The 106,285-nt window shown below is 66.1% G+C and carries 127 protein-coding genes (1 of these 127 cut by a window edge); 27 read left to right on the top strand and 100 right to left on the bottom strand.

Translation table 11 applies throughout. The features are described 5' to 3' along the window. The 3 genes in view from ACIPPQ_RS14830 to ACIPPQ_RS14820 are tightly spaced (at most 47 nt apart) and all read left to right on the top strand, a layout consistent with a single transcriptional unit that may run on beyond the window. Window positions 1-799, top strand: partial view of an SMP-30/gluconolactonase/LRE family protein gene (locus tag ACIPPQ_RS14830; RefSeq protein WP_446544842.1) — the 3' portion only. Its footprint begins 116 nt before the window's first position; the window shows 799 of its 915 coding nt (coding positions 117-915); its start codon lies beyond the left edge, outside the window; the stop codon is at window positions 797-799. 47 nt (window positions 800-846) lie between these two features. Beyond that, complete coding sequence (locus tag ACIPPQ_RS14825) at window positions 847-1,464, top strand: glutathione S-transferase family protein (RefSeq protein WP_446544841.1); 618 nt, start codon at window positions 847-849, stop codon at window positions 1,462-1,464. 18 nt (window positions 1,465-1,482) lie between these two features. Then, a complete protein-coding gene (locus tag ACIPPQ_RS14820; protein WP_446544840.1) occupies window positions 1,483-2,076 on the top strand; it encodes a VOC family protein in 594 nt (197 codons plus the stop codon). 106 nt (window positions 2,077-2,182) lie between these two features. On the opposite strand, the gene ACIPPQ_RS14815 is transcribed toward ACIPPQ_RS14820, so the two are convergent. The 57 genes from ACIPPQ_RS14815 to ACIPPQ_RS14535 form a co-directional block, all read right to left on the bottom strand. Next, window positions 2,183-4,081, bottom strand: coding sequence for a cation:proton antiporter domain-containing protein (locus ACIPPQ_RS14815; protein WP_446544839.1), 1,899 nt, complete (start codon window positions 4,079-4,081; stop codon window positions 2,183-2,185). Further along, window positions 4,078-4,506 (bottom strand): iron-sulfur cluster assembly scaffold protein, encoded by a 429-nt coding sequence (locus ACIPPQ_RS14810; RefSeq protein WP_446544838.1) that lies wholly within the window; start codon window positions 4,504-4,506, stop codon window positions 4,078-4,080. Before ACIPPQ_RS14810 ends, ACIPPQ_RS14815 begins: the two co-directional genes overlap by 4 nt. Beyond that, a complete protein-coding gene (locus tag ACIPPQ_RS14805; RefSeq protein ID WP_446544837.1) occupies window positions 4,503-5,048 on the bottom strand; it encodes a CvpA family protein in 546 nt (181 codons plus the stop codon). The genes ACIPPQ_RS14810 and ACIPPQ_RS14805 overlap by 4 nt, the downstream gene beginning before the upstream one ends. A gap of 10 nt (window positions 5,049-5,058) precedes the next feature. After that, window positions 5,059-6,420, bottom strand: coding sequence for a DNA repair protein RadA (radA, locus tag ACIPPQ_RS14800; RefSeq protein WP_446544836.1), 1,362 nt, complete (start codon window positions 6,418-6,420; stop codon window positions 5,059-5,061). 239 nt (window positions 6,421-6,659) lie between these two features. After that, window positions 6,660-7,061, bottom strand: coding sequence for a hypothetical protein (locus ACIPPQ_RS14795; RefSeq protein WP_446544835.1), 402 nt, complete (start codon window positions 7,059-7,061; stop codon window positions 6,660-6,662). Between the two features lie 30 nt (window positions 7,062-7,091). Further along, on the bottom strand, window positions 7,092-7,289 hold the full coding sequence (locus ACIPPQ_RS14790) for a hypothetical protein (RefSeq protein ID WP_446544834.1): 198 nt from the start codon (window positions 7,287-7,289) through the stop codon (window positions 7,092-7,094). Then, the gene (locus ACIPPQ_RS14785) at window positions 7,286-8,500 is read right to left on the bottom strand and encodes a tail fiber domain-containing protein (RefSeq protein WP_446544833.1); all 1,215 of its coding nucleotides are present in this window, start codon (window positions 8,498-8,500) and stop codon (window positions 7,286-7,288) included. The genes ACIPPQ_RS14790 and ACIPPQ_RS14785 overlap by 4 nt, the downstream gene beginning before the upstream one ends. Then, a complete protein-coding gene (locus tag ACIPPQ_RS14780) occupies window positions 8,497-9,243 on the bottom strand; it encodes a hypothetical protein (protein ID WP_446544832.1) in 747 nt (248 codons plus the stop codon). The genes ACIPPQ_RS14785 and ACIPPQ_RS14780 overlap by 4 nt, the downstream gene beginning before the upstream one ends. Beyond that, window positions 9,240-12,857 (bottom strand): phage tail tip fiber protein, encoded by a 3,618-nt coding sequence (locus ACIPPQ_RS14775; protein ID WP_446544831.1) that lies wholly within the window; start codon window positions 12,855-12,857, stop codon window positions 9,240-9,242. Before ACIPPQ_RS14775 ends, ACIPPQ_RS14780 begins: the two co-directional genes overlap by 4 nt. Further along, the gene (locus tag ACIPPQ_RS14770) at window positions 12,854-13,273 is read right to left on the bottom strand and encodes a DUF6950 family protein (protein WP_446544830.1); all 420 of its coding nucleotides are present in this window, start codon (window positions 13,271-13,273) and stop codon (window positions 12,854-12,856) included. The genes ACIPPQ_RS14775 and ACIPPQ_RS14770 overlap by 4 nt, the downstream gene beginning before the upstream one ends. After that, entirely contained in the window at window positions 13,270-13,908 is a 639-nt protein-coding gene (locus ACIPPQ_RS14765; protein ID WP_446544829.1) for a hypothetical protein, read from the bottom strand. Before ACIPPQ_RS14765 ends, ACIPPQ_RS14770 begins: the two co-directional genes overlap by 4 nt. Further along, on the bottom strand, window positions 13,905-14,606 hold the full coding sequence (locus tag ACIPPQ_RS14760; RefSeq protein WP_446544828.1) for a hypothetical protein: 702 nt from the start codon (window positions 14,604-14,606) through the stop codon (window positions 13,905-13,907). Before ACIPPQ_RS14760 ends, ACIPPQ_RS14765 begins: the two co-directional genes overlap by 4 nt. Further along, window positions 14,603-16,915, bottom strand: coding sequence for a phage tail length tape measure family protein (locus tag ACIPPQ_RS14755; protein ID WP_446544827.1), 2,313 nt, complete (start codon window positions 16,913-16,915; stop codon window positions 14,603-14,605). The genes ACIPPQ_RS14760 and ACIPPQ_RS14755 overlap by 4 nt, the downstream gene beginning before the upstream one ends. Beyond that, window positions 16,908-17,135: a hypothetical protein gene (locus ACIPPQ_RS14750; protein ID WP_446544826.1), complete on the bottom strand. Its 228-nt coding sequence runs from the start codon at window positions 17,133-17,135 to the stop codon at window positions 16,908-16,910. Before ACIPPQ_RS14750 ends, ACIPPQ_RS14755 begins: the two co-directional genes overlap by 8 nt. Window positions 17,136-17,158: 23 nt before the next feature. Next, a complete protein-coding gene (locus tag ACIPPQ_RS14745) occupies window positions 17,159-17,590 on the bottom strand; it encodes a hypothetical protein (RefSeq protein WP_446544825.1) in 432 nt (143 codons plus the stop codon). A gap of 30 nt (window positions 17,591-17,620) precedes the next feature. Beyond that, window positions 17,621-17,833 carry a hypothetical protein gene (locus ACIPPQ_RS14740; RefSeq protein WP_446544824.1) on the bottom strand — a complete coding sequence of 71 codons (213 nt, stop codon included), beginning with the start codon at window positions 17,831-17,833 and terminating at the stop codon, window positions 17,621-17,623. Continuing rightward, window positions 17,833-18,435: a hypothetical protein gene (locus ACIPPQ_RS14735; protein WP_446544823.1), complete on the bottom strand. Its 603-nt coding sequence runs from the start codon at window positions 18,433-18,435 to the stop codon at window positions 17,833-17,835. The genes ACIPPQ_RS14740 and ACIPPQ_RS14735 overlap by 1 nt, the downstream gene beginning before the upstream one ends. Beyond that, complete coding sequence (locus ACIPPQ_RS14730; protein ID WP_446544822.1) at window positions 18,435-18,851, bottom strand: hypothetical protein; 417 nt, start codon at window positions 18,849-18,851, stop codon at window positions 18,435-18,437. Before ACIPPQ_RS14730 ends, ACIPPQ_RS14735 begins: the two co-directional genes overlap by 1 nt. Then, window positions 18,838-19,278, bottom strand: a complete 441-nt coding sequence (locus tag ACIPPQ_RS14725) for a hypothetical protein (RefSeq protein WP_446544821.1) — start codon at window positions 19,276-19,278, stop codon at window positions 18,838-18,840. Before ACIPPQ_RS14725 ends, ACIPPQ_RS14730 begins: the two co-directional genes overlap by 14 nt. Continuing rightward, window positions 19,278-19,625, bottom strand: coding sequence for a hypothetical protein (locus ACIPPQ_RS14720; protein ID WP_446544820.1), 348 nt, complete (start codon window positions 19,623-19,625; stop codon window positions 19,278-19,280). The genes ACIPPQ_RS14725 and ACIPPQ_RS14720 overlap by 1 nt, the downstream gene beginning before the upstream one ends. Next, window positions 19,622-20,293: a DUF2786 domain-containing protein gene (locus ACIPPQ_RS14715; protein WP_446545030.1), complete on the bottom strand. Its 672-nt coding sequence runs from the start codon at window positions 20,291-20,293 to the stop codon at window positions 19,622-19,624. The genes ACIPPQ_RS14720 and ACIPPQ_RS14715 overlap by 4 nt, the downstream gene beginning before the upstream one ends. Then, a complete protein-coding gene (locus ACIPPQ_RS14710; protein WP_446544819.1) occupies window positions 20,286-20,435 on the bottom strand; it encodes a hypothetical protein in 150 nt (49 codons plus the stop codon). Before ACIPPQ_RS14710 ends, ACIPPQ_RS14715 begins: the two co-directional genes overlap by 8 nt. Then, entirely contained in the window at window positions 20,432-20,713 is a 282-nt protein-coding gene (locus ACIPPQ_RS14705) for a hypothetical protein (RefSeq protein WP_446544818.1), read from the bottom strand. Before ACIPPQ_RS14705 ends, ACIPPQ_RS14710 begins: the two co-directional genes overlap by 4 nt. Continuing rightward, on the bottom strand, window positions 20,710-21,276 hold the full coding sequence (locus ACIPPQ_RS14700; protein ID WP_446544817.1) for a hypothetical protein: 567 nt from the start codon (window positions 21,274-21,276) through the stop codon (window positions 20,710-20,712). Before ACIPPQ_RS14700 ends, ACIPPQ_RS14705 begins: the two co-directional genes overlap by 4 nt. A gap of 3 nt (window positions 21,277-21,279) precedes the next feature. Then, the gene (locus ACIPPQ_RS14695; RefSeq protein ID WP_446544816.1) at window positions 21,280-21,810 is read right to left on the bottom strand and encodes a helix-hairpin-helix domain-containing protein; all 531 of its coding nucleotides are present in this window, start codon (window positions 21,808-21,810) and stop codon (window positions 21,280-21,282) included. Between the two features lie 5 nt (window positions 21,811-21,815). Beyond that, window positions 21,816-22,079: a hypothetical protein gene (locus tag ACIPPQ_RS14690; protein WP_446544815.1), complete on the bottom strand. Its 264-nt coding sequence runs from the start codon at window positions 22,077-22,079 to the stop codon at window positions 21,816-21,818. 77 nt (window positions 22,080-22,156) lie between these two features. Then, window positions 22,157-23,473 (bottom strand): phage major capsid protein, encoded by a 1,317-nt coding sequence (locus ACIPPQ_RS14685; protein ID WP_446544814.1) that lies wholly within the window; start codon window positions 23,471-23,473, stop codon window positions 22,157-22,159. A gap of 315 nt (window positions 23,474-23,788) precedes the next feature. Next, window positions 23,789-24,514, bottom strand: coding sequence for a hypothetical protein (locus tag ACIPPQ_RS14680; protein ID WP_446544813.1), 726 nt, complete (start codon window positions 24,512-24,514; stop codon window positions 23,789-23,791). Continuing rightward, window positions 24,511-26,586, bottom strand: coding sequence for a phage portal protein (locus tag ACIPPQ_RS14675; protein ID WP_446544812.1), 2,076 nt, complete (start codon window positions 26,584-26,586; stop codon window positions 24,511-24,513). Before ACIPPQ_RS14675 ends, ACIPPQ_RS14680 begins: the two co-directional genes overlap by 4 nt. Then, on the bottom strand, window positions 26,583-27,977 hold the full coding sequence (locus ACIPPQ_RS14670) for a phage terminase large subunit family protein (protein WP_446544811.1): 1,395 nt from the start codon (window positions 27,975-27,977) through the stop codon (window positions 26,583-26,585). The genes ACIPPQ_RS14675 and ACIPPQ_RS14670 overlap by 4 nt, the downstream gene beginning before the upstream one ends. Continuing rightward, window positions 27,977-28,564 (bottom strand): phage protein Gp27 family protein, encoded by a 588-nt coding sequence (locus ACIPPQ_RS14665; protein ID WP_446544810.1) that lies wholly within the window; start codon window positions 28,562-28,564, stop codon window positions 27,977-27,979. The genes ACIPPQ_RS14670 and ACIPPQ_RS14665 overlap by 1 nt, the downstream gene beginning before the upstream one ends. A gap of 1 nt (window position 28,565) precedes the next feature. After that, entirely contained in the window at window positions 28,566-28,859 is a 294-nt protein-coding gene (locus ACIPPQ_RS14660; protein WP_446544809.1) for a VpaChn25_0724 family phage protein, read from the bottom strand. Further along, window positions 28,856-29,182, bottom strand: coding sequence for a DUF2730 family protein (locus tag ACIPPQ_RS14655; protein WP_446544808.1), 327 nt, complete (start codon window positions 29,180-29,182; stop codon window positions 28,856-28,858). The genes ACIPPQ_RS14660 and ACIPPQ_RS14655 overlap by 4 nt, the downstream gene beginning before the upstream one ends. Continuing rightward, entirely contained in the window at window positions 29,182-29,409 is a 228-nt protein-coding gene (locus tag ACIPPQ_RS14650) for a TraR/DksA C4-type zinc finger protein (RefSeq protein WP_446544807.1), read from the bottom strand. The genes ACIPPQ_RS14655 and ACIPPQ_RS14650 overlap by 1 nt, the downstream gene beginning before the upstream one ends. After that, window positions 29,409-29,633 (bottom strand): hypothetical protein, encoded by a 225-nt coding sequence (locus ACIPPQ_RS14645; protein ID WP_446544806.1) that lies wholly within the window; start codon window positions 29,631-29,633, stop codon window positions 29,409-29,411. The genes ACIPPQ_RS14650 and ACIPPQ_RS14645 overlap by 1 nt, the downstream gene beginning before the upstream one ends. Next, on the bottom strand, window positions 29,626-30,177 hold the full coding sequence (locus ACIPPQ_RS14640; protein ID WP_446544805.1) for a hypothetical protein: 552 nt from the start codon (window positions 30,175-30,177) through the stop codon (window positions 29,626-29,628). Before ACIPPQ_RS14640 ends, ACIPPQ_RS14645 begins: the two co-directional genes overlap by 8 nt. Continuing rightward, window positions 30,174-30,725, bottom strand: coding sequence for a glycoside hydrolase family 108 protein (locus ACIPPQ_RS14635; RefSeq protein ID WP_446544804.1), 552 nt, complete (start codon window positions 30,723-30,725; stop codon window positions 30,174-30,176). Before ACIPPQ_RS14635 ends, ACIPPQ_RS14640 begins: the two co-directional genes overlap by 4 nt. 372 nt (window positions 30,726-31,097) lie before the next feature. Continuing rightward, window positions 31,098-31,487, bottom strand: coding sequence for a hypothetical protein (locus ACIPPQ_RS14630; protein WP_446544803.1), 390 nt, complete (start codon window positions 31,485-31,487; stop codon window positions 31,098-31,100). Between the two features lie 2 nt (window positions 31,488-31,489). Continuing rightward, complete coding sequence (locus ACIPPQ_RS14625) at window positions 31,490-31,750, bottom strand: hypothetical protein (RefSeq protein WP_446544802.1); 261 nt, start codon at window positions 31,748-31,750, stop codon at window positions 31,490-31,492. Then, on the bottom strand, window positions 31,747-31,968 hold the full coding sequence (locus ACIPPQ_RS14620; RefSeq protein WP_446544801.1) for a hypothetical protein: 222 nt from the start codon (window positions 31,966-31,968) through the stop codon (window positions 31,747-31,749). The genes ACIPPQ_RS14625 and ACIPPQ_RS14620 overlap by 4 nt, the downstream gene beginning before the upstream one ends. 2 nt (window positions 31,969-31,970) lie before the next feature. Then, a complete protein-coding gene (locus tag ACIPPQ_RS14615; RefSeq protein WP_446544800.1) occupies window positions 31,971-32,258 on the bottom strand; it encodes a hypothetical protein in 288 nt (95 codons plus the stop codon). A 3-nt stretch (window positions 32,259-32,261) separates the two neighbouring features. Next, window positions 32,262-32,708 carry a hypothetical protein gene (locus ACIPPQ_RS14610; protein WP_446544799.1) on the bottom strand — a complete coding sequence of 149 codons (447 nt, stop codon included), beginning with the start codon at window positions 32,706-32,708 and terminating at the stop codon, window positions 32,262-32,264. After that, entirely contained in the window at window positions 32,705-33,283 is a 579-nt protein-coding gene (locus ACIPPQ_RS14605) for a phage protein GemA/Gp16 family protein (protein WP_446544798.1), read from the bottom strand. The genes ACIPPQ_RS14610 and ACIPPQ_RS14605 overlap by 4 nt, the downstream gene beginning before the upstream one ends. Further along, window positions 33,280-33,489 (bottom strand): hypothetical protein, encoded by a 210-nt coding sequence (locus ACIPPQ_RS14600; RefSeq protein ID WP_446544797.1) that lies wholly within the window; start codon window positions 33,487-33,489, stop codon window positions 33,280-33,282. Before ACIPPQ_RS14600 ends, ACIPPQ_RS14605 begins: the two co-directional genes overlap by 4 nt. Next, window positions 33,486-33,767, bottom strand: a complete 282-nt coding sequence (locus ACIPPQ_RS14595) for a hypothetical protein (protein ID WP_446544796.1) — start codon at window positions 33,765-33,767, stop codon at window positions 33,486-33,488. The genes ACIPPQ_RS14600 and ACIPPQ_RS14595 overlap by 4 nt, the downstream gene beginning before the upstream one ends. Window positions 33,768-34,017: 250 nt before the next feature. After that, on the bottom strand, window positions 34,018-34,671 hold the full coding sequence (locus ACIPPQ_RS14590; protein WP_446544795.1) for a DUF3164 family protein: 654 nt from the start codon (window positions 34,669-34,671) through the stop codon (window positions 34,018-34,020). A 21-nt stretch (window positions 34,672-34,692) separates the two neighbouring features. Further along, window positions 34,693-35,688, bottom strand: a complete 996-nt coding sequence (locus ACIPPQ_RS14585) for an AAA family ATPase (protein WP_446544794.1) — start codon at window positions 35,686-35,688, stop codon at window positions 34,693-34,695. A gap of 13 nt (window positions 35,689-35,701) precedes the next feature. Then, complete coding sequence (locus ACIPPQ_RS14580) at window positions 35,702-37,675, bottom strand: transposase domain-containing protein (RefSeq protein ID WP_446544793.1); 1,974 nt, start codon at window positions 37,673-37,675, stop codon at window positions 35,702-35,704. Beyond that, window positions 37,669-38,133, bottom strand: a complete 465-nt coding sequence (locus ACIPPQ_RS14575) for a hypothetical protein (protein ID WP_446544792.1) — start codon at window positions 38,131-38,133, stop codon at window positions 37,669-37,671. Before ACIPPQ_RS14575 ends, ACIPPQ_RS14580 begins: the two co-directional genes overlap by 7 nt. Further along, window positions 38,133-38,369: a hypothetical protein gene (locus ACIPPQ_RS14570; RefSeq protein ID WP_446544791.1), complete on the bottom strand. Its 237-nt coding sequence runs from the start codon at window positions 38,367-38,369 to the stop codon at window positions 38,133-38,135. Before ACIPPQ_RS14570 ends, ACIPPQ_RS14575 begins: the two co-directional genes overlap by 1 nt. Then, window positions 38,369-38,590, bottom strand: a complete 222-nt coding sequence (locus ACIPPQ_RS14565) for a hypothetical protein (protein ID WP_446544790.1) — start codon at window positions 38,588-38,590, stop codon at window positions 38,369-38,371. The genes ACIPPQ_RS14570 and ACIPPQ_RS14565 overlap by 1 nt, the downstream gene beginning before the upstream one ends. 97 nt (window positions 38,591-38,687) lie before the next feature. Further along, window positions 38,688-39,029, bottom strand: coding sequence for a hypothetical protein (locus ACIPPQ_RS14560; RefSeq protein WP_446544789.1), 342 nt, complete (start codon window positions 39,027-39,029; stop codon window positions 38,688-38,690). Next, the gene (locus ACIPPQ_RS14555; protein ID WP_446544788.1) at window positions 39,022-39,546 is read right to left on the bottom strand and encodes a hypothetical protein; all 525 of its coding nucleotides are present in this window, start codon (window positions 39,544-39,546) and stop codon (window positions 39,022-39,024) included. The genes ACIPPQ_RS14560 and ACIPPQ_RS14555 overlap by 8 nt, the downstream gene beginning before the upstream one ends. Continuing rightward, window positions 39,543-39,851, bottom strand: coding sequence for a hypothetical protein (locus ACIPPQ_RS14550; RefSeq protein ID WP_446544787.1), 309 nt, complete (start codon window positions 39,849-39,851; stop codon window positions 39,543-39,545). Before ACIPPQ_RS14550 ends, ACIPPQ_RS14555 begins: the two co-directional genes overlap by 4 nt. Further along, complete coding sequence (locus ACIPPQ_RS14545; RefSeq protein ID WP_446544786.1) at window positions 39,848-40,147, bottom strand: hypothetical protein; 300 nt, start codon at window positions 40,145-40,147, stop codon at window positions 39,848-39,850. The genes ACIPPQ_RS14550 and ACIPPQ_RS14545 overlap by 4 nt, the downstream gene beginning before the upstream one ends. Beyond that, a complete protein-coding gene (locus ACIPPQ_RS14540; protein WP_446544785.1) occupies window positions 40,144-41,190 on the bottom strand; it encodes a ParB/RepB/Spo0J family partition protein in 1,047 nt (348 codons plus the stop codon). The genes ACIPPQ_RS14545 and ACIPPQ_RS14540 overlap by 4 nt, the downstream gene beginning before the upstream one ends. A 44-nt stretch (window positions 41,191-41,234) precedes the next feature. Continuing rightward, window positions 41,235-41,468, bottom strand: coding sequence for a helix-turn-helix domain-containing protein (locus ACIPPQ_RS14535; protein WP_446545029.1), 234 nt, complete (start codon window positions 41,466-41,468; stop codon window positions 41,235-41,237). Between the two features lie 109 nt (window positions 41,469-41,577). Here ACIPPQ_RS14535 and ACIPPQ_RS14530 point away from each other — a divergent pair, with 109 nt between their 5' ends. The 4 genes from ACIPPQ_RS14530 (at window position 41,578) to ACIPPQ_RS14515 (ending at window position 43,401) form a co-directional block, all read left to right on the top strand. Further along, complete coding sequence (locus ACIPPQ_RS14530) at window positions 41,578-42,180, top strand: hypothetical protein (protein ID WP_446544784.1); 603 nt, start codon at window positions 41,578-41,580, stop codon at window positions 42,178-42,180. A gap of 125 nt (window positions 42,181-42,305) precedes the next feature. After that, window positions 42,306-42,533, top strand: a complete 228-nt coding sequence (locus ACIPPQ_RS14525; RefSeq protein WP_446544783.1) for a hypothetical protein — start codon at window positions 42,306-42,308, stop codon at window positions 42,531-42,533. Continuing rightward, complete coding sequence (locus ACIPPQ_RS14520; RefSeq protein WP_446544782.1) at window positions 42,533-42,790, top strand: hypothetical protein; 258 nt, start codon at window positions 42,533-42,535, stop codon at window positions 42,788-42,790. Before ACIPPQ_RS14525 ends, ACIPPQ_RS14520 begins: the two co-directional genes overlap by 1 nt. A gap of 11 nt (window positions 42,791-42,801) precedes the next feature. After that, window positions 42,802-43,401 (top strand): hypothetical protein, encoded by a 600-nt coding sequence (locus ACIPPQ_RS14515; protein ID WP_446544781.1) that lies wholly within the window; start codon window positions 42,802-42,804, stop codon window positions 43,399-43,401. A gap of 17 nt (window positions 43,402-43,418) precedes the next feature. Here ACIPPQ_RS14515 and ACIPPQ_RS14510 read toward each other — a convergent pair whose 3' ends face one another. Further along, the gene (locus ACIPPQ_RS14510; protein WP_446544780.1) at window positions 43,419-43,685 is read right to left on the bottom strand and encodes a hypothetical protein; all 267 of its coding nucleotides are present in this window, start codon (window positions 43,683-43,685) and stop codon (window positions 43,419-43,421) included. Between the two features lie 523 nt (window positions 43,686-44,208). On the opposite strand from ACIPPQ_RS14510, the gene fsa reads away from it, so the two are divergent. From fsa to ACIPPQ_RS14495, 3 genes are all read left to right on the top strand, one after another. Continuing rightward, window positions 44,209-44,859: a fructose-6-phosphate aldolase gene (gene fsa, locus ACIPPQ_RS14505; protein WP_327453980.1), complete on the top strand. Its 651-nt coding sequence runs from the start codon at window positions 44,209-44,211 to the stop codon at window positions 44,857-44,859. A 108-nt stretch (window positions 44,860-44,967) separates the two neighbouring features. Then, on the top strand, window positions 44,968-45,771 hold the full coding sequence (locus ACIPPQ_RS14500) for an enoyl-CoA hydratase-related protein (RefSeq protein WP_446544779.1): 804 nt from the start codon (window positions 44,968-44,970) through the stop codon (window positions 45,769-45,771). Window position 45,772: 1 nt separating this feature from the next. Then, window positions 45,773-47,275, top strand: coding sequence for an acetyl-CoA acetyltransferase (locus ACIPPQ_RS14495; RefSeq protein ID WP_446544778.1), 1,503 nt, complete (start codon window positions 45,773-45,775; stop codon window positions 47,273-47,275). Window positions 47,276-47,303: 28 nt separating this feature from the next. On the opposite strand, the gene amaB is transcribed toward ACIPPQ_RS14495, so the two are convergent. After that, window positions 47,304-48,803 carry an L-piperidine-6-carboxylate dehydrogenase gene (gene amaB / locus ACIPPQ_RS14490; RefSeq protein WP_446544777.1) on the bottom strand — a complete coding sequence of 500 codons (1,500 nt, stop codon included), beginning with the start codon at window positions 48,801-48,803 and terminating at the stop codon, window positions 47,304-47,306. A gap of 97 nt (window positions 48,804-48,900) precedes the next feature. On the opposite strand from amaB, the gene acs reads away from it, so the two are divergent. After that, window positions 48,901-50,868 (top strand): acetate--CoA ligase, encoded by a 1,968-nt coding sequence (gene acs, locus ACIPPQ_RS14485; protein WP_446544776.1) that lies wholly within the window; start codon window positions 48,901-48,903, stop codon window positions 50,866-50,868. Between the two features lie 11 nt (window positions 50,869-50,879). Here acs and ACIPPQ_RS14480 read toward each other — a convergent pair whose 3' ends face one another. The 10 genes from ACIPPQ_RS14480 to ACIPPQ_RS14435 form a co-directional block, all read right to left on the bottom strand. Beyond that, window positions 50,880-51,977 (bottom strand): Kelch repeat-containing protein, encoded by a 1,098-nt coding sequence (locus tag ACIPPQ_RS14480; protein WP_446544775.1) that lies wholly within the window; start codon window positions 51,975-51,977, stop codon window positions 50,880-50,882. A 127-nt stretch (window positions 51,978-52,104) separates the two neighbouring features. Beyond that, window positions 52,105-53,295: a serine hydrolase domain-containing protein gene (locus ACIPPQ_RS14475; protein WP_446544774.1), complete on the bottom strand. Its 1,191-nt coding sequence runs from the start codon at window positions 53,293-53,295 to the stop codon at window positions 52,105-52,107. 46 nt (window positions 53,296-53,341) lie between these two features. Continuing rightward, window positions 53,342-54,073: a peptidase gene (locus tag ACIPPQ_RS14470; protein WP_446544773.1), complete on the bottom strand. Its 732-nt coding sequence runs from the start codon at window positions 54,071-54,073 to the stop codon at window positions 53,342-53,344. Window positions 54,074-54,118: 45 nt separating this feature from the next. Beyond that, window positions 54,119-54,922, bottom strand: a complete 804-nt coding sequence (locus ACIPPQ_RS14465) for a transglutaminase family protein (protein WP_446544772.1) — start codon at window positions 54,920-54,922, stop codon at window positions 54,119-54,121. Between the two features lie 2 nt (window positions 54,923-54,924). After that, window positions 54,925-55,866 (bottom strand): alpha-E domain-containing protein, encoded by a 942-nt coding sequence (locus ACIPPQ_RS14460; protein WP_446544771.1) that lies wholly within the window; start codon window positions 55,864-55,866, stop codon window positions 54,925-54,927. After that, window positions 55,866-57,305 carry a circularly permuted type 2 ATP-grasp protein gene (locus tag ACIPPQ_RS14455; RefSeq protein WP_446544770.1) on the bottom strand — a complete coding sequence of 480 codons (1,440 nt, stop codon included), beginning with the start codon at window positions 57,303-57,305 and terminating at the stop codon, window positions 55,866-55,868. The genes ACIPPQ_RS14460 and ACIPPQ_RS14455 overlap by 1 nt, the downstream gene beginning before the upstream one ends. A gap of 190 nt (window positions 57,306-57,495) precedes the next feature. Continuing rightward, on the bottom strand, window positions 57,496-60,231 hold the full coding sequence (gene secA, locus ACIPPQ_RS14450; RefSeq protein ID WP_446544769.1) for a preprotein translocase subunit SecA: 2,736 nt from the start codon (window positions 60,229-60,231) through the stop codon (window positions 57,496-57,498). Window positions 60,232-60,344: 113 nt separating this feature from the next. Further along, complete coding sequence (locus tag ACIPPQ_RS14445) at window positions 60,345-60,611, bottom strand: hypothetical protein (RefSeq protein ID WP_446544768.1); 267 nt, start codon at window positions 60,609-60,611, stop codon at window positions 60,345-60,347. Between the two features lie 90 nt (window positions 60,612-60,701). Continuing rightward, a complete protein-coding gene (locus ACIPPQ_RS14440) occupies window positions 60,702-61,709 on the bottom strand; it encodes a TonB family protein (RefSeq protein ID WP_446544767.1) in 1,008 nt (335 codons plus the stop codon). An 11-nt stretch (window positions 61,710-61,720) separates the two neighbouring features. Then, window positions 61,721-62,236 carry a hypothetical protein gene (locus ACIPPQ_RS14435; protein ID WP_446544766.1) on the bottom strand — a complete coding sequence of 172 codons (516 nt, stop codon included), beginning with the start codon at window positions 62,234-62,236 and terminating at the stop codon, window positions 61,721-61,723. A 111-nt stretch (window positions 62,237-62,347) separates the two neighbouring features. On the opposite strand from ACIPPQ_RS14435, the gene ACIPPQ_RS14430 reads away from it, so the two are divergent. Beyond that, a complete protein-coding gene (locus tag ACIPPQ_RS14430; protein ID WP_446544765.1) occupies window positions 62,348-63,154 on the top strand; it encodes an SDR family oxidoreductase in 807 nt (268 codons plus the stop codon). A gap of 2 nt (window positions 63,155-63,156) precedes the next feature. Here the strand turns inward: ACIPPQ_RS14430 and ACIPPQ_RS14425 are convergent, their stop codons facing one another. The 4 genes from ACIPPQ_RS14425 to ACIPPQ_RS14410 are packed head-to-tail and all read right to left on the bottom strand — an operon-like array spanning window position 63,157 to window position 65,895. Then, entirely contained in the window at window positions 63,157-63,867 is a 711-nt protein-coding gene (locus ACIPPQ_RS14425; RefSeq protein ID WP_446544764.1) for a head GIN domain-containing protein, read from the bottom strand. 43 nt (window positions 63,868-63,910) lie between these two features. Next, window positions 63,911-64,663, bottom strand: a complete 753-nt coding sequence (locus tag ACIPPQ_RS14420; protein WP_446544763.1) for a head GIN domain-containing protein — start codon at window positions 64,661-64,663, stop codon at window positions 63,911-63,913. A 58-nt stretch (window positions 64,664-64,721) separates the two neighbouring features. Then, window positions 64,722-65,372 (bottom strand): NrsF family protein, encoded by a 651-nt coding sequence (locus tag ACIPPQ_RS14415; protein WP_446544762.1) that lies wholly within the window; start codon window positions 65,370-65,372, stop codon window positions 64,722-64,724. Between the two features lies 1 nt (window position 65,373). After that, window positions 65,374-65,895 (bottom strand): sigma-70 family RNA polymerase sigma factor, encoded by a 522-nt coding sequence (locus ACIPPQ_RS14410; RefSeq protein WP_446544761.1) that lies wholly within the window; start codon window positions 65,893-65,895, stop codon window positions 65,374-65,376. Between the two features lie 244 nt (window positions 65,896-66,139). Between ACIPPQ_RS14410 and ACIPPQ_RS14405 the strand changes: the two genes are divergently transcribed. The 5 genes from ACIPPQ_RS14405 (at window position 66,140) to ACIPPQ_RS14385 (ending at window position 70,952) form a co-directional block, all read left to right on the top strand. Continuing rightward, window positions 66,140-66,616: a GreA/GreB family elongation factor gene (locus ACIPPQ_RS14405; RefSeq protein WP_446544760.1), complete on the top strand. Its 477-nt coding sequence runs from the start codon at window positions 66,140-66,142 to the stop codon at window positions 66,614-66,616. Then, the gene (locus ACIPPQ_RS14400) at window positions 66,613-66,792 is read left to right on the top strand and encodes a hypothetical protein (protein ID WP_054724496.1); all 180 of its coding nucleotides are present in this window, start codon (window positions 66,613-66,615) and stop codon (window positions 66,790-66,792) included. Before ACIPPQ_RS14405 ends, ACIPPQ_RS14400 begins: the two co-directional genes overlap by 4 nt. Window positions 66,793-66,799: 7 nt before the next feature. Beyond that, window positions 66,800-67,978 (top strand): NAD(P)/FAD-dependent oxidoreductase, encoded by a 1,179-nt coding sequence (locus ACIPPQ_RS14395; RefSeq protein ID WP_446544759.1) that lies wholly within the window; start codon window positions 66,800-66,802, stop codon window positions 67,976-67,978. Window positions 67,979-68,045: 67 nt separating this feature from the next. Next, on the top strand, window positions 68,046-69,869 hold the full coding sequence (locus ACIPPQ_RS14390; RefSeq protein WP_446544758.1) for a DEAD/DEAH box helicase: 1,824 nt from the start codon (window positions 68,046-68,048) through the stop codon (window positions 69,867-69,869). A 96-nt stretch (window positions 69,870-69,965) separates the two neighbouring features. Then, the gene (locus tag ACIPPQ_RS14385) at window positions 69,966-70,952 is read left to right on the top strand and encodes a quinone oxidoreductase family protein (RefSeq protein WP_446544757.1); all 987 of its coding nucleotides are present in this window, start codon (window positions 69,966-69,968) and stop codon (window positions 70,950-70,952) included. A gap of 28 nt (window positions 70,953-70,980) precedes the next feature. On the opposite strand, the gene fghA is transcribed toward ACIPPQ_RS14385, so the two are convergent. The 13 genes from fghA to ACIPPQ_RS14320 form a co-directional block, all read right to left on the bottom strand. After that, entirely contained in the window at window positions 70,981-71,829 is an 849-nt protein-coding gene (gene fghA, locus ACIPPQ_RS14380) for an S-formylglutathione hydrolase (RefSeq protein WP_446544756.1), read from the bottom strand. Beyond that, window positions 71,826-72,329: a prolyl-tRNA synthetase associated domain-containing protein gene (locus ACIPPQ_RS14375; RefSeq protein WP_446544755.1), complete on the bottom strand. Its 504-nt coding sequence runs from the start codon at window positions 72,327-72,329 to the stop codon at window positions 71,826-71,828. Before ACIPPQ_RS14375 ends, fghA begins: the two co-directional genes overlap by 4 nt. 10 nt (window positions 72,330-72,339) lie before the next feature. Beyond that, window positions 72,340-72,720 carry a VOC family protein gene (locus ACIPPQ_RS14370; protein WP_446544754.1) on the bottom strand — a complete coding sequence of 127 codons (381 nt, stop codon included), beginning with the start codon at window positions 72,718-72,720 and terminating at the stop codon, window positions 72,340-72,342. Between the two features lie 119 nt (window positions 72,721-72,839). Beyond that, window positions 72,840-73,712 (bottom strand): formyltetrahydrofolate deformylase, encoded by an 873-nt coding sequence (gene purU / locus ACIPPQ_RS14365; protein WP_446544753.1) that lies wholly within the window; start codon window positions 73,710-73,712, stop codon window positions 72,840-72,842. After that, the gene (locus ACIPPQ_RS14360; RefSeq protein WP_446544752.1) at window positions 73,709-74,092 is read right to left on the bottom strand and encodes a VOC family protein; all 384 of its coding nucleotides are present in this window, start codon (window positions 74,090-74,092) and stop codon (window positions 73,709-73,711) included. Before ACIPPQ_RS14360 ends, purU begins: the two co-directional genes overlap by 4 nt. A 7-nt stretch (window positions 74,093-74,099) precedes the next feature. Then, a complete protein-coding gene (locus ACIPPQ_RS14355) occupies window positions 74,100-75,212 on the bottom strand; it encodes an S-(hydroxymethyl)glutathione dehydrogenase/class III alcohol dehydrogenase (RefSeq protein WP_446544751.1) in 1,113 nt (370 codons plus the stop codon). A 30-nt stretch (window positions 75,213-75,242) separates the two neighbouring features. Then, window positions 75,243-76,622 carry an L-serine ammonia-lyase gene (locus ACIPPQ_RS14350; RefSeq protein WP_446544750.1) on the bottom strand — a complete coding sequence of 460 codons (1,380 nt, stop codon included), beginning with the start codon at window positions 76,620-76,622 and terminating at the stop codon, window positions 75,243-75,245. Between the two features lie 62 nt (window positions 76,623-76,684). Beyond that, on the bottom strand, window positions 76,685-77,299 hold the full coding sequence (locus ACIPPQ_RS14345) for a superoxide dismutase (protein ID WP_446544749.1): 615 nt from the start codon (window positions 77,297-77,299) through the stop codon (window positions 76,685-76,687). 89 nt (window positions 77,300-77,388) lie between these two features. Continuing rightward, window positions 77,389-78,957, bottom strand: coding sequence for a cisplatin damage response ATP-dependent DNA ligase (locus ACIPPQ_RS14340; RefSeq protein ID WP_446544748.1), 1,569 nt, complete (start codon window positions 78,955-78,957; stop codon window positions 77,389-77,391). Then, on the bottom strand, window positions 78,954-79,970 hold the full coding sequence (locus ACIPPQ_RS14335) for a ligase-associated DNA damage response exonuclease (RefSeq protein WP_446544747.1): 1,017 nt from the start codon (window positions 79,968-79,970) through the stop codon (window positions 78,954-78,956). Before ACIPPQ_RS14335 ends, ACIPPQ_RS14340 begins: the two co-directional genes overlap by 4 nt. After that, on the bottom strand, window positions 79,970-81,385 hold the full coding sequence (locus tag ACIPPQ_RS14330; protein ID WP_446544746.1) for a UdgX family uracil-DNA binding protein: 1,416 nt from the start codon (window positions 81,383-81,385) through the stop codon (window positions 79,970-79,972). The genes ACIPPQ_RS14335 and ACIPPQ_RS14330 overlap by 1 nt, the downstream gene beginning before the upstream one ends. A gap of 8 nt (window positions 81,386-81,393) precedes the next feature. Then, window positions 81,394-82,644 carry a putative DNA modification/repair radical SAM protein gene (locus ACIPPQ_RS14325; protein ID WP_446544745.1) on the bottom strand — a complete coding sequence of 417 codons (1,251 nt, stop codon included), beginning with the start codon at window positions 82,642-82,644 and terminating at the stop codon, window positions 81,394-81,396. 50 nt (window positions 82,645-82,694) lie between these two features. Beyond that, window positions 82,695-84,239: a sensor histidine kinase gene (locus tag ACIPPQ_RS14320; protein ID WP_446544744.1), complete on the bottom strand. Its 1,545-nt coding sequence runs from the start codon at window positions 84,237-84,239 to the stop codon at window positions 82,695-82,697. Between the two features lie 208 nt (window positions 84,240-84,447). Between ACIPPQ_RS14320 and ACIPPQ_RS14315 the strand changes: the two genes are divergently transcribed. Beyond that, window positions 84,448-85,242: a response regulator gene (locus tag ACIPPQ_RS14315; RefSeq protein WP_446544743.1), complete on the top strand. Its 795-nt coding sequence runs from the start codon at window positions 84,448-84,450 to the stop codon at window positions 85,240-85,242. Window positions 85,243-85,249: 7 nt separating this feature from the next. Here ACIPPQ_RS14315 and ACIPPQ_RS14310 read toward each other — a convergent pair whose 3' ends face one another. Continuing rightward, on the bottom strand, window positions 85,250-86,926 hold the full coding sequence (locus ACIPPQ_RS14310; RefSeq protein ID WP_446544742.1) for a hypothetical protein: 1,677 nt from the start codon (window positions 86,924-86,926) through the stop codon (window positions 85,250-85,252). 59 nt (window positions 86,927-86,985) lie between these two features. Next, on the bottom strand, window positions 86,986-87,603 hold the full coding sequence (locus ACIPPQ_RS14305) for a sigma-70 family RNA polymerase sigma factor (protein ID WP_446544741.1): 618 nt from the start codon (window positions 87,601-87,603) through the stop codon (window positions 86,986-86,988). 229 nt (window positions 87,604-87,832) lie between these two features. Between ACIPPQ_RS14305 and ACIPPQ_RS14300 the strand changes: the two genes are divergently transcribed. The 4 genes from ACIPPQ_RS14300 (at window position 87,833) to ACIPPQ_RS14285 (ending at window position 90,727) form a co-directional block, all read left to right on the top strand. After that, window positions 87,833-88,063 (top strand): NepR family anti-sigma factor, encoded by a 231-nt coding sequence (locus ACIPPQ_RS14300; RefSeq protein ID WP_446544740.1) that lies wholly within the window; start codon window positions 87,833-87,835, stop codon window positions 88,061-88,063. Further along, window positions 88,063-88,695 (top strand): sigma-70 family RNA polymerase sigma factor, encoded by a 633-nt coding sequence (locus ACIPPQ_RS14295; protein ID WP_327454083.1) that lies wholly within the window; start codon window positions 88,063-88,065, stop codon window positions 88,693-88,695. Before ACIPPQ_RS14300 ends, ACIPPQ_RS14295 begins: the two co-directional genes overlap by 1 nt. 69 nt (window positions 88,696-88,764) lie before the next feature. Continuing rightward, window positions 88,765-89,940 carry a PQQ-dependent sugar dehydrogenase gene (locus ACIPPQ_RS14290; protein WP_446544739.1) on the top strand — a complete coding sequence of 392 codons (1,176 nt, stop codon included), beginning with the start codon at window positions 88,765-88,767 and terminating at the stop codon, window positions 89,938-89,940. 10 nt (window positions 89,941-89,950) lie between these two features. Next, on the top strand, window positions 89,951-90,727 hold the full coding sequence (locus tag ACIPPQ_RS14285; RefSeq protein WP_446544738.1) for an esterase/lipase family protein: 777 nt from the start codon (window positions 89,951-89,953) through the stop codon (window positions 90,725-90,727). Here the strand turns inward: ACIPPQ_RS14285 and ACIPPQ_RS14280 are convergent. Beyond that, the gene (locus ACIPPQ_RS14280) at window positions 90,706-91,224 is read right to left on the bottom strand and encodes a GNAT family N-acetyltransferase (protein WP_446544737.1); all 519 of its coding nucleotides are present in this window, start codon (window positions 91,222-91,224) and stop codon (window positions 90,706-90,708) included. The two genes, ACIPPQ_RS14285 and ACIPPQ_RS14280, sit on opposite strands and share 22 nt — an antisense overlap. A 254-nt stretch (window positions 91,225-91,478) precedes the next feature. Here ACIPPQ_RS14280 and ACIPPQ_RS14275 point away from each other — a divergent pair, with 254 nt between their 5' ends. Together ACIPPQ_RS14275 and ACIPPQ_RS14270 are read left to right on the top strand one after the other, a co-directional pair. Next, window positions 91,479-91,943, top strand: coding sequence for an Rrf2 family transcriptional regulator (locus ACIPPQ_RS14275; protein ID WP_446544736.1), 465 nt, complete (start codon window positions 91,479-91,481; stop codon window positions 91,941-91,943). Further along, the gene (locus ACIPPQ_RS14270) at window positions 91,936-92,631 is read left to right on the top strand and encodes a class I SAM-dependent methyltransferase (protein WP_446544735.1); all 696 of its coding nucleotides are present in this window, start codon (window positions 91,936-91,938) and stop codon (window positions 92,629-92,631) included. Before ACIPPQ_RS14275 ends, ACIPPQ_RS14270 begins: the two co-directional genes overlap by 8 nt. 24 nt (window positions 92,632-92,655) lie before the next feature. On the opposite strand, the gene ACIPPQ_RS14265 is transcribed toward ACIPPQ_RS14270, so the two are convergent. Continuing rightward, window positions 92,656-94,221 (bottom strand): long-chain-fatty-acid--CoA ligase, encoded by a 1,566-nt coding sequence (locus tag ACIPPQ_RS14265; protein ID WP_446544734.1) that lies wholly within the window; start codon window positions 94,219-94,221, stop codon window positions 92,656-92,658. A 51-nt stretch (window positions 94,222-94,272) separates the two neighbouring features. Between ACIPPQ_RS14265 and ACIPPQ_RS14260 the strand changes: the two genes are divergently transcribed. Beyond that, the gene (locus ACIPPQ_RS14260; RefSeq protein WP_446544733.1) at window positions 94,273-95,361 is read left to right on the top strand and encodes a 5-methyltetrahydropteroyltriglutamate--homocysteine methyltransferase; all 1,089 of its coding nucleotides are present in this window, start codon (window positions 94,273-94,275) and stop codon (window positions 95,359-95,361) included. A gap of 43 nt (window positions 95,362-95,404) precedes the next feature. Here the strand turns inward: ACIPPQ_RS14260 and ACIPPQ_RS14255 are convergent, their stop codons facing one another. From ACIPPQ_RS14255 to ACIPPQ_RS14230, 6 genes are read right to left on the bottom strand one after another with little or no spacing between them, the layout of a single operon-like run. Next, on the bottom strand, window positions 95,405-96,097 hold the full coding sequence (locus ACIPPQ_RS14255) for an alpha/beta fold hydrolase (RefSeq protein ID WP_446544732.1): 693 nt from the start codon (window positions 96,095-96,097) through the stop codon (window positions 95,405-95,407). Beyond that, the gene (locus tag ACIPPQ_RS14250; RefSeq protein WP_446544731.1) at window positions 96,098-97,018 is read right to left on the bottom strand and encodes an NAD(P)-dependent oxidoreductase; all 921 of its coding nucleotides are present in this window, start codon (window positions 97,016-97,018) and stop codon (window positions 96,098-96,100) included. Beyond that, window positions 97,015-98,313: a phosphopyruvate hydratase gene (gene eno, locus ACIPPQ_RS14245; protein ID WP_446544730.1), complete on the bottom strand. Its 1,299-nt coding sequence runs from the start codon at window positions 98,311-98,313 to the stop codon at window positions 97,015-97,017. Before eno ends, ACIPPQ_RS14250 begins: the two co-directional genes overlap by 4 nt. Continuing rightward, on the bottom strand, window positions 98,310-99,287 hold the full coding sequence (locus tag ACIPPQ_RS14240; protein WP_446544729.1) for a phosphotransferase family protein: 978 nt from the start codon (window positions 99,285-99,287) through the stop codon (window positions 98,310-98,312). Before ACIPPQ_RS14240 ends, eno begins: the two co-directional genes overlap by 4 nt. A gap of 1 nt (window position 99,288) precedes the next feature. Then, window positions 99,289-100,419, bottom strand: a complete 1,131-nt coding sequence (locus ACIPPQ_RS14235) for an alpha/beta hydrolase (RefSeq protein ID WP_446544728.1) — start codon at window positions 100,417-100,419, stop codon at window positions 99,289-99,291. A 23-nt stretch (window positions 100,420-100,442) separates the two neighbouring features. After that, the gene (locus ACIPPQ_RS14230) at window positions 100,443-102,077 is read right to left on the bottom strand and encodes a long-chain-fatty-acid--CoA ligase (protein ID WP_446544727.1); all 1,635 of its coding nucleotides are present in this window, start codon (window positions 102,075-102,077) and stop codon (window positions 100,443-100,445) included. Between the two features lie 146 nt (window positions 102,078-102,223). Here ACIPPQ_RS14230 and ACIPPQ_RS14225 point away from each other — a divergent pair, with 146 nt between their 5' ends. Beyond that, a complete protein-coding gene (locus tag ACIPPQ_RS14225; protein WP_446544726.1) occupies window positions 102,224-102,676 on the top strand; it encodes a MarR family winged helix-turn-helix transcriptional regulator in 453 nt (150 codons plus the stop codon). A gap of 6 nt (window positions 102,677-102,682) precedes the next feature. On the opposite strand, the gene ACIPPQ_RS14220 is transcribed toward ACIPPQ_RS14225, so the two are convergent. Both ACIPPQ_RS14220 and ACIPPQ_RS14215 read right to left on the bottom strand, forming a co-directional pair. Then, window positions 102,683-103,258, bottom strand: coding sequence for an NADPH-dependent FMN reductase (locus tag ACIPPQ_RS14220; protein ID WP_446544725.1), 576 nt, complete (start codon window positions 103,256-103,258; stop codon window positions 102,683-102,685). Between the two features lie 67 nt (window positions 103,259-103,325). Next, window positions 103,326-103,832: a MarR family winged helix-turn-helix transcriptional regulator gene (locus ACIPPQ_RS14215; RefSeq protein ID WP_037515957.1), complete on the bottom strand. Its 507-nt coding sequence runs from the start codon at window positions 103,830-103,832 to the stop codon at window positions 103,326-103,328. 191 nt (window positions 103,833-104,023) lie between these two features. On the opposite strand from ACIPPQ_RS14215, the gene leuD reads away from it, so the two are divergent. Then, window positions 104,024-104,608, top strand: coding sequence for a 3-isopropylmalate dehydratase small subunit (leuD, locus tag ACIPPQ_RS14210; protein WP_446544724.1), 585 nt, complete (start codon window positions 104,024-104,026; stop codon window positions 104,606-104,608). Here the strand turns inward: leuD and leuC are convergent. Continuing rightward, on the bottom strand, window positions 104,605-106,017 hold the full coding sequence (leuC, locus tag ACIPPQ_RS14205) for a 3-isopropylmalate dehydratase large subunit (RefSeq protein ID WP_446544723.1): 1,413 nt from the start codon (window positions 106,015-106,017) through the stop codon (window positions 104,605-104,607). The genes leuD and leuC overlap by 4 nt on opposite strands. Before the next feature lie 8 nt (window positions 106,018-106,025). Then, window positions 106,026-106,285: acyl-CoA dehydrogenase family protein (locus ACIPPQ_RS14200; protein WP_446544722.1), on the bottom strand; the 260-nt coding region annotated here is incomplete at its 5' end.

Genomic DNA, 106,285 nt, shown 5'->3' with positions numbered 1-106,285 from the left:
GCGCGTCGCTCCCGATGGCGAACTTTTGGTCGTTGCCGAGCTCGGCGGCGGTCCGAACGGGCTTGCGATCGGCCCCGACGGCGCCGCCTATGTCTGCAACAATGGCGGGTTCGAGTGGGTCGAGGCGGGCAGCATGCTGTTCCCGGGTCACGCCGCGAACGCCGACGCGTGCGGGTCGATCCAGCGCGTCGACCTGACCAGCGGCGCGGTGACGACGCTCTACGACAGCTTCGAGGGCGAGCGGCTCAAGGGACCGAACGATATCGTGTTCGACGCCGCCGGCGGTTTCTGGTTCACCGACCATGGACAGGTGCGCGACAGCGGCCGCGACCATGGCGCGCTCTATCATGCCGCCGCCGACGGATCGCGCATCACGCGCCAGCGTGCCGACATGATGGGTCCGAATGGCGTGGGCCTCTCGCCCGATGGTCAGACGCTGTATGTCAGCGAGACGATGACCGCGCGCGTGTGGGCGATGGACGTGGTTGCGCCCGGCACCCTCGCGCCGCCCCCGCCGTGGGCTCCCGGCCGCTTTGTCGGCACCCCGCCCGCCTTCCGGCTGCTCGACAGCATGGCGATCGAGGAAAGCGGGCGCATCTGCGTCGGCACGATGGTCGAGGGCGGGATCACCATTTTCAATCCCGCCGGCGACGGTTCGGAGTTCCTGCCGCTCCCCGACGTCGGGATCACCAACATCGCCTTTGGCGGCGCCGACCGGCGCGACGCCTATATCACCGCATCGACAACGGGGACGCTCTATCGCGTCCGTTGGCCGCGCCCCGGCTTAACCGTCAACTAAGTTGACGATTAAGCCGCAAGATGGTAAAAGGACTGCGAGAGGATAAGATGAAATTCTATAACAGCGTCGGCCCAAACCCACGCGTCGTGAAACTTTTCATGGCGGAAAAGGGTATCGAGATCCCCGAGGTCAGCGTCGACCTGCGCGGCGGCGAGAACCGGCGCGCGCCGTATAATGTCGATGTGAACCCCGCCGGGCAGACCCCGGCGCTTGAACTCGACGACGGCAGTTTCGTCTGCGAAATCACCGCAATCTGCGAATATCTGGAAGAGCGCTTCCCCGAAACGCCGCTGATCGGCACCACGGCGGAGGAGCGCGCGAACACCCGCATGTGGACGCGCCGCGTCGACCTCAAGATTTGCGAACCGCTCACCAACGGCTTCCGCTTTGCCGAAGGCCTGCCGCTGTTCGAGGCGCGGCTGCGCTGCCTGCCCGAAGCCGCCGATGGGTTGAAAGCAACCGCGCAGGACGGGATCAGATGGCTCGACGCACAGATCGCGGGGCGCGAATTCATCGCGGGTGACGCGCTGAGCCTCGCCGACATCATGCTGTTCGCATTCCTCGATTTCGGCGCCTCGGTCGGCCAGCCGATGGACCCCGCCAACACGAATATTCAGCGCTGGTACGAGCGGATGAAAAGCCGCCCCAGCGCAACGGCAAACTGAACCACAAGGAGACGGATCATGGCTGCAGCAAATAGCGAATTCGAATTCTGCGGGGTCAATCACCTCGCGCTCGTGTGCAAGGATATGGCGCGAACGGTTGAGTTTTACCGTGACATTCTCGGCATGCCGCTGGTCAAGACGCTCGATCTGCCGGGCGGGCGCGGCCAGCATTTCTTCTTCGACGTCGGCAACGGCGACAGCATCGCCTTCTTCTGGTTTCCGAACGCCCCGGAAGCCGTCCCGGGCATTTCGGCGCCCGAAGCGCTGCCGACGCGCGGCAACTTCATGTCAGCGCACGGATCGATGAACCATATCGCGATCAACGTCCACGCCGACAAGTTCGAGGAATATTATCAGCGGCTGGTGAGCAAGGGCGTCGACGTCACCCCGATCCTCAATCACGACAATTCACCGACCCAGTCGTCGCCCGAGATGAACGACGACGTCTATGTCCGCTCGGTCTATTTCTTCGACCCCGACGGCGTCTGCCTCGAATTTGCGGCATGGACGAAAGTCTTCGACGAAAGCGACGTCGCGCACGATCCGGTGCAGGCCGACGGCACGAAGCGCGAAGGCTTCATCACCGGCCGCAGCCCGGTGCCCGCCGAATAGACATTCCCAAGGTACCACTGGGAACTCCTCCTGGACCCGGCCTCTGGCCGGGTTCTTTTTTGCCCGGCGGCCGATGGAGGGAGCAACCGGCGCGACAGCGCCGCGATTAGCGATCCGCGGCCAGCCCCGGCGCCTCATTATCGTCCTTGGCCAGCTTCGCCGCGAGCCGCCGCTGCCGCAGCTTCTCGAGCACGCTTTCGGCCTCGCGCCCGCCACCGGGTTTGAACCGGTGATCCATCCCCGCCGACAGGTCACCCTCGTCGAGCTGCGCCTGGAGCCGCGCATCGTCGAGATGGCGGAGCGTCGTTTCGACATCCTCCATCTCGCGCGGATCGACGTCGAGGTGCCGCAGCGCCATCAGTCCCAGCGCGATCGAGCTTTCGAACACTTCGCGCACCGCGCCATCGACCCCCGCGCCGTCGAGCGCGAGCAACTGGCGCCGATCGAACACGCGCATCAGCACCTTGGCGTCGGGAAAGGCGTCGACGACGGGTTTCAACGCAGCAGCGTCGACCGATGCGTCGTCGATGCAAAAAATGATCAGCCGCGCCTCTTCGGCGCCCGCACGGCGCAGCAAGTCGACGCGCAGCCCGTCGCCGAAATAGACCTTGGTATCGAAGCGGCTCGACAGCTCGATCTGGCTCGGCTTCTTGTCGATCAGCGTCACCGAACAGGCTACGCCGTGCAGCATCTGCGCCACCGTCTGCCCGAACCGTCCGTAGCCGACGACGATCGCCGACCCGCGCGGCGCATCCTCGGGGTCGTCAAGGTCGGCCGGCTCCGCAGCGGGCGAGAACTCCAAATTGCGCGCAAACAGCATCAGGAAGGGCGTCGTCACCATCGACAATGTCACCACCGCGCTGAACAGGCTCGCCGCTTCGGGCTCGATGAGGAGCGCGTCGGCCGCCTGCGCGAACAGCAGGAAGCCGAACTCGCCGCCCTGGCTGAGCAGCAGGCCAAGCCCGAGCGCCGCCGACCAGCTTTTCCCGAACGCCTTGACGATCAAGGTCAGGACCGCCGCCTTCACCGCAACAAGGCCCAGCGCCAGCCCGAGGACGAGCAACGGCCGCTCCATCACCGCGCCGACGTCGAGCACCATGCCGACGGCAAGGAAGAAGAGGCCGAGCAGGATCAGGCGGAAGGGTTCGACGTCCGATTCGATCTCGTGCCGATAAGGCGAGTCGGCGAGCATGACGCCCGCGATAAAGGCGCCGAGCGCAGTCGACAGGTGCAGGCTATGCATCAATGCGGCGCTCGCAAGGATTGTGAGCAGTCCGACCACGACGAACAATTCGCGTTCGCCGTAGCGGCCGATGATCCGCAGCAGCGGGTTGACGACGAAGCGCCCCGCGAGGACCAGCACGACGATGGCCCACAGGGTGAAGAAGGCCATCTGCCAGCCGGGCGGCGCCGAGGGATCGGCGGGTGCACGCGACAGGACGGCCACGATGGTAATCATCGGCACGATCGCGAGGTCCTGGAACAGCAGGATCGAGAAGGCCTTCTCGCCAAAGGGCGAATTGATCCGCCCCGAACTCTTGAGCCCCGGAAGCACCTGCGCGGTCGAGGACAGCGCGAGCGGCAGGCCGAGCGCAAGCGAGGCTGCCGGGCTGAACCCGAGGATCAGGTGGATCAGCGCGGTGAGAACGAGTCCGGTCACCACGACCTGCACCATGCCGAGCCCGAAGATCGCGCGGCGCATCTGCCACAAGCGGCCCGGCGACAGTTCGAGCCCGACGAGGAAGAGCAGGAAAGCGATGCCGAGTTCGGCAAAGGCGAGTTTCGATTCGCCCCCGCCGACAAGGCCAAGCCCGTGCGGGCCCACGACCGCGCCCGCGATCAGGTAGCCGAGCACCGCGCCGAGGCCGAGGCGGCGGAAGATGAGGACGAACAAGGTCGCGACGCCGAGCAGGATGGCGCCCTCAACCAACGCGGTGTCGGTTGCCGTTTCAGCCGCCTTCCCCGCCGCCTCCGACGCCGCCGCCGTCAGCGCCAGCAGCGTCACGCCGCCGCCGCCTGGTCCTCGAGCGCCGCAATCGCGGCATCGAACGGCAGCAGGATCGCGCCATGGCGCGCAGGATAGTCGCGCGCGGGCGCGAGCAGGTCGAACCCCGGCCAGTCGGGCCGGTCGCCCTCGCCCGCGAACCAGCCGGCGATAGCGTCACGCGCGGCACGGATGTCGGCGAGGCCAAGGCCCGGCGCGTGGCGCGCAAGCAGCGCCGCCGACGCCTGGCCGAGCGCACACGCCTCGACGTGCATGCCGACGCGCGTCACGCGCCCGGCGGCGTCGGTATCGAGATCGAGGATGATCGCGCTGCCGCACAGCGGCGCACGCTTGCTCACGCGGAGAGACGCATCGGCAAGCGGCAGATAGTCGGCGGTCGCGACCGCCAGCGCCAATATGTCGCGATTATAGAGCGGCGCGCTCATGACTTGTCGGCCTTCGCCGCTTCGGCCTCGGCTTCGCGGGCCTGCGCCCGGCGTTCGGCGATCACCTTGCTCATCGCGGCGCTCGTCGCGTTGAGCGCGGGATAGCTGCGGCTGTCGGTCATCCATGCCGGGCGCTGCGCATTGCCATAGCCGATGTCGTACAGCAAAGTGATCAGCATGAAGCCGATCGAGGCGATCAGCAGGCCCTTTACCGCGCCGAAACCAGCACCAAGCCCGCGGTCGAATCCGCCGACCAGCGAGGCGCGGCTGCGCTGCCCCATCGCGCGCGAACCCCATTTGGCCAGCGCGAACACGCCGCCGAAAAGCAGGACGAAGGCGAGCATCGCCGCGCCGCCCTCTCCGCCGACCCAGCCGGCGAGCAGATCGGTGACGAGCGGGTGAAAGAAGCGCACGGCCGCGATCGCGAGGACCCACGCGAGCAGCGTCGTCACCTCCTGCACGAGGCCGCGCGAAAAACCGAGCACCGCGCCGCCGCCGACGAGCGTCAGCACGATGATATCCAGAGCCGTCAGACTTCCCATTTCCCGGTCGCTAGTCGCGCCCGAGCATCAGGTCAACGAGTTCGCCGAGCCGGCCGAAACCGGTGACCGAAATTCCGCCGACCGCCTTCATCCCCGTCGGCCCCCAGCCGCGCGAAAAACCGAGCTTCGCCGCCTCGCGGAGGCGCAGGCCATCGTGCGAAACCTGCCGCACCTCGCCCGACAGCGACAGTTCGCCGAACACGATGGCATCGGCAGGCACCGGCCGCTCGCTGAACGCCGAGATCAGCGCCGCGGCGACGGCAAGGTCGGCGGCGGGGTCGGTCAGCCGGTAGCCGCCGGCGATGTTGAGATAGACTTCCGCGGCGCCCATCTGGAGCCCGCAGCGCGCTTCCAGCACCGCGAGCACCATCGCGAGCCGCCCGCTGTCCCAGCCGACGACCGCGCGCCGCGGGGTCGCCCCGCTCGCCAGCCGCACGGTCAGCGCCTGCACCTCGACCAGCACGGGGCGCGTCCCTTCGAGCGCCGGGAACACCACCGATCCCGGCACGTCGCGGCTGCGGTCGGTCAGGAACAGGCTCGACGGGTTTGCCACCTCGCCCAGCCCTTCCTCGCCCATCGCGAACACCCCTATCTCGTCGGTGCCGCCGAAGCGGTTCTTCACCGCGCGCAGGATACGATATTGGTGGCTGCGTTCGCCCTCGAACGCCAGCACGGTATCGACCATATGTTCGAGCACGCGCGGTCCCGCGATCGTCCCGTCCTTGGTGACATGGCCGACGAGCACGATCGCCGCATCGCTGTCCTTGGCATAGCGGATCAGCTCCTGCGCGCTCGCGCGGACCTGGCTCACCGTCCCCGGCGCGCTGTCGATCAGGTCGCTGTGCATCGTCTGGATCGAATCGATGACGACAAAATCGGCGTCGCGGCCGTCGAGCGTCGCGAGGATATCGCGCACCGAGGTAGCGCTGGCGAGCGCGACCGGCGCATTGCCGAGCCCCAGCCGCTGCGCGCGGAGCCGCACCTGCGCCGCCGCTTCCTCGCCGCTAATATAGACGACCGACTTGCCCGCCTTGGCGAGCCGCCCTGCCGCCTGGAGGAGCAGCGTCGACTTGCCGATCCCCGGATCGCCGCCGATCAGCGTCGCCGATCCCGCGACAAAACCGCCGCCGAGCGCGCGGTCGAACTCGGCGATGCCGCAAAGCATCCGGTCGGGCATCTTGCTGTCGGCATCGAGCGTTTCGAGCGCGAGCGTCCGCCCGCCGCGACTGAGGTCGTGCTTCGCCGAAAAGACGGTCTCGGCGGCCTCTTCGACGAGCGTGTTCCACTCGCCACAATCGGCGCACTGCCCCTGCCAGCGATAGGTGGCGGACCCGCAATTCTGGCAGACATATTGACGTTTCGCTTTGGCCATCCCCGCCGCATAATCGGAACAAAGGACGAACGCCAGTGCTTTCATCGAAGCCGACGGTTCAGTTTTGGCTGAAGCGCGACAAAAGCTTTTAGAGTTTGTGACAAGAGCTTTTGTAGCACTCGCCAGCCCCAAAACCGCGATCCGGCTATGCCGCAATTCACAATGAGAAAGAGCAGAGGCCGGTTGCCTCGTCGGCTCGCGCCTTCTCAGAAGGCTCTAAGCGTCCGCTAGTGGTTGGACTAAGAGGCCGTGGGTTCGTCCGCGTAGGCGGTTTCGAGAGAGCCGTTGAGCATCGCAACCATGCGCTCGACCTCGACGCGGCTGAAAACAGCAAAGAGCTGCTCCTGATCGAACAGCCCATCGCGACCACCGAAGTCACCAATTTCGAGCGGCGCGGTGGGCGTCCCGTTGATCGCCGCGATCATCGCATCCGCCCATTCTATGCTGTCGTCGCAATTCTCCGGCCAAGCCATGAAGTCGAGGACAACCCAATCCACGCCGGAAACCGTGTCGCCTTTGACGGCCACCTCGCCGTAGGTGAGATCGATGTCGCCTCCAGGGCCTTTGCTGCCCGATCCCCATTTCGCATAGACGGTGCCGGCAGGCAGGGCGAGGAACGTGGCGCGATCGACGATCTTCATGATGAACTCTCCAGCGGGGGTTCGAGCCTATTACAAATCGGCACGCTTCGGCGCGACAGTCGATTCGAGCTGGCGAAGGGTCGACCGCGCCAGCACCTTCTCCTGCGCATGATGGATCAGGGTCCGGAACTCGCGCCGGTCGTCACTGTGCATGACAGGCAGAGCGAGGAAGTCATCCCAGCATTCCCCCAGCCGGTCGACGAGAGCCAGTTCGGCCGGAGTGATCACGTCGCGGCCTCCAGCGCCGCGATCCGCGCCTCCTGGGCAGCGATAAGGAACAGCGCGAGCTGATCGGGACACACGCCGAAACGGTTGCCGGCGGGTCGGCCGGGCACGGCAGCCCAGCTTGCGACGAGCACTTCGCCGTTTTCGCCGCGCACTTCCTCGACGGCCTCGACCGGCGCGACCGCGTCCCACGCGTCGTAGCAGAGGAAGGCATAGGAGCTGCTCGGCGACCGACCGTCGATGATCGGATCGATCAACCCCTCGTCGGCCATGATTGCCCATACGCGCTGTGCCCGAGGGCCGAAATGATAGCGTGCTCCGTCGCCCTTTTCGGTGATGGCGTCGTTCCACCGATAGAAACCCAGTTCGCCGATGATCCGGCGGGCTGCTGCCAGCTCGGCGACCGTCGGTGCGCTACGCCACGTCTTTTCCCGCTCGTCCGACGTAACGACGGGGCTGGACCCAAGGTAGGCCGTCGACCAGCGAAAGGTCGCCGCGCCGAGCGGCTGCGTATTGTCGCTGCCGGGCCGCATGATGCCGCTGGCATCAAAGACGAGGCGGGGCGATCCAGCGGACACATCGTAGAAGACCAGCGCCCCGACGCCGACGCCCCCGACATTTTGGCCGATACGCCAGTCCCGGTCGGGGGTCAGGATGCGTAACTGCGTGTCGCCCGCGCCAGCGTTGGTCGATTCGACGGTAATGATCGTCGCATTCGTTCCCGAGAAATGCCCTTTCGACGTAGGATTGGTAGTGCCGACCCCAAGGCCGATGCTCGTGAGACGCACGCGTTCGGCGCCTCCCGTTGCAATTCCCAGGCTATCGTTGGCCGGGCGATACAGGCCGGTATCCGCGTCGGCGCCAAAGCGCAGCGCGGGCGCCGCCGCCGTGCCATCGGGGAAATTGCCCGAACCGATGCCGTCACGGATGCCGCCGAACTGGGTCAGCAGCGTATTGACGCCCTCGGTCAGCACGATCACCCGCCCTTGCGTCGGCGTGATGCGATAAGCCTGCCCGCCAGCGGTCGCACCGGCATAGACCGGTCCGATCGTCAGGCTGGTGTTGCTGTTGACGCTGACAACCTCATAGCCGCGGCCGTCCGGCCCCCAGAAGATATCGCCCGCCTGGACATTGGCGACCCAGTTGGTCCCCGTGCCCACGACGGCGGCGTTGTTGTTCGTGACGGCGACCGTCCCGATGGCATACCAGCTCATTGGCTTTCTCCTTGATCCGGCGCCGGCCAGTCGACGGCGGCGGCGGTGATGATGGTTTCGATATCGGTTGCGTTCGCGATCGCCTGCTTGGCCCCGGCCCGGAGCGCCTCGATCTCGGCGGCGAGCACCGCCCAGGCATCGGCCTTGGCGATCACCGCCGACGCCAGCTCGGCGAGGCTGACGCCGCGCGCTTCCGCCTCGCGCTGAAGGAAGGGACAGGCCGCGCCATCGCCGCCCGCCAGCAAGGTGCGCGCCTCGGCCGTCTTCGCCGCATAGGCTTCCTGCTGACCGGCGAGCAGCAGCCCGCGCGCGGTGCGCACCGTCTCGGCCTGTCGGTCGACCTCGGCCGCGAGGCGGGCTGCGATCGCGGACAGCGTGTCGACCTCGATCAGGACCGGTGCCGATATGAAGGGCGGCGCCGCTTCGACGACGATGCTTCCCGGCTGGTCCGAACTGATCCCCTCGGCCACCGACTGCGCGCGGCCGTCGACCAGAACGCGCGCGTCGGCGGGCAGCCCGGCGATTGTGACGCGGTCCACGCCGTCTGCAACGAGATAGCGCCGACTGGCTACCAGTTCGACCGGCTGGCGCCGCGCGAGGCGATTATCCCCGCCGAGATAGAGATCGTCGGGCCGATCCTCCGCGCCCACCGCAAACGGAAGGTCCAGATCGACCGGGCTGCTGATGATGGAGGTGCAGCGGCCCATGTCGTCGAACAAGGCCCACCGATATGTCGCGGTCATCGCTTCGATCCCTGAATAACGAGCGTCGGCGCGCCGACGAGCGAGCGGCGGGCGGCATTGCCCTGCGGACCGGAGATCGCGCGCCCGGTCACCTTGAAGCGCGCGGTGGAAAGGTCGGTCGACAGGTCGATCACCGACACGGGCATCCAGTAATAGACGTCGCCGCCCGTCGCCTCGATCCCGACCGACTGGGCGCCGATCAGCTCATATCCCGCGCCCTTGTCGCAATAGACCTTGAAGTCGGCGGCATTGTCCGGCCCGCCCCCGGTCCCCGTGTCCGTTCGCAGCGTGCCGTAGAAGCCGACCAGCGCCGTCGCCGGATTGGCGATCGTGCCGAGCGCCAGCCAGGGGGTTTCGAGCAGCGTCTGTTCGCCCGAGGCGGGGACGAGAAAGACGGACGGCGCGTCGAGGTGGACGGGGAAGGTGATCGCGTTGTTCGCGATCTTGATCGTGTCGACCGACAGGTTCTTGATCGTCGCCGATGTCATGAAGATGTTGCCGTCGACGAACTCGAACGGCGCCTTGCTCGTCGTTCCGTCTGCGTCCCACAGGCGGAAATAGTCGATGACGAAATCCATGCCGCCGGTCACGCCGTTGTTGTTCGCGGCCCAGCCGATGATCTTGTTGCCGGCGTTCAGGCGCACGCCGTAGCGCACCTGAAGCCCGTTAATGCTCTCGCCGAAGGTTTCGAGGGTCGCCGTGTGCCCGCCCAGCGTCGTCGAGATCGTGCCGATCTGCGAGGCGAGCGCGGAAGTCTGGCTGGCGCGCACTGCCTGTTCGTTCGTGATCGCGCCCTCGGCCGACGCCACACGCGCCGCCAGCACGAAGCGCGCCTGCGCCTCGGCCGCGTCGCCTTCGATCAGCCGCGCCGTGATCTCCTCGCGGGCCAGCGCGAGCGAGGCGACCGTAGTGCGCTGGCGCGCATCCCCGGCGAGCAGCCCGGCAAGCGACAGCGCGGCTTCGTCGTCGAGCTGCCGCCCCGTCATCCGCGACACGCTGATCCCGCGGCCGATCTCGGCAACGTCGCCGAGCGCCGACAGGCTTTCCTCGGCCGTCGCGACCCGCGTCTCCAGCACGCCGAAATCGACGCTGCTGACCTTCGTCGCGACGACGCCTTCCAGCGCGTCCAGATCGTTCGTCACCGTGGTCACCGTCGCGGTCAGCGCGTTGACCGTGACCGCGTCGGCCTTCAGCAGGATCGTCGCCTCGGCGCCGTCCAGCCGTGCCTCGGCCGTCGTGATCCGCGCTTCCAACTGGTCGAAGACGGGGATTTGCGACGGGTCGATCACCGCCATCGCGATCGCGTTGTCGACATAGGTGGTCGACGCCTTCAGCAGGATGTCGCCCCGCACCGCATCGAGCCTGATCGACACGTCGTTGACCCGGTCCACAGTCGCGTCGAGCGCCGATATCGTGACCTGCCCATTGACCGGATCGACATAGATGCCGGCGTCGCGGATGACCTCCTGTGTCGAGGCGAGGCGTGTATCGATCATCGTCACGATCGCCGACAACCGTTCGAGCGCATCGTTGCTCGAACGCATCGCCGCATCGGTCGCGGCGCCGATCGCCGTCACGCGGATTTGCCCCAGCGGCGTCGGCTGGTCGCCGTCGCGGACGATGACCAGCGACCCGTCCTCGTTCAGCGCCAGCGCATTGTTGAGCAGGTCGGACGCCGGGCGGATCACGCCATTCTCATTCTTGACGTTGCCGGGGTTGGCGCCGTTACCGACCGTCGCGCCATCGGTCGCGCCCGGCTCGGCGGGCTGCAAATCCTCGACCGGCGTTCCATCGGGATAGGTCGCGGCGCCCGTCGTCACCGGCCCAAGGATCAGCCGGTCGCCCTGCACACCGTTGACGACATAGGAAATGGCCGCGTGATAGGTGCCGCGCGGCGCCACCGCGATCTCGCGCCGCTTCACGTCGGGACCCGTTATCCCGGCATCGCTCCATTGCGTCGCGGGTCCCGGCGCCGCGGCGCCCTGGACATATTCCATGCGGATGAAGCGTGCGTTGCTGTCGTCGCGGGCGCCCGTGACGAACAGCGCCGGCACTGAAATGCCCCCGGCCTCAAGATGGCCTGCCGCCAGCGCCCAGCTCCCCGCGCCCGGCGCGCCGATCGCGGGCGGCACAGGCTGCTGCGCGGCGATCGATCCGTCATCGAGCGGCGCAGTGTCCGAAAAGACCGACGCCGATATCTGCCGCAGCTTCAGCGAGTGGTGCCACTTCTCGTCCGACCCCCACGCCTCGACGCGGAATGTCAGCGTCGCGCCCTTGAAGCGACGATCGGACTGCCACTGGACCCAGTCGCCCTCTTCGATATTGGCGAAGCGCGGCGGCAGGGTGACTTCCGCACGGCCGCGCAGACGCCCGAGGCGGCGATAGACTTCGCCAACGCGCAGCGCCTGTTTCATCCACTGGACGAAGCCCAGCATGATCCGCTGCTCGCGCGGCTGGCGATCGGCGATCAGGTCGGCGCCGTCGCGCAGCACGGGCGCCGCATGTTCGGCCCATTTCTGTGCCGGTTCGATATAGGAGGCGACGATCGTGTTGACCCATTCGTCGCTGCTCGCCGACAGCATCCCGTTGTTCCACCGGACCCGCGACCCGACGACCAGATCGCGGTCGGTGAAGGTCGCGACGACGGCGCGCGCCTCGCCGGGGTCGATCTCGACGCACCCTTCGGGCTGGACGATCGTCCCGGCACAGGCGGCGGCAAAATCCTCCTCGACCGCGAGAAAGGTTTCCCCGGCGCTGATCGACCCGCCGACGCGATAGCGCTTCTCGCCGTCGATCACCTCGTCGCACAGGTTCGCGCGGGCGAAGACATTCTGCGGCGGCGCCTCGATCGCCGTCAGCCCGCGGCCGATCAGGAGCTGCGCCGGATCGCCGACGCGGTCGCACGCATAGAAGCCGCGCACCCATTTATAGCGGGTGACGATCGGGTTGTCGGAATATTCCCAGGTGGCGGGCAGGTTGATGCGGTGCGCGCCGAACCCGCCGACGCTGCTGTCCTTGCGCGCGTCATAGCAGAGCGCGCCGCGCACGATCCACTGGAAGCGCGGGCGCCCGCCCGGCCACACCGGGTTCTTCGCCTCGGGATCGTCGGCCTTGTAGGCGACCGTGACGTGGCAGACCCCCGCGCCATTGTCGTTCGCGGTCCAGTCGCCGTTCGCGGTCAGGATCGCCGGGACCGTCTGATTTTCGGTGCCGGGGCGCCAGAATACCTGAAGCTGGTTGTTATAGCCCGCAACCATGCCGTCGCCCGTGAACGGCACATAGACATCGTTGACGTAGAAACCGACGAGAGCATCGCAGCGATGGTCGAAGAGGGCAAGGACGAGGACCTCCCAGTCGGTCCCATATTTGCCGCCATAGTTGAACGCGTCGACAAGGCTGCCCGCCGTCGATCCGGTGCCGACCAGGGCTTCACGCGCCACCTCGCCGATCTGCACCTGGGTCGACGAGGCCGCGCGCTTCTTGTTGCCCAGCTTCGGCTGAAGCAACGCCCCGCCGATCATCGACACGCCCGCGATCGCGAGCTGCCAGTTGCCTGTCATCACGCCGACGACCGCCAGCGCGGCGCCGGCTATGACCTTGACGACCTTGCTCATGCCTTTGCCGCCGCCGTCATTGTGTTCCAGGCGACGATCATCTCCGATCGCGGCACCCGCTCAAGGCCGCGACCGCCCGGTCCGACCAGCGTCGCGCCCTCGACGACCATCAACCGGATGCCGAACAGCGCGTCGGCGACCCCGGCGATATCGCCGCGCTGCGCGAGCGCGACAGGCACGCGATCCAGCCGCCGATCCATCGCCGCCTCGAACCCGCCCTGCGCCGCGATGACGTCACGGGCCTCGCGGCGGCTCGTCCAATGCCAGTCGCCGATCACGCCGACCTTCGTCTGCGCCTCGATCGCCGCGTCGGCGAAGCGCGCGCAGTCGTTTCCATTGCGCCAGCCGAAGGGCATGTCGACGCGCGCGTCGAGCAGCTCGATCAGCGCGGCGATATCGCGAACCGCGCCGGTCATTTCAGGGCATTCCGGAAGTCGCGCCCGCCGCCGCCGCCGCCGACCGAGCCGCCCAACGCGCCTACCGCGTTCGCGGGTTTGCGCCCGCCCCAATACAGCGTCAGCTCGGCGGCGTAGGCGACCTTGCGGTAAAACCCGTCATTGGGCTTGATCAGCCGCTGGTCGGCATCGGTGCGCATCCGTCCGCCCGCGCGGCCCAGCCCGCGCGCCGCCGTCTCAAGGCTGGCGCTCAGGGTCGACGTGCCGCCCACATCATCCTCGCGGAGCAGCTCGTCGAGCCGTCCGCGCGCCCAGATATGCGCATCGAGCAGGGTGCGGCCGTCCCCGGCCCAGATCGTCCGCCACAGGGCGGCGCTGGCCTGCTCGACCTCCTCGGCGTCGAGCAGCTCCAGCACATACTCCTCGATGCCGGACAGCGACAGCGTGATCCCCTGCGCCGATGACCCCAGCGCCCCGCCCGCGACCTGGACAAGGCTGCGGTCGCCGATCGGGTTGAACGTCTTGCCGCCCAGCTCGATCTGGCCATGCCCGCCCCACACGCACACGGGCGGGTCCGACGCGACCTCGACCGCCCCGACGACGATCGCCGTCCCATCGGCCAGCGCGGCCAGCGCGGCGTTGGTGATCGACTTCACGGCCGCAAATCCTGCCCGGCGACCAGCACCGCGCCCGACAGCGCGCCGCCCGTGCCGATCGAACCGATGCTGCTGCGGTCGGGTATCTGCCGCATCAGGCACGCCGGGCGATCCAGATGCGCGATCGCGCCCGCGGGAACGACCAGCATGTCCAGCGGCGGTTCGATCCCGACCGTCACCGCGCCTGCATTCGATACGACGCCGGGGATGACGACGCGCGCCATCGTGCGCCGGCCATAGGTGCCCGCGGCGGCGCCCGTCGCATCCCATTTGAACCCGATGAAATCGCCGACCGACAGCGCCAGCCCTTCGGGCAGGCCGGTCAGCCCGATATCGGCATTGCCGTCCGCGTCGACATTCTGCGCCCACGCGATCGCCGATCCGTTAAAGGCGCCGCCGCCTGCGCGCACCATGCCGGCGAAGCCGCGCGGCGCCGCCTTGGGATAAAGCCGTGTCGGATCGCTCGCGAGGAACAGCCGCTGCCGCCCGCGCAGCCGCGCGATAAATCCGCGCCACATGTCGGCGCTGTCGCGGTCGACCTTCTCCAGCTCGAACGTCGCGAGCCACAGCGGCCACCCCGCCTGCACGCCGCCCTGGCGACCGCTCGCCTCGGGCGCGGCATAATCGACCCGTTCGGGCTCGAACTGGACCCGTGCGATCCCCGACGGCAGCTCGGGCATGGAAAGGGGGTGCATCATGACCAGCTCCTCGCGGTGAACAGTCGCCGGTCGCCCGCGTCCTGGACCGTTCGCACGATCTGGCCGGGCAGCTCGGCGCGCAGCCGGTCGACGCTTGCCTGCACGCGCCCCAGCGCTGCCGGGTCGGCGCCCGTGGCGTCGATCGAGATCGGGATCGAGACATTCCCTCCGGCAGGCCGGAAGGCGCTGCTGTTGAGCGTGCTGTTCGGACGCACCAGCGCGCCGCGCGGCGTCGAAATAACCGGCTCGGGACCACGCTCGCCGACGATGCCGAAGCTGCCAGTCGGGATCGTACCGCCGTGGGCGAAGAAGCCCTTGAACAGACCGCCGAGGCCTCCGTCCGTGGCGCCACCGCCACCGCCGCCCAACGCGTTGAGCAGAGGCATGATGATCATTTGCTGCACCGCGATCCGGAGCAAATCCGCAATGATCTGGTTGGCGACTTCCTTGAAGACGTCGCCCAGCGACCGCGCCCCCATGATGACGTCCGTTAGGCCGTCGTTCAGCGCCTGAAGCCCGCTAACCTCGATACTTTCCATTTGGTCATTGATGCTGCGGCCGACGTCGCCGACCTCGCGCCGATAGCGATCACGCGGGCTTTCATAGTCGCGATCTAGGCGACGCTGATCGAGCGCCTTGTTCTGGTCGAGTTTCGCCAGCTTGTCGCGTGCGTCTGCCTTGGCCGCATCCGCCGCCGTCTTGCTGGCTAGCGTTGCTTCCAGTTGGTGGCGCAGTTCCTCATAGGTCGATTCGAGTATCTGCTGTTCGATCTCCCGTCGCTCTTGACGGATCGTCGCCAAACCGAGCTGCTTTTGAAGAAGGTCACGCTGGTTATCGCCAAGGGCCTGCTCAATCTGAAGCGCCTCGCGCGCTTTCTCCTCGGCCTCTTTCCGGTCCAACAGTTCCTTCTCAAGGCTTTCCCGGATAGCGAGTTTCGACAGCAGCTCCGCTTTCTGGACCGCCGTGAATTTGTCGTTGTTCTGAAGCTCCAGCCGCGTCTGCGCGTTGACGATGTCGAGCGCCTGCCGTTCGAGCCGGTAGCGCTCCTCGATCGTCGTCGCGAGATTGCGGCGGATCGCGAGGCTCTGGAGCAGGATCGTGTTGAGATCGCGCTGATACCGGTCCTCGGCCTGATCCGGCTGGTCGGGCCGCTGCGGACCGCCCTTCTTGTCCTTGTCGTCCTTCGCCTTGCGCTTGCGAGCATTCTTCTGCGCCTGCTCGCTCACCGCACCGAAGAACTCGCCCAGCGGGTCGCTCGCCATGATCTCGGCGACGCGCTTGTTGCGGCCCTCTGCCGCCTTGCTCAGGCGTCCCGCGGCGGGGTTGGCGACGCGGCCGATCGTCGGCGCGCTCATTTCGGGGATCGCGCCGCTGAAACCGAAGAACTCCAGCGCCTTTTCGCCGCCGACCGCCGCCACGGCCGAATTGATCCCCTTGATCAGTTTGTTCACCCCGGCGATGCTCGCCTGCACCATGAAGTTGATGCCGTCGATCACGAGGTTGACCGCGCCGGTCACCGCGGCGCCGATGATGTCGGGGAAGTTCGCCCACACGAACTTGATGTCCTCGAACGCCGCGCGGAAGCTGTTGATGATCAGGTTGCCGGTCCATTTCGCCCCGGCGACGACCATCTCCCACGCCGACTGGAACCACGGCGCGACGGCATCGATCGCGGGCTTCAGGAAGGATGCGAGGCCATCGGCGATCACCTGCCACGTCGCCAGCGCGACGTCGCCATAGTTGACCGTCTCTTTCCCGAGCTGGTTGATCTCGTAAGTCATGCCGCCGATCGCGGCGGCGCTGCCGACCGTCGCGGCCGTGACCAGCGGGAAGCGCTTGACGAAGTTGCCGAGCATGGCGCCCGTGTCGCGCAGCGCGCCGCCGACCCCGCCTTCGCCGTCGCCATAGATTTGCGCGATCTGGCTGCCCTGCTGCACCAGGACCATCAGCGGGTTCATCCCGCCCGCCAGCGACACGCCGATATCGTTGAGCTGGAACAGCAGCATTTTCTGCTGCATCGCCGCCTTGCGCGAATTGTCGGCGATCGTGTTGACCGCCATCCCGTGGTTGCGCAGCGCCGGGACCGATGCCTGCGCCGCCACCGCCTCGCGGTTCATCGCGCCGGCTGAAGCGTCGGCCGCATCGCCGACCTGGCTGATCGCGCGCGCGGTTTGCAGACCCTGCTCGGTAGTGCGGTCGAACGTCGCGCCCAGGCGGCGCGCCTTCGTCTCGCTATTGTCGATGCCGCGATCGAGACCCTGATCGTCGGTGCGCAGCGTCAATACGGCTTCGCCAAGGACTTCAGTCATGCGCCGCGCCTTCGTCGACGATGGTGACGCCGATGCCGATCGCCGCGAGCGCCTCGGGCGTCGCGATCGTGGGCTTCAGCGGTTCGGGAACGATGCCGTCGCGCGCGCACTGAAGCTGCGTGAGGATGCGGTCGGCATCCTCTTCCTTCAGCGCGCCGAACGCGAGCGCCTGGACGTCGATATTGGCGAGGCGTTCTTCAGCATCGAGACGGGAAAGCATCGTCGAGTAGGCCCGGACGATCGCTATTGGCGCTTCGTAGAACCACCATCCGGGGTGTCCCCCGAAGAACCTTTGAAGTCGGGGGATGACGCTTCCCCAATCGGAAGGCCCATCGTCTTCGCGATCGCTCCCGCCACCATGGCCTTTCGACGCAGCAGGAGCATGGTAAAAGCCTCGACCACCTCGAAGCGGTGCGTGCCGGACAGCTTGGCGAAGACGTGGTCGGGAACCCCGACGAGCACCTTGCGCGCAAGCTCGGCGATCAGATCGTCCAGCTCGTCGCCCTTGGACTTATCGGCGGCGAGTTTCTGGATGTCCTGCCCCCACAGGGCGAAGCGCTGATTATCGACGACCGACAATTCCTCGACCGAGAGGATGTCATAAAGCTTGTTGTCGATCTTGATTTTGAGACGCTTGACGAGCGTCGTGATATCTAGGACTTGGTCGGTGGCCATGGAACGCTCCTTCGCCGGGTTGAGGCCGGGCTATGCCCGGCCATCCCCGTCGAAGCGCCCCGGACACCTGTCCGGCAGGATCGTGCAGGCGATGCCCAGCCGATCGCACTCGGCCTTGATCTCGGCCAATTCCGCCGCTGCCGCCTGGGCACCTTCGCGCGCGAGACGAGCTGCGCGTTTATGGCCGCGCAGCTCGTCTGCTACCTTGCGTGCGCGATCGAGCAGATCGCGGCCGACGGCCATTACGGCAGCGCCGCCTGATGCTGCATGATCAGGTGGCCGAAGCGCTCCAGCTCGCTCGCCGCAGCCGAAGATTCGAGGGCCATGAACTCCAGTTCGAGGCCAGAGGGCTTGCCCTTGGCGAACACCGGCTTCGGGCTGGCATTCTGGAAGCACACCGGCACCTCATACTGCCCCTTGTAGTTGTCGCCATAGGCCGAGTTGCCACGCGCCAGCAGCGCATAGGTGACGACGTCGGGACCGCGCGAGAGGCCGATCTTCTTGGTGCCGGGCGTGCCCGCGGCTGCGGCCACCGTCGTCGGCGCCGCGCCGCCCAGCGCGATCGTATAATGCTCCAGCGACATGTCCCACATGGTGACCGTAACGATCAGGCCTTCTTCGGTGCGCCACGCCTTGACCGGCGCGATCGCGCCCGCGGGCGTTGCCGTGTCGATCTTCTGTGTGTGCTGCACCGCAAGGCCGTCGTCGGCATAGTTGCGCTTGCCTGCCGTGCCGACGGTCGCCCAGGGACCAGCCGGCGCGACGCCGATCGCGGGAAAGGCCGTGCCGACCGGCGCGAGCCACAGGTCCAACGGACCGGCGAGAATTTCATAGGGAGCGGGCATTAAGTGACCTCCTGCAAGGAATAGAGAACGGAAAAGGATCGAAAGGATTGCGGCCAGTGGCCGTCGCGATCGCGCGCCTGCGAAAAGCCGCCCGCATTGCTCGCCTCGTGGATGAGCACGCCCAGCGCGACCTCGCGATCGATGCTCCACATGCGCTGGCAGGCGGTGCGGCGGGCAAGGTCGGCGTCGGCCGGCGTCACGCCATAGCCGATGACATCGACCCGCTGCATGTCGAGCGCAGCCCGGCCATAGCGAACCTCGGGTCCGCCCGACGCGGTGATCAGGATCGCGCGCTGCGGCATCTCGAACGCGGGCGGCAGCTCGCCGCCGAAGACATTGTCGCCCGCGACCAGGATCGTCGCCGGATCGATGGCGACCAGATGGCGAAGCGCGCCGATGATATCAGGCTCCGCCATCGCCGCCCCCCTTCTCATAGGCGCCGCGGATATTGTCGACGAGCGTCGGATAGAAGACGTCGGCGGCGGGCCGCAGATACGGGCGCGCCGGGATCGTCACCGACTTCACGAACACGACGCTGCCGTCCGCCTGCGGGATCGCCAGCGCCTGCGCGCGCACCGGCTTGATCACGCCCCCCAGTTCGTGGATCAGCGCATAGCGCACGTCGGTGACGCCCCATGTCCCCTTGACGCCCTTGCCCTCGGGCGCGGCGTAACCGACGATCGTGATACCGCCTTCGAGCACGCCGGTGCGGTTCTGCCAGTTATGGCTCCGCTTCGCCTGGTTGACGCATTTGCCCATCGTCCGGTTGACGCCCGCGATCTGCGCCGCCTTCAGCTTCGCCGTCACCGCGGGGCCGTTCCATTTCAGGCTCTCTTCGGCCATCAGGCGACCCTCACCAGCGCCACCTCCTGGTGGTTATGCTTGAAGTCGATCGCGCCCTCGACGCGCAGCGGGCCACGGTGCAGCAGATTGCCCCGGCGATCGGTGATCTTCGCGATCTGGTCGCCCGCGCGCAGATCGACGCCGAGCGCGAACATCATCCGCACGTCCTGGCGGATCACGTCCTTCTTGCCGTCGACAATATCGACGCCAGCCTTCGGCACCCAGCCGAAGCACGGCACCTCGGCGTGCGGCTGATAGTCGGGCGCCAGCGGCATGTTCCAGGCATCCTTGCCCGTCACGCCGTTGCGCTCGACATGCGCGATCATGGTGAGGCGACGCCCGATCATGCCTGTAGCGCCAACGGAGCAGCGGCGCCCGCAACGCCCGAATGAAGATCGACCTCGCGGCCAGCATCGTGGCCCGCCCAAAAGTCGCCAATGACCTTCGTCGCCGACAGCTTCGCGCTGCGCGCCGTCACCGAGGAAAGCTCGGGATAATGCTCGGCCAGATACTGATCGCGCAGCGGGTCGGCGGGGCGTTCGGGAACCAGCTCCGCGATCTTGCGGCGGACGGCGAAGGCCCAGCCTTCGCAAAACACGTCGGCCCGCAGCCGTTTGCGCGCGAGCTTCACCCGCTTCAGCGGCCCGGCCAAATAGGCTTGGCGCTGCGCCTTCAGCGTCCGGAACAACACGGCGAAGGCATAGGCCGCGATCTCGGCAGAAGGCCCGCGCCCGATGAAGGTCCGCTTCCCGGTGCCGTCGATAAAGCTATACACGTCCAGCGCATGTTCGACCGAGCGGGCGAGCAGCGTTTCCCACTTCGGCGGACGCGCCGCGCGCGACCCGCGCGCGGTCGCCTCCTCGATCTCGGCCATGGCGAGCTGCGCATCGGTGATGCCGTGCTCGTCCATCAGCGCCCGCGCCTTCGCGAGCGCCGACGCCGCCTCATGCTCGGTCGAACCCTTGCCCAGGGCGAGCAGCTTCCTGATCTTGTCGATGATCTTGCGGTCAATCATTGGCGTCACCGAACTGCTCGTCCGCGCAATCGGGGCAAAGCTCGCCGGTCATCTCGTCGAGCAGGAAGTCGAGGCCGCAGCAGGCGCAATCAGCAAAGGCGTCGAACGGATCGTCGCCGAAGGGGAACTCACCCTCGCTCATGCGGCACCGCCCCGCGGGCGATAGGCAAAGCCCTGGTGATATTCGCGGGCATGGCGCTCGATCGTTTCCAGCCAGACCCAAGGGTCGCTCCGATACGGGCCGAGCCGAACCGGGCGCCATGCGAACCAGCGGTGCCAGCCCTTGCGGCGCAGCCGGGCGATCCACGCTTCGTGGGCGCGGACGAGCAGCGCGAAGCCGATCGCGGCGATCCCCATCGGGATCAGGATCGGCAACAGCAGCTTCTGCTGTGTCCGCTCGGTCGGGGCGCGCCACTTCATGCGAGCAGGAACCCGCTGGCGGGGACCAGCCCGGCGATGACGGCTTCGCGATCGGCGACCGGGTCGCCGCTCAGCGTGATCGAATAGTCGCCCGCGCGTTCGGACTTCATCCCGCCGCGATAGCTGAGGTCGATCATGGCGATCTTGATCACCGCCTCGTCGCGCGCCGCCTGGCTGATCCCCGCGGGGGTGTATGTGATGCGGACCATCGGCGCCCAATAGGTGCGCCCGTTCGGCCCGCTGGTCAGCCGCTGGATCGTGCGGCCGTCGTGCAGGACGCGATAGTCGCCCTGCATCAGGACGGTTTCGGCACCGGCATCGCCGCTGTTGCCCGGATCGAGTTCGACGATCGTCACGGGACCGGCGCCGATCGGCGGCGCGACGCGCAGCGTGTGAAAGAAGCGGCTATGCGGATCGTTCGGGTCGCCGATCTCTTTGGTGACCGGCCCGGCCGGGCCAAAGCGCGCGTCCAGCTCGGCGACGATCGCAAGGATGATCGCCTCCAGCTCCGTGTCGGACAGGTCCGACCCGCTACGTTCCTTGACCCGGTCGAGCAGCGCCATGGATCAGCTCTCGTCCTGACCCGCGTCGCCGGTTCCGGCCCCGCCTTCGCCCTCGGCAGCCTTTTGCAGCTCGACCGCCGATTCGACGATCGCGCTCCAGTTGACGCGCGCACCCATGCCCTCGACCGCGGGCGGGTTCGCCGGGTCTATCGCCGCGATCGCCGCGATCGTCGAGAAGCCGGCGGCGGCGAGCGCCGCAGCCGACGCCGCGCCGATATACTTCACCCTGGTCAGATCGTCGGCGCCCGGCGTGGCGTCGCCGCCCGCGCCCTTGGTGCCGCCCTTGTCGCCATCGGGCGATTTTTCCTTGTCGCCGCCCGGCTGCTTTTCCTTGTTCGGGTTGACGGGCGCTTCCTTGCCGCCCTTTGCCTTGCCGATCGTCCCGTCGACCAGCTTGAAGCGCTCGACCGCCGAGGGCGGGATTTCATCGCCGGGGGCGCAATAGAGGGTCGCGCCAGCCGCATCGCCCTCGCGGACCAAGCGCTTGGCGTCGGCAGTCAGATACAGCCGCTCGGCGGCAATCATATTCGTCATGGGGATTACTCCGTGCTGGCCCAGACAACGAGCAGCCAGCCGCCGCTGGTGTTGGTCGTCGTGTTGCTGATCACGCCGCCCTTCGTCGCATGGATGGAAAATTCGGCGGTCCGGCTAACGCCGGTCGGGGGCGTGCCCTCCGAAATATGGAGGACCGAAAGCAGCGTGTCGGTCGGTTTCAGGTTGCCGGGCACCTTGTGCTCGCCGACGACGTTGCCCGGAATGAGCGCGTGACCGAGGCGACGTGAAAAACCCGTGATCGTGGGCATGGACTATCCTTCCGATAAATGCTGGCCGGGCGCGGGGAGAGAGATCGCGCCCGGCCAGCTCGCCAACCCCCTGGCGATTAGAGCCCGGTGACCGAGCAGAAAGCGGCAGGCCGGAAGAACACGAGCGCGGCTCGCGTGTCGGCACGGACGGTGCGCTTGCCTTCGGTGAACTGCGTTCCGACGAAGCCGATCTGGACGTCGACGCCGCGGCGCTCGAACAGGCTGACCCACGCCGGCTGGAAGGACCCGGTATAGCCGGTGCCCGCGGCGTCGGCGTCCGACTGGACGACCGGCAGACCCCAGAGACGTTCCGGGCCGGCCTCGCTCGGGCTGCCCCAGATATAGACACCGTCGACCGTGCGCAGCAGGCGGATGCCCTGCCAGTCGGTCGGGTGCATCACATGGTGCGTCGGGATCGCGCGGCCGGTAACGCGGATTTTGGTCATCGCCTTGAAGAAAGCGTCGGGAACCGGGTCCGCGCCCTTCGCCTGGGTCTGGATGCCAACCGTGTTCTTCAGCCCGCGAAGGTTCGGCGCGGTGCCGTCACCGACCAGGCACTGGCCGTCGAGGCGCTGGCGGACACCGAATGTCAGTCGGCCGTTGATGTAGCTCTGCATCATCGGCACGTCTTCGAGCTGCTCGTCCGTGACCGGCAGGCTATCGGTGATCTTGCGAACAGGCGACGACTTCTCGGTGAAGGTGAAGGTCGATTCCGCATAGGCGCCGCCTTCGGCCTTCTCGGCCGCGGCGTGCGCCCGCGTCGTTTCCTCCATATAGGTGACGCTGTCGCCACCGGTGCGCGCCATCGGGATGATGTCGAGCAACTGGACGGGACGCGTCACCGCCTCGACGAAACCGGGCAGACGGATCGCTTCGGGCGCGAAACCCGCCGTCGTGGTCATCAGCGTCTTCGCGCCAACCGTTTCGACCGCGCCCGACGAGGCGAGCAGGTCGGACAGATAGATGTCGTCGAAGTTGAGCGTGATACCGCCACCGGCACCGCCGCCCGCCCAGTCCTGGTAGGATTTGGTTTCGGCGACCATCTCGCCGATCGACTTGATCAGACGCTGGCGACCATCGCCTTTCTGCCCTTCGCCGCCACCACCGGGAAGCGACCAGCCACGGCGCGCCTTTTCGCGCCCGCCATGATCCTTCGCCGCCTGCTCGGCCGCTTCGAGCGTTTCAGCATGTTCGGCCAGTTCGTTCAGCTCGGCATTCACCGACTTCACGTGCGCGGCGACGGCGTTCGAGCCCTTGACCTCGCCCAGGCAGGTGACCTTGTTGAAGTCATAACCGTCATCGGTCTTGGCCTCGGCAAAGACCTTGCCCAATTCATCCTGCCGCGACGCGAGCTTCTCGCGGGCCTGCTTCAGGTTCAAACTCTTCACCGTCATATTGCTGCTCCCTATGGGTCGGAATGTCTGGCCCCACGAAAGGCGAGACGTCCGGACCATGTGGCAGCAGCGCGAACGGCTATGCGCCCCGGACACGTGTCCGGCGCAAAGGGTTGATGGCGATTTGGTGAGCGCTCCCCGTGTAGACGAAGCGGACCCCAAAAGACAACCGGCCCGCCGCCGCCTCGCGATCGAGGGGGAGACGGGCCGATCGAAAGGCCACTAAGAAGCGCTAAGAAGGCCCACAGGGCGCAAAGAAGGTGCCCACGCGGGCAGACGGGGCGCCTGAGGCCTCCGGAACGCGTTCTGCGGCGATCAGCGACCGAACCGGCGAAGGCTCTCCTGGTGCTGCATGAAATGGGTCAGCGCCGTATCGGTCGCGACCGTCGATGCGGCCTTCGCGGGGTCACCGCTGCCGTCGTCGCCGGCAAGCACGCGGGTGATCGCGTCCCTGATCTCGCGGAGCTGCTTCAGCCCGGTCGCCGATACCGCGGCGGGATCGGCATCGACCGCCGAGGCGACCGCGCCGAGATCGGTGATCAGGCCTGCCAGATGCTCGTCGCGCAGCTTCGCGCCCTTGATCGACAGGGTCCGCGTGCCGACGCCCGCCCCGCGCAACACGGGCGATACCTCGTCGACATCGAGCCGCTTCAGCACGCGCACCCGGCTGTTGCCGCTGACCCGATAGTCCATGTCGACGATGTTGTAGCCATAGGACCATTCCTGCACCGGGTCGCCGGTTTCGAGATCGAAGAGCAGCGCCTGGTGCCAGTCGCGCCCCGCCGACGTCTTGAGGTTGAGGTTCAGCTCGGCAAAGGCCTTGTCGCCCTCCTCATAGACGCGTGCCTTGCCGAACGGCATCTTACGCCGATCGTGCGCGGGCATCATCATCGCCCACTGGTGACCGCCCGGCTTCCAGCTAAAGGCGCCCCGGTCATAGGTGTCGCCGTCATTGTCGACCGCCGACAGCGTCGCCAGCTCGGCCAGCCCCTTGCCGGCCTCGTCCATCGACTTGATGGTCATGCTCTTGATCTGCATCATTCGTCCTCTTCAAAATTGGGTGCAAAGCTCAGCGTGCCGTTGGGATGCTCGGCGTCGGCCATCACCGCCGCCTGCTGGATGCCGGCGATCGACCCGTCGCGCGCGATGTGCGAGAGCAGCGATCGGCCCGGCCCGAGACGGCCATCGAATATGATGAAGCTGGTGACGCCCGCCGCGCGGCCGCGCTCGATCGTCGAGATGTTCTGCGCATATTTCGCCTCGGTCCGCGCGATCCGCAGCGCGCGGACCTCGGGGTCGAGCGAAGGCCCGCTGGCGACGGCGGGCAGGATGCGCGCCGCGAGCTGCGCCGCGCCTTCGCCCGCCGCGCGGCCCTCGGCGAGCGCATCGAACAGCGCCGCGCGCGTCTGCCGGTCGAGATCGATCAGCCCGGCGCGGCGCCCGCCCGCCGCGACGATCGACTGCGCGACCGGATCGGGAAGCGACGCGCCAAGCCCCGCGGCCTCGGCCGCTTCGCCGACCGACTCGGCGATCTCCAGATACTGCGCCTGATAGAGTTCGCGCAGCTCGCTCGCCCATTTCGGGATGCCGAGCCGGTCAAGGATCGTCTCGACGATCAGATCGTCGCTTTTCGCGCCCCGGTCCTTGGCCGCAGCCTTCCCCAGTTCCGCCTCTAGCAAATCGGTCGACGCGTCGGCCGCGGCTTTCCCGAGCCGGTTGAAGAAGGCGACGAGAGGCTTCTTGAACGCCTCTCGCTGTCCATTTTCCTGCCGCTGAAGGATCAGCAGATAGGCGGCACCGCGCTTGTAGGCGCCATCGCTCACGGCGCGGGCCTTCGCCCCGCGATCCTTCGGGCCGGCGTCGGGATCGGGACGCTCGCCATTCTCCGGAACCTCGATCACCGATATCTTGCGCAGATAGATGCGGTGACTGTCGTCGGCATCGAGGCCGAGCGCCTGGAGATAGGTGTAGACCGTGATCGCGCCGCTATCGAGGATGCGCGTCCAGCGCTCCACCTTCTTGTCCTGGTCCTCCTGCATCGCCGGGACCTTCGACGCGTCAAACACGACATTGATGCCGTCGGCCCGCCCGAACTGCGGCAGCAGCGATCGCTTCAGTTCGTCGGCCGCAAGCTTGCCGAGCGGGATCACCCCATTCTCCCAGGCCTGCTTGCCCATCTGCTCCATCGTCGCCCCGACCTTCGTCTGCTGAAGCCCGGCGCCGAAGCCGACGATCGCCGCGGGAATGCCGATCAGCGCGCAGACGCGCTCCTCGGCGACGTCGCGGCCGTCGTTGACGCTCATCTGGCTCGGGTTGAAGCCGAACTGGCTGACCTCGGTCGGCGCGCCCAGGACAAGCGGACGCCCGCGCCCGTCGCCGCTGAACTGCGACTGGATATAGGATTTGGTCGCGTCCACGTCGGCGGGCGTCGGCATCGCGCCGCCCTTCGGGCTGATCACCATGCCGGGAACGCCCATGTTGCGGAGCAGCGCTGCGACGAAATTGCTGATTTCGAGATCCGAGAAGATCTCGCGCAGCGCGGGGTCGATCGGCGACAAGCCCTTGCGCATGTTGCGCGGGTTGATGCCGTGCCGGAAATGGATGACGTCCTCGGGCGCGATATCCATCTGCGCGGCGCCACCGCCCGGCGTGTAGAGATAGTGCGAGATGAAGACGCTGCCGTCGGCGGGCCATTTCGGCTCCATCATCCAGTGCGGGATATACCAAAGCTCGGCGGGTCGGCCGAGGCCGTTGCGGACGATCATCCAATAGGCATTGCCGTCGATGATCATGCTGAGCACGAAGCCCCACCACAGCATGATATCCCCGTAATAGGGGTTCGGGGTCTGGATCAGCGCCAGCATCGCGTGATCGGGCACGTCGTCGACGTCGCCGCCCTTCTTGCGGCGCTGAACCTTCAGCTCACCTTCGGGCAGCGCGCGCTGCACCCACTGCACCGGCGCCATGACGACCGACGCGTCCAGGCAGTCCCCGACCTCCTTGCGGTAATCGAACCGCGTGCGGCGGAAGAGCGCGCCGTAGAAGGACGAGACGCCGCCATGGCGAAAATTGTCGAGCGTCGCCCGGACGGCTTTGACGAAACGACCGATCATGCGGGTGTCCAATTCTCTTCTTCGGGGCTTTGCCCAGCCTCGTTTTCGATCAACGGACGCCAGCGGGCGCCCTCGATGCCGTTCGCCGCGTGGATCGCGAGGGCGAGGCCCCAGAAGCGGTCGGCGTGGCCGTCGACGGTGCGTTCGGCGGTGAAGCGGATGTTGCCCGCGGCGGTGACCTGCTTCGTCATCGAGCGAAGGTCGGCGCGGATTTCATTCTGGTAGGGGATTCGCAGCCGGCGCGCTTCCATCGCGCCGCGCACCGGATAGGCCAGCGCTTCCTTGACGTGCGGAGTGAAGGTGACGCACTCGACCCGGTAGGTGCCGAACTTCTTCTGCGCGTCGTCGCCCCAGCCGATGCCGAGGCCGGTATAGTCGATGCAGGTGCGCGCGCAGCGCTCCATCCACGGCCAGAGTATCTTCTCCTGGTCGGGCTTGCTCATCTTGCGCAGCGCTTCGATGTGGCGCGTATAGAGCACGTCGCCGAGCTTCTCGACCACCCACAGGACAGTAAGGTCATGCTTGCGGCCGATATCGACGCCGGCATACAGCTCGCCGCCTTCGATCTGGCCCCAGTTCGTCCCGTTAGGATATTCGGCCGACGCGATCAGGTCATATTCCAGGAACGCCGCATCGTCGTCGCCGGGGATGCACATATACTCTTGGAGGAAGCTTTCCTCGTCGGCGCAGCCGGCTTTGACGAAGTCGTAATATTCCGCCTCGGTCATCTCCTGGCGGGGATCGTCCTCGGCCAGATTCTGCTGAAGCTTCCACAGGAACCCTTCGTCGAGCGCGGTTTGCAGCGTGACGGTGTGCAGGCTGATGCCCTTGGGGTTGCCGCCTTCCTTGACCTCGCGGACCAGCTCGTTGAAGAAATTCTTCGACCCGCGGTGCGTCGAAAAGGCTTCGAGCGACCCGCCCCAGGTGATGCCGGGATAGGCGATCGTCCACAGCTTGCGCGGGTCCTTGTTCAGCGCGAACTCGTCGAGCACGCGACTCCCTCGCTTGCCCGCCTGGGCGTCGGGGTTGGAACTCATGGAATGGATGCGCCGATCGTTCGGAAAGCGCAGCACATGGGCCGAGTGCTTTTCCGTGGGGTCGAGCACGATTTCGCCGAGATCGCGCGCGGCGATGTCCATGACGCCCGCCCACAGCTTGCAATCCTCGATAAAGAGGCGCGCCTGTATATCGTCGCGCGACGAGACCCACTGGTCGAAGCGCGCGCCCTGCACGGCCGTGCGCTTGTTGCACGCATAGGCGGTCGACCAGGAGAAGCCGATCTGCCGCGCCTTCTCCCCAAGCTTCAGGCGCGAGTTGTCGTTGATCCACCGCGACTGGTTGGGCAGGAAGATCGCGCCGGGATTGGCTGGAAGGATGCGCGCGCGGCCCATCAAGCCTGCCCGGTGGTAAGCAGGTTGGTGATCTTCTTGAGCGTATCGGGTCCGACGCCCGCGGCCGTTCCGACCTCGGCGACCGCCGCCGCCGCCTTCGCCAGGCGCTGCTCGACCTCGACCTCCAGCTTGCGCCGGTTCTCGGCGGACACCTTCTGCGCCGCGACCGCCGACGAAACGGCGCGGGACAGCTCCATCAGGCCCTTGCTGCTCACGTCGCCGCCTTCGAGCAGCTCCAGCGCCGAGACCTTCACCATCTCGGCGATCATCATCGTCACATGATCGGGGCCATCGGTGCCGAGCGAGGGGACAAGCTCGGACGCGATGTGGCGGGCCTCGTCGAGACGCCGGAACTGGATCGCCTTCCGGATCGACCAGCGCCCCCACGCCGACTTGCTCACGGGCGCGAGGCCGCGATCGGCGAGCCGCGCGTTGAACTCGACGAGGATCATCTTCGCGGGCGTGCTGCGCTCGCGAAGCTGCTCCAGCGCCCACAGGATATCCGGCTCCGCTTCCTCGGGCAGCATGTCGATCGACGACAGGCGCCCGCGGCCTTCCTGCCGCTCCTTGTCGCCCGGCGCGGTCATGTCAGCGAAATTCCGAAGGCGTCGTGATGCCGGAGATGATCGACCGTTCGTCGAGGTGATCGCGGCCCGCGGGCGTGATCTTCGCGATCGCGACGTCGCCCGCGCGGGTCAGCTCGATCGCTTCCAGCGCCGCGAGCTTCACGAGCTGCGTATCGATCCACTCGACCGGGCGAATGAAATAGACGTCGAGCACCCGGCGCAGCGATACCGAGTTGAGCGCGCCATCGGTCTGCTGCGCCAGCTCGCGAAGGATGATGAACCGCGCGTCATGCGCGACCTTTTCCTGCCAGCTCATGCCTTCTCGCCTCGCAGGAAGTTGTCCATGCTGCGCACGGTATGGGTGAGGCCGCTCATCGACTCTTCCAGCCGTTTGACGTGGCCGTCGAGACGCTCGACCGACAGGCGAAGGTCGGTGACTTGCGAACCGGTCGGGGCGTGTTTCGCTTCACCCTCCAGCGCTTGGATGCGCCGGTCATGATCCTTCAGGTCCTCGCTGTGCTTGTTCTGCCGTTCGGTGAACGGCTTCGCGCCGCGACCGGCCATGATCCACGCCGTGTTGACGATGGTCAGCGCCAGGGCGATCGCGCCGGCCCAACGCATGAAAGCATCAAAATCCATTACCACCCCCGCTTTGCCGCGCGTTCGCGGCGGGTTTCACAAGTTGCGCAGCGCCGGGCCGACGGCATCGCCGCCCGGCGCTCTTTCGGAATTTCTTCGCTGCAATCCTCGCACGCGTCGGCGCCGGGTTCGGCGAGCTGCGCGCGAATGTCGGCGATCGCCTTGTCGCGCTCGGCGGTGACCATCGCCTCGGCCTGCTCGATCGCGCGTTCCCCCGCGAGATACATCAGGCGTCGGGGCCGGGCGCGCCGATGCGATCCTTCGCGCGCAGGCGCCCGACGATCGCGGCCAGCGCGAGCGCCCCGGTGACGATATCGCCGACCGCGCCGCCCAGGCCGGTCGCATCCTCGCTCGACAGCCCCAGTTCGGGGGCGATGGTGATCAGGAATACGCCGAGCGCCGCCCAGATCGTCCGCGACTTCCACCAGGGCTTCACGCCGCCGCTAGTCATGAGCTTCATCCTTCTCGTTGATCGAAATGCGGGATTGCGCGCCAACCCAGTCGATCAGCGCATCGAGCTGGATCGCCTGTTCGGTCGCGATCAGGGCGTCGGCGGCATCGAGGGCGGCAGGAAGTCCAGCTTCACAGGTCGCCTCACCAACTCGCCGGGCGGGATCGGGAACGCCGGACACTGGCGCGCCTCCGCGACCGCCTTGATCGGCTGCGGCGGCTTGGGTGCGCAGGCTGACAGCAGCGCGAGCGCGAGCATCGGCAATGCGAGCTTCATAGTCATGGGCGATCCTTTCGCTTTCCTCAGCCTGCCGCTCCTCGACAAACCGCTTGTTCTCCAAGTCGAGCAATTGCGCCGTCTTCACCGCCGCATCCCACGAGGCGATGCTGGCTTTGTGGGCGTTCCGTTCGGCGAGCAGATCAGAGCCGAGCGACGCCTTCTCGGCGCGCAGGATCATCGCCCAGGCGAACAACGCGGCCAGCGGCAGGACCCACCAGAAGCGGCGAACAGCCGCAACGATCGCGCTGGATGCGACGACGCTCATCCCGCGTTGCCGATCCGGTTGGCGAGCCAGCCATGGACGAACGCCTCCTGGCTCGGGTTCCTCTCGGCGAGCGCGATGTAGCGTTCGCCCTGGAGCGCCTCGACCGCCTTCAGCAGCACGGCTTCGGCCGCGCGGCCGCGCACCCGCAGGAAGGCGTCGAGCGAACTGAGCGTACGCGGACCGACCGCGCGATCGACGGCGATATCGGGATAGTCACGCCCCGACCGGTTGAGCACATTGAGCGCGCGCTGAAGGAAGCCGGCTGCGATTGCGGTGCCCATGTTGATGCCGGTATCGAACAGCTCGGCCGCGAGCGTCGGCGCGCGCGCCGCGACCTTGTCGAAGCCGGGCTTCAGCCAATAGAGCTTGCGATAGATTTCCGCCGCCTGTTCGCGCGGCAGGTTGCGCATCGGCCCCTGATAGCCGTTCTGGCGCGCCACGGCTTCGGTGATGCCCCAGCAGGTCGGCCCGCCGCGATCGGCGGGATGGTTCACATACGCGCCCTCGCGGTCGATGACCTCGTCGATCAGTTGCAGGACCGTCTTCATGCCGCCTTGCTCCGGCGGTGCGCGCGACGGACGCGGCGGCTGATGTGAAGGCGGTTCGAGCGCTTGCGCGGGCGGGCTTGCTTGCCGCGGCTGCGATAGGCGCCCTTGGTCCGATAATGGATCGCGGCGAAGCTATGGCGCCTTGGCATGAAGGCGGAAGGCTCCGGCAGCGCGACGGGCGCCGCAGCAACAGCTACCGGCAGCCCAAGGAGTGCCGAAACCAATCCCAACGCTCGCATTCCCATTGATCGCATGTGCGCGCTCCTCGAAATCGAAAGGCGCGCCGCGCGCGCCGTGTCGAGGAAAGGGCTAGTCTGCGATGGGGGTTTGCCGCGCCCCGGACATCTGTCCGGTCGCAACGAAAGACGGGGTTTAGAGGAAGCTCATCTGGCGGTCGTCGCGGATTTTCGCGCGGCGGCGCCGGACCTGCCGCGTCGTGTAACCGGTCGCCCGCGCGATGTCACGTTCGGAGCGTCCGGCGAGTATCATGCGGTCCACGTGCGCCTGCATCGACTGAAAGGTGGCGTTGTTTCCGGTCGGGCCAAGGGGGATATCGAAGCCTCGCCCGGCGAACCCTGCCGTCAGCCGGTCGCAGACGCGCGACGCCGCATCGTGGCCGATCAGCTTCGATATCCAGTGATCGGCGTCGATCACGGGCGGAATATAGACGCGCGTTCCCCCGCACGCCTGGGCGAGCGCCAGCGCGGCCTCTTCCCCGGCCACCTCAGCGATTTCCGCCAGCAAGGGAGGAAGCGTCGTCATATCTACCGGCGATATCCCGCGGCGAGCGCGCGGGCGCGGGCACCCGGCGACCCTTCGGGCAGGATCGTGGTCACCGTCCCGCCGCGAACGACGAAGGTCAGATCGTCGAGGACGATCAGATATTCACTGGCTTCCAGCTCGGCCGCGGCGCGCCCGGCGCGATCCAGCGCCGATTCGAGCGTCGCACGGAGCTGCTCGACCTGGACGCCCGAGCGCTCAAGGAAACGAAGCACAGCATGATCGGAAAGACGGGGACCGCTCATATGACGATCACCGGCCCGACGACGAACGTGGCGACGATCAGATAATAGGCGCCAGCGGTATAACCGGCCCACAGGAGCGGGTCCTGTTCACCGGCAAGCCGGGGTTCCAATAGCCAGCAAAGGCCATAAGCGATCCATGCCAGGATCGCGGGAATGCCGCCGAGGATCGCGAACCAGGCGCGGCCCTCTTCGGCTTCAGGGGAAGTCTTTCTGGCCATAATCAATCCCTCATCATCCAAGGTGCATCGGCGGGTGGCGGGCGGTCGAACTCCATCCCAAGCGTGCGGCCCTGCTCGGCGATCGCGTCGACGACGGCGGCTGCATGGGTGCGGCCAGCGCGCCGCCCGCACTGGCGCACCTTCCACAGCCGCTCGTTCGCGGCCTCCCATGCCAGCCGCACCAGCGCCTTCTCGGCATCGATCAGCGACAGGTCATGGCGGCGGGCATATTCAAAGATCGCGCGATGGCGGCGCAGCTCATCGGCGCGGGTCGGTTTCAGGCGGGCCATGGCTTAGCCCTTCACCGGATAGGGGATATCGTGACTGCGCGTCTCCGGACGGCGCGGCAGCGGGATATCTTTCGGGAAATAGGGCGCGAACTTCTTGGGCAGCGCCGACCGCATCAGGATCGTCTGTTCGCCGTTGCGCATAATGCCTTCGGTCAAGTGCGCGCCCGCGCCGTCGCAGCTCCCGCAATAGGTGGCTTCGTCGCCGCCTTCCCCGGTCCCGTCGCACGCCGAGCAGGTCGTTCGCATCGGGAACATCGGATTGGGCTCGAACCGAACGCCGAACAAGGTGTCGGGCAGAGGCCGGTTCAAATTGGGCCTGATGACGGCCGAGCTGCGCTCCAGTTCGAGCATCAAATCCGGACGGCCGAAAATTGCGTCCATCTTCTTCTTATCGGCGGCAGCATAAAGGGCGTGTTGGATCGCAACGAGAATATCGAGAGACTTGGTCATCGCTTGGCCTCCCTGATCCGCGCGCCGAGCGCCGCGATGATCTTGTCGAGCCGCGCATCGCTGCTCGCCGCGATATCGACATCGCAATCGGCAAGGCCGAGCAGCCGATGCTGCGCCGCGATCACCGCAACCTTGTATTCGCGGCCCGTCGCCGCCGTGGACTTCGGCCATTCCACGCCCGCCTCGCGAGCGATCCACAGCTTCAGCCCGTCGATCGCCTTGGCGGCGTCGCGCGGATCGCGGAGCCACTGGACGTGCGCGATGCCCGTCTGGCGCTCCACGAAATGGATCAGCGCCTTTTCGTCCTTGCTATGGACAATGCCGAGGTTCCAGCCCGACAGCCAAAGCGCGAGCAGCTTGGGCGCGAACGGCCCCTTGACCTTGCGACCCGCTGTCGTCGGCTCGAACCCGAGCTTCTTCATCTCGCCGATGACGTCCTGAAGCTGCGCGTCCGTCATCTTGCGGAGCGATGTCGTTGCCCCATGCGTCGCGCGGCCGAGCAGGACGCGGTAATCATCATCGTCGATCCCCAGTTCGCGCTTGGCGACATGGATCATCTTCATTGCTGCGCTCATTTCCCTGTCCTTTGCGTGTTCCACCGCACGCCGGGCAGGCGCGCGCCGGGGTGAGGCCGGACGCCATCGGGCGGCGGCGGGGCAGTCTTCAGCTCGGCGATGATGCGGTCGGTGTAGGCGACGCCCGCGGCGGTCATCCGCCCCGTGGCGCCATCGATCATGCCCGCCTCAACCATGCGATCGCGAACCGAGCCGAAGGCGCTCATGAAGCGGCTCCGCAGTGCGCCGGGTGATGGTGGCGCAGCGCGGCGAGCAAGGCCGTGCTGCCCTGGCGAGCATCGCCCTTCCACGGCTCGTGCGCGGTGACGGAAAATTCCGAGACGACCTGCTCGATAAATCCTCGCGACAGCTTGGTCCGGTCGGCGATCTGGTTGACCGGCACATAGGCGTCCCAAAGCGCCAGAACCTGCCGTTCATTGTCGTTCAGGCCATCATATCCGATCGGCCTGTTCGTCGCGTAGGTTAGCTTCTGAGCACCGCTCATGACGACCTCCGCTGTTCAACGAGCGCCAGCGGCAGGCCGCATCCGCTGCACTCGGCAGTGATGCGGCCGACCACGAAGGCCTCGCCGTTACAGTCCGGGCAGCGGTTGACACGCCCGGCGACGAAGACCGGCAGCGAGGGGCGACGGCGCAGGAAGCGCCGCGGCCACATCAGGTCGCTGTCCGCGTTCCTGATGCTTAGCTCGAACCTCGCGAGATCGTGGCCAGCCAGGAGGGGGTGCGGGACGCCCATCACACCCTCGCCAGATCGATGGAGATCGGCCGCCACTGGTCGCCCGCCTCGTCGCGCTCGTAAAAGCGGACATAGGTTTTGGAGCCGATGACGCGGATGCTGTCGCGGATCGCGCGCATGGCGTTCTGCCAGCGCTCGTCCTCGACCTCGACGCGCAGCAGCATGAAAAGCTCGGCGCGGTTGATCTGGCCTTCCTTCTCGACGCTGAAGACGCGGTTGACGATCGCGCGCAGTTCGGTGCGGCTGTCGGCCGACCAGTCGACAAGGCATTCGTCGATCAGCGCCTTGGCAGCTTGCAGCTCGGGACCGAACTCGATCAGGTCGGCGATCTGCACCTGCACCTTCTGGCACCCGTCGAACGTGGTCAGGGTGATGTTGCCCTTCTGCCCGCCCAGTGGCGCCTCATATTCCTGCCGGAACAATGCCTGGAGCGCGCCGACGTCCTCGAACGTGTGGCCCTTGAAGCGCGCGATCTGTTCGGACAGCTCGCGGGCGAAGCCCGTGATCTTGCGGACCGTCTCGTCCATCAGCAGGTCGGTCGCCTTCACCGTTTCGACGGGGACAAGATTGCCCTTTGCGTCGCGCAGATAGGGCTTGCCGCCGACGTCGATCGTCGCGGGATGGGCCGGTGCGATTGCGGTAATCTGGTTCATTCTCATTCTCCTCGGTTGGGGTCAGGATCGGGTGCGGAGGTAGCTGGTGGCGCGTGCCGCCATCGCCTCGCGCAAATGGCCGTGGGTCAGCGCTTGCCCGTCCTCAAAGGCGAGCAGCGCGGCGTTCTCGATGATCTCGTTGATCTCGCCGAGCCCGCCCGTCCCGGCAGTCGTGCCGACGCGCTTCAGCAGCGCGCGGCCGTCGCGGTCCTCGATCTTCCAGGCATCGAGATAGGCGTCGATATCCTCGTCGAGCGACATATCCTGAAGATGGCCCTGGCTGATCCGGCGATTGAGGCGCGCGATGCTATGCTGCTGCGACAGCCCGGCACCCGTGCGGATCGTCTTGTGCAGCTCCTCGTTGCCGAGCAGGCAGATGCCGAGGCCGGCGAGGTCATTCCACGTGCGGAACAGCTCCAGCGTCTCGAAGAGCGCCCAGTTGCCCTCGTCGACGATCAGCAGGCGGCGCTTGCCGCGCACAAGGTCCATGATCTGCGCGGACATCTGCCGCGCCCAGCTCGTGCCGGGACGGGCGCCGAGCGCGCGAAGCACCTGCTCCATTACCGCCGTCGGCGTCCGGGTCACCGGATCGAGCGTGATCATGTAAGCGCCCGCAACGCAGGCGCAGTAATTCTCGGCTTCCCGGCTCTTGCCGAGGCCCGACCCCGTCGCCGCATAGGTGATTTTGCTGCCTGTATGCGCGCGGATCATCAGCCCCTTCAGGCGCCGCCCCGTCTTCGTCTCGATGTAATAGGGGCCGTTCGACAGGCCCGCGGCCTCTTCCTCCGCGGCCTGATCCTCGCGCGACGCCAGCAACTGGCGATATTTGAACACCTTCTTCGCGACATTCTGGCCATTGCCGGCATAGGCGCCGGTCGCCCAGGTCGAGATCGTGCCCTGGGCGATGCCGCTCTCGTCGGCGATCCCTTTCCACGATATGCCGGTGCGGCCGCGGCGCTCGTTGATCCAGGCGCGCAGCTCGTCTTCGTCGACGGGAAAATCTTCGGGGTTGTTCAACGTCTCTCTCCTATCAATCGATCGCGCGCAGTTGCCGCTCGGCCGCGCGGGCGAGGCGGTCGATCGTCTCCTCGCCTTGGGGGATGCTCAGGGGGTTCTCAGCGACTTGTGAGAGGGGCTTCATCTGCGCGACGACCGCATGTCCGCGCGGGCGAACCATCCGGGCGGCGCCGGGCGCCGGGCGGCTTTCTTCGCTGCCACGCACGGGCATCCGCGCGGCCAGTTCTTCGGCGCTGAGCAGGTCGAGCGCTTCGACCGCCGCCTTCGTCTTCTTTTTCCAGTCGCGTTCCTGCCGCTGCCGCTTCTTCGCGGCGCCCATGTCGAGGAAGCCCGTCGCCTCCCAAACCGGCGCGGTGACGATGAAGCGCCCGGCCATGTCATAGACGTGGATCGGAGCATGGAGATTTTCGGGGTCGAAGCGCACCGTGACCAGCTTGCCGCGCATATCGGCCAGCTCTTCGGTCCAATACCGATTGCCCTCGATCTCGATCGCGCCGCTGTTCCGGTCGCAACGCTTCTTGTCGGCCGCGAACAGGGCGAGGCGCAGCGCCTCTTCGGTCGCCTTGCCGATCGGCGCGCGGGCATAGCTCGCCTCGAACACCTCGTCGAAGCTGTGCCTCCCCGCGGCCATCTCGCTACGGCGCCCGCGCTGGCTGTTATGCGCCTCCATCCCGGCGTTCCAGACCGCAACGAACGTGTCGTAATCGACCGCCTTGGACCCGTAGTTGTCGGGCTTCGCATCGGGCTTGTTGCCGGTATAGGCGCCCTCGAACTCGGGCCGCTTGGCAAGTTGGCTGCACAGGTCGCGAAAGCCGCGTTCGATCGGTTTCGACTGGCCGCGATACGGCTTCGCCCAGTGGATATTGATGCCAAGGTTGACGAGCAGGCCCACCGGGTCCTCGTCGCGCATCTTGAAGCGGAAGCGCGTCTTCGCGCCGCCCGTCAGCCACTTCGACGCGAACGCGCGCCCGTTGTCGGCGAGCAGCCCCTTGGGGATGCCCCATTTCGCGAACAGGTCGGCGAACACCATCCGCGCCGTGACCATGTCCTCGGTTTCGGCGAACCGCCAGCTCAGGAACTTGCGCGAATAGACGTCCTGGATCGCGATCATTGTCGGGCGGATGATCCGCCCGTCGGGCATCCGGACGAACACGTCGACACGGTGCCCGTCGATATTCACCAGCTCCATCGCGTGCAGATCGGCGACCGACCGGATTTGCGCGGGCAGCATCCGGCGCAGCTTCTCTTCGCCGCCGCGCCGCAGTACGACGACCTGTTCGGGAACCTCGCGCTGGAACTTGCGCCACAGCGTCCGGCTATGCGGCATTGTCTTGCCTTGCGGTGTCGCCCGTTCCGTCTCGATCCGGCGATAGCTCTCGCTCCACCGCGGCTGCGACGGGCGCAGATAGTCCGACAGCAGCTCGGTCCACAGCTCTGGGTCTATGTCGGCCTCGACGCCGCCGCCCTGGCGGCGCGGCGCAAGCGCGGGCAGCCGGTCGGCCGTAAGCACGCCTTCGACGAGGCGGCGCCAGTTCCAGATCGTGCCGACGCTGATGCCCTCGGCGGTGGCGACGGCCATTACTGCCGCCGACCGCGTCATCCCCGATCCTTCGAACAGGTCGATACGGGCAAGGATATGGGCGCGGCGCTGCGCCTCGGCGCGCACCGCCTCGGGCTGGCGCTCCAGCCATTGCCACAGGCCGGGCGAGCCTTCGCCCGCATCGGTACGCGCGCTGCCGTCGCCGATCTGCCCAAGCTGGACGAGGTCGGCGCGCGCGGCGGCGGGCAGCAGGTTGATATGATACTCGAACCCGCCGCCATGGCCCGAATGGCGCCGGGCCAGCGGCGAACCGCTCGCGTCCACCGCCAGCTTCCAATCCTCGGCGTCGGCGAGGCGGTTGATGTCGCGCTTGCGTTTCGGCAGGCCCGAAAGCTGCAATTCTTCCAGCTCGCTTGCCGTGAACCACAGCTTGTTCTGGATCAGCATTCCCCCCGGCCCCTCTCGATAGGCTGAGCCAACCCCATGCGTTCGAGGCCCCGCGCCTCTGCCTGGAGTTCGGCAATCTTGGTTTTCAGGTGGCCCAGTCGGGCAGTGTGGATTTCCTCGCCGACGAGGACGGCCGCGCCGATCTCGCGCAGCTCGCGGTCGAGCAGGTCAAAGCGCTTGGTGACCGAGATCAGCGCCAGCATCCGCGAGAAGCTGATATTATGCTTCTCCTTGCCCGGCGCCGACCATGCGTTGAGCATGTCCTTCGTGACCGTCTCGTCGAGCAGCACGCTCATTTCGGCGGCGATGATCGCCCGGTCGCGCCCGGCGCTGTTCAGCGCTTCGCCAACCGTCGTCGCGACCCGCGCGTCCATGCCGGCCAGCGCAGCCGCGTGCGTCGCCGGACGCGGCGCCTCGAACGCGAAAGCAAGCTGGTTGAGGGCGCGAGCCTTCGCCATCAGCTACGGCGCTCCAGCGCGTCCAGCGCCGAGCCGATCAATCCGCCAGCGGTCGCGAGCGGGTGCCGCCCGATCGTCTTGGCGAGCGCAAACACGGCGGCGATATCGGCGTCGGGCAGACCCAGCCGGCGCAATGTGATTTCCACGTAGGCGCGCTCTTTCGCGTCGAGCGCCGCGAACAGGCTGTCGATACGCTGCGGCGTCAGCTCGGCCGGTGCGGGACGAAGATTGCCCATCAGTTGGCCTCCTCTTCGCGTGTCGCTTGAAGCCCGAGACACAACAGCGCGATCGCGACGTCGCGCGGTCGGCGGTCCATCTTGATTGCCAGCGAGATGATTTCCCGATGGGCTTCGACAGGGAGGCCGATGTTGCGCATTGCCTCATCGAAGCGCCCGTCAAGCTTGGCGTTCCGGTCATCGATCTGAAGCATCAGCGCTACGGTTTTGGGGAACGGCATCAAAGCCTCCCGTCCGCGCGCAGGATCGTGACGGCCATCACCGCCAGCCCGAGCAGGCCGACCGCGACGAACGCGATGTTGATCAGCGTGTGCGCCATCACTCGGCCCAATCCGGCGCGTGCTGGCGGATCAGCGCTTCGACGATCGGCGACGGTGCACGGAACCGGCGACCGATCGCCCTTTCGTCCAGCCAACGCTGGAGGTCGGGGGACGAGAGCGTGCGCGAGCCCGTGGTTTCGATCGCCACGGGGGTTTCCCCGGCGCCCTCGATTTCACACTCGATGGCGGCAATGATCCCCGAGATCGCGACCGCCTCGGGATGCGCGTCGATTTCATAGATCGAATAGTCGCTCGTCGCGTTGTCGACGGCGATCAGGATCGCCCGCTTGCCGGGGCGCGCGAAGATATCGAGCGCAAGGACAAATTCATTATCAGCCATGGGGGTTCTCCGGCTGGACGATGGAAAGGGTTGGCGCGGCGGCAGGGGGGGATTGCCGCCGCGCCGTTCCGGCCGAGAGGGGCGAGGCCGGAACGATAAGAAGGTTCGGAGAGCCGACCGCGAGCGCGATGGCGTCATGCGCCTGCCGCCACGCGGCGCACTGTTCGGCGTCGTCGGGATCGTCCGAATTGGACGGCTCGACGCCGATCAGCGCATAAAGCGCTTCGAGCAGGATCGGCGCGACCGACCGACCCAGCGTCTCGCGGATCAGGCCGACCACCCACTCCTTGCCGTCGTTGCCCAACTCGTCCCATTCGGGCGCCGCGAAGATGCTCATGACGGCGTCGCTGTTGGTGATATCCTTGGCCTGCCCATAGAGCGGCAAGGACGAGGGTTGCCCAACGAGCGGGATGCACAGGTGACGCGCCTCGCTCTCCAGATGGGCAACCATCGCTCGCGCGGCGGCGAGCTGGTGCGGCAGGATCGCGCGCCGATAGTTGGTGTGGCGCGCCGTCATGCCCGCGCTCCGACCCGCGCGCCCTTGATCAGGGCGACGATCTCGGCGTCATCGGCGGCGCTATGGTCCGCCTCGATCCGGCGGAAATTGCGGGCTTCGTAGATTTCGTTGGGGAACTCGTCGAACTCCAGCCCGAGCCCCATGCCCGAAGGCATGTCGGCCACGCAGTAGACGCCGCAAACGCGGAGAACCTGATTGAGCACCGGGCCGGGTGCGGACTCGAAGCTGCCTTCTTTCCACCAGCCGATACCGTCGATGCACACGGCCAGATCGCCCGCGCGCCAGCCATCCGAAGCGCCGTTCATGCCGCGCCTCGGATTTTGGTTTCCGCGGCGCCCAGCCAGTTGGTCATCGCGCCCAGGACGCCGCTGGTGCTTTCCGCCCGAAGCCCACCAAGGCGAATGGCGAAGGCATATGCATCGTCGCGGATGCTGAAGCCCAAGTCTGCCAGCTCGGAGAGCGCCGCGCTTGTGGCTTCACCGCGACCGTCGGGATTATAGGGGCCAGAGCGCAGAGCAGTAAGCTTGTTGCGCAGTTCACATTCAATCGACCGCACAGCTTTGACCGCGATGCGAAGCATCGTCACGTCGACCTTCTTCATGCCTTCTCTCCCTTGGATTGTTCGCTGTCGATCGCCGCGATCCGCGCCGAAATGGCGTCACGCACCGCGACCAGCGCCGATGGCGTGATCGACTGCGCGATCACCTCGGCCGCGCGCCGCTGACCGTTCAGCGACAGGCGCTGAAGGTTCGATTGCAACCCGTTGAGGAACTTCGTGTCCCCCGTCGCGGGCGCGCCCGTGCCGCCGCGACTGGGCATCAGCTCCAGCGCGACCAGCGCTTCGTCGGCCGTCGTCGCGGCGGGGTTCGCGATCAGCCATTCCAGCACGGCGCGGACATTCGCGGGCACATTGCCCTTGGCGCAGATCGCGAGTAGCGCGCTCGCGTTCGACGCGACCGGATGATTCTTGAACCCGTCCATCAGGTCGCGGTTCGGCTCGACGATGATGCGGAAAATGCGGAGCGAGCGCTTGAGGCTTTCGACGCCCATTCCGCACGCAGCGGCGGTCGCATCGCTCCAACGATAGGTCGAACGAAGCGCCTCATCGGCGCCTTCAGCTTCCGCGTCGGCCTTCTCGACCGGCGTGAATTGCACCTTACCCATACGTTCGGTCACTGTGACCGAACGTATCTCGGCGCCCTCGTTTGAGCGTTCGGTCATTTTGACCGAACGCTCGGAAGCGCCGATTTCCGCAGCTATTTGTTGCTGCGACTTCCCATCATGAAGCTTGCGCAGACGCGCCTTGGCCGCATCAGCCACCGCCGCGACAAACATCGAACGCTCCAGCGGCGACAGGTCGCGGCGTTCGAGGTTCTCGCCGGCTTGCACCGACTTCAACTCGTCTTCATCGCCATCGACAACGAGCGCGCGAACCGAAAGGCCCGCAAGCGCGCAGCCCGCATGGCGGTGAAGCCCGGCAACCAACGTCCACGGCACCTTTGCCCGGCTTCCGTTGCGCCGAACCGTGATTGGCGTCCGCTGTCCGTCGCGCGCGATCAGCACGGAATATGCTTCCGCCTTCTCGGGGAAAAACAGCCCGACCCGGCCAGACGTGTCGATGGTCGCGGGGTCCAGCTCCAGCACTTGGTCTACGACTGGCGCGATATCTTTGGGTTTCGAGGCCATGTCTATTTGGCCTCCGCACTTAGGCCGTGCGTGACGGCTTTTCGTTTGCTATCCGTTTTTTCGGATTGAGAGTCGGAAACGCCAAGAGCCTGCTCAATCGCCCGTTCGACCTTGGCCCAACGGCGATTGCGGAGAACCTCGTGGACCGCTCCTCGTGAAAGATCATGGTCGAGTTCGAATTGCCGGATCGTGCCATACCTCTTGCGAAGGGCGGCTTTGATATCTTCCCGGTGCATATGAGCGAGTGACATTATGGTAAGCCCGAAAGTTCGTAACGAAAACTCGGATATAGTTAAGAGGCGGCGCCGTCAACCCGTTCAAACCGAAAATTCGGTTGGAAAGCGGGTGATCGCGCTATTGGGTGATCGAGATTTCGGATGGCTGGCGGGAAAAACCGGAATTCCGGCCAGTACGCTGAGTGACTATGTCCAACGCGGGATTTCTCGCGCCGACAATGCGGTCAAAATCGCAAGAGCCCTCGAAACTACCGTCGAGTTCTTGGTGGATGGACAATCGGCGGCGCCTAAAGGTCATCTGATTGATGCTAATGATGCGGATTGGGTCGAGGTCCCCGAGTATTCGACCTACGAATTTGACGAGTTGGGCAAGCTCACCCCGATAACGACGACGGCTATGCGCAAGGACTGGCTCTATTCCAGCTTAGGCGACACTTCGGGGATTTGGATGACTAGCGCGCCGACGCGCAACGACGCTCTCAACATTGACGCCGGAACGATGTTGTTCTGCAAGGATCACCGGCCCGGTGAGCGAATGATGCACGGGGCATATTATCTGTTCAGGATCAATGGCGGCATCATCCTCGCGCGCTATTCTCTGCGCGATGGCAACGACGGCGAGGAGACGGTCACCGCTCGCGATCTCGGCCACGAAGAGGATCAGTATATCGCCGTAGCCCGGGTCATCGGCGAATATGCTCGCCCGCTTTAGAGACAACACCCTCATGCAGCCCGATTGCCGATGTTCTCATTTTGTTCTACATTCGTCGCGACTCGTTATCGAGCGTGCGGTCAACATGACCGAACGCTCAAAATCGGCTGAAGGGAGAGAACGCGATGGCGACAGCAACGACGGTGAGCTTCATCCAGTGGCTACGCGAACAAAGCACCCGCAAGGACGCGGTGGGCGATCTCGCGCGAGCGGTTCGCAACGATCCGCGCGGGGGAAGGCTCGCGACGCCAGAGGATTTGTCGAAACGCCTCAATCAGGACGAAGCGAGTTGGGAACACCACGATGCGCTCGAACAAGCGGAAGGAGAATGGCTTCTGGGCGTCAACGGCTGATGCGGCGCCCCGCGAAGGTCCGGCAATACGCCTTGGCCTATTTCAACCGCCGTATCGGCCCCTGGCGTTGGACACGCGAAGAGGTTGAGGAATACGCGATCCGCCGCGGCGACGCGTCCCGCGATCGTCGAACGCCGAAAATCGTGTATTTAACCGTTCCTGCTGACATTCTCGAAAGGTGGGTGTGGGTAGAGGCAAAGGCCGACGACAATATCGTCCCCCTCCGCGTCCGTCCCCAGTTGCGCCTGGTCAAATGAAAGGAAGCCGCATGATCCGGTCCGTTGTGATCGCTACTGCACTCTTCGCTGCGCCTGCAAGCGCTGCCGAACCTGTGATGAAGCTGTCGAAGGCTGAACAAGCGGCCCTTGCCATGCCGGCTGCCGATGCCGCGCTTCGCGTCAAGGTCACAGGTCTCGACGAACTCGATCCCAATGTGTGGGTTTCGACCGAACCCTTCCTGAAGGGATCGGTTGATGACAAATTCTTCCGCGCGATGATCGACAAGAGCACTGGCGAGGTGGTGTATCAAATCTATCTGCGCTCAACCTCGTCGCGCGGGCCGCTGCGCCTCTCGAAGATGACCTACCTCGTCGATGGCACGCTTCGATCAGCGTCAATCGAGCGGATCGGCACCGACGTTAGCTGCCAGCGACACGGATGCACCCATTTTGAGGACGCCATTGCAAGCGTGCCTCGTGAAGACCTGGAAGCTCTCGCGAAGGGGAGCGATGAAGCGGACACATTCTGGAAAATGCGCCTTTTTGGCGATGCCGTATCCGGGATCGATAGCGCATCTCTCCGTAATGAAACGGCGGGTTTCTTGATCGCCGTCGATCGTGAGAGAAAGCGGCTCGGCTTCGACGGCTGAAATGCGGGCGCCGGAGTTTAGGCGCCGTCGATCAATGCGGCATCGATCATCGCCGCAAATATAGTGCGAGCGCCGTGCGCGTCGACGTCCAAGACAAGATCATACGCTGACTTCGCCCCGGCCTCGGCCATCGCATCGGTCGGGTTTTGCAGCTCGGCCAGCACCGCCCGCGCGTTGGGCAGGTAGCTTTGCCACATCGGCTTGCCCTCGAACTGGATATTCTCGGGATGCCCCTCTGCTCGGCATAGGGCGCGGGCGACGCGTTCCAGGGCGGGCTTGCTCATTGCCCGTCTATACACCCAATCGGCCGCAGGAAAAACTGACCCGGTTCCGCACTCGCCCATACGGCGCCGGCCGCGCGCGCCGCCCGGAAAACCGCGACTTTCGACTGTGCCCGAACTGGGCAACTTTCCGCCCGGTTCCCGATGGGACCGGACACAGGATTTAATGTGTTCCGCGCCGGTTCGGGTGCCATACCCGATCTTCTGAGAACCCGCTTTTCCGCCGTTTAGAAGCCCCTGATGCGCTCCCAAGAGCCGCGCCCTCTTTGCTGCGCCCGACTCTAAAACCTCCTGTCGCAGCGCTGCCTAAATTAACCACCGCTATAGACACAGCGCGCCGCGCGCCAATTTTGGACCGGACATGCGCGCAGCGCGGTTTTCCGTCACTTCGCCCCGCCAAATCCCACACGATCCCGGTTGATCCCGCCAACGGCCCCACTACAATTACTCCTGTCCCCCTTCATTGGCCCGCGTTGCTCTAGGGGGTCGTCAAATCCGAATCGCCTCGCACAGGAAAGCCCACGCCATGAAATTCTTCGCCGACACCGCCGAAATCGCCGACATTCAGGAGCTCGCCGCGACCGGCCTGCTCGACGGCGTCACCACCAACCCGTCGCTGATCGCCAAGTCGGGCCGCGATTTCAAGGAAGTGACCAAGGAAATCTGCGCCCTCGTCGACGGCCCGGTGTCGGCCGAAGTCGTTGCGCTCGACCACGCGACGATGATGAAGGAGGCCGAAATCCTCCGCAAGATCGCCGACAATGTCTGCATCAAGGTGCCGCTGACGATCGACGGTTTAAAGACGTGCAAGGCGCTGACCAGCGACGGCACGATGGTCAATGTGACGCTCTGCTTCTCGGCAACGCAGGCCTTGCTCGCGGCAAAGGCTGGCGCGACCTTCGTCTCGCCCTTCGTCGGACGCCACGACGACAATGGCTTCGACGGGATGCAGCTGATCGCCGATATCCGCCTGATCTACGACAATTATGCCTATGAAACCGAGATCCTCGTCGCGAGCGTGCGCCACGGCATCCACGTCCTCGAAGCCGCAAAGATCGGCGCCGACGTGATGACCGCGCCGCCGTCGGTGATCAAGGGGCTGTTCAAGCATGTCCTCACCGAAAAGGGCATCGAAGGCTTCCTCGCGGACTGGGCGAAGACGGGCCAGTCGATCTGAGGTCAGCCTCGCGCTCTTAGCAGTTGACGTAAACGTTAACTTCGGCCGATAGTTTTTTTCCGACCGCCGGATTCGCGCCTTCGCGCATCCGGCGCAGGGAGAGACATGATGACCGACACCGCCCAGCCCGCCGTTCTGACGACCCGTCAGGGCTATATCCTGATTGTCACGATCAACCGGCCCGAGGCGCGCAACGCGGTCAATTCGGACGTTCATGTCGGTATCGGCACCGCGCTTGAAGAAGCGGAGAGCGACCCGGAAATCCGAGCCGTGATCATCACCGGCGCGGGCGACAAGGCTTTCTGTGCCGGCGCCGACCTCGTTGCGCTGTCGCGCGGCGGGGCGCTTGCCCCCGACGACAAGGCGCAACAGGCGTGGGGCTTCGGCGGCTTTGCCGCGCATCCGATTTCGAAGCCGATCATCGGCGCGGTCAACGGCTTCGCCTTTGGCGGCGGCTGCGAACTGGCGCTGATGTGCGACATCGTTATCGCCTCCGAGAATGCGCAATTCGGCCTGCCCGAAGTCAAGGTCGGGCTGTTCGCCGCAGCAGGCGGGGCCTTCCGCATCGTCAAGCAATTGCCGCAGAAGATCGCGATGGAACATCTGCTGACCGGCGACCCCTTCGATGCCGCGACCGCGCTGCGCTATGGCTTCGCCAACCGCGTCGTCCCGCTCGCCGACCTGATGCCGACCGCGATCGCACTCGCCGAAAAGATCGCGGGCAATGCCCCGCTGTCGGTTCAGGCGTCGAAGCGCGTCGCGCTGCGCATCATCGACGGCCAGATCGCCGGCGACGACGCGCATTGGGACGACAACAAGCGCGAACGCAAGGTGCTGATGGCGAGCGAAGATGCGCGCGAAGGCCCGCTCGCCTTCGCGCAAAAGCGCAAGCCCGAGTGGAAGGCACGCTGACATGACGATGACCGATCCCGAACGCATTCCCGTCATCATCGGCGTCGGGCAAGTCAATGATCGGCCCGAGGACCCCGATCAGGGGCTCGATTCATTGGGGTTGATGGTTGCGGCGCTGCGGGTTGCCGCCGAAGACGCGGGGGTGCCGCTGGCCGAGATCGACAGCCTCGCGATCGTCGACCAGATCAGTTTCCACAGCCTTGGAAAGCTTTGCGAGCCGCTCGCCGCCGCGATCGGCGCAAATCCGGCGATCAACTATCAGTCGGCCGCCCCGCACGGCGACACGCCGGTGCGCCTGCTCAACGAAGCCGCGAACCGCATCGGCGCGGGTGAGGTCAAGCTTGCCGCGATCGTCGGCGGCGAAGCGCTCCGCACCGCCGCCGGCCGCGCCGCCAAGGCCGCGAGCGGCGAGGACAAAAGCTATAATGCGATCCGCAAGGTCGCGACGCGGCGCGAACCCAATTACGCGCAGAAACATGGCCTCGCGGCGCCGGTCGACGTCTATCCGCTCTACGAAAATGCGACGCGCGCGGCATGGGGCCAGAGCCTCGAGGACGCACAATTCGAAAGCGCCGAAATCTGGTCGCGCTTTTCCGAAGTCGCCGCCGCAAACGACGGCGCGTGGATCCGCAAACCCGCCGCGCCCGACGACATCTTGCGCGTCGACGAGCGCAACCGCCCGATCGCCTTTCCCTATTCGAAGCTGATGGTCGCCAACTCGTCGGTGAACCAGGGCGCGGGCTTCATCGTCGCGAGCCTCGCCGAGGCATGGCGCCGCGGCATCGCCGAAGATCGCCTGATCCATATCGGCATGGGCGCGGCAGCGAAGGAACCTGCAAGCATCCTCCGCCGCGACCGCTACGACGGCAGCGTCAGCATGGAAACCTCGATCACGCGCACGCTCGAATTGAACGCGATGACCGCCGAAGATTTCGACTTCGTCGAGCTTTACAGCTGCTTCCCGTGCGTCCCCAAGATGGCGCGGCGCATCCTCGGCTGGCCGTGGGATCGCCCCGCGACCGTGTTCGGCGGGCTGACCTTCGGCGGCGGCCCGATCGCCAATTATATGAGCCATGCGATCGTCTCGATGGTCGAAAAATTGCGCAACGAGGGTCGCTATGGCTTCCTCTTCGCCAACGGCGGCTTTGCGACCGACAATCATTCCATCGTGCTGGGCAACAAACCGATCGCAGCGGCGAGCTTTCCGCAGGATTTCGACTATCAGGCCGAAGCCGAAGCGAAGCGCGGGCCGGTGCCCGATCTGGTCGAGGATTATGCGGGGCCGGCGGCGATCGAGAGCTACACGGTATTTTATGGCCGCGATAGTGGACCGAAGGCCGGCGTGGTCGTGGCGCGGACGCCCGAAGGCCAGCGCACGCTCGCCCATGTGGACGTGAGCGACGTCGCGATGCTGGCCTTCCTGACCGACGGGAAAGCAGAGCCGGTCGGGACAGCGGGGGAAGTCGTCGCCCTCGAAGAAGGCTTCGGCTGGCGGGCTAACTGATCCTCCCCTTCCCGACGCGGGAGGGGAACTAGATGTCGAAGCTGACCCCCTGCGCCAAGGGCAGCGCGTCCGAATAATTCAGCGTGTTCGTCGCGCGGCGCATATAGGCTTTCCAGCTATCCGAGCCGCTCTCGCGTCCGCCGCCGGTGTCCTTCTCGCCGCCGAACGCCCCGCCGATCTCGGCGCCCGAGGTGCCGAGATTGACGTTCGCGATCCCGCAGTCGCTCGCGGCGAGAAAGCGCTCGGCTTCGCGCATATCGGTCGTGAAGATCGCCGACGACAGCCCCGCGGCGACATCATTATGCTGCTCGATCACCGCATCGAGGTCGTAATAGCGCATCACATAGAGGATCGGCGCGAACGTCTCTTCGAGCACCGGCCCGACCTGTCCCGGCATCTCGACGAGCGCGGGCTTTACATAGAAGCTTGCTCCCTCGCCGACGCGGGTCCCGCCATGCACGACGCCGCCTGCCGCCTTCGCCGCCGTCAGCGCTGCCTGCATCGCCTCATACGCCGCGCGGTCGATCAGCGGCCCGACGAGTATCTCGCCATCGAGCGGATTGCCGACCCCGACGCTCGCATAAGCCGGCTTCAGCTTCGCGACGAAACCGTCGTAGATACTGTCGTGGAGGAACAGCCGCCGCGTCGTCGTGCAGCGCTGCCCCGCGGTTCCCATCGCGCCGAATGCCACACCGCGCAGCGCGAGATCGAGGTCGGCCGACGGTGTGACGATCACGCCATTGTTGCCGCCGAGTTCGAGGATCGCGCGCGCGAAACGCCCGGCGAGGCGCGGCGCCACCGCGCGGCCCATGCGCGTCGATCCGGTCGCCGAAACGAGCGCGATGCGCCGGTCGTCGACGAGCGCCTCGCCCGCCTCGCGCCCGCCGATCAGCAGTTGCGAAAGCCCTGTGGGTGCGTCGCCGAACCGCGCGGCTGCCCGCTCGAAAATCGCCTGCGTCGCCAAGGCGGTCAGCGGCGTCTTTTCCGATGGCTTCCACACCACGCTATTGCCGCACACCAGCGCGATCGCCGCGTTCCACGCCCACACCGCGACCGGAAAATTGAACGCCGAGATTACCCCGACGACACCGAGCGGATGCCAAACCTCCATCATCCGGTGCCCCGGCCGCTCGGTCGCGATCGTCAGGCCATAGAGTTGGCGCGACAGGCCGACCGCGAAGTCGCAGATGTCGATCATCTCCTGTACCTCGCCCGCGCCTTCGGACGGAATCTTGCCCGCCTCGATCGTCACCAGCTTCGCGAGGTCGTCTTTTGCAGCGCGCAGTTCCTCGCCCCACAGTCGCACCAGTTCGCCACGGCGCGGCGCGGGAACATCGCGCCACGCACGAAAGGCCGCGGCCGCAGCATCGAGCGTCTCATCGATCGTCGCAGCATCGGCGATCTGCACCATGCCGAGTTGTTCCCCGGTCAGCGGCGTCACCGACGGCATCGATCCGTCGGTCCAGAGCGCGCGGTCGACACCCAGCCTGTCGAGGAGTTCCCCTGTCTCCCGGCCCAGTTGAAGCATATATAGTCCCTTCATAAGCGCGCGAGCGCCTTGCAACTTGCGGCTCGCGGGTTATCGCTTCGCGCGAACAAAGCAAACCCAATAGGGAGAGTCGCCTGTGTCGTCCGAACTGCACCCCTCCGAACCCTTGGTTCCCGTCCCCGCCGACGCCGCCGCGAACACACATTGCAGTGCCGCCGATTACGACCGGCTTTATGCGGCGAGCATCGCCGACCCCGACTCCTTCTGGGCCGAACAAGCGAAGCGGATCGACTGGGTCACCCCGCCGACGAAGATCGCCGGCTGGTCCTATGACCCGGTCGCGATCAAATGGTATGAGGATGGCGTCCTCAACCTCTGCCACAACGCGGTCGACCGCCATGTCGCCGCGGGTCACGGCGACCGCACCGCGATCATCTTCGAACCCGACGCCCCCGACGGCGAGACGCGCCATATCAGTTACGCCGCGCTGCTCGCCGACGTCGTCCGCTTCGCGAACACGCTGAAGAAGATGGGCGTCCAAAAGGGCGACCGCGTCACCATCTATATGCCGATGATCCCCGAAGGCGCGGTGGCGATGCTCGCCTGCGCGCGCATCGGCGCGGTGCACAGCGTCGTCTTCGGCGGCTTCTCGCCCGAGGCGATCCATGGCCGCATCGAGGATTGCGGCAGCGACTGGGTGATCTGCGCCGATGAGGGCCTCCGCGGCGGAAAGGTCGTTCCGCTGAAGGCCAATGTCGACAGGGCCCTGGAGCGCGTCGATGTGAAGGCGGTGCTCGTCATCGCGCACACCGGCGGCAATGTGACGATGAAGGAAGGCCGCGACCACTGGTACGACGCGCTGTCGGCCGATGTCGGCGCCGACTGCCCGTGCGAGCCGATGAATGCCGAAGACCCGCTGTTCATCCTCTACACGTCGGGATCCACGGGCAGTCCGAAGGGCGTGCTCCACACCGTGGGCGGATACAGCGTCTGGACCGCATCGACCTTCTGGTACGGCTTCGACTATCGCCCCGGCGAAATCTTCTGGTGCAGCGCCGACATCGGCTGGGTCACGGGGCACAGCTACGTCGTCTATGGCCCGCTCCAGAATGGCGCGACGACCCTGATGTTCGAGGGCGTGCCGAATTACCCCGACCACGACCGCTTCTGGCAGGTCGTCGACAAGCACCAGGTCAATATCCTCTACACTGCGCCGACCGCGATCCGCGCGTTGATGCGCGAGGGCGACGATTATGTGACGCGCCACGACCTGTCGTCGATCCGCCTGCTCGGCAGCGTCGGCGAGCCGATCAATCCCGAGGCGTGGCGCTGGTATCACCAGGTCGTCGGCAAGGGCCGCGTGCCCGTCATCGACACCTGGTGGCAGACCGAGACCGGCGGGATCATGATCACCACCCTGCCCGGCGCGCATCCGATGCAGCCGGGCAGTGCGGGGCGCCCCTTCTTCGGCGTCCGGCCCCAGCTCGTCGATGCCGACGGTGCGGTGCTCGTCGACGAACAGACCGGCGGCGCATCCGAAGGCAACCTCTGCATCACGCACAGCTGGCCGGGGCAGGCACGCACCGTCTATGGCGACCATGACCGCTTCATCCAGACCTATTTCTCGACCTACAAGGGCAAATATTTCACCGGCGACGGCTGTCGCCGCGATGCCGACGGCTATTGGCGCATCACCGGCCGCGTTGACGACGTCATCAACGTGTCGGGCCACCGCATGGGCACCGCCGAAGTCGAAAGCGCGCTGGTCCTCCACGACCTTGTCGCCGAGGCCGCGGTCGTCGGCTTCCCGCACGATATCAAGGGTCAGGGCATCTACGCCTATGTGACGCTCAACGCCGGGGTCGAGCCAAGCGACGAGGTCGCCGCGCAGCTCAAGCAACAGGTCCGCACCGAAATCGGCCCGATCGCGACCCCCGACCATATCCACCTGACCCCCGGCCTGCCCAAGACACGTTCGGGCAAGATCATGCGCCGCATCCTCCGCAAAATCGCCGAAAATGATTTCGGATCACTGGGCGATACGTCGACCCTCGCCGACCCGAGCCTCGTCGACGGGCTGATCGAAGGGCGCAAGAACCGCTAACGCCGCGCCGCTCACTCGCAGCGCATCGTCGGGCGGTAGACCTGCATCGCGTTGGTGCCGGTGTTGCCGCCCAACGTGATCGCCCCGCCCGGCAGGAAGATACGCCCGCCGATCACCGCGCTGCCCTTGAGGCCGTGCACGGCGATCGGAAGATCGGGCAACCGCGTCCAGCGGTCGGCGCGCGGATCATAGCCGTAAGCGGTGGGCGTCAGGCCGAGCACATGGCTCCGCTCACCCTCGCCGCCAAAGACGAACATGCAGCCGCCATGAACCGCGCCGGTGATCCCGCCGCGCGGCGCCGGAAGCGATGCGCCGCGGGCCCAGCGGCGCGTAGCCGGATCGTAGATTTCGACCACATCGACCCGCTCGGCCATCGCACCCGGACCGGTGCGGCCACCGGCGACGACGATCTTTCCGTTCAGTGCCACCATCGCGAGGTGGTTGCGCTGGGTCGGCATGTCGGGAAGCTTTTCCCATGTATCGGTCGCGGGGTCATACACCTCGAAGGCATGGCCGCCGGGCGGCCGCCCCCCGGCAACATAGATCTTGCCGTCGATCACCGCCTTGCCGCCGCCGCTTCGAGGTGTCGGCATCGGCGCCCGCTGGACCCAGCCGCCAACCGCGGGGTCGTGAACCCACACATGCGCGACGAAAATCTCGGGCCGTCCGGTGCTCGCACCATCGATCTCGCCACCGATCACGTAGAGCTTGCCGCCCACCGCCGCGACCATCATGTGGTGGATCGGCTGCGGCAGGCGCGGGCCGAGCGACCATCGGCTCGCGGCCGGATCGTAAATCTGGACGAGGTTCGACGGTGGCCGTCCGGGCGGATAGCCGCCGAGCACCCAGATCTTGCCGTCCAGCTCGGCAACCGCATGTTCGGAGCGCGCAAGCGGCATTGCGAGGCCCAGGCTCCATCCCTCGAACTCGGGCGCGGAACCGACCGGGGCGCCAGCGCTCACCCGCTCGTTCCAGGTCTCGACGAGTTCATTGTCCTGCACGGGCGTCGCCGGGCGAGGCGTTGCCGCGCCGCCTCCAGCATTCTGTTGGGCCGTCGCGGTCGTCGCGAGCAGCAACGTCGCCCCCGCTGTCATCCAGTGGCGCCTCATGATCCCTCTCCCGGCCCGCTGCGCCGCACGCATCGGCGACGTCTTCATCATCGGCCTGCGTCAGGATGGCAGAAATTGCCGTGCCGCGACTTACAGATCGACAAACAGCGGCTTCGGTCGACGAGCGCTATTTCGCGAGCGCCTCGCACAGCTTGTCGGTCGCCAGCGCGATGCGCGATTCCGCGGTCTTGCGGTTGGCAGCGCTGTTCTCGACACCGCGCGTTTCGGTATTGAAGGCAAGCAGGCTGCCAAGACGCTGGTCGGGGCACAGGCTGAGATAGGCACGAAAGCCGTTCTGGTCGCCATTATGCCCGACAAAGCGAACCGCGGCGCTGCGGTCGATGAAAAAGGACAGGCCGCTTTGCGTCGTCGGCGCCATCCGGCCCTGCGTAAAATCCTCGCCCGCCGCGATCTGCGGCGCCCACATTTCCTCGAGCGACGACCGCTTCAGCACCCGGTCATAGTCGGACTGGCGTGCCGGTTCGCCAAGCAGGAACGCCACATATTTCGCCATATCGGGCATCGGCGCATTGAGCCCGCCGTTCGACACGGTGACGCCGGTGTCGACATCGAAAGGCGCCGCGACGCGTTTACCGTCGCGAATATAGTAGCTGTGCGAGCGGTGCGGCAGCAGGTGTGGCGGGGTGCGGTCGAAATGGCTGGCGTGCATGCCGAGGGGCTTCAGGATGTTCTTGTCGATATAGACTTCATAATCCTCGCCCGAGAGCCGTTCGATGACCTGCCCCAGATAGACGATTCCGGGATTCGAATAGCCGAAGCGCGTGCCGGGTTTGAACTCGACCTGCGTATAGGGCAGCATCGCCACGAGCTGCGACCAGCCCTTCGGCTCGAACGGCTGCCAGTCGTGGTCGCGCCACGGCCAGGTCCCGCTGCGAAATCCCGCGCTATGGCTCATCAACTGGCGCAACGTGATCGCACCCGTGTCGCCATAGGGATTATGCACCGCGGCGAGTTCGGGGACGTAGCGAACGATCGGATCGTCGAGCGTCAACAAGCCGCGGTCGCGCAATTGCATGATCGCGATCCCCGTCATCGTCTTGGTGATCGACGCCCAATGATAGATCGTCCGGGCATCGACCGGGACATGCGCGTCGGCATCCTGTTCGCCCAGGTGGTCGGCGGCGACGGTCCGGCCGTCGCGCACGACGTAAAAGCTGCTGCCCGCGATGTTCGCGCGGTTCGTCTCGGCGCGGTGCAGCGCGCGAAAATCGCGCAGCGCCGCGTCGAAATCCGGCTCTTCTGCCGCCGCCGCCGGGCTGGCTATCAGAGCAAGTGCGACGGCGATCCAGCGCGACATGGCAATCCCCTCCTGTGTATCGAAGGGGGACGGTGGCCGAAGGCGATCAGAAATGAAAGTCGGGAAGTTCCGCCAATGCGATCCCCAGCGCTTCGGCCCAGCCGTCGGCGACGCTTTCGAAATAGGGATCGTTGCGCTCGAACCGCCGCTCGCGCACGCCGACGAAATCGTCGCGCTCGTGGACCTTGAGGTCGATCGGCAGGTCGACGCCGGCATTGGCGCGGATCGTCGAATCGAACGAGACGCAGAGCAATTTCACCGCATCCTCGAACGACATCGCGGGATCGTACGACCGCACGATGATCGGGCGGCCGTATTTCGTCTCGCCGATCTGGAAGAAGGGATTATCCTCGCCCGCCTCGATGAAATTGCCTTCGGGATAGATCAGGAACAGCCGCGGTTCGGCACCCTTGATCTGTCCGCCGACGATCAGCGACGCGCGGAACAGCGATTCGGCCGCCGGTCCTTCGTCATTGTGGCGCATCACCACGCCGCGCAGCGTTTCGCCGATGATCGTCGCGACCTGGAACATCGAAGGCGCTTCGAGGATCGAGGGATTGCGATCGGCTGGCGCCTTGGTGCGTTCGTCGAGCAGGCTGACCACCGCCTGCGTCGTCGCGAGATTGCCCGCCGACATCAAGGTGATCACCCGCTCGCCGGGGACCGTCCAGCTGCGCATCTTGCGGACCTGCGAAATGTCGTCGACGCCCGCGTTGGTGCGGGTGTCCGACATGAACACCAGCCCCTTGTTCAAACGCATGCCAACGCAATAGGTCATCTTATCCCGTTTCCCCGCCCGGAGTATCCGTGTCGCCCTGTCCGCTTATTGCTGGACCTGCAATTGAACAACCAGATTTTCCTGCGCTGCACCATAGCGCATGCCGCGAACCGGGGCCGCATCGCGATAATCGAGCCCCGTGGCGACGCGGATATAGCGCTGATCGGGCGAATGGCCGTTGCTGACGTCGAAACCGATCCAGCCGATATGCTCGAAATGCGCCTCGGCCCACGCATGGGTCGCGTCCTGATGCGTCCGGTCGTTCATCATCAGATAGCCCGAGACGTAGCGCGCCGGGTGCCCGAGGTGGCGCATCGCGGCGATGAAGATATGCGCATGGTCCTGGCACACCCCGCCCTCGCTGCCGAGCGCCTGCTCGGCGGTGGTCTCGGCGTCGGTGAAGCCGATGCGATAGGCGAGCCGCTCGATGATCAGCGCCGACAGCGCGTGCGCGCGCTCGATCTCGCTGCCATGGTCGCGGCCGAGCTGCGCGACCAGTGCGCGCACGTGCCGTCCCGCCCGCGTCAGCGCGGTCGGACGCAGGAATGTCCAGAGCGGCATGGCGCCGCGATGCGCGCCGATCACCCCGTCCCATGTTTCAAGCTCGACCTCGCCATGGCAACGGACCACGAGTTCACTCGCCCCGCCCCGCACCGCGATCAGATCGACGCCATTGCCGTGATGGTCGGTATAATGAAGCTGCTGTGCCCCGCCCTCGACCTCGATCGTCCAGCCGTGGACGCGCTGCTGTCCGGGGCGATCCTTCGGTGTCAGCTTGATCTGCTGCAGCGCATAGCTGACGGGGCTGTCATATTGATAGCGGGTGATATGTTCGACGAACAAACGCATGGTCACTCCACGAACCGGTAGTCGCGCTCGATCTGCCGCGCGAGCGCGGCGTTCGCGCGCAGGAAGCCCGTCACATATTCGTGGAGGCCGCCGTCGAAGATCGACTGGATCGGCCCGGCGAGCCGTTCGTGGCTCAGCGCATGCGCCAATCGCCACGCCTCGGTCTCTTCGCCGTAACCGCGCTGCAATTGCGCCAGATTATCCTCCATCCGCTCGCAGCAGAAGGCAAGGCTGCGCGGCATCTGGCGATAGAGGATCAGGAATTCGGCGATCTTGAGTGCGCTGATTTCGGCGCCATAAAGCCAGCGATAGGCGCGGTGCGCCGACACCGAACGCAGGATCGTCTCCCACTGCACATTGTCGATCGAGGTTCCGATATGCGCGACCGAGGGCAGCAGCAGGTAATATTTGACGTCGAGGATGCGCGCGGTGTTGTCCGCGCGTTCGAGGAAAGTGCCGAGCAGCGAGAAATGATAGCCGTCGTTGCGCAGCATCGTGCCGTTCAATGCCCCGCGCACATGTGCGCTCTGCTGGCGGATCGTCGTCAGCACGTCGGGCAGGTCGTCCTCGCGCACCGGCCGCTTGAGCAACGCGACGAGCGTCATCCAGCTCGTATTCACGGCCTCCCATGTTTCGCGCGTGAGCGCGGTACGTGCGGTGCGCGCATTGTCGCGCGCCTGCCTGATGACCGAGAGAATGCTCGACGGGTTGGCGGGGTCGCGGAGCAGGAAGTCGATGACGCGTGCCGAGCTGTAATCGCCGTGCGCCGCCTGGAAAGCCTGGTTGACCCCCGCGGTCACCAGCACCGATTTCCATTCGGCGGCCGCCGTCGACGAGCGCGTCAGCGCGATGCGGAACCCCGCGTCGATCAGCCGCGCATTATTTTCGCTGCGCTCGAGATAGCGCGCCATCCAGAAAAGCGAGCCTGCGGTCTTGCCGAGCATCAGTCTTCCAATACCCAGGTGTCTTTGGTGCCGCCGCCCTGACTGCTGTTCACCACGAGCGACCCCCTCGTCATAGCGACCCGCGTCAAGCCGCCGGGCGTGATCGTGATCCCCTGCGGCGACATCAGCACGAAGGGGCGCAGGTCGACGTGGCGCGGCGCGAGCCCCTTCTTCGTGAAAATCGGCACGGTCGACAGCGAGAGCGTCGGCTGCGCGATATAATTGCCCGGGTTCGCCTCCAGCTTGGCGCGGAACGCCGCGAGTTCCTTCTTGCTCGCCGCGGGACCGACGAGCATTCCGTAACCGCCTGACCCGTGCACTTCCTTGACGACGAGTTCGGGCAGCCGGTCCAGCACTTCGCGGAGGTGCTCCGGATCCGAACAACGCCACGTCGGAACATTGGGCAGCAGCGCCTTTTCGCCCGTATAGAATTCGATGATATCGGGCATGTAGCTGTAGAGCGCCTTGTCGTCGGCGATGCCGGTGCCCGGCGCGTTGGCGATGGTGATCCCGCCGGCGCGATAGACGTCCCAGATGCCCGGCACGCCGAGCAGCGAGTCAGGCCGGAAATTCAGCGGATCGAGGAAATCGTCGTCGACCCGGCGATAGAGGACGTCGATCGCCTTGTAGCCTTGCGTCGTGCGCATCGCGACGCGCCCGTCGACGACGCGCAGATCATGCCCTTCGACCAGCTCGGCGCCCATATGGTCGGCGAGGAAGCTGTGCTCATAATAGGCGCTGTTGTGGATGCCGGGCGTCAGCACCGCGACCGTCGGCGTGCCGCCGCACGCGGGCGGGGCGCAGGCCGAGAGCGATTTCAAGAGGTTGATCGGATAGTCGCTGACCTCGCGCACCGGCACCTTTGCGAACAGCTCGGGGAACATCTGGAGCATCGTTTCGCGGTTTTCGAGCATGTAGGACACGCCCGACGGGGTGCGTGCATTATCCTCGAGCACGTAAAACTCATCGGCGCCGGTGCGGACGATGTCGGTGCCGCTGATATGCGTATAGATGCCGCCCGGCGGGTCGAGCCCCATCATCATCGGCAGGAAAGCTTCGTTGCCGGCAATCAGCTCGGTCGGCACGCGGCCGGCACGGAGGATTTCCTGCCGGTGATAGATATCGTGGAGAAAGGCGTTGAGCGCGCGCACGCGCTGTTCGATCCCGCGTGACAGGCGGCGCCATTCGCTGGCGGAGATGATGCGCGGCACGACATCGAAGGGGATCAGCCGTTCGTCGCCGTCAGCGGCGCCGTAAACGTTGAAGGTGATCCCGGTGGTGCGGAACAGCGCCTCGGCCTGTTGCGCCTTGTGCTGGATGCGCGCCGCATCCTCGGCCGCGAACCACCCGCAATAGTCTCGATAGGGCGACCGGGTTTCGCCCTCCTGGCTCGTCATTTCGTCGAAAAAGGAAATGCGCCTGCCCTTTCCACGCAACATGCCATACCCTGCCGCACGCGAGCGCGCGGCGCTTCAGGTTCCTGCTGCGTCGCCTGACAGCTACGTGGCCACCGGGCTTATGCGGGCGATGCTAATCGCGGCCGCCTGCCTTGGCAAGCGGGCTTGTGAAGGATGGTGTTACCGTAACATCAACGACTTGCCGCGCACCCGAAGGCGCGCGGCAGCCATGTCAGATCGCGCCGTGGCAATGCTTGTACTTGCTGCCCGAACCGCAAGGACAGGGCGCGTTGCGGCTGATGTCGAGCGCAGCATAGGGATTTTCACCCTGCGGCAGGTCGGGGCGCGGCGACTGCATCGGCGGCAGCGTATTGGCGATCACCCCCAGTTCGCCGCCATCGATGTCGGCGCTGTTGTCCTCGCCCGTGAACGGATCGATGTGCGTCGTCAGGAAGTCCGGGAGGTCGGGCAGCGGCATCGGCTCGGGCTCTTCGAAACGCAGGTCGATGCGCGCGACGGTGCGCGTCACATCCTCGCGGATGTTCGACAGCATGCGCTCGAACAGCGCAAAGGCTTCCTGCTTATATTCGTTGATCGGCTGCTTCTGCGCATAGGCGCGCAGGAACACGACCTGGCGCAGCGCGTCGAGCGTCGAGAGATGCTCTTTCCAATGATGGTCGAGCGTCTGGAGCAGCACCGATTTTTCGATACCCTTCCACGTTTCCTCGTCGACCAGCGCGGCCTTTTCGGCCGCAACCGCGTCGGCCGCGGCCTGGATGCGTTCTTCGAAGATTTCAGCGTCGACCGCATCTTCCTGCATCCAGTCGTCGATCGGCGGCGCGAGGTCGAGGATGTTCGCGACGCGCTCCTTCATCGCCTCGATATTCCACTGTTCGGGATAGCTTCCCGGCGGACACGCGTCGGCGACGATCGAATTGACCGTTTCGGCGCGCATAGCCGCCATCACCTCGTCGACGGTCTCGCTGTCGATGATCTCGCCGCGCTGTTCGTAGATGACCTTGCGCTGGTCGTTCATGACGTTGTCATATTCGACGACCTGCTTGCGGATGTCGTAGTTGCGCGCCTCGACCTTCTTCTGCGCGGTCTCGATCGCCTTCGACAGCCACTTCGATCCGATCGCCTCGCCATCCTCCAGATTCTTGTTCATCATCTTGGAGAAGAGCGTGTCGGGACCGAAGATGCGCAGCAGGTCATCGTCGAGGCAGAGGTAGAATTTCGACAGGCCGGGGTCGCCCTGACGTCCCGAACGACCGCGCAGCTGGTTGTCGATGCGGCGGCTTTCGTGGCGCTCGGTCGCGAGCACGAACAGCCCGCCGGCCGCCTTCACCGCCTCGCGTTCGGCCGCAACCTCGTCCTTGATGCGCGCGATCGCGGCGTCGCGCTCGGCACCTTCGGGGAAGTCCTTCAATTCGTCGTCGATGCGGAATTCTTCGTTGCCGCCCAATTTGATGTCGGTGCCGCGGCCCGCCATGTTCGTCGCGATGGTGACCGCACCGGTGCGGCCCGCCTGCGCGACGATATGCGCCTCGCTCTCGTGGAAGCGCGCATTGAGCACGCTGTGCGGCACATTTTCCTTTTCGAGGTAGGACGAGAGCAGCTCGGACTTCTCGATCGACACGGTGCCGACCAGCACCGGCTGCCCGCGCTCGTTCGCTTCGCGGATCGTCTTGGCGATCGCGCCGAACTTGTCGGTGATATTCTTGTAGAATTCATCCTCGTCATCGATACGCGCGATCGGACGGTTGGTCGGGATGTTGACGACATTCATCTTGTAGATGTCGAAGAATTCGGCGGCTTCGGTCGCCGCGGTGCCGGTCATGCCCGAAAGCTTGGGATACATGCGGAAATAATTCTGGAAGGTGATCGATGCCAGCGTCTGGTTCTCGGGCTCGATCTGCACGCCTTCCTTCGCCTCGACCGCCTGGTGCAGGCCGTCCGACCAGCGACGCCCGTCCATCATGCGGCCGGTGAATTCGTCGATGATCACGACCTTGCCGTCCTTGACGATATAGTCGGTGTCGATGCGGAACATCTGGATCGCCTTCAACGCCTGATTGACGTGATGGACGACCTGCGTGTTCTCGATGTCGTAAAGATTGTTGCCCTGGAGCAGCCCCGCCTCTTCTAGCAGGCGCTCGACATGCTCGGTGCCGTCTTCGGTCAGGCTGATCGACTTCGACTTTTCGTCCTTCTCATAATCATCTTCGGTCAGTTTCAGGACGACCTCGTTGACGCGGATGTACAGTTCCGACTTGTCGTCGGTCGGGCCCGAAATGATCAGCGGCGTACGCGCTTCGTCGATCAGGATCGAATCGACTTCGTCGACGATGCCGAAATTGAAGGTGCGGTGGACCATCTGCTGGCGGTCGAACTTCATATTGTCGCGCAGGTAATCGAAGCCGAGTTCGTTGTTCGTCGCGTAGGTGATGTCGCTGTTGTAAGCGTCGCGGCGCTGCGTCTCGTTGAGGTTCGGGACGATGATCCCCGTCGTCAGGCCAAGGAAGCCATAGACCGTGCCCATCCATTCGGCGTCGCGCGTGGCGAGATAGTCGTTCACCGTGACGACGTGGACGCCCTTCCCTTCGAGCGCATTGAGATAGCAGGGCAAGGTCGCCATCAGCGTCTTGCCTTCACCCGTCGCCATTTCGGCGATCTCGCCGCGGTGGAGGACGACACCGCCGACCATCTGTACGTCGAAATGGCGCATGCCGAGCGTGCGGACCGCGGCCTCGCGCACCGTGGCAAAGGCTTCGGGCAGGATATCGTCTAGCGTCTCTCCGGCCGCGAGGCGGTCGCGGAACTTCTGCGTCTGCGCCTGCAATCCCGCATCGTCGAGCGCCTGCATCGCGGGCTCGAAGGCGTTGATCTTGTCGACGATCTTGCGGATCGAGGCGACATAACGGTCGTTGGACGAGCCGAACAGGCTCTTGGCAAGGCCAGCAAACATGAAATTTTCCTTGGAATTTAAATGAAGTGGCGGCGATTATGGCCGCGTGAATGTGCAAAAAGGCCCCGTCATGGGGCGGCGCCTATCCAAACAGGCGCCAAGGCGCGGCGACTCTATTCGAGCGCGCGGTCGCTGCCGGTGAGCAGGCCGGGAAGATGTGGCGGCGGAGCCTTGCGCGGCTTGCCGCTGCCGCCCGAGGTGCGCCGTGTCGGCGCGGTGGTCGTGGGGCGGCGTTCGGCATCGCTTGTCTCGGCCTTGCCCGCCGTTTCGGCGAACATGACCAAGGCCCCCATCGCCGCCGGGACGGCAGGCGCGGCAACGGCCCGGTCGGCGGTCGCCAGGCCGGTCAGCAATGCCAAAAGGGTCAACAACAACCGCAAGAAATGCCCCTCTTCACGTCCGGAGCATCAGATATTGCGCCCCGTTCCCTGAACATAGGGTGAAAGTGGCCTCGCGTCCAGAGCGCCCGCTCATTTGGCCGGCGCCGGCGCATCCTCGATCGTGAGTTCGCTGCGCATGACCACGCGCTTCGCAACGGGCTTCCCATCGGCGCCGGTGAAAGGCGTGTAGCGCGCCTGTGGAGCGAACATGTCGCACGGCGTCATGCCATTCGCCATCTCGCCGAACTTCCCTGTGTTGGAAAAGCGGCAATCCGCAACGCGCCCGTCCGCGCCCACCAGCACCGTCATCGTGACGCTGCCCGGCTCACCCATCGGGAAACTTCGGTCGCGTGGCGTCGGCACGCCGCTGGCGCCTCCCTCCTCCTCCTCCTTCGGCAGCGCCCACCGGAATTTGGTCGCGATGACCGACCGGACAGGCTTGCCGTCGCTGTCGAGCGCGGGCGAGAATCTGCCTTCGCTGCGCATCAGCGTACAAGCCGCCTCGTCGAGCGCGGCCGAAAGGCTGCTTTCGTTGACCTTGCAGCCCGTGACGCGTCCACCGCCGTCGATATTCAGCTCCATATGGACTGTACCCTCTTCGCGCGCGGCGCGCGCGGCCGCCGGATAATGCGCGGCGGGGTCGATGCGCGTGAAGGCATCGTCGGGCCTGGGCCCCCGTGGCCAGCTTTCCTGCGCCGCATCGACGGCGAAGCCCGCGACCTCGACCGCAAAGCCGTCGCCTTCGGGAATCTGCCAGCGGATGCGGTTGCTATAGGTGCCGCCCGTCGCTTCGCCGCGCGCGCCGCGGCCGGGTGTGAAGCGCGCGCGCTCCATGACCAGCCGACAGGTCGCCGCATCGAGGTCGGCATGCCCGCTCGGCGCGATGATCTCGCAGCCGCTCGGCAGGCCGTCGGTGCCGATCGTCAGCTTGAACCCCGTCGTGCCCTCGCGCTCCTCGCGCATCGCGCTGGCCGGATAATCGTCGTTCGTGACCCAGCTCCCCGGATTGGTCGCCGGCTCCATTGCCTTTTCCGCACTTACGCGATCGCCTTGCGCCGCGGCGAGTGCCAATGCGATCGCCATCCCCGACTGCAACATCCCCATCCCCTTCATCCCAATTGCGGGTTCAGGCCCCTTACTTCGATCAGAAAGCTCTTTGGCTTCTTGAAGAGCTTGCTTTGCCGGTTGACCTTCAGCCCGACGACCTCGGCAAGCTCCATGACGAAATGCACGCAATTGCGCTTGTTCAGGCTGTAGCTCGGCTGTTCGCGGTCGCGCCATTCGGCAACCTTCGCGAGCAACAGCGCATAAGTCGCATCGTCGACGGTCACGTCGAACTGGCGGTCGCTTTTCGCAATATAATCGGGCTTGGACGACTCCACCTTGCCCTTCACCGATCCCAGCAGGATCGCCGGGCTGACCGAGACGGCGGTAAAACCATAATTGGCATCGACGATCTCGCCCGTGGCGTCGACCGTCCCCTTCATCACGATGAAGGCGTGCGGAAAACGATCCCCGAAATCATGGCTGTAAAAGCTGACGACGACTTCGGCGCGCGCCGGGGCAGCGAGCCCGGTGCACAGCAGCATCAGGGACAGGAGGATCAGGCGCAGGCCGCGGGTCATCGCCGCCCTCTTAGCGACGGGCCCTCCGCCTTGCCAAGCCGCGATTGCCGCTTGACGGAAACGTCAACTTCGCATCTTTGTCGCATTGACACAAATGTAAGGAGAGGCCGGATGGCACGGAAGGCGATTTTCATCACCGGGGGCGGATCGGGCATCGGCCGCGCCGTCGCGCGCCATTTCGCCGGGCAAGGCTGGTTCGTCGGGATCGCCGACGTCAACCGCGCCGGGATCGATGAAACCGCCACGCTGCTTCCCGACGGCGCCTCGTCGCGTCACGTCATGGACGTGCGCGATCGCGACCAGTGGAAGGCCGCGCTCGACGAATTTGCGGCGGCCAGCGGCGGCCGCCTCGACGTTCTGTTCAACAATGCGGGCATTGGATCGGGCGGCCAATATATGGATATGCCGCCCGAAGAGGCCGACCGGCTGATCGCGATCAATTTCGGCGGCGTCGTCAACGGCATCTATATGGCGCTGCCGCTGCTGCGCGCCACGCCCGGATCGGCGATCCTCAACACCGGATCGGCGTCGGGCTTTTACGGGGTCGCGGGCCTCGCCGTCTATTCGGCGACCAAATTCGCGGTGCGCGGGCTGACCGAAGCGCTCGAGATCGAGTTCGCCAAGCATGACATCAAGGTACGATCGCTGATGCCCGGCTTCATCGACACGCCGCTGCTCGACCAGGTCAGCGCCGACAGCAACGAACCGGCGCGCAGCCGCCTGTCGGACAGCGGGTTCGAGATTTCGCCGGTCGAAGACGTCGCGCAGGCGGCATGGGACGCCGTGCACGGAACGCGCGTCCATACGCCCGTCGGCAAGATGGCGAAGCGCCTCTCAAGCCTCGCGCGCTGGTTCCCGGGACTGATCGTGCGCCAGTCGAAAAAGATCGACGGGCTGGGCGCGGCGTCGACGCACTAGGCCTATTTGGCCGGGCCGCACGTCACCGATCCGCTGCCGACATTGCGCACCGTGCAGGTCGGCCGGCCGAGCACGACGGTCTTGCCGATCCCGCGCGCGGTGATCGCCGCGCTCTTGACCGCGCGCAGGATATGATCGCCCGCGCCCTCGCTGTCGCTGATCAATTCATCGACCGCCAGCGCACCGGCGTCGACCATACCCGCGCCCGATAGCGTCATCTGCGCCTGTTTGACGGCGCCGCCGAGCGTCATCGTGCCGTTGCCGAGCATCGCGACCGAGAGCCGGTCGGCGGTAATCCGGCCGACGGTGAGCCGCCCCGGCCCGCGTAGCCCGACCATCGCCCGCTGCCCCTTCAACGCATCGACCTGCAACGACCCGGCGCCGCCGAGCGTCGCCGAGCGCAGGTTCGCCGCGTTGACGCGGACTATGACCGGTCCACGCGGCGCGCGGCGCTTCTCGTCGCCTGCGAACTGGCGTTCGCCAATCACCAGCTTGCCGTCGCGCGCCTCGATGCTCAGCCGGTCGAGCGCGTCCTGCGGCCCGGTCGCGACCGCACTGACCGGCGCGCGGTTCACGACCTCGACCGTGACGTCGGCATTGACCTCGATCGCCTCGAAACTGGAAAGACCGAAACGTTTCTCGGCAGCCGACGCGGAGCCGGCGAGAAACAGGGCGGTCGCCGCGAACGCGGCGCATCGGGCTGCGAAAATCATGGTGCCGCCTTAACCCGTTCGGGCAGGCGGCACCAGCGTCGCGTCACTTGCAGGTGGCGGTGCCCGAACCCATCTGGCGCGTCGAACAATTCGCCCCGCCCGTCAGCGTCACATCGCCCGAACCAAGGATGCTGATGTCCGCCTTGCCGGTCGCCTGCGCATCGACATTGCCCGATCCGGCAACCGATGCCTCCAGCGTCGTGGCGACAAGGCCGTCGGCGTCGATATCGCCCGATCCGGTTACGCTCAGTTCTCCCGAACCGATCGTGCCGCCCGCGATCTCGATGTCGCCCGATCCCGATACGGTGATATCGGCGCGCTTGCCCGTCAGCTTCGCGACCTTGAGGTCGCCCGATCCGGTCACCACGGCCTCGACCGCATCGCCATCGACGCTATCGGCGTCGATCGTTCCAGACCCGGTCAGGCGCACCGCGTTCAGCCGGGGCATGGTGATCGCGATATCGACGTCATCCTCGTCGCGGCCCGAAAAGCTGAAGCCCTCGCGCTTGCGTCCGATCTTCAAATCGGGACCGTCGAGCTTGATCTCGAGCCGGTCGAGCGCCTCCTTGCGCCCTCGCGCGGTGATCGAGAAAGCGTCGCCCTGGCGAATGGTGACATCGTCGGGGCCCGCGACCTCGACGCGGGAAAAACCGGTCAGCGCAAAGCTCTGTGTCGTGATCGGCCCGACGCTGGCCGGCGGCCCGCTCCGTTCACTCCGCTTCTCGTCGCTCGGCGCCGCGCTATTGCATCCCGTGACAAGCACCAGCGGCAACATCGCCATCATCCAGTTCCGCATCGTAAATCTCCTCTGTGTATTATTTGTCTAACACACAAGGGGTTGCCTGTCCAGCGTCCTACCAGCGCAGCAAGGGCGCCAGCAGCAAGCGGCCGGCAAGGCCGGAAAGCACGACGGCAAGGCCGTGCCAAAGCGCGATGTGCATCATATCGTTCGACGCACAATGCAGCGCGACGATCGTCGCGCCCGCCGCCCCCGCCGCGATTCCGACCACCCAGCCGGCCCGCGTCGGCGAAGTCGGTGCACCCGCCTTCAGCCATGCGAACAGCGCCGCGCCGACGCCCAGACCCGCCATCACGCCCTCGACCAGGCAGCCGAGCCCGTTTTCGGGCCGCGCCGCTTCCATCGCCGCATGGCCATCACCCAGCGCCATCACGAGCGCAGAAATCGGAAGCGCCAACGCCGCAAGCCCGGCCCAGCGCCAGCCGCTATAATCGCGTCCGACGCCCGGCAACCCCATGCGCAGCGCGCTCCATGCCGCGGCAAAACCCAATGCGACGATCAGCCAGAAGGCCAGCAGCGGCAGCGGCGGCATCATGACGCCCTCCGCGAGGTCGTGGCGCATCCCCGAAAACCAGAATAGCAATCCCGCACCTGCCGCCCATCCGGCGGCGACCCACAGCGAACCGTGCGCCACGCGGCGCGGGCGCACGGGTTCGAGCTCACCGGCGAGGTCGTCGATCAGGTCGTCGATCGATGCGTTGCTCATCTCATTCGCTTTCAATCAATTGCGCGAGTTTCTTCAGTCCGCGATGAATATTTACCTTCACCAGCGACTCGCTTTGCCCGCATATCCGCGATGCTTCGGCGATCGAGGCCCCTTCGATCTTGACCAGCGTGATCGCCTGCGCCTGTCCGGCAGGAAGAAAGCCCAACATGCGGTCGAGGCTGAGGCGCGCGTGAATGGCTTCGTCCTCGGCGCCGACCGCCGCATCATTGTCGCCCAGTTCCGCCTCGTCGCGTTGGCGGCGCAGCATGTCGATCCAGCGATAGCGCGCAATCGCCGCGAGCCATGGCAGGAAGGGCCGGTTCCTGTCCCAGGTCGCAAGCTTGCGGTGCATCGACACCAAAGTTTCCTGCACCAGGTCGTCGATATGACCCGGGGCGATGCGCCGCGCGAAATAGCGTTCGAGCCATTTGCGGCTATCGGCGAGCAGCACGCGGTAGGCGTCGCGATCGCCGCGCTGCGATGCCGCCATCAGATGTGCCAGCGAAGGCTCGTCGATGCTCATTTGCGCCGCAGCCTAGCAGCGACGGCGTCGAGCGAGAACTGCCCGCGCGGCGGGTGTCGCTGGCATCTCGGCACACAGGCCATTTGCTTCTCCCTCGAAATGGACGATGCGGGGGAATGGCATCCACAGCAGTTCGGACGGGACCATCGAACGGTTACGCCGAGGCCGATTTCCCTCGCGCCATCTTGTCGCCACCTTCGGCGCGCAGGGGGGGGTTCTTTCCTCTTCAACCAGCGAGCCTGTCATGAGCGTAGCCTTTCGCCGCGAAAGCGACGACGAGCATAAGGAACCCGAATTCGAACTGCCGATTCCGGTCGGCCCGAATCTGGTGACCCCGCGCGGATTGCGCCTGCTCGGCGAAGAGGTCGCGCGGATCGAAGCCGCGATCGCTGCGGCGGCGGACGACGAGGCGCGCAAGAAATTGCAACGCCGCCTGCGCTATTTCCACACCCGCCAATCGACCGCGGACGTGCAGGCGCCGCCCACCGACGGCAGCGTCGGGATCGGCAGCCGGATCACCTATCGCCTGAACAAGGCCGAGAGGACGATCACCATCGTCGGCGGCGACGAAGCCGATCCGGCGTCGGGATCGATCGCCTTTTTCGCTCCGCTTGCGCGCGCGCTGATGGGTGCAGAGGTTGGCGAGAGCGTCGAATATCAGGATCGCGAGGATGCGATTGCCATCCTCGCGGCCGAAGCCGATCCGGAGATGCAGGCATGAAGGACAAGTTCGAGCGCCACAAACAGCCGTGGACCGCGGCCGAAATCGACAAGCTTCACACGCTCGCCAAAAAGGGCATGGCGCTGAAAGCGATTGCGAAAGCACTGACGCGCAGCGAGGAATCGGTGAAGGTTCGTGCCAAGGCCGACGGCCTGTCGATCGCAAAGCTGCACTGACACCCCGATGACCACCGCCAATTATGACGCCATCGTGCTGGGTGCCGGCGCGGCCGGGCTGATGTGCGCCGCGATTGCGGGCGCACGCGGGCGGCGCGTGCTGTTGCTCGACCATGCCGATGCGGTGGGCAAGAAGATCCTGATTTCGGGCGGCGGGCGCTGCAACTTCACCAATGTGAACACCGCGCCCGATCGCTTCCTCTCGGCGAACCCGCATTTCGCCAAGTCGGCGCTCGCACGCTACACGCCCGCCGACTTCATCGCGCTCGTCGAGCGCCACGGTATCGCTTATCACGAAAAGACGCTCGGCCAGCTGTTCTGCGATGGCTCGGCAAAAGCGATTGTCGCCATGCTGCTCGACGAAGCCGCCAAAGCCGGGGTCGATGTCCGCACCGGCCAGCCGGTAAACGACGTGACGCACGCCGACGGCAAATTCACCGTCCGCTTCGGCGACCAGGATTTCGCTGCCCCGGCGCTGGTCATTGCGACCGGCGGTCCGTCGATCCCCAAGATGGGCGCGACGGGTTTCGCTTACGATCTCGCGCGGCAGTTCGGCCTGAAAGTCGTCGAACCGCGCCCCGCGCTCGTCCCGTTGACATTGGGCGGCGACGACGTCCTGTTCCGCGAACTGTCGGGAATCGCGGCGCCCGTCGAGGCCCGCGCGGGCAAGGCAGCCTTCCGCGAAGCCGCGCTCTTCACGCATCGGGGGCTTTCGGGTCCCGCGATTCTCCAGGTGAGCAGCTATTGGCGCCACGGCGAGCCCGTGACTATCGACCTGTTGCCCGATGCGCCGTCAGGCTGGCTGCTCAACGCCAAACGCACGCGCCCGCGCGCCACCCTTCGCACGACGCTCGGCGCCCTGCTTCCCGACCGTCTCGCCGAAACGCTCGCCGAACGCCTCGCCCTTCCCGGCGAACTCGGCGCTTTGACCGACCGCAAGCTCGCCGATGCCGAGGTGCGCCTCGCGGGTTGGATTTTCCATCCGAATGGCACCGAAGGCTTCGCCAAAGCCGAGGTCACCGTCGGCGGAATATCGACTGCAAACCTGTCGTCGCAAACAATGATGGCCAAAACCGTCGCAAACCTCTATGCGGTCGGCGAAGCCGTAGATGTCACAGGGTGGTTAGGCGGCTATAATTTTCAATGGGCCTGGGCCAGCGGACACGCTGCCGGACAGGTGATTTAAGCCCATTGAGCCCCTTTTCCGTCGGCCCGTCACCGCACCGGTGACCGCCCATATTATTGAGATATAAATGCCTTTCGAGAATCTTTCCCCCGTCCTTTCGGACGCCCTTGTCGCGCGCGGCTATGAGGCGCTCACCCCCGTCCAGACGCAAGTCACCGAATCCGAAGCCAAGGGCCGCGACCTGCTCGTCTCGGCGCAGACCGGCTCGGGCAAGACCGTCGCCTTCGGCCTCGCGATGGCCGACGAGCTGATCGAGGACGGCCGCCTGCCCTTCGCGACTTCGCCGCTCGCGCTGATCGTCGCGCCGACGCGCGAACTCGCGCTGCAGGTCAGCCGCGAACTCGGCTGGCTCTATGCCAAGGCCGGGGCGCGTATCGCGACCTGCGTTGGCGGCATGGACGCCAGCAAGGAACGCCGCGCCTTGGGTCAGGGCGTGCAGATCGTCGTCGGCACCCCCGGGCGCCTCCGCGACCATCTCGAACGCGGCGCCCTCGACCTCACCGCGCTCCGCGTTGCCGTGCTCGACGAAGCCGACGAAATGCTCGACATGGGCTTTCGCGACGACCTTGAGGAAATCCTCGACGGCACCCCCGAGACGCGCCGCACCCTGCTCTTCTCGGCGACGCTGCCGAAGCCGATCGTCCAGCTCGCCAAGCGCTACCAGCAGGATGCGTTGCGCATCTCGACCGTCGGCGAAGACCGCGGGCATGGCGACATTGCCTATCAGGCGGTGACCGTTGCCCCCGCCGACATCGAAGGCGCCGTCGTCAACCTGCTTCGCCTGCACGACGCCGAGACCGCGATGCTGTTCTGCGCGACGCGCGACAATGTCCGTCGCCTCCACGCCAGCCTCGTCGAGCGCGGTTTCGCCGCGGTCGCGCTGTCGGGCGAGCATAGCCAGAACGAACGCAACGCGGCGCTGCAGGCGCTGCGCGATCGCCGCGCCAAGGTCTGCGTCGCGACCGACGTCGCCGCACGCGGCATCGACCTTCCGACGCTCAGCCTCGTGATCCACGTCGAAATCCCGCGCGACGCCGAAGCGCTCCAGCACCGCTCGGGCCGCACCGGCCGCGCGGGCAAAAAGGGCACCGCGGTCATCATCGTCCCCTATCCGCGCCGCCGCCGCGTTGACGGCATGCTGCGCGGTGCACGCATCAACGCCGAATGGATGGACGCGCCGACCGCCGCCGACGTGCGCAAGCGCGATCAGGAACGGCTGATGGAGAAATTGCTGACGCCGGTCGAGCATGAAGCCGAAGATATCGAACTTGCGCAGCGCCTGATGGCCGAGCGCACCCCCGAAGACATTGCCGCATCGCTCGTTCAGGCACACCGCGCGCTGATGCCGCCGCCCGAGGACCTGATCGACAATAGCGCCCGCGGCCGCGACCGCCCCGAACGCGGTGAGCGCGGTGAGCGTTTCGAGCGCCCCGACCGTGGCGGCGCCGACCGCCGTGACGGCTTCGAGGACAGCGTCTGGTTCCGCCTCAACATCGGCCGCCACCAGAATGCCGATCCGCGCTGGATCCTGCCTTTGCTCTGCCGCCGCGGCCATGTGAGCAAGAACGAGATCGGCGCGATCCGCATCGGGCCGAAAGAAACGATGTTCAACATCCCGCGCGGAATCGCCGACCGCTTTGCCGAGGCGGTAGTGCGCACCGCAAATCAGGATGGCGAGGACGACAGCGGCGTGTCGATCACGCCCGCGCCCGACGGTCCGACCTATCCGCCGCGGCGCGACAAGGGACCGCGCGATGCGGGACCGCGTGGTCCGCGCGGTCCGATGCGCGCCGGCCCCGGCGGCGACCGTGGCCCGCGCGGCCCCGGCGGCAATACCGAGCGCTACAAGCCCAAGCCCTACGGCCAGCGCAGCCCGCGCCACGCCAAATAAGTTGGCTCCTCCCCGGCGGGGAGGGACTTTCATCGCATCGCCCTTGCGCTCTGCTGTCCGGCCCACCAGATGGACCGGACAGCAGGAGAGCGGCGGATGCAAGCGATCGAAGCCTTTATCGAAAGCCAGGGCGGACCCGAAGTCATCGACTGGCGCACGGTAACGCTCGGCGACCCCGGCCCCGGCCAGGTCCTGCTCCGGCAAACTGCGGTCGGGCTCAACTATCTCGACACCTATCACCGCGACGGCACCTATCCCGTGCCGCTACCGAGCGGGCTTGGGGTCGAATCCGCCGGTGAAATCGTCGCGGTCGGCGCTGACGTCCACGGGCTCCAGCCCGGCGACCGAGTTGCGACCTTCGGCCCCGAACGCACCGCCTATGCGAGCGCCCGGATCGTTAGCGCCGCCTCGCTGTTCAAACTTCCCGCCGAGATCGACGACGAAACCGCGGCCGCCGCGCTGCTCAAGGCGTGCACGGTCGAGATGCTCGTCGAGCGCTGCGCAAAGGTCGAGGCGGGATCAACCGTGCTCGTCCATGCCGCCGCGGGCGGGGTCGGGCTGATCCTCGTCCAATGGCTGAAGGCGATCGGCGCGAGCGTCATCGGCACCGTCAGCACCGAGGCGAAGGCGCATACAGCACGCGAAGCCGGCGCCGATCATGTGCTGATGTACAAGAGCGACGATGTCGCCGCGCACGTTCGCGAAATTACCGACGGCCAGGGCGTCCCCGTCACCTTCGACGGCATCGGCATGGCGACATGGGACGTCTCGCTCAAGGCCACCGCGCGGCGCGGGCTGATCGTCAGCTATGGCAATGCCGGCGGGCCGGTGACCGGGGTCAATCTTGGCGTGCTTGCCCAGCACGGGTCCCAGTTCGTCACCCGCCCGACGCTGTTCGACTATTATCTCCACCCCGGCGAGCGCGCCGCGGGCGCCGCGCGCGTGTTCGAGATGATCGGGTCGGGGGCGGTGCAGATCACCGTCGGCCAGCGCTATTCGCTGGAAGATGCCGCACGCGCGCATGCCGATCTACAAGCAGGGCGCACGACGGGTTCGACGCTCCTGATTCCGGAGCATAGTTAGCCGTCGCCCCGGCGAAGGCGGGGCGGCGTTACGCCTTCAACCGCTCGGCATGCCATGCGACATGCTCGGCCATGAAGGTCGAGATGAAATAATAGCTGTGATCATAGCCCGGCTGCATACGGATCGCCGCTTTCTGCCCGGCCAGTTCGCATGCTTCGGCCAGCAAATGCGTCTTGAGCTGTTCGGTCAGGAAATTGTCGGCGTCGCCTTGGTCGACCAGAAGGTCGGGCACCCGCGCACCGCCTGCGATCAGCGCGCAGGCGTCATAGACGCTCCACGCTTCGCGATCGTCGCCAAGGTAATTGCCCAGCGCCTTCTCGCCCCACGGGCATTGCAGCGGCGCAACGATCGGCGAAAAGGCCGATACCGAGCGGAAGCGATCGGGGGTGCGCAGCGCCACCGTGAGCGCGCCATGGCCGCCCATCGAATGGCCGGTGATCCCCTGCCGCGTCATGTCCGCGGCGGCAAATTCGCGCAGGATCAGCGACGGAAGCTCGTCCTCGACGTATGATCGCATCCGGTAATTGGCCGCCCACGGCTCCTCGGTCGCGTCGACATAGAAACCGGCGCCCAAGCCGAAATCCCACGCCGCGTCGGGATCGTCGGGAACGCCCTCGCCGCGCGGGCTGGTATCGGGGGCGATGAAGATCACGCCATGTTCGGCGCAAGCCGCCCGATACTCGCCCTTTTCCATGACATTGGCATGGGTGCAGGTCAGTCCCGACAGATACCAGAGAACGGGCAGCTTGGTGCCCGGCGCATGGTCGGGGATGAAGACCGCAAAGGTCATATCGGTGCCCGTCGTCGCGCTCTTGTGCTTGTACACACCCTGTGTGCCGCCATGGCAGCGAACGGTGGAGAGGGTTTCGAGGGTCATGCGGGCTCCTGAACGGGGATCGAAGCGATAAGCGGTTGATGTCCCCAATGACGCAGGAGGTCGAGGATCGTTGCCCCCGACAAACCGAGGGTGCCGGTATTGCGCAGCGGATGGACATTGACCGTCGCCGCGGCCGCCAGTCCCTCATCGAGCACCACGGTGATGCTTCCGGGCGCCGCGTTGATCGCCGCCAGCGGCGTCACCGACCCCGGCGTGATACCGAGCAGGCGGTCCATATCGTCGGCCTTGCCGAAACTCACGCGCTTGCTGCCGATCGCGGTGGGTAGTGCCTTCAGGTCGACGCGTGCCTCGGATGGCACGGTGACGAGCCAATAGGCGCCACCATTGTCCTTCAGGAACAGATTCTTGGTATGCGCCCCCGGAATGCCGGCGTTCACCACGTCGCTCTCGGCAACGGTGAACACCGCTTCATGCTCATAGGCGGCGAAGGGGACGGCAAGCACGCCAAGGTCCGCCATCAATCCCGCTTCGCCGCGCATGATCAGTCCCTTAAACGACGCGATGGAGCGCGCAGAGCTTGTTGCCCGACGGATCGCGCAGATAGGCGAGATAGAGCTGGCCGAAACCCCCTTCGCGCACGCCCGGCGGGTCTTCGATCGAGGTGCCGCCGTTGGCGACGCCGGCATCGTGCCACGCCTTCGCCTGTTCGGGGCCTTCCATCGCAAAGCCGATCGTGCAGCCGTTACCGACCGTGGCGGGCTCGCCGTCGATCGGCGCGCCGACGAGGAACAGGCCGCCATTGTGCATATATATGAGGCGGCCCTTGTCGTCGGTGATCGCGGGCTTGCCGCCGATCGCCTGGAAGGTCGCGTCATAGAATTTCTTGGCGGCTTCGAGGTCGTTCGCCCCGACCATATTGTGACTATACATCGCCTTTGCTCCTCCTGATTCTGGTTGCGAAACGCTACCTACCCGGCCCGCCCGGTCAGGGCCAGCCACGATTCCGTTTTCGGCTCATCGAAATCGACGAACCCCTCCGGGTGACTGGCCTAGCGGAAGACGACGGTCTTGCGGCCGTCGATCAGCACGCGCTGTTCGGCGACCCAGCGCACCGCGCGCGCGAGCACCTGCGCTTCGGTATCGCGCCCGATGCGGATGAGCTCGTCGACGCTGTCGCGGTGATCGACGCGCTCGACCGCCTGCTCGATGATCGGCCCTTCGTCGAGGTCGCTCGTCACGAAATGCGCGGTTGCGCCGATCAGCTTGACCCCGCGCTCCTGCGCGCGGTGATAAGGCTTGGCGCCCTTGAAGCCCGGCAGGAAGCTGTGATGGATGTTGATGCAGCGCCCCGACAGCTTCGCCGACAGATCGGACGAGAGCACCTGCATATAGCGCGCGAGCACCAGATACTCCGCCCTGCCGCGCGCCATCACGTCGAGGATCGCGGCTTCCTGCTCTGCGCGGTTCGCGTCGCTGACGGGCAGATAATGGAACGGCACCCCGTGCCATTCGGACAGCCGCCGCTGCGCCTCATGATTCGACACGACGCCGACGACGTCGATCGCGAGGTTCCCCGTCGACCAGCGATGGAGGAGATCATTCAGGCAATGACTGCCCTGCGACACCGCGATGACAAAGCGCGGCTTCGCGGTGCGGTCGCTGATCCGCGCGTCCATCGCGAAACGGGCGATGATCGGCGCAAAGGCTTCCTCCACCCCTGCCAGCCCATCGGGAAAGCGCGGCCCTGCGCCGCGAAACTCGACGCGCATGAAGAAGCGCCCCGAATCGAGGTCGGCATATTGCTGGCTGTCGAGGATGAAGCCGTCGCGTGTCGCGAGCAGCCCCGTCACCGCGGCGACGATGCCGACCGCATCGACGCAGCTGAACGTCAGGACGAAGGCGGGCTGGTCCATTTCGGTCATGCCAGCCGGTGCATCGCGCACAGCTTGTTGCCGGCGGGATCGCGCAGATAGGCGAGATAGACCGTCCGGCCCTCGGTTACCTGGCGGATACCCGGCGGATCCTCGATCGCCGTCCCGCCGTTCGCTACGCCCGCGGCGTGCCAGGCATCGACCGCTTCGGTCGACGCCGCGACGAAGCCGAGCGTGCCACCATTGGCCCCGGTCGCGGCCGCCCCATTGAGCGGCTTCGTGATCAGGAAGCGCCCGCCGGCATGCGAATAGATGAGGCGGCCCCACGCATCGACGACGCCCGGCGGCACGCCGAGCGCGCCCAGCGCGGCGTCATAGAAACAGCGCGCGGCTTCGATATCGTCGGCGCCCAGTGCGACATGGCTGAACATGCCGGTCTCAGAAAACGACGACGCTGCGGATGCTCTCGCCCGCGTGCATCAAGTCGAAGCCCTTGTTGATCTCTTCGAGGCCCATGACGTGGGTGATCATCGGGTCGATCTCGATCTTGCCCTGCATATACATGTCGACGATCTTAGGCACGTCGGTGCGGCCCTTGGCGCCGCCGAAGGCGGTGCCGCGCCAGTTGCGCCCGGTGACGAGCTGGAACGGCCGCGTCGCGATTTCCTTGCCCGCTTCGGCGACCCCGATGATGATGCTGGTGCCCCAGCCGCGGTGGCACGCTTCGAGCGCGGTGCGCATCACTTCGGTGTTGCCCGTGGCGTCGAAGGTGTAATCGGCGCCGCCGTCGGTCATCGCGACGATCGTCGCGACGACATCCTCGCGGCTCATGCCCTTCGAATTGAGGAATTCGGTCATGCCGAACTTGCGGCCCCATTCCTCGCGGTCCGGGTTGATATCGACGCCGATGATCTTGTCGGCGCCCGCAAGCCGCGCGCCCTGGATCACGTTGAGGCCGATGCCCCCGAGCCCGAAGACGACGACATTGTCGCCGACCTGCACCTTCGCGGTGTTGATCACCGCGCCGACGCCGGTCGTGACACCGCAGCCGATGTAGCAGCTCGACTGGAAGGGCGCGTCCTCGCGGATCTTCGCGACCGCGATCTCGGGCAGCACGGTGAAGTTCGAGAAGGTCGAGCAGCCCATATAATGGAAGATCGGCTGGCCCTTGTACGAAAAGCGCGTCGTGCCGTCGGGCATCAGCCCCTTGCCCTGCGTCGCGCGGATCGCGGTGCAGAGGTTGGTCTTGCCCGAAAGGCAGCTTTTGCACTGGCGGCATTCGGGGGTGTAGAGCGGGATCACATGGTCGCCCGCCTTCACGCTGGTGACGCCCGCGCCGACCTCGCGCACGACGCCCGCGCCCTCATGCCCCAGCACGCTCGGGAAGATGCCCTCGCTGTCGAAGCCGTCGAGCGTATAGGCGTCGGTGTGGCAGATGCCCGTCGCCATGATCTCGACCAGAACCTCGCCCGCCTTCGGGCCTTCGAGGTCGAGTTCGACGATTTCGAGCGGCTTCTTCGCTTCGAACGCAACGGCGGCGCGGGTCTTCATGGCACGAGTCTCCTTATGGTCGCTCGGCTATCAGCACTCCACGACGCTGACCGCAAGCCCGCCTTTCGACGTTTCCTTATATTTGTCGCGCATGTCGCGGCCCGTCTGCAGCATCGTCGCGATCACCGTGTCGAGGCTGACGACATGCGTGCCGTCGCCGATCATCGCGATGCGGCTCGCGTCGATCGCCTTGATCGCGCCCATCGCGTTGCGCTCGATGCACGGGATCTGCACCAGCCCGCCGATCGGGTCGCACGTGAGCCCGAGATTATGCTCCATGCCGATCTCGGCGGCATTCTCGACCTGCGCGTTGGTGCCGCCCAAGGCCGCGGTCAGACCCGCCGCCGCCATCGAGCAGGCGACGCCGACCTCGCCCTGGCAGCCGACCTCGGCGCCCGATATGCTCGCGTTACGCTTGTAAAGGGCGCCAACCGCGCCCGCGGCGAGCAGGAAGGTGCGCACCCCTGCGTCATCGCCGCGATAGCCGCGGCGGTAAAAGCGGATCACCGCGGGGATGATCCCCGCCGCGCCGTTGGTGGGCGCGGTGACGACCTTGCCGCCCGCGGCGTTCTCTTCATTCACCGCCATCGCCCACAGGTTGATCCAGTCCATCATCGCGAGCGGATCGATCAGGTTGGTTTCGTGGCGGTTGCGGATATCGTCGGCGATCTGCGGCGCGCGGCGCTTGACCTTGAGGCCCCCCGGCAAAATTCCGGTGCTGCAACAGCCGGCGTCGATCGACGCGTCCATCGCCCCCGCGATCGCATCGAGTCCGGCATTTACCTCTTCGAGACTGCGATGCGCGAGCTCATTCTCGAGCATCATTTCGGCAAAGCTCTTGCCCGACGCCGCGCCCATTTCCATGAGGTCGGCGCCCGAGGTGAAGGCGAAAGGCAATTCGACCTCATCCTCCGCGCCGCGGCTGTTGCGCCCCGCCTCGTCCTCGTCGACGACGAAGCCGCCGCCGATCGAGAAATACATGCGTTTGGCGAGGATCTCGCCCTCACCGTCGCGCGCGGTGAAGGAGAGCGCATTGCTGTGAAAAGGCTGCCGCTGACGCATCTGGAAATGCAGGTCGCGCTTCGGCTGGAACCGCACGCGCTGGCGGCCGAGCAGGTAGAGGAAGCCCTCGCTGTCGGCGCGATCCCAATGCGCCTTGATCGCAGCGAGGCTGGTCGAGGCGGGGATTTCGCCGGCGAGGCCCGCGACCACCGCGGTGTCGGCGGCGTGACCTTTCCCGGTCAGCGCGAGCGAACCGTAGAGGTCGGCTTCGACATGCACGGTCTTGGTGAGCAGCGCCTGCTCGTCGAGCCAGACGGTGAAACGCCGGGCCGCGACCATCGGGCCCACGGTATGCGAGCTCGACGGTCCGACACCGATTTTGAAAAGTTCGAAAAGGCTGATCGTCATGGCGGCGCTATAGAAGACGCGCCGCCATTGCGATAGGACATCAAGGCCCGATTATTTCTTGTTCAGGCCGGGTAGGTCCAGGTCGTGTCGCGCGCCAGATTCTCGGCAGCGAAGTCCCAGTTGAGCAGCTCGTCGACCACCGCGTCGACATAGGCCGGACGCAGGTTCTTGCGGTCGATGTAATAGGCGTGCTCCCACACGTCGATGACGAGCAAGGGCTTGATACCCGCGGTCAGCTCGGTACCCGCGTCATGCGTGTCGGTGACCGACAGCGTGCCGTCGCGCGAGACGAGCCACGCCCAGCCCGAGGCGAAATGGTTGACGGCGGTTTCCTTGAGCTTCTTCTTCAGCTCGTCGAGCGAGCCGAAATCGCGGTCGATCGCGGCGGCAAGGTCGCCGGCGGGCGCGGTCTTCGCCGGGCTCAGGCTTTCCCAATAGAAAGCGTGGTTCCACGACTGCGCCGCATTGTTGAACAGGCCCTTGTTGCCCGAACCTTCGGCATGATGGACGATTTCCTCGAGCGGTTTCGACGCGAGGTCGGTGCCTTCGATCGCGGCGTTGACCTTGTCGACATAGGCCTTGTGATGCTTGCCATGATGCGTCGCCAGCGTGTCGGCCGAGATATGCGGCTCGAGTGCATCCTGAGCGTAGGGGAGAGGAGGATGGGCGATGGTCATGGCAGTCTCCTTTTTTATGAATTCGGGCCCTTAACTCGGTATCGCCCCCGCGAGTTGCAACCCCGTGACCGGAATTTTTCGCCCGATATTCAGGTCACCATGGCTTGGAGCGTCGCGATCCGGTCGGCTTCCTCGGCGGGCTTGTCGCGGCGGATGCGCGAAATGCGCGGGAAGCGCATCGCGAGGCCCGACTTGTGGCGCTTGGACGCGTGGATCGAATCGAACGCGACTTCGAGCACGAGCGACTTTTTGACCTCGCGCACCGGGCCGAAGCGGTTCAGCGTGTTGTCGCGAACGAACTTGTCGAGCCATTTCAGCTCCTCGTCGGTAAAACCCGAATAGGCCTTGCCCACCGGGAGCAACTCGCCCGCGGCGGACCAGCAGCCGAAGGTATAGTCCGAATAGAAGCTCGCGCGGCGGCCGTTGCCCCTTTGGGCGTACATCATCACGCAGTCGGCGGTGAGCGGATCGCGCTTCCATTTGTACCAGAGCCCCGCGCGGCGCCCCGCGACATAGGGCGCATCGCGGCGCTTGAGCATCACGCCCTCGATCGCGGCGTCGCGCGCACCCGCGCGGCGTTCGGCAAGGTCGTCGAAGTCGCGCGCGTCGATGACCTGCGACAGGTCGAAATGGCTGTCGGCGAGACGCGGGACGAAGCCTTCGAGCTGCCGCCGCCGTTCGGTCCATGGCAGGGCGCGGAGGTCGTTACCGTCGACCGCGAGCAGGTCATAGACGCGCACGAAGGCGGGATAATCGGCGAGCATCTTCTTCGACACGATCTTGCGCCCGAGCCGTTGCTGCAAGGCGTTGAAGCTCGCCGCCTCCCCGCCCTGCACCTCGCCGCGCACGAGCAATTCGCCGTCGATCACCGCATCCTGATCGAACGCCGCAACCAGCTCGGGGAAGGCGCCGCTGATCTCCTCGCCGCCGCGGCTGTAGATGCGCGTCTCACCGCCGCCGTGCGCAATCTGGACGCGGATGCCGTCCCATTTCCATTCGGCGGCGTAATCCGCAAGGTCGACGCTCTCCGCTTCCAGCGGATGCGCGAGCATGAAGGGGCGAAAGAAGGCAACATCGGCAAGGTCGGGCCGCTCCGCCCGCCCCTCGCCCCACGCAAAGAGCGGGGCATAGGGCGGCGGGATCGCATGCCACAGCTCCTCGACATCGTCGACGGGCACGTCGAACGCCTGTGCAAACGCCTGCTTCGCGAGCCGCGCCGACACCCCGACGCGCATCCCGCCCAAGGCCAGTTTGAGCAGCGCATAGCGCCCGTCTGCATCGAGCCGGTCGAGCAAGGATGCGACGACCACGGGCGCATCGCTGCGGCTGGTAGCTGCCAGCGCATCGACCGCCTCCGACACGCTGAGGTCCACTTTCTTCCCGGGCGCATCGGGCCAGAGCAGCGCCGCAGTCTCGGCCGTATCGCCCACGAAATGACGCGACAGCCGGAACAATTCCTCATCGACCCGGGTCGCAAGCAACGCCCGCACCGTCCCCGCCTTCACCGCCGGAAAATCGAGGCTCTCGGTCAGCGCCGCGATCGCCCAGCCGCGATCGGGATCGGGCGTGTGCCGCAGGTAATCGACGATCAGCGCGAGCTTGCTGTTGCGCGAGCGCGTGTAAATCAGCCGGTCGATCAGGGCCGCGAAGCGCTTCACGCCTCCTCCTCCTCCAGATCGCGGCCGACGAGGTGCAGCGCGCGCGCCTTGCGCTGCGTGAGTTCGCACCAGCGCAGCAGGCCATCCTCGCTGCCATGGGTGATCCATGTCTCGCCAGGGTTCACCTCGGCTATCGTCGTCGTCAATTCATCCCAATCGGCATGATCCGAAATCACCAGCGGCAGTTCGACCATCCGCTGCCGCGCGCGCTGGCGCACGCGCATCCAGCCCGACGCCATCGCGGTGACCGGATCGGGCAGCCGCCGCGACCACCGATCATTGAGCGCCGAGGGCGGCGCAAGGATGATTTGCCCCGCCATCTCGGCCTTGTCGGTTTCCGAAACCAACCGCAGCTCCCCCAGATCGACACCGTGCACCGCATAAAGCTGGCACATCTTCTCGAGCGCGCCATGGATATAGATCGGCGCATCCCATCCCGCGCCGCGCAGTTCGGCGATCACCCGCTGCGCCTTGCCCAGCGCATAGGCGCCGACGAGCACCGAGCGATCGGGCTCGGCGCGGACCGCGCCGATCAGCTTGGCGATCTCGTCACCCGTCGGCGGGTGACGGAATACCGGCAGACCGAAAGTTGCCTCGGTGATGAAGATATCGCATGGCACGACCTCGAACGGCGCGCAGGTCGGATCGGCGCGGCGCTTGTAATCGCCGGTGACGACGATCCGCTCGCCCCGATATTCCATCAAAATCTGCGCGCTGCCGAGCACATGGCCGGCAGGATGAAAGCTGAAGCGCACCCCGCCGAGTTCGAACCCGTCACCATATTCATACGCCTGATTATGGCTCGCCTCGACATCCACTCCATAGCGCAGCGCCATGATCGCCAGCGTCTCGGGTGTCGCGAACACGGCGCCATGGCCGCTGCGTGCATGGTCGGCATGACCGTGCGTCACGGCGGCGCGCTCGACCGGGCGCGAGGGGTCGATCCACAGGTCGGCGGGCTTCACATAGATGCCGCCCGGGTGCGGCTCGATCCAGGTCCTGGCCTTCGCCATCAGGCGGCGAGTTTCCGCGCACGGATCAGGTCGGCGACGAACATCTCGCGCTCTTCCCCCGCGCGTGCCCGATCGGGCATCCGCAGCAGGAAGGATGGGTGGATCGTCGCGACCAGCTTGCTCCCTCCTTCCAGCTCATGCACCGTGCCGCGCATCGACTTGATGCTCGCGCTCTTGCCCGTCACCCCGCGCAGCGCGCTCGCGCCCAAGGTGACGATCAGGCCGGGCTGGACGAACGCGCGTTCCTTGTCGAGCCACCAGCGGCAGATGTCGATCTCGCCCGTCGTCGGGTTCTGGTGCAGCCGCCGCTTGCCGCGCGGCTCGAACTTGAAATGCTTGACCGCATTGGTGAGGAACAGCCGCGTGCGATCGAGCCCCGCTTCTGCCAGCGCCTCGTTCAGCACTTGCCCCGCCGGACCGACGAAGGGCCTCCCCTGCAAATCCTCCTGATCGCCCGGCTGCTCGCCGACGAGCATGATCCGCGCGCCTTCGGACCCCTCGCCCGCCACGCCCTGCGTCGCGTTGCAATAGAGCGGGCAGCGCGTGCAGCGATCAACCGCGCGCGCGAGGTCGCCCAGCGTCTTCACATCGTCGTCGAGGAGCAATTCGTCGGGCACGCGCGTCCGCCATTTGTCGGTCAGGGGGTTTGCCATGGAAACGGCCGCTTCGCGCATGCGTTCCACCCGCGCCTCGGCGCCCGCAAGCAGCGGCGCGATATCCTGCGCTTCGGGCAGGTTTTTCCAATATTTCTTCGGCATCTCGGCGCGCATCGCGTCGATCTTCACCCGCGCGGGATTGAAGATCGCGCCATAGTAAGTGCGCCACTGATCCTCGACAATATCGCTGTCGGGCACCTCGTCCTTGGTCCCGCAGGGTCCGTAGCTCAGTTTCTCACCCTGCCAGATCGCGCGCGCGTCGGGCGTCACGATTGCCCAGTCCATGCCATAAAAGCGCCGCTGGAAGAAAGGCGCGGTCAGCCGCAATATGCGGTGCGAAGGCTCGAACCATGCCGCGAAACTCTCCCGCCCTGCCTCCTCGCCGAGGCGGCGGAAGCGCACGAATGCGTGCATCTTGTGCACATCGCGCCGGATCGCCTTATCGGCTTTGTTCAGCCAGACGACATCGTCGTCGGTCCGGCGCGCCAGCAATTGCCGGTCGCGCGCCGCGCGCCAGATGACCCGATAGAGCCGCGCCGGCACCTCGGCATCGCGGTGGCAGATCACGCGCTCGGCGATTTCGAGCAATTCGCGCGGCAGTGACACCGCGCCCGCAGGCGCCGCTCCGGTTTCGTCACCGAACAGCGAGGCGCCCTCGTCGCCGTCCCGCCAGCTCACATCCTCCGGCGCGACCCCGCGCGCGAGCAGCCCGCGGGCGGCGCCGCGCCACTCGGCGAAATCGCCGGGCGTTTGCAGCACGACCTCCCTCACAGCGCGAGCGCCAGTTGCTCGGGCGGAGGCGCGAAACGCGCCCGCAGATCGGCGCAGTCGGTAAGCTTTCCCGGCCGCCAGTCGAGAGTGACGACGAAGGGCAGGACCTTCTTCACCGACGCGGTCAATTTCGCGAGATCGCCAAGGCGCAGTTTGCCCAGCCGCCGCGCCGCGACGATCCGGTCGACCGCGCGTGTCCCAAGGCCCGGCACACGCAGCAGCAACTCACGCGGCGCGCGGTTGATGTCGACCGGAAACGCCTCGCGCCGGGTCAGCGCCCACGCCAGCTTAGGATCGATGGCAAGGTCGAGCATCCCGCCGCTCGCGCCCTCCATGATCTCGGCGCGCTCGAAGCCGTAGAAGCGTAACAGCCAGTCTGCCTGATACAGCCGATGCTCGCGCATCAGCGGCGGACGCACCGGCGGCAGGTCGTGGCTTGCGTCGGGGATCGGGCTGTACGCCGAATAATAGACGCGGCGAAGCCGGTAGCCCGAATAAAGGTTCGTTGCAGTCTTCAATATGTCGTCGTCGCGCGCCGCGTCGGCGCCGACGATCATCTGCGTCGATTGTCCCGCGGGCGCGAAGCGCGGCGGCATCGCCTTGCCGATCAGCCGGCTTTTCGCCGCTTCGAGCGCATCCTCCGCGCCGACGCGCACCGACGCCATCGTCTTGCGGATCGTTTCGGGTTTTTTCTCGGGTGCGAAGCTTTGCAATCCCGCCTCGGTCGGCAGTTCGACATTGGTCGAGAGGCGATCGGCGTAAAGCCCCGCGAGCGCGATCAGCCCGGGGTCGGCCCCCGCGATCGTTTTCAGATGGATATAGCCGGCAAAGCGATGCTCTTCGCGCAGGATGCGCGCGACTTCGACGAGCTGCTCCATCGTATAATCTTCGGACCGGATGATCCCCGACGACAGGAACAGCCCCTCGATATAGTTGCGCTTGTAGAAATCGAGCGTCAGCCGGACAACTTCCTGCGGATTGAACCTTGCCCGCGGCACGTTGCTCGACGCGCGGTTGATGCAGAAACGGCAGTCGTAGATGCAGAAGTTGGTGAGCAGGATCTTGAGCAGCGAGATGCAGCGGCCGTCTGGGGCATAGCTGTGGCAGATGCCCATCCCCTCGGTCGATCCGATCCCCTTGCTCGCCACCGAATCGCGCTTGACCGTCCCCGACGACGCGCAGGACGCATCATATTTGGCAGCATCGGCGAGGATGCTCAGCTTTTCCAGAATCGGCTTTGCGGACATATCCCATGGCTAGCACAGGAACATATTGAGAACAAATATAGTGGGCGCGCTTATGCTTCGCGCCACCGCGCAGGCATCGCGATTTCGCATACGAGGCCGCCCGGTTCCCAGTGGCGCTCGATCGTGCCGCCTAGGTTGTTGCGCACGCTGCGTTCCATCAGCATCGTGCCAAAGCTCGTCCGGTCGGGCGCGGCAACGCCGCTTGCGCCGGTCTCGGTCCAGGTCAGGCGGAACATCCGCGGCTCGCTGCCTTCGGGATCTTGCGTCCAGCGGACATCGACGCTGCCACCCTCGTTGGTCAGCGCGCCATGCTTGACCGCGTTCGTCGCGAGTTCGTTGAAGGTCAGCGCCATCGCGACGAGCGCGTTTTCGGGGAGCAGCAGGTCGGGGCCCGACCAGCGGATGCGCGGAAAGGCCGCCTCGACCTCGCGCATCAGCGCGTGCATCGACCCGGTCATGAAATTGGCGCCGAGCAGGACATTCTGTGCGCGGTTGAGCGCGTCGAGCCGGCTGTTGATCCGCTCGACATAATCCTCGACATCGCGCGCGGCATGGCGGGTCAGCGAGATGATCGCGCTGACCGTCGCGAACAGGTTGCGCATCCGGTGGTGCAGTTCGCGCATCAACAGGTTGGCATTTTCCTGCCGGCTCTTTTGTTCGGTGATGTCGATACTGACCCCGGTCAGCCGCGCCTCGTCCAGCCACACGTCCCAGTCGCCGCGCGAAGCGATCCAGCGCACGCCGCGTTCGGGATGCTGGATACGGTGCTCGACCGAATAGGGGTTGCCGCCCGCGCGCGATTCTTCCAGCGCCGCGATCACCCGCTCGCGATCGTCGGGCGGCATGCGCGCGAGCACATCGTCGGCCGTCATCAACGCGCTTTCATAATCGGCGCCGAACAGTTCGGCGACCGCGCCGTGCCAGTACATCGCGCCGATCTTCGGGTCGAGCTGCCACGTCGCGATCCCCGAAAAATCGAGGGCGCGCTCGAGCATCCGCTGCGCCTCGTCACGCTCGGCGACGACCCGGCGCAGGTCGGCCTCCGCCATCACGATCCCGGCGAAATCGCCGAGGCGCTCGAGCTCGACGTCGGTCAACGCCGCGCGCTGCTCGCGATCGATCAGGCACAGGCTGCCGAGGATCGTGCCATTATAGGCGCGCAGAGGCACCCCGGCATAAAAGCGGATATGGGGTTCGCCGGTCACCAGCGGATTGTCCCGGAAACGCGGATCGCCCAGCACGTCGGTCACGATGACCGGCCGGTCTTCGGCGATGACATATTGGCAAAAGCTCATCTCGCGCGGCGTTTCGGTGGTGTCGAGGCCGTAGGCGGATTTGAACCACTGGCGGCAATCGTCGACGAGCGACACCAGCGCGATCGGCACATCATAGAGGTCGGCAGCCATTTTTGTGACCCGATCGAAGGCGGCCTCGGGCGGCGTGTCCATGATGCGATATTCGCGAAGCGTGTCGAGACGCAGCCGCTCCGCCCTTGCCCCCTCCTCGTCTCGCCCGTCCGCCAACTGCCGTCCCTCGCTATGGTTCGATGCCGCCGATGCTGCATCGCTCATTCCCCCGGGGCGCTGCTCTGCCATGAATATGGTCCCTACAAAAGCATCGTCGCAGCGCACAGAAAAAGTGGTGACATTCCACTTGCTTACGCCGCATTCCAGTCGCGTCCCGGCTGACTCTACGCACTAGGGCGCGACAAGTTGCAGCGATTGGTCCCGCTTTTCCGTGCCAAGGCCGGGAACCGACCTGCGCGGGGACGCGTATGACTGGTTCAAGAGGGAAGGATCATACATGACATTGGGTGAGGAAATTCGCGGACATCTCCCCTATCTGCGCCGCTACGCGCGCGCCTTGACGGGCAGCCAGCAACATGGCGACAATTTCGTCCACACGACCCTCGAAGTGATCGTCGCGGCGCCCGACGAGTTCCACAACGGCAACAGCACCCGCATCGACCTCTACCGTAATTTCCACCGCATCTGGGAAAGCGCCTATATCGACGATGGCGAAGGCAGCGACGACGGCGAACACCCGCTCGTGCGCGCCGCGAACCAGCGCCTTGCCCAGATCACGCCGCTGGGCCGGCAAATCCTGTTGCTCACCGCGCTCGAAGGATTTTCGGTCGAAGAGGCCGGCCTGATCACCGGCACCGACGGCCCGACGGTCGAGACATTGCTGGCCGATGCGGTTGGCGAGCTCGATCGCGAATCGCGCACCTCGGTGCTGATCATCGAGGACGAACCGCTGATCGCCATGGAACTCGAGCAGATCGTGCGCGACCTCGGCCACCGCGTTGCCGGGATTGCGACGACGCACGAGGATGCGGTCGCGGCCTTCGAGGATACCGACGCCGGACTCGTCCTCGCCGACATCCAGCTCGCCGACGGCTCCTCGGGGATCGATGCGGTGCAGGACATTTTGGCGATCGCGCCGGTGCCGGCGATCTTCATCACCGCCTTCCCCGAAAAATTGCTCACGGGCGGGCGCGTCGAACCGACGTTCCTGATTTCGAAGCCGTTCCGCGAAAACACCGTGCGCGCGGCGATCAGCCAAAGCCTGTTGTTCACGCCGCAGCTCGCGGCATAAGCGACAATCAGGGCGCGGAAAGCATCACCTCGGCCGCTTTCCGTTCGGGCGACTCATAAGGACCGAACAACACCGGATACAGCAGCCTGCGCGCGAGATCGGGCTGGCCCTGCCGGACCAGCTCGGTCCCGAGCGCAAGCCGGGAAGCGGGGGCTGCGGGGACAAGACGGATGGCTTTCGCCATCGCGGCCATCGCCTCCTCCGGCACGCGTTCGCCTGCCTTGGTGTAGCTTTCGAAATAGGCGATCAGCGGCAAGGGAGCATCGCCGTCGCGCGTGATCGCGCGTTCGAGCGCCTCGCGCGCCCGGCGCAGTCCATCAGGCCGCGCCGCCGCCTCGCCCGCGAGCGCCGCTTCGGTCAACGCCACCCCCTTCCAGCCGAGCGCCCGCGCATCGTCGGGCGCCTGTTCGAGAACGCTATCCGCCGCCGCGAGGCACGCCTGATAGCGCTGGCCCCGGCATTCGCGCTCCGCAAAAAGCAGCCCCGCCTCGCTATCGTGACCCGGCACGCCGGCCGCACCGCGCGAAGGCAGCCCAACGCTCGCCTCGAGCATCGCCGCGCTGGCCAGCGAGAGGGTTGTGATCGACGGCTCCTGTATCGGCGCCGCGCCCGGTTCGGTGCGCGCATAAGTCAGCTCGTCGCGGTTGGCATAGCTCGATATCTCGCGCCGCAATTTGCGCATGTCGCCGAAGACCCCGGCGGCTTCGGCCATCGGCACGCCCTGATGCACCGCAGTCATATAGCGCTGGAACTGCGCGCGCCGTTCGGGCTTCAGGTCGGAATAGACGAAATAATGGACGAGCAGCGCCGCGTGAAAGGGCGTCCATTCCATCTGCGCCGACGGCGCCTCCAGATAGCGGCCGGTCAGCACTTCGGAGGCGTTCAGCCGTCCGTAGGACCGGAAGATCTGCCGGTTCGCGAGCGAGACTTTTGCATAGTCGAGCGCCCCGTTGCGCCGCATCTTGACCGTCGAGAACAGCGCCCCGACCCCGTCGAGATACCAGCGCGGATAACCGGCCGGGAGGTAATTCAGGACGAAATGCTGGGCATAGGCCGAAAACAACACCGCCTCCCACGGCCGCGCGGCCGGCGCCGGCCGGTTCGCCACCTCGGCGCACGTCTTCTCGGCCAGCAACAGGTCGGGGCCCATTTCGTCGCAAAAGGCGTCGCGGGCCTTCGATGTGTCGAGGTCGATGACCTGGTCGGCGCGCGGCAGGATGAGCACCGCGCCGTCGCTCCGCGGGTCATAATAGCGCTGTCCGGCAAAGGGCGGCACATAGGGGCCTTCTTCGGCCCGCAGGCTGCGAAGCGCCATGGCGCGATAGGCGGGCACCGAATCGATCAATATGATCCGGAGCTTAGCGGTTTCGCCCGCCTGCACATCCGGGCCGTAAAGGCGCACCATCAGCTGGTGAAGCCGTTCGACGTCGGTCGCCGCGCGCCTCAGTTCGGCCTCGCCGCCATCGCTGAACATCAGGACGTGCTCGCTTTCGGCACGTTTCCAGTCGCTGCGCCCTTCGCGCCGCGCTTCGACGACGATCTGCTCCTTGCCGGTCTGGGCCTGCTCCGGACTCGCGGCGCCGGCCTGCCCGGCTTCGGCGTGCGCGGCCACCGGGGACAGCGCGAGCGCAAAGGCGATCAGCGATCGCGGGAAAAGACGCATCGGGGCGGGGCCACCACGCATAAGATCATCCCTATCATGCCGACCGGCGAAGCGATTGCCTGTCCGAAGCCCCGAGCGTTTCAATCGGGTGGCGGCGCCCCACCGGTAAGCTGGTCGACATTGTCCATGATCGTGCGAAAGGCCTCGCTCGACGGCATCGCATCGGTGCTGCGCCGCGGCATTTCGCCGCTGTCCAATATCGCCTGCAGCGCCGCGCGGCCGCGCGACACGCGACTTTTCATCGTGCCGACCGCGCAACCGCAGATCGCCGCGCCTTCCTCATAGGATAATTGCCCGGCACCGATCAGCACCAGCGCCTCGCGCTGGTCGACGGGGAGCATCATCAGCGCGCGCTGCACATCGGCAAGGTGCAGGCTGTCGTCCTGGTCGTCGGGCGCGACGAGCAGCCGCTCGGCCGCCATCTCGTCATATTCGGCGGTGAATTTCTTGCGCCGCATCTGCGACAGGAAACAGTTGCGCAGGATGACGAAAGCCCAGCTTTTCATGCTGGCGGGGCCCGGCACATATTGCGCGCGCGCCTTCCACGCCTTCAGCATCGTTTCCTGCACCAGGTCGTCGGCAAGATCGGCGTTGCCCGTCAGGCTGCGGCCAAATGCGCGCAGGTGTGGCAGCATCGCCGCCAATTCCTGCTTGAAGCGGGCATCGTCGAGCGGTTGGGGCGTTTCGTCGCTAGTCACACAGTCCTGATCGGTTGGGCGCCCTGAAACGCCGCTGAACGGAGGACAGGCTTAGCGGGTTGAATCCATTATGGGAACCGAAAGCGCACCCAAAAAGGCAGCAACCGGCCCCGACCCACCGCGGCGTTGTGCTTTTGCGGCAACACGGCTCGTCGAAAAAACCAGTAGGCTGGGAACCCGCGGCCGTTTTCGTCGTTGCTCCGACATGGCTACGCAAGGCAACAATAGGATGAACGGCAAGGGCACCCCGCACCCGATCACCGATGCCCCGCATCGGAAGCAGGGGAGTTTCCCCGGCACGAATGGCGACCAGTGGCACCGCACGCTGACCGGCCGGCAGGCGCCGGAGCCGGTGAGTGCGAAACTGCGCATGATTTACGGCAACATCGTCGCCGAACAGCTGCCCGACAATATGCTCGACCTTCTTTCCCAGCTCGATCAGAAAAGTTCGAAGCAATAATGACCGAAACCACCGCTGCGTCGCAGCCGCAGGCCGACACCCTGTCGGACAGCGAATTCAAGACGCTGCTGGCCGGCGTCATTCCCCATCTGCGCGCCTATGGCCGCAGCCTGTCGGGCAATCCCGACCTCGCCGACGACCTGACGCAGGACACGATGGTCAAGGCGTGGGCATCGCGCGAACGGTTCGAGCGCGGAACATCGATCAAGGCGTGGACGTTCGTCATCCTGCGCAACACCTTCCTGTCGCAGATGCGCCGCAACAAGTTCGTCGGCGAATATGACGAAACCGCGGTCGAACGCACCATGTCGACCCCGGCGAGCCAGGAAGACAGCGGCGAGATGGCCGACCTCCAGCGCGGATTGATGGAATTGCCGCAGGACCAGCGCGAGGCGCTGATCCTCGTCGGCGCCGGGGGACTCTCGTACGAAGAGGCGGCGAGTATCTGCGACTGCGCGCTCGGCACGATGAAAAGCCGCGTCTCGCGCGCGCGCGCGGCGCTCGAGGAGATCATGAACAGCGGCCAGTTTTCGCAGAAGCGCGCCGACGCGCCGCCGTCGAGCGAAGCGGTCGATGCGATCATGGACAGCGTCGAGACGATCACCGCGCGGCGCGAGGCGGCGAGCCGTTAAGCCCCTCGACTTTGGTGCGTAGCGGGGGCAAAACAGGGCATCCCTCCCCAGCAAAGCGAGCCCTTTCCGATGCAAAACCTGCCGCCCCTCGCCCTGATCGCCGTGCTCGCCGTCGCGGCCTGCTCGGCGCCCGCTGCGACCGAAGCAGCCCCGGCCGATACAGCAAAGCTCGACGCCTCGGGCGCGCAACCCGCGACGCCGCTCGCCGATGCGCCCTTCACGGTGCAGGAGATCGCGAGCTTCAACGAGCCCTGGGCGATGACCTTTGTCCCCGGCACGCGCGCGGCGCTGATCACCGAGCGATCGGGCAAGCTCAAACTCTGGCAGGAAAGCGGTCCGACGCTCGACGTCGCGGGCGTCCCGGCGGTCGCCTATGGCGGCCAGGGCGGGTTCGGCGACGTCATCGTCGCGCCCGATTTCGCGACCAGCGGCACCATCTACCTGAGCTGGGCCGAGGCCGGCCCCGGCAAGACCTATGGCGCGGTCGTCGGCAAAGCAAAGCTCAAGCAGGGCGCCGCGCCCGCGCTCGAAGGGCTCCAGATCATCTGGAAGCAGGATCCCAAGGTAACGGGCCAAGGCCATTATTCGCACCGCCTCGCCTTTTCGCCCGACGGCAAATATCTGTTCATCGGCTCGGGCGAACGCCAGAAATTCGATCCCGCGCAGGATATGAAGGCCAATCTGGGCAAGGTCCTGCGCCTCAACCCCGACGGCAGCGTCCCCGCCGATAATCCCTTCGCCAATCGGAGCGGGGTGACCGCGCAAATCTGGTCGCGCGGCCACCGCAACATCCTCGGCCTCGCCTTCGACGGCGCCGGCAAGCTCTGGAACCAGGAAATGGGGCCGAAGGGTGGCGACGAGGTCAACCTTGTCGAGGCGAAGGCCAATTACGGCTATCCGATCGTGTCGAACGGCGACCATTATGACGGCAAGGATATTCCCGACCACCCGACGCGCCCCGAATTCGCGGCGCCGAAGCTGTGGTGGAACCCGTCGGTCTCGCCCGGCGGTCTCGCCTTCTATGGCGCCGACCTGTATCCCGGCTGGAAGAACAGCCTGTTGATGGGCGCGCTTTCGGGCGAAGGTCTGATCCGCATGGCGATCGACGGCGACACGCTCCACAAGTCCGACCGCTGGGATTTCGGCCAGCGCATCCGCGAGGTCGAGGTCCGCGACGACGGTTCGGTCTGGCTGCTCACCGACGGCGAGAACGGCAAGCTGGTGAAGCTCGTCCCGAAGAAGTAAAGCCCGCCGCATGCTCCGCGGTTTCCTCACCCGCCGCGCCGAATGGCCCGCGCGCATTCCCGATCCCGACGCCCTGCCGCCGCTCAAGCTGCTGTGGCGCGAGATCGGGTCGCTGGCGCGCGCGATGTCGGGCCGCATTCGTCCGATGCCGCCCGAACCCAATCCCGACAGCGCGCATCCGCCCGTCATGGTCTTGCCCGGCTTCCTGTCGGGCGACTGGGCGACCAAGGGTCTGCGCGCCGACCTCCGCCGCGCGGGCTTTCGCTGCTATGCCTGGGGTCTCGGCTTCAACCGGGGCGCGACCGCCGACATCATCGACCGCATCGATGTGCGTGTGCAGTGGATCATCGACCGCACCGGCTATGCCCCCGCGCTGGTGGGGTGGTCGCTCGGCGGCATTTATGCCCGCGAATATGCCAAGCATCATCCGGGCAAGGTCGCGCGCGTAGTGACGCTCGGCTCGCCTTTTTCGGGCAGCCGCCGGGCCAACCGCGCGTGGCGCCTCTATCACCTCGTCGCACGCCACCCTGTCGACAATCCGCCGATCGACTTCCATCCCGCGCCGCGTCCCGAAATGCCGACCTTCGCGCTCTGGTCGAAGCACGACGGCGTCGTCGCGGTGAGCAGCGCGCGCGGGCTGCCGCACGAAAGCGACCGGCAGGTCGAGGTCGACTGCGGCCATATGGGTTTCGCCTACGCCCCCACCTCGGTCGCCGCGATCGTCAAGGTGCTAACCGAGGAAGTCGCGAGCGACGCGGCGGCCGATCAGCACACGTCGATGCGATAGGCCGGCGACGCGCGCCAGCTCATGAGCATCCGGCCCGGCCTTTTCCCCGCGCGCCCCGTCGAAACGAAACCGATACGGCGCAACAGCGCGCGCGACGGCTCATTCTCCGGGTGGCATTCGGCGACGATCGAGCAGCCGGGGCGCGACGATGCGAGCGCAACGACCACCGCGCGCACGGCTTCGCTCGCGATGCCCTTGCCCCGGACGCGCGCCGCAAACCAGTAACCGATCTCATATTCGTCGCCCGTGCGGCGATGGACGCCGATCACGCCGTTGAGGTCGAGGCCGCTTTCGTCGCGTACCGCATGAAAGACGTCGCCGCCGCCCGATCCCGCGATCAGCGCGCGCGCGTCGGCTTCGGTGAAGGGCGCGGGAAGGAAATGGACCCGCGAGGTCACCGTCTCGTCGGTGATCGCGGACAGGGCGCGCGCATCATCGGCAAAGAGCGGCGTGATGCGGCAATGGTCGGTCGACAGGGCAAGCAAAGTATCGGTCATGTCGCGTCTTCTTCAAAAAGCGCGCGCCGCGGCCGGGGGGTCAGTGGTCAGATGATGTAATGACAACCATTCGCCTTCCGGTCACGGCGGCGATGGTCACAGGTGATGCCATGCCGCTCCTATGTAAAGGAGCGCCAATACGCCTTGAATCGGGTGGATCGGTCGTTGGTCATCGCCGGCGTGGCTAACGCCTCCGCCGCCCGTGGTCAATCCCGCGTCTTGACGATCGCGTATCACGCACTATGTAAAGTTACATGAAACGCGACAGCCGACTCTCGGGCGTACTCCACGTCCTTCTCCATATGGCCGAACAGGGCGAACCGATGACATCCGAGCAGCTCGCGAAGGCGATGCAGACACATCCCGTCGTGATCCGCCGTATCCTCGGGGGCCTCCGCGATGCGGGGTTTGTCCACAGCGAAAAGGGCCATGGCGGCGGCTGGACGATCGCAAAGGACCTTGCCGACATCACGATGCGCGACGTCTATGATGCGATCGGGCGCCCCGGCCTGATGGCAATGGGCAACCGCACCGAGGCGCCCGGTTGCCTCGTCGAACAGGCGGTCAACGCCGCGCTCGACACCGGCTTTCGCGAGGCCGAGGCGCTGCTGCTCGCACGCTTCGGCGAGGTGACGCTCGCCGCGCTCGCCGCCGATTTCCACGCGCGCATGATCGCGCGATCGACCTCCCCCACCGCACAGGAGCATATCCATGGCTGAAGGCGCCCAGCATTTTCTCGACAGCTTCAAGGATCCAGAGGCTGTCGCGCGCTATACCGAAGGCCCGCGCCGCTTCGTCCCCGGCCTCGACGGACTCCACCGCATGACGGGGCTGCTGCTCGCCGAACGCGTGCCCGCCGACGCACATATCCTCGTCCTCGGCGCGGGCGGCGGCAGCGAGATGAAGGCAATGGCAGAGGCGCATGCCGGCTGGCGCTTCACCGGGGTCGACCCCGCGGGGCCGATGCTCGATCTGGCCGCCGATGTGATGGGTCCGAACGCCCGCCGCGCCGAGCTGATCGAAGGCTATATCGACGACGCTCCCGCCGGCCCCTTCGATGGCGCGACCTGCCTTCTCACGCTCCATTTTCTTGACATCGAGGAGCGTATCCGCACCGCTGCGGAAATCCGCAAACGGCTGAAACCCGGCGCACCATTCGTCGCTGCGCACGGCAGCTTCCCGCAAGGCCCGGACGAACGCGATCGCTGGCTCGATCGCTACGCATCCTATGCTATCGCTTCAGGCGGCGATCCCGAACAGGTAGCCAAGGGCCGCGAAGCCGTCGCGACGCACGTGGCGATGCTGAGCCCCGAAGCCGACGAAGAGGTGCTGCGCGCCGCAGGCTTCTCTGGCGTCGAGCAATTCTACGCTGCCTTCACCTGGCGCGGGTGGGTCGGCTATGCCTGATCGTCACCTTCCGGAACGAAACCTCTATCCCACCGCGCGGTCGCGCCCTTCCCAATAGGGCGCGCGGAGTTCGCGGCGGAGTACCTTGCCCGACGGATTGCGCGGCAGCGCGTCGATGAATTCGACGCTCTTCGGAATCTTGTACGCCGCGATCCGTGTCCGCGCCCACGCGACGACATCGGCGGGGTCGAGCGTCGCGCCCGCGGCAGGCACGATCAGCGCCTTGACGCTTTCGCCCCATTTGTCGTCGGGCACGCCGATCACCGCGACGTCGGCGACCCCGGGGCAGCCCATGATCGCGCCCTCGACCTCGGCCGGATAGACATTCTCGCCGCCCGAAACGATCATGTCCTTGATGCGGTCGTGGACATAATAGAATCCGTCGGCGTCGCGATAACCGACGTCGCCGGTGTGGAGCCAGTCGCCCGCGAGCGTCTCTTCGGTCGCCGCAGCGCGGTTCCAGTACCCTTTCATGACGATGCCGCCGCGGATCGCGATCTCGCCGATCTCGCCTTCGCCCAGCTCGCGCCCATCGCCGCCGAGGATCGCCATCGCGGCGCCGGGCCAGGGCTTGCCGCACGATGTGAGCTTGCCCGGCAGGTCGTGCGCGCTCGGCGACAGGTAGGAACCGCCGCCGGCGGATTCGGTCATGCCGTAGAATTGCACGAAATCGCAGCCGAAGGTGGCGCGCGCGCGGCGCAGCACATCCTCGGCGATCGGCGAGGCGCCATAGGCGATCGATTTGAGGTGCGGATAGGCCCCCTCGTCCGCGGCGGGCTGGAGCAGCATCATCTGGATCATCGCGGGCGCGAGGAAGGCGTGCGCGACATTCTCCTCGCGCATCATGCGCACCGCGTCGGCGGCGGTGAAATCCTTGACGAGCACGAGCCGCCCGCCCTGCGCCAGCCCCGAAAAGCTGACGTTCGTGCCCGCGACGTGGAACAGCGGCATGACGATCATCACCGTCTCGTCCTCGCCATAGGCGAAGCCGTCGACCTCGGTCGCGGCCTCGAGGAAGGTGCGGTAATTGGCGTTGGTGAGCACGACGCCCTTCGGCAGTCCGGTCGTCCCGCTGGTGTAGAGCTGGAGCACGTCGTCGGTGAGTTGCGGCGCATCGGCAAGCGGCGCTTCGGACGCGGTGCCGAGCCAGGCATCGAACGCCTCGAACGCCGGATGTTCGCCGTACAGCGCGATCAGGCGCGGTGGCGCGGCCAGATCCGCAATCGCCGTAAGCGCGCAATCGAAGAAGTCCTCGCCGACGAACAGCAATTTCGGTGCGGCATCGCCGAGGATGAAGCCGATCTCGGCGGGCGCGAGGCGGCAGTTGATGGGCGCGAAACAGGCGCGTGCCCGCGCGGTGCCGAAGAAGAGCGGATACCAGCTGTCGTGGTTCTTGGTCAGCGCCGAGATGCGGTCGCCAGGCGCGACGCCCGCCGCGACCAGCGCGTGCGCGACGCGATTCGACCGCGCATCGAGCTCGGCAAAACTCGTCTCGCGCGTCCCGAACTTCACCGCGGTCGCCTGTCCCCGCGCGCGCGCCTGCGCCGCCGGAATATCCGCCAGCGTCCGGATGGCGTCCAGATCGATCATTTTGCTCTCCCGTCCGTCGTTTCGACTTGAATTAGATAGAATACTAAGCAAATGTTTGGCCAGCCCAAAAATTCGAGAGGAATGGCCTTGTTCGACCACCCCATATTGCCCACGACGATCGTCGGAAGCTACCCCCAGCCCGATTGGCTGATCGACCGCGAGCGACTGAAGGCCAGCCTGCCCCCGCGCGTGCGTGCCGAAACGCTGTGGCGTGTCCCCGAACCCTGGCTCGCCGACGCGCAGGAAGCGGCGACCCTGATGGCGATCCGCGATCAGGAAGAGCTGGGCATCGATATCGTCGGCGACGGCGAAATGCGCCGCGAAAGCTATTCGAACCGGCTCGCCACCGCATTGTCGGGGATCGATACCGAGAAGCACGGAACCGCGATCGACCGCACCGGCAACGCCAACCCCGTGCCGCTCGTGTCGGGTCCGATCCGCCGCGTCGCGCCGATCGAGGCGCAGGATGCCGCCTTCCTCCGCCGTCATTCGACGCGGCCGGTGAAGCTCACCCTGCCCGGCCCCTTCACGATGACGCAGCAGGCCGAGAATGGCTATTACCCCGACCTGCGATCGCTCGCGATGGATTATGCCGACGCGGTGAACGCCGAGGTGAAGGATTTGTTCGCGGCGGGGGTCGACGTGGTCCAGCTCGACGAGCCCTATTTGCAGGCGCGCGCCGCCGAAGCGAACAGCTATGCGATCGAGGCGATCAACCGTGCGCTCGACGGCGTCGGCGGGACGACCGCGCTCCACATCTGCTTCGGCTATGCGATGGTGCACCATGGCGCGGGCGCGACGGGGCCGAAACCCAAGGCGTACGACTTCCTCGCCGAACTCGAAGCGTCGGCGATCGACGTGATCTCGATCGAGGCGGCGCAGCCGGGTCTCGATCCCGCAATCCTCGCCGAGCTGCCGACAAAGACGATCATGTACGGCGTGCTCGACCTGTCGATCCCCGAAGTCGAGACACCCGAAGTGGTCGCGGGGCGTATCCGCGAGGCGCTGCGCTATGTCGACGCCGAACGCCTGTGGATCGCGCCCGATTGCGGGATGAAATACCACAGCCGCGAGCATAGCCAGGCGAAGCTCAAGGCGATGGTCGACGGCACCGCGCTGGTGCGGGCGGAGCTGAAGTAATCGACGACAATGTTCCCCGGCGAAAGCCGGGGAACATGGAGGGTCAGGCGTCGACGAATGCCGTCAGCAACGGCACCACCAGTTCGGGCGCCTCGACCGTCGGCAGATGCCCCGCGCCCGCAATGACTTCAAGCCGCGCCCCGGGAATCGCATCCGCAATCTCGTCATGATGCGCACGGCTGGTGATGCCGTCCTTCTCGCCCCAGACCAGCAAGGTCGGCACCGCAATCTCGCCGAGCCGCGGGCGGCTGTCGATGCGCGCCATGATCGCGCGCTGCTGCGCGAGGAAGGTGTCGGCGCCGGTATCCGCCGCCATCTGCCGCGCGATGCCGAGCAGGCGCTCGTCGCTGCGCTTTTCCTCGGGAAAGAGGATCGGGATACGCTCCTCGACGACCTGGTCGAAATTGCCGCTTTCGACGAGATCGATATAGCCTTGCCGCCGCGCGGTCTGCGCGGGGCCATCGGCGGAGGCGAGCGTCGAAATCAGCGCGAGCTTCGCAACGCGATCGGGCGCGCGGCGCATCACCTCGAACGCGATAAAGCCGCCCATCGCGTGGCCGACGAGCACGAACTTCGGCGGGGCGTTGTCGAGAAGGCGCTGCGCGAAACCCGCGATCGTGTCGTCGCTGCGGTTGTCGGCGACGATCACCTCGCGGTCACCCCACGCATCGAGCAAGGGTTGCCAGACGGCGTCGGTCAAAAGCTGGCCGGTAATCAGGACAATGGGAAGCGACATTCAGACCACCTGATGCAGAAGGGGTTCGCCGGCAGCGAGGCGGCGGCAATTTTCGTGCGCGACCGTCAGGCTGCGAACGAGGGTTTCGGGGGTGAGCCAGGCGATATGTGGCGCGAGCACAGCGTTCGGCAGGCCGAGCAGCGGATTGCCGCGCGGCAGCGGCTCTTCGGCAAAGACGTCGAGCCCTGCGCCGCGGAGGTGACCCGAGGTCAGCGCGTCGACCAGCTTCGCCTGATCGACCAGTTCGCCGCGCGCGGTGTTCACAAGCACCGCGCCCTTCTTCATCGCGAAGGGGTCGATATTCGCGCGCGTCTCGTTGGTCAGCGGAATGTGCAACGACACGATGTCGCTTTCGGCGAGCAGGCGGTCGAGCGGCCAATATTCATAGGGAACATCGCGCGCGCTGCGCGCGGTATAGACGACCTTGGCGCCGAGCGCCGCGAGGACCGGGGCGAGCAGCCCGGCCGAATGACCGAAACCCACCAGCCCGACCGTCCGGCCCGCAATCTCCCCGACACTGTCGAGTTCGGACGGATCGGCGGTCCACCCCTCGCCCGCGCGGGTACGCGCGTCGAAGAAACAGGTCCGGCGCAGCACCGCCATCATCAGCGACAGCGCCATTTCGGCGACCGCCTGGCTGTTCGTACCGGGCATGTTGCACACCGCGACCTTGTGGTCGCGTGCGGCGTCGAGCGCGATCGTGTTCACCCCGACGCCGAGCTTCTGGATCAGCTTGAGTTTCGGCGCGGAAGCGATGAGTTCGGATGTCACGGGGGTCAGCACATGGAGCAGCGCGGTGATGTCGGGCGCGACCGCATCGAGCGGCTCCGCCTCGTCGACGTGCACGACAACGCCGGGGCCGAAGATCGCATCGACGGCTTCGCGGAAGCCGGGACTGGGGCGGGCGTGGAGGACGATCATGCCGCGACCCGGCCGATCGATCCGGCGAAGGCCGAAAAGCCCGCGAACTCGGCATCCGCGCCCATCGCCTCCTCGATCCGCAGCATCTCGTTCCACTTCGCCATACGCTCCGACCGCGTGAAGCTGCCGACCTTCAATTGCCCGGCGTCCCAGCCGGTCGCGAGATGCGCGATCGTGACATCCTCGCTCTCGCCCGAGCGCGCCGAGACGATCGCGCCCCAACCGCGCGCCACGGCAGCGTCGAGCGCGGCCTTCGCCTCGGTGACGGTGCCGACTTGGTTGACCTTGATCAGCGCGGCGTTGCACACGCCCGCCTCGCCGGCGCGTGCGACGCGCTCGGCATTGGTGACGAGAACATCGTCGCCGATGATCTGGACGCGGTCGCCGATCGCGGCGGTGACGGCGGCCATCGCCGTCCAGTCGTCCTGTCCCGCGGGATCCTCGATCGACAGGATCGGATAGCGACCCGCCCATTCGACGATGCGCGCCGCCATCGCTTCACTCGTCAGACGTCCATCGTCGAGCGCAAGGCTATAGCCCGACGCATCGCCGAGTTCGTTGGCCGCGATGTCGAGCGAGATGAAGACATCCTCGCCCGCGCGGTGCCCGCTCGCCTCGATCGCCTTGGTCAGCGTGTCGAGCGCATCCTCGTTCGAGGCGAAGTTGGGCCACCAGCCGCCCTCGTCGGCGACCCCCGACAACGGCCCCTTTGCTTCCATCAACCTGCCCGCGGCGCGATAGACATCGTCGGTGATTTCGAGCGCGCGGCGGAAGCTGCCCGCCTTCGGGCACATCACCATGAAATCCTGCACGTCGGTGCGACGTCCCGCGTGCGCCCCCCCGCCGAAAATCTGGATTTCGGGCAGCGGCACGCGCACCTTGCGATCCCCGGCGAGATAGCGCCAGAGCGGTTCGCGCGCGTCCGCCGCGGCAGCGTGGAGCACCGCCATCGACACCGCGACAACCGCGTTCGCGCCGAGCCGCGCCTTGTTCGGCGAGCCGTCGAGGTCGCAAAGCGCCGCGTCGACCGCCGCCTGCTCGCGCGCATCCATGCCGGCGATCGCCTGCGCAATCTCCGAGCCGATCCCGGCGACCGCACGATTGACGCCGAAGCCGCCGAACGCTTCGCCGCCATCGCGCAGGTCGATTGCCTCATGCGCACCGCGCGAGGCGCCCGCGGGCGCGATGGCGCGCCCGACCGCGCCCGATTCGAGCACGACCTCGGCCTCGACGGTGGGCCGGCCGCGAGAATCCCAAAGCTGGCGGCCGGTGACGGAGGCGATACGCGAGGTCATGCAAAAGTCCTTTTCCAGTTGGCGACGAGCGCGTCGATCGGCGACGGCGCGAGAATGAGTGTCCGCGCCTGATCGCGCACGACGCGCTTATGTTCGGGGTCGGTGAGATAGGGTGCAGGCGACTTGCCCTCGACGCGCGCGAGGAGCAGCGCCGCGGTGAGCTTGCCCGCGCGGATCAGCAGATCGGCGGCATCCTCCCAATCGATACCCGCGCGATAGGCGGAGACCAGCACGGCGGCCGCCTCATTAAATCGCACATCGCCTGACCAGACCGCCTTGAGCAGCAGGTGCGTCGTGCAGAAAGCGAGGTCGAAGGCCGGGTCGCCATAGACGGCGCATTCGGCGTCGAGGAACACCGGGCCGTCGGCGCTGACGAGGATATTCTTGGGACTGACGTCGCCATGGACGAGCGCGATCTTGCGCGAGGACAGATCGTCGGCAAGCGCCGTCAGCGCGGGCGCCAACTCGCTATCCTGCCGTGCAACATGAAGCAGGAAGGGATCGACGCGGAGCGCGCGAAACATGTCGTCATTGGGGAAGTCTGCGCGGTCGGCGTCGTTAAACGCGGTCGCGGCATGGACGGCGGCAATCCCCTGCCCCACCTGCGCGGCAAAACCGGCATCGACGCGGCCTGCCATCAGCTCGTCCTTCCACACCGGACAGCCGGGCAGAAAGCGCATCGCGAAGGCGTGGCCGGGCAGTTCGGCGAGTACCTCGGGCACGATATGCGGATCGACGCCGCGCGCGCGTTTGAGCCAGCGCACCTCGCTCGTCCCGCGCTCGACGGGGGCGAGCCATTCGGCGGCGACGCGCAGTTGCGGCAGCGGCCGCTTGACGACGATCGGCCCCGAGGGCGTCTCGACCTTCCACACGTCGCACGACACGCCGCCGGTCAGCGGTTCGAGGACGATATCGCCCTCCCCCCCCAACCCGGCGGCGCGCAGTCCTTCGACGATGTCGGCGGGTGCCGTCACGTCACAGCTTCTCCCGGATCCATGCGCCGACGAGGTCGGCGGCGGTCTGACGTTCTTCGATCGAGTCCTCGAAATAATGCGCGCCGGAGATCAATTCGATCCTTTTGTCGGTCGAGCCGAGGAAATCGAAAATCTTGCGCGCGTCGCTCGGAAAAACGCCGGTGTCGGCGGTTCCCTGCACGACGAGCGCGGGCGTGTCGTGCTTGGCGAGGTGCGGCTGGCCCTGGCACGGCGAGGTTTCGAGGCTCCACATGTTGAGCCAGGTCTTGATCGTATTCGCGCGGCCGATGCTCGGCGTGCGGTTGGCGATGGCGGGATCGCCGCGATAGCACCAGTTGGGCTTGCGGTCCGACGGGTCGATCGCCGGATCGACGCAGCGGATATCGCCCCAGCAACGGAACATCGGGAAGATGCGGTCGGGGATGCCCGCCGCGTTGAGCCGCGCGAGCTCGGCCTTCGCCCAGTCGGTGATCCGCTGGTTGCGCGCGCGCTGTCCGGCGCGATATTTCGCGATGAATTCGTCCGAATAGGGCGGGCCGTTGTCGGGATTGAACGGATCGAGTTCGGGGTCGGTCAGCGTCGGGTCATTTTCGTCGATCACCGACGCGTCCATCCAGTCGGTCAGCACTTCGGGGCGCCCCTGATGCGCGTTGAAGCTGATATAAAGGTCGCCCTTGATCAGTTGCGCCAGCGCGTCCTGCCCGACCGAGGGCAGGCGATCGGTCAAGGTCGGCGCGATCGCTTCGGCCTGATAGGCGCCCATCAGCGAGCCGCCGCCCGAGTTGCCGAGGATGACGATCTGCTCGACGCCCGCCACTTCCTTCAGCCATTTCATGCCCACCCCGATGTCGAGGATCGCATGTTCCAGCAAGAACTGGTCCTCGAACCCGCGATAGCGCGTGTTCCAGCCGAGGAAGCCGAAACCCTGCCGCGCGAAATAGGGCGCGATATAATGTTCCTTGAAATCGACATTATAATGGGTGGCGATGATCGCGACCTTCGGCCGCTTGCCCGCCTCGGTCCAATAGATGCCCTGGCACGGATGCCCGCCCGCCTGAATACGCGGCGCGGTCGGCGACGCCAGCCCTACGAATTGCGCGTCCAGTCCTTCGATCCCGTTCGGGTCCATCATCGTCTCTCCTGTTTATGATTATGTCAGCGGGTGACTTCGAAGGGCAGCTCATAGCCCTCCAGCCCCGCGCGGATCGCCTTCTTGTCGATCTTGCCCGTCGGCCCCAGCGGGATATCCGCGACGAACAGCACGTCGTCGGGCATCCACCATTTGGCGATCTTGCCGTCGAGAAAGGATTTGAGATCGTCGGCGGAGGCGCTGGCGCCGGGCTTCAACTGGCAGAGCAGGATCGGCCGCTCGTCCCACTTCGGATGCGCGATCCCGACAACGGCGGCGTTGGCGACCGCCTCATGCCCCATCGCGATATTCTCGATCTCGATCGAGCTGATCCATTCGCCGCCCGACTTCACGACATCCTTCGCGCGGTCGGTGATCTGTATATAGCCTTCGGCGTCGATCGTGCTGACGTCGCCGGTGTCGAAAAAGCCTTCGGCGTCGAGCACGTCACCGCCCTCGCCGCCATAATAGGCGCCCGCGATCGTCGGCCCCTTGACCATCAGCCGCCCCGGCGTCTTGCCGTCGTGCGGCAGCCGGTTGCCCGCATCGTCGACCAGCTTCATATCGAGTCCGCAGAGCAGGCGCCCCTGCTTGAGCTTGTACGTCATCTGCTCGGGCTCGGATTTCGCCGCGACCGAGGCATTGGGCACCGACACGGTGCCGAGCGGCGAGGTTTCGGTCATGCCCCAGCCCTGGATGACGTCGACACCATAATCGTCGCGGAAGGTGCGAATGATCGATTCGGGGCACGCCGACCCGCCGATCGTTACCCGCTCGAGCGTCGTGAAACGCTTCCCATTCTCCTGCATATAGGTGAGCAGCATCTGCCACACGGTCGGCACCGCGGCCGAATAGGTCACGCCCTCCTGCTCGATCAGATTATAGATCGATTCGCCGTCCATCCGCTGGCCCGGCAGCACGAGTTTCGCGCCGACCGCGGGCGCCGAATAGACGACGCCCCACGCATTGGCATGGTACATCGGCACGACGAGCAGCACCGTGTCGCGCGCCGACAGCGCGAGCGCGTCGCGCTGCAACGTCATCAGCGCATGGATATAGTTCGACCGGTGCGAATAGAGCACGCCCTTGGGATTGCCCGTCGTGCCGCTGGTATAGCAAAGCCCGCACGCCGCATTCTCGTCGAACCCGCCCCAGACATATTCGGCGGGCTGCCCGGCGATCCAGTCGTCGAAAGCGGTCGCCGCAAAGCTCGTCTGCGGCATCGACCCGGCGTCGCAGAAAAAGATCACCTTCTCGATCGACGGCACCTGCGGCAGCAACTCGTCGACCAGCTCGGCGGTCGCGGGGTCGGCGATCAGCAGCCGGTCGCCGGCATGGTTCGCGATATAGGCGATCTGTTCGAGGAACAGCCGCGGGTTGAGCGTGTGGAGCACCGCCCCCATCCCCGCCGCACCGTACCATGCGGCCAGATGCCGCGCGCCGTTCCACGCCATCGTCGCGACACGGTCGCCGGACTTGATCCCCTCGGCGGCGAGCGCGTTCGACACGCGCTTCGCATCGGCATGGACGTCGGCGTAGGTCGAACGGGTGACGCGCCCTTCGGCATCGCGCGACACGATCTCGCGCGCGCCGTGCCAGTTCGCCGCATGGTCGAGGATCCGGTCGACCGTCAGCGGCACATTCTGCATCAACCCGTCCATGCGGCCCTCTCTCCGTTCCCGTTACAATAGATAGTATACTAAGTATTTTGCCTTTGCAACGCCGCTCTGCCTTGCTTCGCCCGCGCCGCTCTTCTAGCGTGATCGCGTCGGCACCCCGCCGGCGACAGGGGCATATCATCGCGTCTATGCGCACCAACCAGCTTATCATCGCGCTTTTCCAGCGTTTCTGCTGGCTCGACGAAGGGCTGCAGGCGCGTCTCCACGATCATGGCTGGCCCGACGTCAACCGCCCGCAATCGATGGTGATGACCAATATCGTCAGCGGCATCGTGCGCCCGTCGGATATCGCACGCAACCTCGGCGTGTCGCGGCAGGCGATCCACAGCACGATCAACCAGATGGTCGGGCTGGGTATCGTCCAACTCGAAGTCGACCCCGCCGACCGCCGTCACATGGTCGTGTCGCTGACCGACCTCGGCGCGCAAATGCGCAAGGATGCGCAGCGCTCGATGGACGCGCTCACCGCGCAGATCGCCGCCAAATTGGGGCAGGACAAGTTCGACGACTTGCTCGCCGCGCTCGAAGCCGACTGGGGCGACAATATCGAAGCCGCCGCCCCCGCGCGCCGCGGCGCCTAGACCAGCCTAAGCGGACAGCGCCTTCGCGACCGCCACCAGCCGCGCGGCGGTCATGTCGACCAGCGATGCCGGCAGCGGCTCCTTCAGGCTGCCATCCTCGGCAAAGGCGGCATGCGCATTCGGCACGAGTACCTGCTCGGGGATCACGAGCATCTGGATCGTCGACAAGATCTGGCGGAGGTGCATCAGCCCGCGCAGCCCGCCAAACGGGCTGATCGAAGCCGACATGATCGCCGCCGCCTTGCCGCGATAGGCGGTCAGCGCAACGAGGCTCTCGTCGCCCGTCGGCCGCGACGCCCAGTCGATCGCATTTTTCAGCAGCGGCGACAGCGAGCCATTATATTCGGGCGACACGAAGAGCAGCCCGTCCTGTGCGGCGAACAGCGTCTTGAGCTTCTGCGCGTCGGGCGGGAAATCATTCGCTTCCAGCGCGGCCGAATAGAGCGGCAGGTCGAACGCCGCGAGATCGACCCGCGTCACGCTTGCACCCTGCGCTTCGAGGCGCGCGGCGGCGAGTTCGCCCAATGCGCGGTTGAACGATCCTTCGCGGGTGCTGCCCACGACGACGGCGATGCTGGTCATTTTCCCTCCCGGTCAATATAATTAGAATACTAACCTATTGTCCGGACGCAGGGCAAATTGCAAGCGGTCAGGCCTTGATGTCGGACAGTACCGCCAGCTTGCGCGTTTCGTCGCCGAGATTGTCGATCACGCGGCGCATCAGCCCCTGCAGAACCTCGACTTCCTCGTCGGTCATCCCCTTGGTCGCGATCTCGTGGATCTCGGCGTTCATCGGCGCGAGGATCAGTTCGAGCTTCTTCGCGTGCGGCGTCAGGTGGATGAAGGTCTTGCGCCGGTCGTCGGCGGTCTTCTTCCGCGTGATCAGCCCCGCCTTTTCGAGGCCCTTCAGCGCGACGACCGTCGTCGGTTCGCGCATCCCGACGCGTTCGCTCAGCTCGCGCTGGGTGATGCCGTCCTCGCGCCACAGCTGGCGTAGGAAACGCCATTGTCCCGCCGACACATCATGCGTCAGCGTGCGGCGTTCGAGCAGCCGCGAAAAGGAGCGGAAGACGACGCGCGCCAGATAGCCGATGCTGTTTTCGGGATCGGTGTAATATTCGGCTGGATGCCGGTAATCCTGCGTTTTCTTGGCCAAAACCCTGCTCCCCTGTGGCGGCTCCCGGCGTCGGGCGCGGGTCCGCGCGATAACGAACCTTAGGACGCGAAGATTCGCGCGGCAACCTCCTTCGTCGCCGTTTCGCGCAGCATCTCACGCTCAACCGCGCGATAACGTTGGACAAGATCGTCTCCGGCAATTACTTAGTATGCTAAGTTAAAGGAGGTCTTGTGCAAAAATTCGTTCGGGAGAAGGCGGTCGCGGCGCCCCTGCCACTGACCAATGTCGACACCGACATGATCATTCCGGCGCAATATATGAAAGCGCTCACCCGCTCGGGGCTGGGCCAGCACCTGTTCCAGGCGCTTCGCTTTGCCGGGGACGGCAGCGAACGAAGCGACTTCATCCTCAACCAGCCGGCATGCCGCGCGGCGCGAATCCTGATCGCCGACCGCAATTTCGGTTGCGGGTCGTCGCGCGAACATGCGGTGTGGGCGCTCACCGATTTCGGCATCCGCTGCATTATCGCACCGAGCTTCGGCGATATCTTCGCGGGCAATGCGCGCAAGAACGGTCTGCTGCTGATCCGCCTTCCCGACGAATTATGCGCGCGGCTTCGCGATGAAATCGCGCTCGCCCAATACGCGCCGATCGAGGTCGACCTCGAAGCCGAGCAAATCCGGCTCGCATCGGGCGAAGCGATCGATTTCCAGATCGATCCCGACGACCGCCGCATATTGATGGAGGGACACGACGACATCGCGCGCACGCTGCGCCACGCCGACGCAATCGCGCGCTTCGAAGCGGCGCTTTAAACGAGCATTTCGGGCGCCGCGATACAGCCCGCGATCGCACTCGCCGCGGCGAGCGCCGGGCTCATCAGATGCGTTCGCCCGCCCCGCCCCTGGCGGTTCTCGAAATTGCGGTTCGACGTCGCGGCGCAGCGCTCGCCGGGTTGCAGCCGGTCGGCGTTCATCCCGACGCACATCGAACAGCCCGGCTCGCGCCAGTCGAACCCGGCGTCGCGCAGCACCGCGTCGATCCCCTCCGCCTCGGCCTGTCTTTTGACCAGCCCCGATCCCGGGACGACCATCGCGCGGACATGGGGCGCGACGCGGCGGCCGCGCACGACCGCGGCAACGACGCGCAAATCCTCGATCCGGCTGTTGGTGCAGCTGCCGATGAACACGCGGTCGAGCCGCTGCCCGGCGACCGGCGTCCCCGGCGACAGGTCCATATAGGCGAGCGCGCGCGCGGCGGCGTCGCGCTTCTCGGAATTTTCCAGCGTCGCGGGGTCGGGAACGCATCCGTCGATCGCGACGACCTGCGACGGGTTGGTACCCCAGCTGACCATCGGCCGGATATCGTCCGCATGGGTGCGCAGCTCACGATCGAAGGCTGCGCCATCGTCGCTCGCCAGCGCGTGCCAGCGGACAAGCGCCGCATCCCATGCCGCGCTCACAGGCGCTGCGGGCCGCCCCGCCAGATAGGCGAAGGTCGTCGCATCGGGGGCTACGAGCCCCGCGCGCGCGCCCATTTCGATGCTGAGGTTGCACAGCGTCATCCGCGCTTCCATCGACAGCGCCCTGATCGCCTCGCCGGCATATTCGATGACATGCCCCGTCGCCCCGTCGACCCCGACCATGCCGAGCAGGTGGAGCGCAAGGTCCTTTGCGTGGACGTGCGGCGCAAGCCGCCCGTCGACGGTGATACGCATGTTACGCGACTTGCGCTGGCGGATCGTCTGCGTCGCGAGCACATGCTCGACCTCCGACGTCCCGATCCCGAAAGCGAGCGCGCCGAAGGCGCCGTGCGTCGAGGTATGGCTGTCGCCGCAGACGATCGTCATTCCCGGTTGCGACCGTCCCTGTTCGGGGCCGACGACATGGACGATCCCGCCGCGCGGGTCGCCCATCGGGAAATTTTCGATCCCGAAGGCGCGCGTGTTGTCGACCAGCGCTTCAAGCTGCGCGCGCGCCTCGGCATCGGCGACGCCCGCCGGTCCTGCCGCCTGCCCCGCGGTCGGCACATTATGGTCGGACAGTGCCAGCGCGCGCTGGGGGCGCCGCACTGCGCGTCCCGCAGCGGCAAGCCCCGCGAACGCCTGCGGCGAGGTCACCTCGTGGAGCAGGTGCAGGTCGATATAGAGCAGCGTCTCGCCGTCGTCCTCGGCGACGGCGTGCATATCCCATATCTTATCGTAAAGTGTGCGGGGCCGGGCCATCGAACGGGTCAAAGCTTCCCGATCGTATCTTTTCGCGGCCCCATGAACCCGAAGAGGAAGGCAGCGACTTTGCGCATCTGGATTTCTTCGGCGCCTTCGGTGATGCGGTATCTGCGGTGGTGGCGATAGATATGCTCGAACGGTTTGTGGCGCGAGTATCCGATGCCGCCATGGACCTGCATCGCGCGGTCGGCGGCTTCGCAGCAGAGGCGGTTGGCCCAGTAGTTGCACATGCTGACCTTGTCGGAGAGGGTGCGCTCGACCTGTT

This window comes from Sphingopyxis sp. LARHCG72 (genome assembly GCF_052871675.1).
The sequence above is the reverse complement of the archived record's forward strand: the minus strand, read 5'-3'. Positions and strand labels throughout refer to the sequence as shown.

Coding starts and splice junctions, on each gene's coding strand:
- ACIPPQ_RS14325 (WP_446544745.1), bottom strand. CDS start 82,644: ATGTCCGCAAAGCCGATTCTGGAAAAGCTGAGCATCCTCGCCGATGCT.
- ACIPPQ_RS14695 (WP_446544816.1), bottom strand. CDS start 21,810: ATGACGAATATGATTGCCGCCGAGCGGCTGTATCTGACTGCCGACGCC.
- ACIPPQ_RS14475 (WP_446544774.1), bottom strand. CDS start 53,295: ATGTCGCGCTGGATCGCCGTCGCACTTGCTCTGATAGCCAGCCCGGCG.
- ACIPPQ_RS14665 (WP_446544810.1), bottom strand. CDS start 28,564: ATGACCGCGCCGGGCGACAAGGAGCGGCAGGAAGGCCGCGGGCGCCTG.
- ACIPPQ_RS14335 (WP_446544747.1), bottom strand. CDS start 79,970: ATGGCGAAGGCCAGGACCTGGATCGAGCCGCACCCGGGCGGCATCTAT.
- ACIPPQ_RS14705 (WP_446544818.1), bottom strand. CDS start 20,713: ATGAAGTGGCGCGCCCCGACCGAGCGGACACAGCAGAAGCTGCTGTTG.
- ACIPPQ_RS14255 (WP_446544732.1), bottom strand. CDS start 96,097: ATGTCGCTTCCCATTGTCCTGATTACCGGCCAGCTTTTGACCGACGCC.
- ACIPPQ_RS14405 (WP_446544760.1), top strand. CDS start 66,140: ATGAGCGTAGCCTTTCGCCGCGAAAGCGACGACGAGCATAAGGAACCC.
- ACIPPQ_RS14395 (WP_446544759.1), top strand. CDS start 66,800: ATGACCACCGCCAATTATGACGCCATCGTGCTGGGTGCCGGCGCGGCC.
- ACIPPQ_RS14480 (WP_446544775.1), bottom strand. CDS start 51,977: ATGAGGCGCCACTGGATGACAGCGGGGGCGACGTTGCTGCTCGCGACG.
- ACIPPQ_RS14320 (WP_446544744.1), bottom strand. CDS start 84,239: ATGGCAGAGCAGCGCCCCGGGGGAATGAGCGATGCAGCATCGGCGGCA.
- ACIPPQ_RS14825 (WP_446544841.1), top strand. CDS start 847: ATGAAATTCTATAACAGCGTCGGCCCAAACCCACGCGTCGTGAAACTT.
- ACIPPQ_RS14550 (WP_446544787.1), bottom strand. CDS start 39,851: ATGAACGGCGCTTCGGATGGCTGGCGCGCGGGCGATCTGGCCGTGTGC.
- ACIPPQ_RS14785 (WP_446544833.1), bottom strand. CDS start 8,500: ATGAGCTGGTATGCCATCGGGACGGTCGCCGTCACGAACAACAACGCC.
- ACIPPQ_RS14605 (WP_446544798.1), bottom strand. CDS start 33,283: ATGAGCGCAGCAATGAAGATGATCCATGTCGCCAAGCGCGAACTGGGG.
- ACIPPQ_RS14590 (WP_446544795.1), bottom strand. CDS start 34,671: ATGAACCAGATTACCGCAATCGCACCGGCCCATCCCGCGACGATCGAC.
- ACIPPQ_RS14655 (WP_446544808.1), bottom strand. CDS start 29,182: ATGGATTTTGATGCTTTCATGCGTTGGGCCGGCGCGATCGCCCTGGCG.
- ACIPPQ_RS14465 (WP_446544772.1), bottom strand. CDS start 54,922: ATGCGTTTGTTCGTCGAACATATCACCCGCTATCAATATGACAGCCCC.
- ACIPPQ_RS14580 (WP_446544793.1), bottom strand. CDS start 37,675: ATGCTGATCCAGAACAAGCTGTGGTTCACGGCAAGCGAGCTGGAAGAA.
- ACIPPQ_RS14770 (WP_446544830.1), bottom strand. CDS start 13,273: ATGACCGGCGCGGTTCGCGATATCGCCGCGCTGATCGAGCTGCTCGAC.
- secA (WP_446544769.1), bottom strand. CDS start 60,231: ATGTTTGCTGGCCTTGCCAAGAGCCTGTTCGGCTCGTCCAACGACCGT.
- ACIPPQ_RS14660 (WP_446544809.1), bottom strand. CDS start 28,859: ATGAGCTGGCAGGAAAAGGTCGCGCATGACGCGCGGTTCATCATCCTT.
- ACIPPQ_RS14745 (WP_446544825.1), bottom strand. CDS start 17,590: ATGGCCACCGACCAAGTCCTAGATATCACGACGCTCGTCAAGCGTCTC.
- ACIPPQ_RS14265 (WP_446544734.1), bottom strand. CDS start 94,221: ATGATCGATCTGGACGCCATCCGGACGCTGGCGGATATTCCGGCGGCG.
- eno (WP_446544730.1), bottom strand. CDS start 98,313: ATGACCTCGCGTATCGCCTCCGTCACCGGCCGCCAGCTTTGGGATTCT.
- amaB (WP_446544777.1), bottom strand. CDS start 48,803: ATGCTTCAACTGGGCCGGGAGACAGGGGAACTCCTCGACAGGCTGGGT.
- ACIPPQ_RS14235 (WP_446544728.1), bottom strand. CDS start 100,419: ATGATGGACCCGAACGGGATCGAAGGACTGGACGCGCAATTCGTAGGG.
- ACIPPQ_RS14775 (WP_446544831.1), bottom strand. CDS start 12,857: ATGAGCAAGGTCGTCAAGGTCATAGCCGGCGCCGCGCTGGCGGTCGTC.
- ACIPPQ_RS14805 (WP_446544837.1), bottom strand. CDS start 5,048: ATGGGAAGTCTGACGGCTCTGGATATCATCGTGCTGACGCTCGTCGGC.
- ACIPPQ_RS14390 (WP_446544758.1), top strand. CDS start 68,046: ATGCCTTTCGAGAATCTTTCCCCCGTCCTTTCGGACGCCCTTGTCGCG.
- ACIPPQ_RS14525 (WP_446544783.1), top strand. CDS start 42,306: ATGGCGACAGCAACGACGGTGAGCTTCATCCAGTGGCTACGCGAACAA.
- ACIPPQ_RS14565 (WP_446544790.1), bottom strand. CDS start 38,590: ATGCCGTTCCCCAAAACCGTAGCGCTGATGCTTCAGATCGATGACCGG.
- ACIPPQ_RS14760 (WP_446544828.1), bottom strand. CDS start 14,606: ATGATGCACCCCCTTTCCATGCCCGAGCTGCCGTCGGGGATCGCACGG.
- ACIPPQ_RS14600 (WP_446544797.1), bottom strand. CDS start 33,489: ATGAGCGCCTTCGGCTCGGTTCGCGATCGCATGGTTGAGGCGGGCATG.
- ACIPPQ_RS14625 (WP_446544802.1), bottom strand. CDS start 31,750: ATGAGCGGTCCCCGTCTTTCCGATCATGCTGTGCTTCGTTTCCTTGAG.
- ACIPPQ_RS14415 (WP_446544762.1), bottom strand. CDS start 65,372: ATGAGCAACGCATCGATCGACGACCTGATCGACGACCTCGCCGGTGAG.
- ACIPPQ_RS14345 (WP_446544749.1), bottom strand. CDS start 77,299: ATGACCATCGCCCATCCTCCTCTCCCCTACGCTCAGGATGCACTCGAG.
- ACIPPQ_RS14635 (WP_446544804.1), bottom strand. CDS start 30,725: ATGAAGACGGTCCTGCAACTGATCGACGAGGTCATCGACCGCGAGGGC.
- ACIPPQ_RS14300 (WP_446544740.1), top strand. CDS start 87,833: ATGAACGGCAAGGGCACCCCGCACCCGATCACCGATGCCCCGCATCGG.
- ACIPPQ_RS14355 (WP_446544751.1), bottom strand. CDS start 75,212: ATGAAGACCCGCGCCGCCGTTGCGTTCGAAGCGAAGAAGCCGCTCGAA.
- ACIPPQ_RS14715 (WP_446545030.1), bottom strand. CDS start 20,293: ATGATTGACCGCAAGATCATCGACAAGATCAGGAAGCTGCTCGCCCTG.
- ACIPPQ_RS14280 (WP_446544737.1), bottom strand. CDS start 91,224: ATGACCGATACTTTGCTTGCCCTGTCGACCGACCATTGCCGCATCACG.
- ACIPPQ_RS14685 (WP_446544814.1), bottom strand. CDS start 23,473: ATGACGGTGAAGAGTTTGAACCTGAAGCAGGCCCGCGAGAAGCTCGCG.
- ACIPPQ_RS14500 (WP_446544779.1), top strand. CDS start 44,968: ATGACCGACACCGCCCAGCCCGCCGTTCTGACGACCCGTCAGGGCTAT.
- ACIPPQ_RS14820 (WP_446544840.1), top strand. CDS start 1,483: ATGGCTGCAGCAAATAGCGAATTCGAATTCTGCGGGGTCAATCACCTC.
- ACIPPQ_RS14725 (WP_446544821.1), bottom strand. CDS start 19,278: ATGGCCGAAGAGAGCCTGAAATGGAACGGCCCCGCGGTGACGGCGAAG.
- ACIPPQ_RS14675 (WP_446544812.1), bottom strand. CDS start 26,586: ATGATCGGTCGTTTCGTCAAAGCCGTCCGGGCGACGCTCGACAATTTT.
- ACIPPQ_RS14385 (WP_446544757.1), top strand. CDS start 69,966: ATGCAAGCGATCGAAGCCTTTATCGAAAGCCAGGGCGGACCCGAAGTC.
- ACIPPQ_RS14750 (WP_446544826.1), bottom strand. CDS start 17,135: ATGCTTTCCCGTCTCGATGCTGAAGAACGCCTCGCCAATATCGACGTC.
- ACIPPQ_RS14680 (WP_446544813.1), bottom strand. CDS start 24,514: ATGATGCAGATCAAGAGCATGACCATCAAGTCGATGGACGAGGCCGGC.
- ACIPPQ_RS14700 (WP_446544817.1), bottom strand. CDS start 21,276: ATGGCGCTGCTCGACCGGGTCAAGGAACGTAGCGGGTCGGACCTGTCC.
- ACIPPQ_RS14615 (WP_446544800.1), bottom strand. CDS start 32,258: ATGGCCCGCCTGAAACCGACCCGCGCCGATGAGCTGCGCCGCCATCGC.
- ACIPPQ_RS14510 (WP_446544780.1), bottom strand. CDS start 43,685: ATGAGCAAGCCCGCCCTGGAACGCGTCGCCCGCGCCCTATGCCGAGCA.
- ACIPPQ_RS14610 (WP_446544799.1), bottom strand. CDS start 32,708: ATGACCAAGTCTCTCGATATTCTCGTTGCGATCCAACACGCCCTTTAT.
- ACIPPQ_RS14570 (WP_446544791.1), bottom strand. CDS start 38,369: ATGGGCAATCTTCGTCCCGCACCGGCCGAGCTGACGCCGCAGCGTATC.
- ACIPPQ_RS14275 (WP_446544736.1), top strand. CDS start 91,479: ATGAAACGCGACAGCCGACTCTCGGGCGTACTCCACGTCCTTCTCCAT.
- ACIPPQ_RS14315 (WP_446544743.1), top strand. CDS start 84,448: ATGACATTGGGTGAGGAAATTCGCGGACATCTCCCCTATCTGCGCCGC.
- ACIPPQ_RS14795 (WP_446544835.1), bottom strand. CDS start 7,061: ATGAAGATCGTCGATCGCGCCACGTTCCTCGCCCTGCCTGCCGGCACC.
- ACIPPQ_RS14620 (WP_446544801.1), bottom strand. CDS start 31,968: ATGGCCAGAAAGACTTCCCCTGAAGCCGAAGAGGGCCGCGCCTGGTTC.
- fsa (WP_327453980.1), top strand. CDS start 44,209: ATGAAATTCTTCGCCGACACCGCCGAAATCGCCGACATTCAGGAGCTC.
- fghA (WP_446544756.1), bottom strand. CDS start 71,829: ATGACCCTCGAAACCCTCTCCACCGTTCGCTGCCATGGCGGCACACAG.
- ACIPPQ_RS14250 (WP_446544731.1), bottom strand. CDS start 97,018: ATGATCGTCCTCCACGCCCGCCCCAGTCCCGGCTTCCGCGAAGCCGTC.
- ACIPPQ_RS14370 (WP_446544754.1), bottom strand. CDS start 72,720: ATGTATAGTCACAATATGGTCGGGGCGAACGACCTCGAAGCCGCCAAG.
- ACIPPQ_RS14555 (WP_446544788.1), bottom strand. CDS start 39,546: ATGACGGCGCGCCACACCAACTATCGGCGCGCGATCCTGCCGCACCAG.
- ACIPPQ_RS14780 (WP_446544832.1), bottom strand. CDS start 9,243: ATGACCGCGACATATCGGTGGGCCTTGTTCGACGACATGGGCCGCTGC.
- ACIPPQ_RS14560 (WP_446544789.1), bottom strand. CDS start 39,029: ATGGCTGATAATGAATTTGTCCTTGCGCTCGATATCTTCGCGCGCCCC.
- purU (WP_446544753.1), bottom strand. CDS start 73,712: ATGACCGAAATGGACCAGCCCGCCTTCGTCCTGACGTTCAGCTGCGTC.
- leuC (WP_446544723.1), bottom strand. CDS start 106,017: ATGGCCCGGCCCCGCACACTTTACGATAAGATATGGGATATGCACGCC.
- ACIPPQ_RS14740 (WP_446544824.1), bottom strand. CDS start 17,833: ATGGCCGTCGGCCGCGATCTGCTCGATCGCGCACGCAAGGTAGCAGAC.
- ACIPPQ_RS14290 (WP_446544739.1), top strand. CDS start 88,765: ATGCAAAACCTGCCGCCCCTCGCCCTGATCGCCGTGCTCGCCGTCGCG.
- ACIPPQ_RS14295 (WP_327454083.1), top strand. CDS start 88,063: ATGACCGAAACCACCGCTGCGTCGCAGCCGCAGGCCGACACCCTGTCG.
- ACIPPQ_RS14470 (WP_446544773.1), bottom strand. CDS start 54,073: ATGACCTATTGCGTTGGCATGCGTTTGAACAAGGGGCTGGTGTTCATG.
- ACIPPQ_RS14430 (WP_446544765.1), top strand. CDS start 62,348: ATGGCACGGAAGGCGATTTTCATCACCGGGGGCGGATCGGGCATCGGC.
- ACIPPQ_RS14410 (WP_446544761.1), bottom strand. CDS start 65,895: ATGAGCATCGACGAGCCTTCGCTGGCACATCTGATGGCGGCATCGCAG.
- ACIPPQ_RS14455 (WP_446544770.1), bottom strand. CDS start 57,305: ATGTTGCGTGGAAAGGGCAGGCGCATTTCCTTTTTCGACGAAATGACG.
- ACIPPQ_RS14425 (WP_446544764.1), bottom strand. CDS start 63,867: ATGATTTTCGCAGCCCGATGCGCCGCGTTCGCGGCGACCGCCCTGTTT.
- ACIPPQ_RS14640 (WP_446544805.1), bottom strand. CDS start 30,177: ATGAGCGTCGTCGCATCCAGCGCGATCGTTGCGGCTGTTCGCCGCTTC.
- ACIPPQ_RS14710 (WP_446544819.1), bottom strand. CDS start 20,435: ATGAGCGAGGGTGAGTTCCCCTTCGGCGACGATCCGTTCGACGCCTTT.
- ACIPPQ_RS14350 (WP_446544750.1), bottom strand. CDS start 76,622: ATGACGATCAGCCTTTTCGAACTTTTCAAAATCGGTGTCGGACCGTCG.
- ACIPPQ_RS14720 (WP_446544820.1), bottom strand. CDS start 19,625: ATGATCGGGCGTCGCCTCACCATGATCGCGCATGTCGAGCGCAACGGC.
- ACIPPQ_RS14515 (WP_446544781.1), top strand. CDS start 42,802: ATGATCCGGTCCGTTGTGATCGCTACTGCACTCTTCGCTGCGCCTGCA.
- ACIPPQ_RS14495 (WP_446544778.1), top strand. CDS start 45,773: ATGACGATGACCGATCCCGAACGCATTCCCGTCATCATCGGCGTCGGG.
- ACIPPQ_RS14645 (WP_446544806.1), bottom strand. CDS start 29,633: ATGACTAGCGGCGGCGTGAAGCCCTGGTGGAAGTCGCGGACGATCTGG.
- ACIPPQ_RS14440 (WP_446544767.1), bottom strand. CDS start 61,709: ATGTTGCAGTCGGGGATGGCGATCGCATTGGCACTCGCCGCGGCGCAA.
- ACIPPQ_RS14270 (WP_446544735.1), top strand. CDS start 91,936: ATGGCTGAAGGCGCCCAGCATTTTCTCGACAGCTTCAAGGATCCAGAG.
- ACIPPQ_RS14420 (WP_446544763.1), bottom strand. CDS start 64,663: ATGCGGAACTGGATGATGGCGATGTTGCCGCTGGTGCTTGTCACGGGA.
- ACIPPQ_RS14575 (WP_446544792.1), bottom strand. CDS start 38,133: ATGGCGAAGGCTCGCGCCCTCAACCAGCTTGCTTTCGCGTTCGAGGCG.
- ACIPPQ_RS14375 (WP_446544755.1), bottom strand. CDS start 72,329: ATGCGCGGCGAAGCGGGATTGATGGCGGACCTTGGCGTGCTTGCCGTC.
- ACIPPQ_RS14220 (WP_446544725.1), bottom strand. CDS start 103,258: ATGACCAGCATCGCCGTCGTCGTGGGCAGCACCCGCGAAGGATCGTTC.
- ACIPPQ_RS14755 (WP_446544827.1), bottom strand. CDS start 16,915: ATGACTGAAGTCCTTGGCGAAGCCGTATTGACGCTGCGCACCGACGAT.
- ACIPPQ_RS14230 (WP_446544727.1), bottom strand. CDS start 102,077: ATGGACGGGTTGATGCAGAATGTGCCGCTGACGGTCGACCGGATCCTC.
- ACIPPQ_RS14460 (WP_446544771.1), bottom strand. CDS start 55,866: ATGCTCGGCAAGACCGCAGGCTCGCTTTTCTGGATGGCGCGCTATCTC.
- ACIPPQ_RS14260 (WP_446544733.1), top strand. CDS start 94,273: ATGTTTGGCCAGCCCAAAAATTCGAGAGGAATGGCCTTGTTCGACCAC.
- ACIPPQ_RS14595 (WP_446544796.1), bottom strand. CDS start 33,767: ATGAGCGGTGCTCAGAAGCTAACCTACGCGACGAACAGGCCGATCGGA.
- ACIPPQ_RS14400 (WP_054724496.1), top strand. CDS start 66,613: ATGAAGGACAAGTTCGAGCGCCACAAACAGCCGTGGACCGCGGCCGAA.
- ACIPPQ_RS14670 (WP_446544811.1), bottom strand. CDS start 27,977: ATGGGCCGCGCGCGCATCCTTCCAGCCAATCCCGGCGCGATCTTCCTG.
- ACIPPQ_RS14650 (WP_446544807.1), bottom strand. CDS start 29,409: ATGTATCTCGCGGGGGAACGCGCGATCGAGCAGGCCGAGGCGATGGTC.
- ACIPPQ_RS14545 (WP_446544786.1), bottom strand. CDS start 40,147: ATGAAGAAGGTCGACGTGACGATGCTTCGCATCGCGGTCAAAGCTGTG.
- ACIPPQ_RS14810 (WP_446544838.1), bottom strand. CDS start 4,506: ATGAGCGCGCCGCTCTATAATCGCGACATATTGGCGCTGGCGGTCGCG.
- radA (WP_446544836.1), bottom strand. CDS start 6,420: ATGGCCAAAGCGAAACGTCAATATGTCTGCCAGAATTGCGGGTCCGCC.
- ACIPPQ_RS14735 (WP_446544823.1), bottom strand. CDS start 18,435: ATGCCCGCTCCCTATGAAATTCTCGCCGGTCCGTTGGACCTGTGGCTC.
- ACIPPQ_RS14690 (WP_446544815.1), bottom strand. CDS start 22,079: ATGCCCACGATCACGGGTTTTTCACGTCGCCTCGGTCACGCGCTCATT.
- ACIPPQ_RS14360 (WP_446544752.1), bottom strand. CDS start 74,092: ATGTTCAGCCATGTCGCACTGGGCGCCGACGATATCGAAGCCGCGCGC.
- ACIPPQ_RS14520 (WP_446544782.1), top strand. CDS start 42,533: ATGCGGCGCCCCGCGAAGGTCCGGCAATACGCCTTGGCCTATTTCAAC.
- ACIPPQ_RS14435 (WP_446544766.1), bottom strand. CDS start 62,236: ATGACCCGCGGCCTGCGCCTGATCCTCCTGTCCCTGATGCTGCTGTGC.
- ACIPPQ_RS14310 (WP_446544742.1), bottom strand. CDS start 86,926: ATGCGTGGTGGCCCCGCCCCGATGCGTCTTTTCCCGCGATCGCTGATC.
- ACIPPQ_RS14730 (WP_446544822.1), bottom strand. CDS start 18,851: ATGGCGGAGCCTGATATCATCGGCGCGCTTCGCCATCTGGTCGCCATC.
- ACIPPQ_RS14630 (WP_446544803.1), bottom strand. CDS start 31,487: ATGACGACGCTTCCTCCCTTGCTGGCGGAAATCGCTGAGGTGGCCGGG.
- ACIPPQ_RS14225 (WP_446544726.1), top strand. CDS start 102,224: ATGCGCACCAACCAGCTTATCATCGCGCTTTTCCAGCGTTTCTGCTGG.
- ACIPPQ_RS14285 (WP_446544738.1), top strand. CDS start 89,951: ATGCTCCGCGGTTTCCTCACCCGCCGCGCCGAATGGCCCGCGCGCATT.
- ACIPPQ_RS14535 (WP_446545029.1), bottom strand. CDS start 41,468: ATGCACCGGGAAGATATCAAAGCCGCCCTTCGCAAGAGGTATGGCACG.